Here is a 115,343-nt window from a genome sequence, read left to right as displayed (position 1 = left end):
CCGGCTTCGGCTCCGCGCTGGGCGCGACCGGCCGGCTGCACCGCACCGCGCAGCGCGCCGTCGTCACCCCGGACGGGACGGAGGAGCGGGTGTGGGTGACCGTGCCGCCGGGGCCGGGCCCGCATCCCGTGCTGCTGGAGCCCGGACCGGCGCGGCCGGAGTGGTCGCTGGCCGACGTGGTGCAGGTGCACGTCTCGGCCGGCTACGCGGTGGTGCGGTGCGACGCGGACGCCGGCGACGTGCTCGCCCTGCTCGACGCCGTCCTCGCCGACCCCGCCCTCGACGCCGGCCGGGTCGGTCTCGCCGGCGGGCCCGGCAGCGTGCCGCTGCTGACCCGCACCGACCGGTTCGCGGCCGCCGTCGTCGACTGGACCGGGGGGCCTGACCCGTGGGGGGCGGACGACCCCGCCGACGTCGCGGCCGTCGTCACGCCGACGCTCGGCGTGCAGGACGAGCGCTGCCCGGCCGGGGCCGGCCGGCGGCTGTTCGCGGCGCTGCAGCGCCGGCGGGTGCCCAGCGCGCTGCTGCTCGTCCCCGGGGACGACGCCGCGGCGGGCCGGCCGCGGCACCGGGCGGCCCGGCTCGAGCACCTGCTCGACTGGTGGGACCGCTGGCTGCCCGTGGCGGCGACGGGGCCCGCCGACGAGGTGGCGGAGGCCTCCGGCTGAGCGCGGGGCGCGGACCTGAGGAGAGGGGCGCCCCCTAGGGTCGGGGCACGCAATCCGCCGCTCAGCGAGCAGGACCCGGTCCGCCGGGGGCCTGCGGGAGGTCTCCGTGGTCGACTACACGAAACGTCCGAAGTCCCCGCCGCCCCAGCCGCCGCAGGGCCAGCCGCCGCAGCCCGGTCCCTACGGTCAGCCGCAGCCGTACGGGCAGCAGCCGCCGGCCGCGCAGCCGGGCGGCGTGAACATGAGCAAGGTGTCGCTCACCAAGTCCTCGCCGTCGGTCTCGCTGACCAAGACGGCCGGCACCACGGGCGTGCTGAGGGTCAACCTCAACTGGAACTCCAGGCCCGGGGGCGGCGGAGGCGGTGGCGGCGGCTTCCTCAAGCGGCTGGCCGCGGCCGCCGGCGGCGGGGCGATCGACCTCGACCTGGGCTGCCTCTACGAGTACGCCGACGGGTCGAAGGGCGTCATCCAGGCGCTGGGCAACGCCTTCCGCGGGCAGCACGACCTGGGCGGCGGCCGGGCGATCGCGTGGCTGGACGGCGACGACCGGTCGGGCTCGAACTCCGGCGGCGAGAACCTGCTGATCGACCTGCAGCACACGCAGCTCATCCGCCGGATCCTGGTGTTCGCGCTGATCTACGAGGGCGTGCCGAACTGGGGTCAGGCCGACGCCGTCGTCACGATGTTCCCGGCGAACGGGCCGCAGATCGAGGTGCGTCTCGACGAGCACGACCCGCGGGCCCGGATCTGCGCGATCGCGATGATCCAGAACCAGGGCGGGCAACTCGTCGTCAACCGCGAGGTGCGCTACGTGCACGGCGGCCAGGACGTGCTCGACCGCACCTACGGCTGGGGCATGGACTGGACGCCCGGCCGCAAGTGAGCCGCTGAGCCGGCGCGCCCGGGGCTCACCAGCCCGGGGCGCGCCGGCCCCGTGGCGGCGACCCGCGCCTCGGGTCGTAGGGCCTCCCGGACCTCTCCTACTCGATGGTCGTGCACCCGGAACGGGACCTGCGACGGATGTGGCCGTCGCCGGACCGGCCCTAGCGTGGGCCCGGTCCTGACACAGATCTCATCCGGGGCCGGTAGCCGGACGAGACGGTCCACGAGAGGCCACGCCGACGACCGCTGCCCCGAGGACCGGGCACCACGACACGGGTGGGGCGTCGGCGGCGCCGTCCTGGCCGGTCCTCCCCGGGGAGAGCTCATGAACGAGACCACCCGCGTCAGGGCGGTCGACCCGGGGGACGCCAACGCGGCGGCCGCTGGAGCGGATCCCAGTGGTGCCTTCACCCACCGGCAGATCCGCACGATCATCGTCGGCCTGATGGTGGCGATGTTCCTCGCCGCCCTCGACCAGACCGTGGTCGCCACCGCCATCCGCACGATCGCCGACGACCTGCAGGGCTACGACCTGCAGGCGTGGGCGACGACGGCGTTCCTCATCACCTCGACGATCGCCACGCCGCTGTACGGCAAGCTCTCCGACATCTACGGGCGGCGGCCGTTCTACCTGTTCGCCATCGGGGTGTTCGTGCTCGGCTCGGTGCTGTGCGGCCTGGCCGACACGATGTACCAGCTGGCCGCGTTCCGGGCCGTGCAGGGCATCGGCGCCGGCGGCCTGATGTCGCTGGCCCTGGCGATCATCGGTGACATCGTGCCGCCGCGGGAGCGCTCGCGGTACCAGGGCTACTTCATGGCCGTCTTCGGCAGCTCCAGCGTCCTGGGTCCGGTCATCGGCGGCTTCCTCGCCGGCCAGTCCTCGCTGCTCGGCCTCGACGGCTGGCGCTGGATCTTCTACGTCAACGTGCCGCTGGGCCTGCTCGCCTTCGCCGCCGTGTACCGGGTGCTGCACCTGCCGCACGAGCGCCGGGAGCACCGCATCGACTGGCCCGGCGCCCTGTCCCTGGTCACCTGCATCGTGCCGCTGCTGATCGTGGCCGAGCAGGGCCGCACCTGGGGTTGGACCTCGGCTTCCGCCGTGGCCTGCTACTGCATCGGCGCCGTCGGCTTCGGAGCCTTCCTGCTCGCCGAGCGGGCCTACGGCGACGAGGCGCTGCTGCCGCTGCGGCTGTTCCGCAACCGCACCTTCCGCATCGCCACCGTGGGCAGCACGGTGGTGGGCGCGGCCATGTTCGGCGGGCTGCTGCTGCTCCCGCAGTACCTGCAGATCGTGCACGGCTCCAGCGCCACGGTCGCCGGCCTGCAGATGATCCCGCTGGTCGCCGGCATCATGGCCGGCGCGGCGAGCTCGGGTGTCGTGATCTCCAGGACCGGCCGCTACAAGGTGTTCCCGCTGGCCGGGACGGTCCTCATGGCCACCGCCCTGGCGTCGTTGTCCGTCGTGGTCGGCGCCGGGACGTCGCTCGGAACGCTGGCGCCGTTCATGGTCCTGCTCGGCATCGGGCTCGGCTTCAACTTCCAGCCGGCCGTCCTCGCCGTGCAGAACGCCGTCCCGCCGGACGAGATGGGCGTCGCGACCTCGTCGGTCACCTTCTTCCGCCAGATGGGCGCCACGCTCGGGACCGCCGCGTTCCTCTCCGTGTTGGTCATCCGCCTGCCCGTGGAGATCGAACAGGCGGTGACCTCCGCCGCAGCGGGCGATCCACGGGTCGCCGAGGCGGTGCAGAGCGGCCGGTTGCCGGCCGGCGGGGACCTGTCGGACACCTCGTTCGTCCAGGGACTGCCGTCGCACCTCGCGCTGCCCTTCGAGGCCGGGTTCTCGGACGCCATCGACCTGGTGTTCCTCATCGCCGCGTGCGTTGCGGCGCTCGGGTTCTTCGTCTTCCTGTTCCTGCCCCAGCTGGCACTGAGCACCACGTCCGGCATCGAGGCGCGCCAGGCGGCCGCCCGGCGGGCCGCCGGCGCCCCGGCGGCCGGGGCCACCACCGAACAGGCCGTCCTGGCGGCGGGTGCGGCGGCGCCGATGTCCACCCCACGGCCCACCGGCCGGCCCAGGCACGCGGCCACTCGCCGCACCCGGCCCCCCATCCCCGTCCCCCCGGGTCGCCGGTGGCTGCTGGCGGGCCTCGGCCGGGTCACGTCCGCGGCCCCGCCCCGTCGGGTCCGCGGGAGGACCAGGCACCTCCTGGTCAGCGCCGCCGCGCTCGGGATGCTCATCGGAGCGGGCGGTGCTGTGCAGGCCTCCCGGGACCGCGGGGACAGTCAGGCCGCGGACGGGCGGACGTCGGCGATCAGCGGTGGGGACGCCGGTACTCCGGTCCCGACCGGACCGATCCCCTCGCCGCTCGCCGACCCCGTCCTTCCCGAGCCGTCGCCTCCGGAGGAGCAGGAGACCACGGGTGGCGGGGCCGTGTCCTCTCCCGCGGCCGGTGACACTCCGCTCGTCCAGGTGCCCCCTGCCACGACAGCGGCCAGGACGACGACGGCGGCGGCTGCTACGACGACGGTGGCGGCGCCGAGCACGACCACGGCCGCGCCGACCACGGCACCGACCACGACGACGGCACCGACCACGACGACGGCACCGACCACGACGACGACACCGACCACGACGACGACACCGACCACGGCACCGACCACGACGACGGCACCGACCACGACGACGGCGCCGACCACGACGACGGCGCCGACCACGGCAGCGACCACGACGACGGCACCGACCACGACGACGGCGCCGACCACGACGACGGCGCCGACCACGGCACCGACCACGACGACGGCACCGACCACGGAGACGAGTGCTCCGGCCGTCTCGACCGGTCCCGCCGACGAGGGCATCTCCGCGGCTCCGTCGCCGTGACGGCCCGCGGCACGCGGTGGTGGTGTGACCCGTCAGCTCCTGGTCACGGCCTTGCTCGCACGCGAGATGCACCTTGGTGGCCCACCCGCCTCGGGAGTGGCCCGGTCCGTGATCGGCGAGCTCCTCCGGGTGGTTCGACCTGCCGGTCGGGGTGGCGGCGGGCTCCGGCGGCGTGGTGGTGCGCGCGGTTGATCGTGGCGTCCACCGACACCACCCACTCGATCAGCCCGGCCTCGGCGTCCCTCGCCTGCGGACCGGTGAGGATCGCCGCCCACCTGCCGGCCGGCTGCCAGGCGCGGAACAGGCCACTCGCCTGCTTCCCGGCACCGACATGCCTGCCCGCTCCCTGGGCGGACTGCTCGCACACGGCCTGGGCACCGACACGGACCTCCAGGTCACCAGCCTCGGGCGCGCCACTCCCCGAGGTGGGGACGCTCGGCGCCCAGCGTCGTGTCCTTGCCGTGGCCGGGGTAGACCCACGTCCCGTCGGGCAGCACGGCGAACAGCCGCTGCTCGACGTCGTCGATCAGGCTGGCGAAGTCCTCCGGCGACCAGGTCTTGCCGACGCCGCCGGGGAAGAGGCTGTCCCCGGTGAAGGCGTGCGTGCCGGCGTCGCCCGGCCCCCGCCAGACCAGCGTGATGCTGCCCGGCGTGTGCCCGCGCAGGTGCACCACCTCGAGCACCTGCTCGCCGACCTCGACGGTGTCGCCGTGCGCGACGGTCCGGTCCACCGGCACCGGCAGGTCGGCGGCGTCGGCCGCGTGCGCGACGGTCGTCGCGCCGGTGGCCGCGACGACGTCGGGCAGCGCGCGGTGGTGGTCCCAGTGCCCGTGCGTGGTGACGACGGTGCGCAGGTCGGCGTCCCCGACCAGCGCCCGCAGCGTCTCGGGCTCGGCCGCGGCGTCGACCAGGAGCGCCTGGCCGGTCGCGGTGCAGCGCAGCAGGTAGGCGTTGTTGACCATCTCGCTGACCGCGACCTTGCTGACCACGAGCCCCGGCAGCTCCCGCACGTCGGCCGGGCCGCCCACCTCGACGTCGCCGGTGTAGCTCATCGGGCCTCCGTTCGAGAACTGTCGTCGACCGCGGTTACGGTCGCGTCCATGGACGCTAGCGGAGGTCCCGGCGGCGCCCGGGTCGTCGGTCTGCCCGCCACCGCGATCGCCGCCCGCGTGCGCGCCGGGGAGCTCTCCGCCGTCGAGGTGGTGCGCGCGCACCTGGCCCACCTCGACGACGTCGAGCCGCGGATCGGCGCGTTCCGCGTGGTCCGCGCCGAGGCGGCCCTGGCCGAGGCGGCGGAGGTCGACGCCCGGCCCGACCGCGCGTCCCTCCCGCTGGCCGGCGTCCCGGTGGCCGTCAAGGACAACGTCGCCGTGGCCGGCGAGGCGGTGACCGACGGCTGCGCGGCCCACCCGGGCGTCCCTGCCGACGCCGACCACGAGGCGGTCGCCCGGCTGCGCGCCGCGGGAGCGGTCGTCGTGGGCGTGACCCGCGTGCCCGAGCTCTGCCTCTACGCCGCCACGGACGGGCCGGGCACCGTCACCCGCAACCCGTGGGACACCGCGCTGTCGCCCGCCGGGAGCTCCGGGGGAAGCGCCGCCGCGGTCGCCGCCGGGGTGGTGCCGCTCGCCCTCGGCAACGACGGCATGGGGTCGCTGCGACTGCCGGCGGCCGCGTGCGGGCTGGTCACCCTCAAGCCCGGCCGGGGGGTGCTGCCCACGCTGGCGCTCGACTGGGGCGGCATGGTCGAGAACGGCGTCCTGGCCACCACCGTCGCCGACGTCGCGCTGGGTACCGCCGTCCTCGCGGGGCGCCCGTCGTCGCCCCCGGCCGACCCGGGCCGGCCGCTGCGGATCGCCGTCAGCCTGCGCTCACCGCTGGCCGGGAGCCGGCCCGACGGCCCCACCCGGGCGGCGGTCCAGCGGACGGTGCGGCTGCTCCGCGGGGCAGGGCACGTCGTCGTCGAGCGCCACCCGGGGACGACGCCGGACGCGACCGTCGGCACGATCGCCCGCTGGTTGGCCGGCGCGGCGGACGACGCCGCGGCACTCGGCCTGGACCCGGGGGCGCTGCAGCCGCGCAGCCGCGCCCACGCCCGCCTGGGCCGGCTGGTCCGGCGGGCGGGGCTGGTCCGGCCCGCGACCGCCGAGCGGTTCCGGGCGCGGACGGAGGCCTTCTTCGCCGACGACGACCTCGACGTGCTGCTCACCCCGATCACCAACGGCCCGCCGCTGCCCGCGCGGCCCTGGCACGAACGGGGGTTCGTCGTGAACGTGGGCACCCAGGCCCGGTGGGCGCCGTGGGCGGCGCCGTGGAACCTGGCCGGCGTCCCGGCGGTCGTGGTGCCCGTCGGCACGCGCGCCGAGGGGGTGCCGCTGGCCGTCCAGCTGGCCGGCCCCCCGGACAGCGAGACGCGACTACTCTGGCTGGCCGGAGAGCTGGAGCGCCGGCAGCCCTGGCGCCGGCACGCGCCGGTCTTCGACCCCGCCGGAGCGCCGTCCCCGGCTCCCGTCTGAGCACACCCGCACCAGGCGGCAACGTCGCCCTCGTCACGGATTGCGCCCGGGCAGTGACGGCGTTCCCCGTATCGACAACTCGACACCACCACGCAGGGCCCGGCGAGACCGGCCGGCCCGGCTGACCGACAGGGATCACATTGGACCGTCTCGTCGTCCGCGGCGCCCGTGAGCACAACCTCAAGGACGTCCACCTCGACCTGCCCCGCGACGCCCTGATCGTCTTCACCGGGCTGTCGGGGTCGGGCAAGTCGAGCCTGGCCTTCGACACCATCTTCGCCGAGGGCCAGCGGCGCTACGTCGAGTCGCTGTCGGCCTACGCCCGCCAGTTCCTCGGCCAGATGGACAAGCCCGACGTCGACTTCATCGAGGGCCTGTCACCGGCGGTCTCGATCGACCAGAAGTCGACCAACCGCAACCCGCGCTCGACGGTGGGCACGATCACCGAGGTCTACGACTACCTCCGGCTGCTCTACGCCCGCGCCGGCCAGCCGCACTGTCCCAACTGCGGCAAGCCGATCTCCCGGCAGACGCCGCAGCAGATCGTCGACCAGGTGCTGGCGATGGAGGAGGGCACCCGCTTCCAGGTGCTCGCCCCGGTCGTGCGGGCGCGCAAGGGTGAGTACGTCGACCTGTTCAGCTCGCTGCAGACGCAGGGCTTCTCCCGCGTCCGGGTCGACGGCACGGTGCACCCGCTCACCGAGCCGCCGAAGCTGAAGAAGCAGGAGAAGCACACGATCGAGGTGATCGTCGACCGGCTGACGGTCAAGGAGAGCGCCAAGCGCCGGCTGACCGACTCGGTCGAGACCGCGCTCGGCCTCGCCGGCGGGCTGGTCGTGCTCGACTTCGTCGACCTGCCCGAGGGCGACCCCGAGCGGGAGCGCACCTTCTCCGAGCACCTGGCCTGCGTCGACGACGGCCTGTCGTTCGAGGCGCTCGAGCCGCGCAGCTTCTCGTTCAACTCGCCGTTCGGCGCCTGCCCCGAGTGCACCGGCATCGGCACCCGCAAGGAGGTCGACCCCGACCTCGTCGTCCCCGACCCGGAGAAGAGCCTCGCCGACGGCGCGGTCGCCCCGTGGGCCGGGTCGATGAGCAACGAGTACTTCCAGCGGCTGCTGGCCGGTCTCGCCGACCAGCTCGGCTTCTCCATGGACACCCCGTGGGAGAAGCTGCCGGCCAAGGTGCAGAAGGCCGTGCTGCACGGCTCGCCGGACCAGGTGCACGTCCGCTACAAGAACCGCTACGGCCGCGAGCGCAGCTACTACGCCGCGTTCGAGGGCGTATTGCCCTTCCTGGAGCGGCGGCACGAGGACACCGACAGCGACTACATGCGGGACAAGTACGAGGGCTACATGCGCGACGTGCCCTGTCCCGTCTGCCACGGCACCCGCCTCAAGCCCGAGATCCTCGCGGTCAAGCTCAACGGCCGCTCGATTGCCGAGGTCACCGGCCTGTCGATCGGCGAGGCCGCGGACTGGCTGCGCGCGCTGGAGCTCGGCGAGCGGGAGCGGGCGATCGCCGACCGCGTGCTCAAGGAGATCCAGGCGCGGCTGTCCTTCCTCGTCGACGTCGGCCTGGACTACCTGTCCCTCGACCGGCCGGCGGCGACGCTGGCCGGCGGCGAGGCGCAGCGGATCCGGCTGGCCACCCAGATCGGGTCGGGGCTGGTGGGCGTCCTGTACGTCCTCGACGAGCCCTCGATCGGGCTGCACCAGCGCGACAACACCCGGCTGATCGAGACGCTGGTGCGGCTGCGGGACATGGGCAACACGCTCATCGTCGTCGAGCACGACGAGGACACGATCAAGACCGCCGACTGGGTGGTCGACATCGGTCCCGGCGCCGGCGAGCACGGCGGCGAGGTGATCGTCAGCGGTCCGGTCGAGGAGCTGCTGGCCAGCGAGCGGTCGCTGACCGGGCAGTACCTGTCGGGGCGCAAGGAGATCACCGTGCCGGCGGTGCGGCGGCAGCCGCAGCCCGGCCGCGAGCTGGTGGTCAAGGGCGCCCGCGAGCACAACCTCAAGGGCGTCGACGTCACCTTCCCGCTGGGCCTGCTGGTCGGGGTCACCGGGGTGTCCGGGTCGGGCAAGTCCAGCCTGGTCAACGACATCCTCTACACGGTGCTGGCCAACCAGCTGAACCGGGCGCGGATGGTCCCCGGGCGGCACCGCACGGTGACCGGTCTGGAGCACCTGGACAAGGTCGTGCACGTCGACCAGTCGCCGATCGGCCGCACGCCGCGGTCGAACCCGGCCACCTACACCGGGGTCTGGGACCAGGTCCGCAAGCTGTTCGCGCAGACGTCGGAGGCGAAGATCCGCGGCTACCAGCCGGGACGGTTCTCCTTCAACGTCAAGGGCGGGCGCTGCGAGGCGTGCTCGGGCGACGGCACGATCAAGATCGAGATGAACTTCCTGCCGGACGTCTACGTCCCGTGCGAGGTGTGCAAGGGCGCCCGGTTCAACCGGGAGACCCTCGAGGTGCACTACAAGGGCAAGACGGTGGCCGAGGTCCTCGACATGCCCATCGAGGAGGCCGCGGAGTTCTTCGCCGCGATCCCCTCGATCTCGCGGTACCTGCGCACCCTCACCGACGTCGGGCTGGGGTACGTGCGGCTCGGCCAGCCGGCGACGACGCTCTCCGGCGGTGAGGCGCAGCGGGTGAAGCTGGCCAGCGAGCTGCAGAAGCGGTCCAACGGCCGCAGCGTGTACGTCCTCGACGAGCCGACCACCGGCCTGCACTTCGAGGACATCCGCAAGCTGCTGCTGGTGCTGCAGGGGCTGGTCGACAAGGGCAACTCGGTGATCGTCATCGAGCACAACCTCGACGTCATCAAGAGCGCCGACTGGCTGATCGACATGGGCCCCGAGGGCGGGTTCCGCGGCGGCACGGTCGTGGCCGAGGGGCCACCGGAGTTCGTCGCGTCGGTGCCCGAGTCGCACACCGGTCGGTACCTGGTGCCGCTGCTCGACCCCGAGGCGATCGAGGCCGCGGCGGCCGGCCCGAAGAAGCGGGCCACGCGCAAGCGCGCCAGCTGACCGCCTGTCCGCTCACGACGGCGCCGGTCCCGGAGTCCCGGGACCGGCGCCGTCGGCGTAGCGGGGGGCCGCTCAGCCGCGGCGGCGGAGCCGGAGGACCGTGGCCGCGCCGGCGGCGAGCACGGCCACCACGGCGGCGGGCAGCACCCAGCCGGGGAGGCCGCCGTCGTCGGACGCCGCGGACGCCGTGTCGGTCCCGGCGCTCGACGGCGTCCCGTCGGCCGTCGGGCCGGCCGTGGCGCCGGCGGGGTCGGTCGTCGGGGCGGAGGTGGTCGGCGCGGTCGCCGGCGGGGGAGCGGCGGGGGCGTACTGGAACGCGAAGGTGCCGTCCAGGGCGTGACCGTCGTCGGCGACGGCCGACCAGGTGACCGTGTGCCGGCCCGCTGCGACCAGGGTGACGGGCGCGGTCAGGACGGCGCCGTCGTGGACCACCGGGCCGGCGCCGACGGGCGTCCCGTCGGGGCCGGCCACCGCGACCTCGCCGCCGAGCACGCTCGCGCTGAAGGTGAGGGTGACCGCCTGCGGGGTGGTCGTCACGGTGCTGTCGGCGGCGGGCTCGGTGGCACGCAGGGCGGTGTGCGCCGAGGCGGTGCCCGGGACGGCCATCACGAGGCCGAGGGCGAGGACCGCCGTCGCCAGGAGCCGCACGAGCGCGGCGAGCGGACGGGGGACAGGCAGCACGGGACCTCCAGGGCACAGAGTGTTCACGTGCTTGGTCGTCGGCGGAGGCCGTGTGGTTCCCGGCTGGTCCGCTCGCCGCTCTGGTCACCCGTCAGTAGGGCGGTGGGGTGGTGGTCGCGGTGAGGCCGGACGGGGTGGTGACGGTGAGGGTGCCGTCGGCGGCGAGGGCGTGTCGCCAGCCGGGGGCCTGGTGCTTGCCGCGGTGGTGGCCGGTGCAGTAGCCGGTGAGGTTGGCCGCGGTGGTGGGTCCGGCCGGCCAGGGGGTGGCGTGGTCGAGCTCGCCGCCGCGGGGGACGGGGCGGCGGCAGCCGGGGAAGCGGCAGCGGCGGTCGCGGGCGCGGACGTGCCGGTCCAGCGCCGCACTCGGCCGGTAGCCGGCGCTGGGTCCGGGGGCGCCGAGGCCGGCGCCGGTGCGGGCGGCGCGGTGCAGGGCGGGCAGGTCGGTGAGGGCCAGCAGCGCGCCGCCGGCCGCGTGGGTGAGTGCGATGCGGGGCCGGTCGGCCAGCCCGCCCCCGCCGGTGGCACCCAGCAGGGCGGCCAGCGACGTCCGGGCCTGGCCGGTGGCGGCGGCCAGCTGGGTGAGGACGTCGGGTGCGGTGGTGATCCGGCCGGCGGGACTCGCCGCCCAGGTGGCCTCGTCGGCGGCGTCGGCGCGCTGCGCGGTGGCCACCGTCCGGCGGGCGTGGCCCAGGGCGCGCTGCAGCCCGAGCAGCGCAGCACTCGCCTGGTCGACGGCGCGGTCGGCGCGCGCCCACCAGCCATCGGGGTCCGGTGCGGCCACCTCGTCGGCGTCGGCCGTGTCGTCGGCGTCGGCCGTGTGGTGCGCGTCGGGCGGATCGTCCGGTGGCAGGTCCTCGTCGAGGTAGCAGGGCCCGGGGCGGGCATCGAACTCCCCGGCCAGGATCCGCGCTTCCAGCTCCTCGGCCCACCGCGCGAAGTGCTCGTCCTCGGTGAGGAACGCCGCCGCATCGACCCCGACGGCCGCGTCGGTGTCGCCGATGTCGGTGTCACTGGTGGTGGCGTCGGCCGCGGTGGTGCCGGCCGCGGTGGTGTCGGCCGCGTCGGTGTCGGTCGCCTCGCCATCGGCCGCGGTGTCGCCGATGTCGGTGTCACTGGTGGTGGTGCCGGTGGTGGCGTCGGCCCGGTGGCCGGTGAGGGCGGCCAGCAGCGCGCGGACCAGCTCGGCGGGCACCACCTGCCCGTCGATCTCACAGGCGGCGTCCCCGCCCAGCAGCGCCCCGACCGGGGCGACCACGGTGAGGGTGACCTGCACCGGTGGCAGCCCGGTCTCCCCGGGGCGCAGCACCAGGTCCAGCAGGCAGTCGGCCATCTTCTGCCCCCGGGTCCGGCGATCGGCCGGATCGGCGGGCAGCGCGTCGGCACAGGCGCCCAGCGCGGCGACCAGTGCGGCCGCCTCGGGGGTGGTCAGCAGCGCCGAGACCACGCTCATCCCGTCGACCCGGTCCGGGCCGGCCGACACGCCACGCCGGCGCACCGCCTTGAGCAGGTCATCGGCGGCGGCGCGGGCGGTGCGCTTGAGCAGCTCCCGGCGGGCCTTGTCGCCCAGCTGCGCCGGCGTGGTGTGCCGCCCGGCCGCCCAGGCCAGCAGGTCGGCCTCGATCGCGGCGCGCAGCGCGTCGTCGGCGATCGGGGCGACCTTGTCGATCAGCGGGCCCAGGTGCCCCACGTGCAGCGCCCCCGATTCCAGCGCGGTCAGCGTGCCCGGTAGCCGGTGCACCAGGGTCAGCGACCGCTCCAGCAGCGCCTGCGCCGCCTGGGTGGACAGCGCCAGGGCCACCGCGAGTTCGTCGGTGGCCCACTCACTCACCGGCCGCAGCACCTCGGCCCGCGCCGCCCACCGCTCGGCGGCCATCGCCCCCGGCGAGCCCGGCGGCCGATCGGCCGACGACGGCCGCGCGGCGGCGAACGCGGCCACCGCCCGGGCCCGCAGCGCGGTCTGCCGGGCGATCTCCCGGTCGGTGGCCTGCACCGCTCCCAGCGGCCCCGACGCCCACTCCACCAGGGGTGGTTCGTCGACCGCCAGGACTCCCGCCACGCATTCGATCATACGTTCGAACGCCGTGCCGATCAAGTCCTGTGGATGACGAACTCACTGGTCAGACGGCTAGCGGGTGCTCGGCCGCGGAGCCCGGCGGCATGGCTGCGAGGGGTGGCGAGACACGACCGCAGCAGGTCCTCAGCGGCCCCGCCGGTAGAGGGCGGCCGCGGCGGGCGCGAGGACGACCAGCAACCCCGCCGCCCAGGCCAGGGCCGGCCACACGCTCGCGTCGCCGACCCCGGTGAGCGCCCGCACGGCGTCCGCGGTGAGCGTGATCGGCTGGTTCTCGGCGAAGCCGCGCAGCCAGTCGGCCATCGTGTCGGTGCTGACGAACGCCGAGCTGGCGAAGGTCAGCGGGAAGGTGAGGACGAACGCCGCCGACTGGGCCGCCTCGGGGCTGCGCACCGCCAGCGCGATCAGCACGTAGAACCAGGTGACCGCGTAGGACAGCAGCAGCACGACACCGAGGCCGGCCACGACGCCGGCGACGCTGCCCGGCCGGTACCCGACGGCGAGGCCGACGCCCAGCATGACCAGGAGCGTCACCACGGTGCGCGCGGCGTCGGCGAGGGTCCGCCCGGACAGCACGGCCGAGCCGGCCATCGGCAGGGTCCGGAACCGGTCGACCACGCCCCGGCCGAGGTCCTCGGCGAGCCCGACGCCGGTGGCGACACCGGTGAACACCGCGGTCTGCACGAAGATCCCGGGGATCAGGTAGTCGACGTACTCGACGCCGGGCGTCTGGATGGCGCCGCCGAAGACGTACCGGAACAGCAGCACGAACATCACCGGCTGCACCAGGGCGAACACCAGGACCGGCGGTGTCCGGAACGCGCCCACCAGGCTGCGCCAGCCGGTGGTCAGCGCGTCGCGCACCGCCCAGCCGACCAGTGGCCGGCTCGCCGACACCGCGGGCGGGCCGAGGACCGATCCGCGAGCCACGGCGTCGGTCCGGGGCGCGGGGTCGGTGACGAGGGAGGTGGTCATGCTGCGCTCCGGGTGGTCGTGTCGGCGGTGCGGCCGGTGAGGGCGAGGAAGACGTCGTCGAGGGTGGGCTCGGAGATCCCGACGCCGCGGATGCCGATCCCGGCGGCGTCGAGCCGGCGCACCAGCTCGGGCAGGGCCGTGCCCGGGTCGGCGACCGGCAGCCGCAGCACCCCGTCGCTGACCGCGGCCGGGCCGGTGCCCAGGCCGGCCACGGCGGTCACGGCCGCCGCCGTACGGTCGGGGTCCCTCAGCGGCACCTGCAGCGCGCCGCCGCCGAGGGAGGCCTTCAGCTCGGCCGGTGTGCCCCGGGCGATCACCCGGCCGGCGTCGACGACCGCCAGCGAGGAGGCGAGCCGGTCGGCCTCCTCCAGGTACTGCGTGGTCAGCAGCACCGCGGTGCCGGCGGCGGCGAGCTCCTCCACCACCTCCCACAGCGCCAGGCGCGACCGCGGGTCCAGGCCCGTGGTGGGCTCGTCGAGGAACACCACCCGTGGCTCGGCCACCAGTGCGGCGGCCAGGTCCAGCCGGCGTCGCATGCCTCCCGAGTAGGTCCGCGCCGGCCGGTCGGCTGCGTCGGTGAGGCCGAACGCGTCGAGCAGCGCGTCGGCGCGCGCCCGCCGCGACGCCCGGGTCAGGTGCCCGAGCCGGCCGAACATGCGCAGGTTCTCCCTCCCGGTCAGCGCCTCGTCCACCCCGGCGTACTGGCCGGCCAGGCCGATGCGCGCCCGCAGTCGCGTGCCGTCGGACACGCCGTCGGGACCGACGGGCACGCCGGCCACCGTCGCGGTGCCGGCAGTGGGGCGCAGCAGGCCGGTGAGCAGCCGGACGACGGTGGTCTTGCCGGCGCCGTTGGGGCCGAGCAGCCCGACGACGGTGCCGGCGGGCACCTCGAGGTCGACCCCGTCGACGGCGGTCACCGCGTCCGGTCCACTGCCGAACCGGCGCACCAGCCCCTCGGCGACGACGGCGGGCGGGTCAGTAGCCACGGAAGGCCTCCCGGCGGACCTGGCGGCGCGGGATGCCCGCGGCGGACAGCGCGGTGGTGGTGTCGCGGACGAAGGCCGGGGAGCCCGACACGTGGTAGGTGGCCCGGGGCAGGTCGGTGGTGACCCGCTCCAGCTCCCGTCCGAAGGCCGCGCGGTCGCCCGGGTAGGCGGCGGCGTGCGCGAGCTCCTCGGTGTCGGCGCGGAACGGGTGGTCGCGGCCGACGTGGACCAGCGTCACGCGGCGCCGGTCGCCCGTCGCCGCGAGGTGGCGTAGCAGTGCCCGGTGCGGCGTCACCCCGACGCCCTGGGCGAGCAGCACGACGTCGTCGGCGGTGTCGGCCAGGGCCGATCGCTGCAGCGGCCGGCGCAGCCGGACGCGGTCGCCCGGGGAGAGCCCGGTGAGCGCCCGCTTGAACCGGCTGCCCGAGGCGAGCCGGGTGCCGATCAGCACCTGCGGGTCCTCGGGGGCCGAGGCCAGGGAGAACGGCTTGGTCCCGCCGTCGCGCAGCGAGACGAAGGCGTGGTGGCCGGCGAGGTGGGTGAGCGGCTCCACGGGGGCGAAGGCGAACGCCGTGACGCCCCCCTCCGTGTCCGTGCGGCCGACGAACTCCAGCGTGGCGGTGCTGAGCAGGGCCATGGCGGTCTCCGAGGTCTGTGGGTGGTGCCCGGCGCCGTCCACGGTAGCCGACCGTTGGTACCTGTCAACGATTCAGAGGAAGAAACAGTCGGCTCCGCTAGACTGCGTCCCGTGGGGATGCCCGTGCCGATCGAGGACCTGCCGCTGCCGGTGCTGCTCGCCCAGGCGGGTCACCGGGCGGCGCTGCTGCTGGGCCGGCAGTTCTCCGACTCCGGGCTGCGCCCGCGGCACGGCCAGATCCTCATGCGGCTGGAGCAGACCGGGTCGGCGACCCAGCAGGAGCTGCTCGAGCAGCTGGCCGTGGACCCGAGCGTCCTGGTCGGCCTGCTCAACGACCTGGAGGACGCCGCCCTCGTCGAGCGGGTGCGCGATCCCGCCGACCGCCGCCGGCACATCGTCCGGCTGGCCGACGAGGGCAGGGCCGTGGCGGCCGACGTCCACCGGTCCGTCGCCACCGTGCACGAGCAGCTGTTCCCGGACACGAGCGAGCGGGACCTGGCGACCCTCCGGCGGCTGCTCGTCGCCGTCTGCGCCGCGGGCGAGGACGACTGCCGCTGAGCGCCGCCGGACCAGGTGATCACCTCTTGAGCGGATCCGGCCCCGGACCGTATCGTCCCCTGTGACGGACGTCACGCCTCCCCATCGGCGTGCCCGGTCCCCGATGGAGGAGACGCCGATGAGCGCGCTCACGCCCGACTGCGATCCCGACCTGTCCCACTGCGGGCAGCCCGTACGCAGGTCCGGCGGCGTGCGCTCCACCCTCGTCCTCGTCGCACTGGTGACCGTCGCCGCGCTCGCCGTCACCGGGAACGCCGTCCCCGGTGCCGTCGCCGTCCTGGCCGGCGGGGTGGGGCTCCTCGCGGCGCTGGCGCTGGCCGCCAGGGTTGTCCGCCTGGGGCAGCGGGCCCTCACCGCCCTGTCCCTGCCGGCGCTGCACCGCTCCCGCGCCGCCGGCTGACCTCGGCCGTCCCGCGGCGGCCGGGAAGATGGCCCGGTGAGCCGGGCCGTCGAGGACTCCAACCTGCGCATGCTGCGTGCCCGGGACGTGATGGACCGCAGCTACGCCGAGCCGCTCGACGTGGCCGCCCTGGCCCGGGTCGCGCACGTCTCCGAGGCGCACTTCATCCGCACCTTCAAGGCCACCTTCGGCGAGACGCCCAACCGCTACCTGCAGCGCCGGCGGGTGGAGCGGGCGATGTTCCTGCTGCGCAGCACCGACCGGTCGGTGACCGACGTCTGCATGGCCGTGGGCTTCGCGAGCCTGGGCACCTTCAGCCGGGTGTTCGCCGGGATCGTGGGGGAGCCGCCCAGCGTCTATCGGCGGCGCGGGCCGCTGGCGCCGGTGCCCTCCTGCTTCGGCATGCGGTGGCTGCGGCCGAGCGAGAAGACAGCAGTTCCGGAGAAGCCCGCGGACCCCGCCGGGTCCTAGCGTCGTGATCATGTTGAAGACCATCTCGATCACGTCGATCTACGTGCTGGACCAGGACCAGGCCCTCGACTTCTACGTCGGCAAGCTGGGCTTCCAGGTCCAGGTCGACCAGCAGTTCGGGCCGATGCGTTTCCTCACCGTCGCGCTGCCGAGCGACCCCGGCCACGCCGTGCTGCTCGAGCGGCCCGCGCCGCCGTCGGTGAGCCCGGAGATCGCCGACACGGTGCGCGACCTGGTCACCAAGGGCGCCGGCGGCGGGCACCTCTTCCTGACCACCGACGACGCGCACGAGACCCACGCCAGGCTCAAGGAGCTGGGCGTCGACCTGCCCGAGGAGCCGGTCGTGCAGCCCTACGGCATCGACTTCGGTCTGCGCGACCCCTTCGGCAACTCCGTCCGCATCGCCCAGATGACCCCGCCTCCCTCGAGCTGAGCCGCGCCCCGGCCCCCGGCCGGGCCCGTCCCGCGGGCCCGGCCGGACCGCACCGGCACGGCCGGGAACCACAGCGGTGTGGTTCGCGGGGACGGAGGGCGGGCGGACCGTCGTCCGGGGCACCTAGTGTGGAAGCGTGCCCGACCCGTCCACGTACCGACCGGCGGTCGGCTCCATCCCCGAGTCGCCCGGGGTCTACAAGTTCCGCGACCCGAACGGCCGCGTCGTCTACGTCGGCAAGGCCAAGAACCTGCGCCAGCGGCTCAACAGCTACTTCGCCGACGTCGCCGGCCTGCACCCGCGCACCCGCCAGATGGTGACGACGGCGGCCGGCGTCGAGTGGACCGTCGTCGGCACCGAGGTCGAGGCCCTCCAGCTCGAGTACAACTGGATCAAGGAGTTCGACCCGCGGTTCAACGTCCGCTACCGCGACGACAAGAGCTACCCGTCGCTGGCCGTGACGCTCAACGAGGAGTACCCGCGGCTGCAGGTCATGCGCGGGCCGAAGAAGAAGGGCGTCCGCTACTTCGGCCCCTACGCCCACGCCTGGGCCATCCGCGAGACCCTCGACACGCTCACCCGCGTCTTCCCCGCCCGCACCTGCTCCAACGGCGTGTTCAAGCGGGCCGGGCAGATCGGCCGGCCCTGCCTGCTCGGCTACATCGGCAAGTGCGCCGCGCCCTGCGTCGGCCGGGTCAGCGCCGAGGAGCACCGGGCGATCGTCGACGACTTCTGCGACTTCATGGCCGGCCGCACCGACCTCATGGTCAAGCGGCTCGAGCGGGAGATGGCCGAGGCCGCCGAGGCGATGGAGTACGAGAAGGCCGCCCGGCTGCGCGACGACCTCGGCGCGCTGCGGCGGGCGATGGAGAAGCAGGCGGTCGTGCTCGGCGACGGCACCGACGCCGACGTCGTCGCCTTCGCCCAGGACGAGCTCGAGGCCGCCGTGCAGGTCTTCCACGTCCGCGGTGGGCGGGTCCGCGGCCAGCGCGGCTGGATCATCGACAAGGTCGAGGAGGTCAGCACCGGCGAACTGGTCGAGCAGTTCCTCCTGCAGGTCTACGGCGGCGTCGACGAGGCCACCGGTGTCACCGAGGGCGGCGAGGCGGTGCCCAAGGAGGTGCTCGTCCCCGAGCTCCCCGACGACGCCGACGTCTACGAGGAGCTGCTCAGCGAGCTCCGCGGCTCGCGGGTGTCGCTGCGGGTGCCGCAGCGCGGCGACAAGCGCAGCCTGCTCGAGACCGTCGAGCGCAACGCGAAGGAGGCCTTCGCCCGGCACCGGGTCAAGCGCTCCAGCGACCTCACCGCCCGGTCGCTCGCCCTCTCCGAGCTGCAGGAGGCCCTCGAGCTGCCCGAGGCGCCGCTGCGCATCGAGTGCATCGACGTCTCGCACGTGCAGCAGACCAACGTCGTCGCCTCGATGGTGGTCTTCGAGGACGGCCTGCCCAAGAAGTCCGACTACCGGCGCTTCTCCGTCCAGCACGGCACCGACGACACCGCGGCCATGGCCGAGGTCGTCCGCCGCCGCTTCGCCCGGCACCTCAAGGAGGAGGCCGACCGCCGCGACGAGCAGGGGATCGCCGCGGAGGAGGGCCGGCCGCGCCGGTTCGCCTACCCGCCGAACCTGCTCGTCGTCGACGGCGGCGCGCCGCAGGTCGCGGCCGCGGCCCGCTCGCTCGACGAGCTCGGCGTGGTCGACGTCGCCGTCTGCGGGCTGGCCAAGCGCATGGAGGAGGTGTGGCTGCCCGGCGAGTCCGACCCGGTGGTCCTGCCGCGCACCTCCGAGGCGCTCTACCTGCTGCAGCGGGTGCGCGACGAGGCCCACCGGTTCGCGATCACCTACCACCGGCAGAAGCGTTCGGTCAGCATGCTGGTCTCGCTCCTGGACGACGTCCCCGGCCTGGGGGACACGCGGCGGAAGGCGCTGATGAAGCAGTTCGGGTCGCTCAAGCGGCTGCGCGCGGCCACGGTCGACGAGCTCATGGCCGTGCCCGGCATCGGCCGGCGCACCGCCGAGGCGGTGCTGGCCGCGGTGGCGGAGCCGGCGGAGAGCACGGCGGAGCCCGCGGAGGAGGGGCCCGCGGAGGAGGTCGTGGAGGAGGTCGTGGAGAGCACCACGGCGCCCGCCGGCCCGGCCGAGCGGGGCACCCCCACCCCCGGCGCGGGCGCCACCGCCGAGGTCGGCCGGGTCGCGTCGTGAGCGAGGAACAGCTGACCGGCTCGGGCACCGACGCCCCGACCGCGGCCGCCGCCGCGCGCGAGGGGCAGGCCGGCCCGCAGGCCGACGTCCCCGCCGGCCTCGACGCCGCGTCCACCGAGACGCCGCCGGTCGAGGTCGTCGTCGTCACCGGGCTGTCCGGGGCCGGCAAGAACAGCGCCGGGCGGGTGATGGAGGACCTCGGCTGGTACGTCGTCGAGAACCTGCCGCCCGCGCTGCTGACGCCGATGGTCGAGCTCGGCGCCCGCGGTGACGTCCGCCGGTTCGCCGCCGTCGTCGACGTCCGCAGCCGCGCCTTCTCCAGCGACCTGCAGGAGGCCATCCGGGTGCTCGCCGAGGCCGGGCACCGCCCACGCGTGGTGTACGTGCACGCCAGCGACGAGGTGCTCGTCCGCCGCTACGAGTCCAACCGGCGGGAGCACCCGCTGCAGGGCTCGGGCCGGCTCATCGACGGGATCACCGCCGAGCGGGCGCTGCTCACCGGCATCGCCGGCGAGGCCGACCTGTGGGTCGACACCAGCGACCTCAACGTCCACCAGCTGCGCGCCACGCTGGAGAACGCCTTCGCCCGCGAGGGCCGCACCCCGCCGCTGACGGCGACCGTGCTGAGCTTCGGCTTCAAGTACGGCCTGCCGCTGGACGCCGACCTCGTCGTCGACGCCCGGTTCCTCCCCAACCCGCACTGGCTGCCTGAGCTGCGCGCGCACACCGGGAAGGACGCCGACGTGCGCGACTACGTGCTCGGCCAGCAGGACGCCGGGCCCTTCCTCGACCGGTACACCGAGGTGCTGCGGCTGCTCATCCCCGGCTACCGGCGCGAGGGCAAGCGCTACCTGACGCTGGCGGTCGGCTGCACCGGCGGCAAGCACCGCAGCGTCGCCATCGCCGAGGAGTTCGCCCGCCGGCTGGCCGCGGACGGCATCGCCGCGGTCGCCCGCCACCGCGACCTGGGCCGCGAGTAGTGGGCGCGCACCCCCGGGTCGTCGCCTTCGGGGGCGGCCACGGTCTCGCGGCCGCGCTGGCCGCCTGGCGCCGGATCACCCCCGACCTCACCGCCGTGGTCACGGTGGCCGACGACGGCGGCTCCTCAGGCCGGATCCGCCGCGAGATGCCGGTGCTGCCCCCTGGCGACCTGCGGATGGCGCTGGCCGCCCTCGCCGCCGACGACGACGGCCGCCAGGAGATGGCCCGGCTGTTCCAGCACCGGCTCGGCGGCACCGGCGTGCTCGCCGGCCACCCGGTGGGCAACCTCGTCCTCACCGGGCTCGTCGAGCTGCACGGCGGGGACACCGTGCGCGCCCTCGACGCCGTCTGCGCACTGCTGCGCACCCGCGGCCGGGTGCTGCCGATGGCCGACGTGCCCCTGGACCTCGTCGCGCGCGTGGAGACGTTCGACCCCGACGACCCCGCGCGCACCCGGACCATCCGCGGCCAGGTGGCGATCGCCTCCACGCCCGGCCGGGTTCGGGAGATCCTCGTCTCCCCGCCCGACCCGCCGGTGCACCCCGACGTGCTCGCCGCGATCGCCGAGGCCGACGTCGTCTCGCTCGGGCCCGGTTCCTGGTACACCTCGGTGCTGCCCCACCTGCTGGTGCCGCGGCTGCGCCGGGCGCTGGCCGCCAGCCGGGCCCGCGTGGTCGTGGTGCTCAACCTGGAGCCCCAGCCGGGGGAGACCGACGGCTTCTCCCCGGAGGAGCACCTGCGGGTGCTGCAGGCCCATCTGGACGGAGTGGCGCTGCACACGGTGATCGCGGATGCCGACTCGGTGGTTGACCGCTGTGGTCTCCTGTCAACGGTGCGCGAGTGCGGCGCCGAGCTCGTGCTGGCTCCGGTCGCCGCGCTCGACGGTTCCCCGCGCCACGACCCCGCCCGGCTGGCGGCCGTGCTGGCCCCGGTGGCCGCAGCACACGCGGCCGGCGGGCCGGAGGTCGGGCAGGGGGACGGGACAGGGGACGCAACCGGGGCACCAGGACCGGTGGGGCCCGGACGGTTCGAGGGGGAGAGGTGACGCCGATGAGGGCGCCGCAGCAGAAGGAGTGGTCGTCGTGGCGATGACGGCCATGGTCAAGGACGAGCTGTCCCGGGTGGAGTGCACGCGGACCTCCGAGCGCAAGGCCGAGGTGACCGCGCTGCTGCGCTTCTCCGGGGGGCTGCACATCGTGGGCGGGCGCGTCGTCATCGAGGCCGAGCTGGACACCGGCTCGGTCGCCCGCCGGCTGCGGCGGGACATCAGCGAGGTCTACGGCTACACCAGCGGGGTCAGCGTGCTGGCCGGCGGCAACATCCGCCGCGGCGTGCGCTACCTGGTCCGGATCGCCAAGCACGGCGAGGGACTGGCCCGCCAGACCGGGCTGGTCGACCAGCGCGGCCGCCCGGTGCGCGGCCTGCCGCCGTCGGTGGTGTCCGGCAGCATCAACGACGCCGAGGCCGCCTGGCGGGGCGCGTTCCTCGCGCACGGCTCGCTCACCGAGCCCGGCCGGTCGTCCTCGCTCGAGGTGACCTGCCCCGGGCCCGAGGCGGCCATGGCGCTGGTCGGCGCGGCCCGCCGGCTGGGCATCGCCGCGAAGGCCCGCGAGGTCCGCGGCGCCGACCGGGTCGTCGTGCGCGACGGCGACGCCATCAGCGCGCTGCTCACCCGGATGGGCGCCCACGACGCGGTGCTGGCCTGGGAGGAGCGGCGGATGCGCCGCGAGGTGCGCGCCACCGCCAACCGGCTGGCCAACTTCGACGACGCCAACCTGCGCCGCTCGGCGCGCGCGGCCGTGGCCGCCTCGGCCCGGGTCGAGCGGGCGCTGGAGATCCTCGCCGGCGACGCGCCCGAGCACCTGCTGGTCGCCGGCCGGCTGCGCCTGGAGCACGGGCAGGCCTCGCTGGAGGAGCTCGGCCAGCGCGCCGACCCGCCGATGACCAAGGACGCCGTCGCCGGGCGGATCCGGCGGCTGCTGGCCATGGCCGACAAGCGGGCCAAGGACCTCGGCATCCCGGACACCGAGTCCGTGGTGACCGACGACATGCTCGCGCAGTAGAAGGGCCCCTCTGCCCCCCACCGCTCGCAGGCTCGCGGCGGGACCCTGCAGAGGGGCCGTTCCAGCAGCTCACCAGGGGCGTCCTCCGCGGTCCGCGGAGGACGCCCCTCGCGTTCACCCACCCGGGTGAGCCGACCTCCAGCGGGGCCCCGCACGCGTCGATGCACGCAGCAGAGGCGGGCAACGGGCCGCGCCGTCGGAGCGAGGAGCCCGGGATGAGCGCGGCGCAGTGGGCGCTGCTGTTCGCGTGCGCGGCTCTGGTCGCCACGGGCACGGCGGTGCTGGCCTGGCGGCGCCGCGCCCGCACCCCGGCGGCCACCGCGCTGGCGGTCACCATGTCGGGCGTCGCCGCCTGGTCGACCGCCGACGTCCTCGTCCACGCCGTCAGCACCCGAGCGGTGGTCGCCGCCTACCCGCCGCTGCTGCTGGCGGCCGTCGGGCTGGTGGTGGTGGGCACTTACGTGCTCGCCCGCACCGTGTCCGACCCCTCCTGGCGGCTCGGCTGCCGGCCGGCCCTGCTGCTGGCGGTCGAGCCGGTGCTGCTGGTGGTCACGGCGACCCTGCCGGCCACGCGCGACCTGGTCATGTCCGACCTGGTCCCCGCAGGTGCCGGCGCAGAGGGACGGGTCGCCTTCGGACCGCTGTTCCTGGCCCACACCGCCTACTCCTACGCGCTCGTCGCCGTCGCCTACGGGCACCTGGTCCGCCGCTACCGGCGTGCGGCGGGTGTCTTCCGCCGGCAGATCACCGTCCTGCTCGCGTCGGCGGCGCTCTCCACCATCGGCAACGTCGTGTCGGTCGGCAGCCAGCTCGATGGCAGCGGCACCGACCTCACCCCGCTGTTCTTCCTGCTCACCGGCGTGGTCGACTGCTGGGCGATCTTCCGCGGGGGTCTGCTGCGGCTGGTCCCGGTCGCCCGCGAGCAGGTGGTCGAGACCGTGCCCGACGCCGTGCTCGTCGTCGACCCCGACGGCGTCCTCATCGACTGCAACCCGGCCGCCACCCGGATGCTGCAGCGGCTGCGCCCCGAGCTCGGGGGCGACCTGGTCGGCCGGGCCCTCGGCGACGTCGCCGGCCCCCGGGCCGTCGCGGTCCTCGACACCACCGAGCGCCGGGACGGCCACCGCGTCGCCCAGGTGCGGCCGGGGCTGTGGCTCGACGTGCAGGACTCGGCGGTCAGCGACCCGCGGGGCCGTCCGCTCGGCCGCATCCTCGTGGTCCGCGACGTCAGCGAGCAGCAGGAGCGCCAGGCCGCCATCGAGGCGCTCAACACCCGCCTGGCCGAGCAGGTCGCGGTCATCGAGCGGCTGCGCGCGGAGCTGGCCGAGGAGGCCGTGCGCGACCCGCTGACCGGCCTGCACAACCGCCGCCACCTCGACCGGGCGCTCGGCGCCGACCTGGCCTCCCGGCCGCGCACCGGCCGGCTGTCGGTGCTGGTGGTCGACGTCGACCACTTCAAGTCCGTCAACGACCGCCTCGGGCACGCGGCGGGGGACCGGGTCCTCACCGCGGTCGCGGGCACGCTCGCCGGCGCCGTCCGCGAGGGCGACACCGCCGCCCGCCTCGGCGGCGAGGAGTTCGTGCTGGTGCTGCCCGGCGCGGGCCGCGAGCAGGCCCTGGAGCGGGCCGAGCAGGTCCGCCGCGCCGTCGCCGCCGGGCGGGTCCCCGTCGACGGCGAGCGCGTCGGCGTCACCGTCAGCATCGGCGTGGCCGTCTGCCCGGCCGACGGCACCTCCGCCGCCGCGCTGCTCGAGGCGGCCGACCGGGCGCTCTACACCGCCAAGGCCACCGGACGCGACCGCGTCGTCGCCGCCGACCCCGTGGGCGACCGGCCCGTCCCGGCCGTCCCCGCCCCGGCCGCCGCGGCCGACGACGGCGTGGAGCTCGTCCCCGGCGGCTGAGCCTCCCGGGGCTCGCCCGGTCGCCCGCCGCCGGGGCCGATAGGGTCGTCCGCGATCGGAGCCGCGCGCCCCGCGCGGCCGACGCACGCGACGGCGCCGGACGGCGCCACGGATCCGTGGAGGTCAGCAGTGACGGTGCGGGTGGGGATCAACGGGTTCGGCCGGATCGGCCGCAACTTCTGGCGGGCGGCCGCGGCCAGCGGCAAGGACATCGAGATCGTGGCGGTCAACGACCTGACCAGCCCCGAGGTCCTCGCCCACCTCCTGAAGTACGACAGCATCCTGGGCGTGCTGTCCGAGGACGTCGCCGCCGACGGCGAGGGCATCAAGATCGCCGGCAACACGATGAAGGTCCTCTCCGAGCGCGACCCGGCCGCCCTGCCCTGGGGCGACCTGGGCGTCGACGTCGTCGTCGAGTCGACCGGCTTCTTCACCAAGGCCCCCGACGCCCGCAAGCACGTCGACGCCGGCGGCGCCAAGAAGGTGATCATCTCGGCGCCGGCCACCGGCGACGACCTGACCATCGTCATGGGCGTCAACCACGAGAAGTACGACGGCTCGCAGACGATCATCAGCAACGCGTCCTGCACCACCAACTGTCTCGCGCCGCTGGCCAAGGTGCTCAACGACTCGTTCGGCATCGAGCGCGGCCTGATGACGACGATCCACGCCTACACCGCCGACCAGAACCTGCAGGACGGCCCGCACAAGGACCTGCGCCGCGCCCGCGCGGCCGCGCTCAACATGGTGCCCACCAGCACTGGTGCGGCCAAGGCGATCGGCCTGGTCCTGCCCGAGCTGCAGGGCAAGCTCGACGGCTACGCCGTCCGCGTCCCGGTGCCCACCGGCTCGGCCACCGACCTCACCGTCCAGCTGACCCGCGAGGTGCCGGCCGACGAGATCGACGCCGCCTACCGCGAGGCCGCCGCGGGCCCGCTCGCCGGCATCCTCAAGTACACCGACGCCCCGATCGTCTCCTCCGACATCGTCACCGACCCGGCGAGCTGCATCTACGACAGCAAGCTGACCAAGACCTTCGGCCCGATGGCCAAGGTGCTCGGCTGGTACGACAACGAGTGGGGCTACTCCAACCGGCTGGTCGACTCCGTCGAGCTCGTCGGCCGCTCGCTGTAGCCGATGCGGACCCTCGACGACCTGCTCGCCGAGGGCGTCTCGGGTCGGCGCGTGTTCCTGCGCGCCGACCTGAACGTCCCCCTGGACAAGCAGACCCGGGCCATCACCGACGACGGGCGCATCCGGGCCAGCCTCCCCACCCTGCAGGCGCTGCGGGAGGCCGGCGCCCGGGTCGTCGTCGCCGCGCACCTGGGCCGGCCCATGGGTGCGCCCGACCCGCAGTACTCGCTGGCCCCGGTGGCCGCCCGGCTCGGCGAGCTGCTCGGCGCCGAGGTGCCGCTGGCCGCCGACGTCGCCGGCGACGACGCCCGCACGCGGGCGGCGGCCCTCGGCGACGGCGAGGTCCTGCTGCTGGAGAACGTGCGCTTCGAGTCCGCCGAGACCAGCAAGGACGACGCCGAGCGCGGCGGGCTGGCCGACCGGTTCGCCGCGCTGGCCGACGTCTTCGTCGACGACGCGTTCGGCGCGGTGCACCGCAAGCACGCCTCGGTGTACGACGTGGCGCTGCGGCTGCCGCACGTCGCCGGGCGGTTGGTGGCCACCGAGCTCGACGTGCTCACCCGGCTGACCACCGACCCCGAGCGGCCCTACGTGGTCGTGCTCGGCGGCTCGAAGGTCAGCGACAAGCTCGCCGTCATCGAGGCGCTGCTGCCCAAGGTCGACCGGCTGCTGGTCGGCGGCGGGATGTGCTTCACCTTCCTGCGGGCCCAGGGGCTCGAGGTCGGCCGCTCGCTGCTGGAGGCCGACCAGGTCGACACCTGCCGGCGGCTGCTCGCCGAGGCCGGCGACCGCATCGTGCTGCCGGTCGACGTCGTCGTCGCGCCGGAGTTCAGCGCCGACGTGGACACCGCGGTCGTCCCCGCCGAGGAGATCCCGGAGGAGCGGATGGGCCTCGACGTCGGCCCGCGCACGGTCGAGGTGTTCGGCCGCGAGCTGGCCGGCGCCCGCACGGTGTTCTGGAACGGCCCGATGGGCGTGTTCGAGCTGGCGCCGTTCCAGGCCGGCACGCGCGGGGTCGCCGAGGCCGTGGCCGCCGTCGACGGGCTGTCGGTGGTCGGCGGCGGGGACTCCGCGGCCGCCGTCCGGCAGCTCGGTCTCGACGAGTCCGCCTACGGCCACGTCAGCACCGGCGGCGGCGCGTCGCTGGAGTACCTCGAGGGCCGGGAGCTCCCGGGCCTCGCGGTGCTCGCGGACTGAGGGGCGCGGGATGGCACGCAGGTCGGCGGTCCCGGCCCGCCGGGAGGGCCGTCGCCCGCTCATCGCGGGCAACTGGAAGATGCACATGACGCACCTGGAGGCCATCGGCCTGGTGCAGAAGCTGGTCTTCAGCCTGGACGAGAAGGAGCTCGACGCCGCCGAGGTCGTCGTGCTGCCCCCGTTCACGGCGCTGCGCAGCGTGCAGACGCTGGTCACCGGCGACAAGCTGCCGGTCGGCTACGGCGCGCAGGACCTCTCGGCGCACGACTCGGGCGCCTACACCGGCGAGGTCAGCGGCGCGATGCTGGCCGCGCTCGCGTGCGGCTTCGTCGTCGTCGGCCACTCCGAGCGGCGGTCGCTGCACGCCGAGGACGACGCGGTCGTGGCCGCCAAGACCCAGGCGGCGCTGCGGCACGGCCTCACGCCGATCGTGTGCATGGGGGAGGGGCTCGAGGTCCGCCGGGCCGGCGGGCACGTGGTGCACTGCACCGACCAGCTCGACGCCTCGCTGGCCGGCCTGTCCGCCGAGCAGGTGGCCCGCGTGGTGCTGGCCTACGAGCCGGTCTGGGCGATCGGCACCGGCGAGGTGGCCACCCCGGAGAACGCCCAGGAGGTCTGCGGCGCACTCCGGTCGCGGCTCGCCGAGCGTTTCGGCCCGGGCACGGCGGAGGTCGTCCGTATCCTCTACGGCGGGTCGGTGAAGGCCGCCAACACGGCCGGGATCCTGGCCGGGCCGGACGTCGACGGTGCACTCGTCGGGGGCGCGAGCCTCGACACCGACGAGTTCGCGCAGATCTGTCGGATCGCCGCCGGGGGCGGCTGAGCACGCCGCCCCGGCGGCCGAGCGGGGGGACACGGGTGGGCAGCAGGCTGCAGCGACCCACCCGGCCCACCCGGCTGCCGGGGCTGCTGTCCGGCACCGCCGGCCGCGTCCTGGGCCTCGCGCTGGTCGTCGCGCTGGTGGTCGCCGTCGCGGTCAGCTGCCGCGGCGGCGGGGACGGCGACGCCGGCGTCCCGGTCCTCGGCGACGGCCCGGACGCCGGTCTCGAGGGCGTGCGCGCCCCGTCGCACGAGGCCGGCGGCACGCTGCGGGTGGTCACCGGCGAGATCGACAGCCTCGACCCGCAGCGCTCCTACCAGCCCGGCGTGTGGAACCTGATGCGGCTCTACGCCCGCACGCTGGTCACCTACTCCTCCGAGCCCGGTGCCACGGGCGAGCTCGCGCCCGACCTCGCCACCGACCTCGGCACCACCCCCGACGGGGGTCTGACCTGGACGTTCACCCTCCGCCCCGGCGTGGGCTTCGAGACCGGCCGGCCGATCACCTCGCGCGACGTCAAGTACGGCATCGAGCGGTCCTTCGCCTCCGACGTCATCGTGGGCGGCCCCACCCACGTCGTGGAGCTGCTCGACGACCCCGAGAACCCCTATGCCGGGCCCTACCAGGACGAGGACCCGGCCAAGCTCGGGCTGGCCGCCGTCGAGACGCCCGACGACGCCACCATCGTCTTCCGGCTCCGCTCGCCGCAGCCGGACTTCCCCTACGTCCTGGCGCTGCCCTCGAGCAGCCCGGTCCCGGTGGAGGGCGACACCGGCGCCGGCTACGGCGCCGACCCGGTCTCGTCGGGCCCGTACGCGATCACGACGGTCGACGCCGCCACCGGCATCGTCCTGGACCGCAACCCCGCGTGGGACCCGGCCAGCGACGAGGTCCGTACGGCGCTGCCCGACCGGGTCGTCGTCCGCACCGGCCTGTCCAACCTGGAGCGGGACCAGGCGCTGCTCGCCGGCTCGGCCGACGTCGACGTCTCGGGCACCGGCGTGCACCCGGCCACCGGCGCGCGGCTGACCGGCGAGACCGGGGGAGAGGTGCCCCTGCCCGACCGGGTCGACGACGTGACCAGCGGCGCGCTGCGGCTGCTGGCGCTGCCCACCGACGTCGCCCCGATGACCGATCCGAACTGCCGCACCGCGGTCGCCGCCGCGATCGACCGCCGCGCCGTCCAGGAGGTCCTCGGCGGCCCCGACCGGGCGGTGCGGACCGGGCAGCTGTGGCCGGGCACGCTGCCCGGCGGGCCCGAGGGGGAGGGTGCCGACGCCGGGCCCGACCCCGACGCCGCCCGCGACGCGCTGGCCGCGTGCGGGCAGCCCGAGGGCTTCAGCACCGTGCTGGCCGTGCCCGACGCGCAGGCCAGCGTCGAGGTCGCCGGCGTCGTCGCCGCCCAGCTCGCCGAGGTGGGCATCGACGCCGAGGTCCGCCCGCTGCCCGCGGCCAGCTTCTACGCCACCGACGTCGGCAGCCCGGACAACGTCGCCCGCAACGGCTTCGGCATCGTGCTGGCCACCTGGACCGCCGACTTCCCGCTCCCCGGCTCGTTCCTCGTGCCGCTGGTCGACGGCCGCTCGGTCAGCGCCGTCGGCAACACCAACTACGCGCGGCTCACCGACCCCGCCGTGTCGGCCGCGGTGGACGCCGCCCGCGCCGCCACCGATCCCGAGGGTGCCGCCGCGGCCTGGCGGGACGTGGCCGCCGCCGCCCTCGACACCGGCGCGTACGTGCCGCTGGCGGAGGCCCGCGTGCGGCTGCTGGCCGGTCAGCGGCTGCACAACGGCGTGGTCATGCGGCCCTACGCCGGCTACGACCTGGCCACCGCGGGCGTGCGCTGAGCGGACCCGCCGCGGGCACCGGCTACCCTGGTGCCATGGTCGAGGTCGTCCTCAACGTGCTGCTGGGTCTCACCAGCGTCCTGCTGGTGGTGCTGATCCTGCTGCACCGGGGCAAGGGCGGCGGCCTGTCCTCCATGTTCGGCGGTGCGGTGTCCTCGCAGCTGTCCGGCTCCTCGGTCGTCGAGAAGAACCTCAACCGGCTGACGATCTTCACCGGGCTGGTCTGGACCGTGTGCATCGTGGCCCTGGGCATCCTGCTGAAGGTCTGACGGAGGCCCCACCAGGCACCTCGCGGAAAAACGTGATCGAGAGAACACGCTCCAGGCCATAGACTGCGCGCGCGACGCGAACCGCGCCGTGCAGGTCGGTCCAGAGGGGGCGCTCGTGGCTGGTGGCAACGCGATCCGGGGGACCCGGGTCGGTGCGGGTCCGATGGGAGAGGCCGAACGCGGCGAGGCCGCACCGCGGCACAGGATCGGCTACTGGTGCAGCCAGGGCCACGAGACGCGGGTGGCCTTCGCCACCGACGCCGAGGTCCCCGACCTCTGGGACTGCCCCCGGTGCGGCCTGCCGGCCGGCCAGGACGCCGCGGCACCGCCGCCGGTGCCGCGCACCGAGCCGTACAAGACCCACCTCGCCTACGTCCGCGAGCGGCGCAGCGACGCCGACGGCGACGCCCTGCTCGAGGAGGCCCTGGCCAAGCTCCGGGCCCGCCGCGGCGCCTGAACGTCCCGGGTACCGCAGCTCCGCACCGGGCTGCGGTACCCGGCATGCGTGGTGCCGGGTGGCCGGCGGTCAGCCCGTCGCCGGGCAGGGCACCCAGGCCGCCCGGCCCGGGTCCCACCAGGTCCCCGGCCGGCGGGGCCGCCACGGCACCCGCGCCAGGTGGTCGGTCGCCAGGAACGCGCGGCGCAGGTCCGGACTGAGCCCGTCGAACGGAGTGGCCTGCGAGCGGTGCTCGGCCATCGCGGCCTCGCGGCGGTCGAGGAACCGGCTGACGTCGAGGACGTCCGTCACGTCCGCGTCGGGCCGGCCGAAGTCGGCCGGGTCGATCGCGTGGTAGGCCGTGTCCGGCCGCACGGTGCGCATCTCCTCGAGCCAGCGGCGCATCAGTGAGTTGGGCAGGCAGTGCTCGACGAGCACGGTGCCCGGCGCCGCCGCGTCCCGGACCGCGGCCGCGGTGGCCGTCCGGACCCGCTGGTGGTCGCGGTGCCCGTCGGTGCCGTCGAGGACCAGCACCACGTCCGGCCGCGCGCCGGCGACCAGCCGCGCGAGGACCCCGGCGACGGCGTCGGGCGGTGCCGCGCAGAGCGACCCGCGGGGCGGCGCGCCGTCGAAACCCGAGTCGCGGTAGCCCAGCAGCTCCACGGCGGCGACGCCGAGCGCGGCCGCCGAGCGGTACAGCTCGGCCTCCCGCACGGCGCCCAGGTCGCCGCAGTCGGGCAGTCCGGGAGCCGGCTGTCCGGCCTCGCCGCGCGTGGCGCAGGCCAGCGTCACCCGGGCACCGGCCGCGGCGGCGCGGGCGATGACCGATCCGCACCCGAAGGCCTCGTCGTCGGGGTGGGCCACGACGACCAGCCAGCGGTCGCCGGGCCGGACGTCGGTCACGGGGTCGCGGGTGGTGCCGGACGGGGACGGGAGCAGGGTCGAAGCGGTCATGGCCCCGAGGGTGGGGGCAGCGACTTGAGGTCCTCTTGGCGTCCTCTGAGGCCGGCCGCCTGCCGGGCGGCGTCCCGCAGCCGGGTCAGCTCCGGCACCCAGTAGCGCTCGCCGCGCTCGGCGACGGCCAGGCCCGCCTCGCAGGTCGCGGCGGCCACCGCCGGCTCCCCGGCCGTCAGCGCGGTGGCGGCGAGCACGCCGAGGAAGACCGAGCGGCCGGCGGCCAGACCCTGCCCGGCCAGCGCCGCGTGCGCCTCCCGCATCACGGCGAGACCGGCCCGCGGTTCGCGGCGCGCGAGCAGCCAGCCCTCGGCGAAGCGGACCACCGCCGACGGGTAGCGGTACTGCTCCCACGCGGGCTCCCGCAGCGGAAGCGCGACCAGCCGGCGGACGCGGTCGGCGTCGCCGTCCACCAGCGCGAGCACCAGCGCCCAGCGGCGGGCGAAGCCGGCCGCGCCCAGCCCCGCCTCCTCGGCGACGGCCAGGGCCGCGTCGGCGTGGGCCCGGGACTCGTCCCGCCGGCCGAGCAGCCACAGGCACAGGGCGCGGACGACGGCGAGGCGTGTGGGCGGCGAGAAGGCCAGCGAGCGGCGCAGGTCGACGCGGCCCGTGGCGACGTGCGCCCCGGCCCGCTCGAGGTGGCTCAGCGCCTCGGCCGGGCGGGCCTGCATCCACCGTACGACGGCGGTGATGTCCTCGGTCAGGTAGCCGGCCGTCGGGTCGCCCAGGTGCCCGGCGAGCGCGGCCATCCGGGCGACGGTGCGGTCGGCGTCGTCGAGGCGGCCGACCTGGCACTGGAACAGTGTGGCCACCCACAGCAGCTCGACGTCGTCGGGGTGCGGCGGGTCGGGCACCTCCCAGGCGGTCACCAGCCGGCCGTACTCGCGGATGGTCGGGCTGTCGTAGCCGGCCGCCCACGCGTCGGCGTAGGCGGTGCGGCCGAGCGCGCGCAGCTCCCGCCGGCGGCGCTCGGGACCGGCCGGCAGGGCGGCGGCCGCCGTCAGCAGCTGCCCGCCCAGCTCCCGGAGCTGGTCGAGCGCCGAGACGCGGACCGCGTGGTCGGTGGCGCGCTCCAGCCACGGCACGGCGGCGGCCCCGCCGTCGAGCGCGCGGGCGGCGAACAGGTGGCCGGCGACGCGCGCGGCCTGCTCCGGGTCCGCACCGGCCCGCGCGGCCAGCCGCTCGCCGATCGCACGGTGCAGCCGGGCGGTGCGGGCGCTGGACAGCTGCGCCCGGAGGACCTCGGCCAACAGCGCGTGGCCCGGCGCGAACGTGCCGTCCCCGCCGTCCACGGCCAGCCGCGCGGCGACCGCCGACTCCAGGGCGTCCAGTGCGTCCTCGACGGGGACGCCGACGACCGCGGCGAGGTCCTCGACCGGCAGCGGCGCCCCGGCGACGGCGGCGGCGGTGAGCAGGTCGGGGCCGGGAGGCGGCCGGCGGAGGACGCGCTGGCGCAGCACGTCGTGGACCGCGGCGGGCACCCCGCCCACGGCGCGGCCCCGTCCCGTCGGCGCGCCGCCGTGCGGAGCGCCGGTGGCACGGGCCAGCTCGAGGGCGAAGAAGGGGTTGCCGTCGGCGCGGGTCACCACGTCCCGGACGCCGTCGTCACCGAGGTCGGCTGAGGCGGCGGTGCGGACCAGGTCGGCCACGGCGGCCGGGGCCAGCGGCTCGAGGTCGAGGCGGACCAGCCGCGGCAGCCGGCCGAGCGCGGCCAGCGTGTCGACCAGGGCGGGCGCGTCCGCCTCGCCGCTGCGCAGCGTCAGGGCGAGGACGACGGGGGAGCCGGCGACGTCCGCGGCGAGACCGGCGACCAGCCGCAGGGTCGCCGGGTCGGCGGCGTGCAGGTCGTCGAGCGCCAGCACCGCCGGCGGGCCGGTCGCGGCCAGGACACCGGTCAGCGCGTCGGTCAGGTGCACGAGCACCATCGCCGGGTCGATGCCCCCGCCGGCGGCCTGCGGTGCCTCGCCGAGGCCGGGGACCACCGCCCGCAGCGGGCCGAGGGCACGTGCCATCCCCGCGCGGGTCGCCGCGTCCAGCCCCGGGACGGCGCCGCGCAGCACCTGCAGCACCGGCCAGTAGGGCGGCGCGGCCACGCCGTCGCGGCAGGTGCGGGTGTGCGCACCGCCCCCGGTCGCGCCGGCGGACGCGGTGAGCCACCGCAGCAGCTCGGTCTTGCCCATCCCGGCGTCCCCGGTGAGCAGCACGACGGCGCCCGACCCGCCGGCGGCGTCGGTCAGGACGCGGGCGAGCAGGCCGCACTCGCCCTCCCGGCCGCGCAGCGGCGGCGGCCCCGCCGCCGGGGACGGCGCGGGGGCGGACCGCACGGGCGCGGGCTGCAGCGCCGGGTCCCGGCGGAGGATCCGCTCCTCGACGCGTCGCAGCGCCGGGCCGGGGTCGAGACCCAGCTCCTCGCGCAGCAGCCGGCGGCCCTCGGCGAGCACCGCGAGCGCCTCCCCGGGGCGGCCGCCGAGATACAGGGCCCGGGCGAGTGAGGCGCGGGCCTGCTCGCGCAGCGGGGCGGCGGCCAGGTGCGCCTGCAGGTCGGCGACGGCGCGACCGGTCTCGCCGAGCGCGAGCAGCGCCGCGGCCCGCTGTTCGACCGCGTCCTGCCGCAACTCGGTCCAACGGTCGGCGGCGGCGCGGGCGAAGGGCTCGTCGGCGAACTCGGCCAGCGCCGGGCCGCGCCACAGCGCCAGGGCGTCGTCGAGCAGGGCCACCGTCCGGGCGGCGTCGCCGGCGGCGTGCCGGGCCTCGCCGAGCAGCCGCTCGAAGAGGTCGGCGTCGATCTCGACGGCCTCGCGGGCGAGCCGGTAGCCGGGTGGCGCGGTGAGCAGCACCGAGCCGCTGGAGCGGGGCGCCCGCCCGGGGTCGAGGGTGCGGCGCAGCAGCGCGATGGTGCTGTGCAGGGACGCCGTGACCTTGGGCGGCGGCGAGCCGTGCCACAGCAGGTCGGCCAGGCGGTCGGCGGGGACCAGCCGGCCGGCCTCCAGCGCGAGCACCGCCAGGGCGGCGCGTTGGAGGCGGGCGCCGACCGGCACGGGGACACCGTCGCGGCGGACCTCGAGGGGCCCGAGCAGCCCGATCCGCAGCACCCCGTCCGCCGCCGTCCCGCCGGTCAGTCGGTGTCCTGCGCTCCGGGCAGCCGGCTCGCCGCCGCGGCGTCGAGCAGCCAGCGGGTGGCCCGGCGGCCGCAGGCGCCGGCCGCCGGCACGTCGAGCGGGTCGGCGCCGCCGAGGGCCCGCGCGACGGCCTCGGCCTTGCCCTCACCGGCCACCAGCAGCCACACCTCCTCGGCGCTGCCGATCGCGGAGAAGCCCAGGCTGACCCGGATCGGGGGCGGCTTGGGGCAGTCGCGCACGGCCACCACGGGACGCGCGTCCGACGCCGCCGGCGAGTGCGGGAAGATCGACGCCACGTGGCCCTCGCCGCCCATCCCGAGCATCAGGACGTCGAAGCGCGGCAGCGGCCCGCCCTCGGCCGCGTCGGCCAGCACCCCGGCGTACCACTCGGCCGCCTCCTCGGGCTCGGCGAACCCGGCGTCGGAGGCCGGCATCGGGTGCACCCGCTCGAGCGGCACGCCGACCCGGTCGAGCAGGGCCTCCCGGGCACCCTTCTCGTTGCGCTCGTCGTCGTCGGCCGGGACGAACCGCTCGTCGCCCCACCAGACGTCGACGGCGCTCCAGTCCACCCGCTCGCGGGCCGGTTCGGCGGCGAGGTCGGCGACGCGCCGCAGCACGTCGGTGCCCACGCCCCCGCCGGTGAGCACGACCGACGCCGTCCCGTGCACCGCCTGCGCGGCGGCCAGCCGGGCCACCAGTGCCGCGGCGACCGCGCGGGCCAGCGTCTCGGCGTCGGGCTCGACGATCACGTCGGGCACCGGGCCGTCGGTCCGCCGCGAGAGCTCCTCGACGATCCGGTCACCGGGGGTGAGGGTCACCGGACCGCCTCGGGCGCCGTCGGGTCGGGGGTGTCGTGCTCACCGTGCAGGGCCACCTCGTCGGTGCCCTCGGAGGTCGGCGGGACGGTGGGCGCCGCGCCGTGGGGGCTGCCCTCGGCGACCTCCGCGGCGTCGACCGCCCCGGATCCGGCGCCGTCCGGCTCGGCGGGGTCGACCCACACGTGCGAGCGCACCCCGTCGCGGCCGGCCAGCCCCGAGACCCCGGTGGTGGTCTCCAGCGCCTCGGCGTAGGGCTCGTCGGGGTCCAGCCGGCGCAGTTCCTCGCCGAGCAGGTCGCCCAGCGAGCGGTCGGGCAGCGCCATGGTGGCGTCGGGCCGGTAGGGCTGGCTGATCACCGCGCCGCCGCGGCGGTCGGCGTGGACGCGCACCTCCTCGTCCTGGTCGAGCTCGAGGACCACCGAGTCGATGCCGCTGGGGCCGGAGTGCCGGGTGGCCTGCACGACCTCCAGCCGGGCCCCCGAGCGCGACTCGATCCAGCCGGCCAGCAGTTGCGCGGTGGCCGCACCCGGGTCGCCCTCGACGCGCCCGCCCAGGATCCGGACGGCGTCGCCGCGGCGGCCGGAGACGGAGTCCAGTGCCGAGGTGAGGGTCGCCCGCCAGCCGGTGGACCGGGTCCAGGCCAGGTCGGTGTCGCCGGGCGCGTAGTCCTGCGCCCGGGTGCGCAGCGCGGTCATCTGGTCGGCGGCCACGGTGCTGTCGGTGATCCGCCGGTCGGCGATGACGGCGAGCGCGTCGGTGGTCAGCTGCTGGGGCGGGTCGCTGTGCCACCAGGTGACCACGGGGGCGTCGGCGGCCAGCAGGGGGAGCACGACCGACTCGGCGTGCAGGGCCAGCCGCCCGTACATCCGCATGACGACCGCCTCGCCGGGGCCCAGCCGCCCGCCGATGGACACCTCGGCGTCCAGGCGCGGGACCGGGGCGTCGATCTGCCGGCGCACCACCACGAGGATCCGGCAGGGGTGCTGCTCGGCGGCGGTGGTCGCGGCGTCCTCGGCCTCGGTCACCCGGCCCTCGTCGGCGACGACGACCAGCGTCAGGGCCACGCCGGAGAGGACCGCGCCGCCGGTCCGTCGCTGGGCGGCCAGTTCCTTCACCACGGCCGAGCCGGTGGTGTCCCACAGCGTGGTCACGGGATCTGCTCCTCTCGACGGCGACTGTCCCGGGGCGGGGTCACGGACGCCGCCACCGGCGCCCCTCGGCGGCGAGCATGTCGTCGGCGGCCCGCGGGCCCCACTCGCCGGCCCGGTAGGGCTCCGGCGCGCTGCCCGCCCAGAACTCCTCGAGCGGGTCGATGACCGCCCAGGACGCCTCGACCTCGGCGTTGCGCGGGAACAGCGTGGCGTCGCCGAGCAGCACGTCGAGCAGCAGCCGCTCGTAGGCCTCGGGGCTGGTCTCGGTGAACTGCTCGCCGTAGAGGAAGTCCATGGACACGTCCCGGACCTCCATGACGCTGCCGGGCACCTTCGACCCGAACTTGAGCGTCACCCCCTCGTCGGGCTGCACGCGCACGACGAGCTGGTTGTTGCCCAGCTCCTCGGTGTCGGTGTCGGCGAAGGGCAGGTGCGGCGCCCGCTTGAACACCAGCGCGATCTCGGTGACCCGGCGCGGCAGCCGCTTGCCGGCGCGCAGGTAGAACGGCACGCCGGCCCAGCGGCGGGTCTCCACGCCCAGCCGGACCGCGGCGTAGGTCTCGGTCGTCGACGCCGGGTCGACGCCCTCCTCCTGCTGGTAGCCGCGGGCCCGCTGGCCGGCCAGCCAGCCCTGCTGGTACTGGCCGCGGACGGCGAAGGTGCGCAGGTCCTCGGGCAGCGACACCGCGCGCAGCACCTTGAGCTTCTCGGTGCGGATCTCGTCGGCGGAGAACTCGACCGGCTCCTCCATCGCGGTGAGCGCCAGCAGCTGCAGCAGGTGGTTCTGCAGCACGTCGCGGGCGGCGCCCGTCCGCTCGTAGAACTGCGCCCGCCCGCCGATGCCGACGTCCTCCGCCATGGTGATCTGCACCGAGTCGACGTGGTGGCCGTTCCAGATCGGCTCGAACAACGTGTTGGCGAACCGCAGCGCCATCAGGTTCTGGACGGTCTCCTTGCCCAGGTAGTGGTCGATGCGGAAGACGTCCTCGGCGCTGAACACCGAGTCGACCAGCTCGTTGAGCTCGCGACTGGAGGCCAGGTCGGTGCCGAAGGGCTTCTCGACGACGACCCGCCGCCACCGGTCCGGCGTGCTCTCGGCCATGCGGGTGCGCTGCATCTGCTTGAGCACGACCGGGAACATCGCCGGCGGGATGGACAGGTAGAACGCCGCGTTGCCGCCGATGCCGTGGCTGCTCTCCAGGTCGTTCAGCGCGTTGGCCAGCTCGTCGAAGGCGTTGTCGTCGTCGAAGGACCCCTGCACGAACCGGACGCTGGCGGCCAGCCGCTCCCAGACCTCCTCCCGCCACGGCGTGCGGGCGGCGTTGCGGGCGGCGTCCCGGGCCAGCTCGGCGAAGTCCTGGTCACCCCAGTCGCGTCGCGCGAAGCCCAGCAGCGCGAAGTTGGTCGGCAGCAGCCCCCGGTTGGCCAGGTCGTAGACCGCGGGGAGCAGCTTCTTGCGCGCCAGGTCGCCGGTGATGCCGAAGACGACGAGCGCGCAGGGCTCGGGGACGCGCGGCAGCCGCCGGTCCCGCGGGTCGCGCAGCGGGTTGGGGATCACGAGTCCTCCTCTGGGCTCCTCGGTGCGACGACCCCGGTGCTACCCCGGCGGTCAGCCGAGGGCACCGAGGACCTGGTCGATCCCGGCGGCGCGGTCGGTCAGGTGCAGGTGCAGCAGCGGCCGCTGCCGGTCGGCCAGCGCCTGCCGGTCACCGGCGGCCTGGGCGGCCTGCAGCGTGCCGAAGGAGAACGGCCGGTCGGGCACCGGCAGGTCCTCGGCGACCGCGCCGGTGACCTGCAGGAACGCGCCGACCTGGGGTCCGCCCTTGTGGTACTGGCCGGTCGAGTGCAGGAACCGCGGACCCCAGCCGAAGGTGACCGCGTGCTCGGTGCGCCGGGCCAGCGCCGCGCGCAGCTCCCCGGCGCGGGCGTCGGCCTCCCGGTCGAGGTAGGCCATGACGGCGAGGTAGCCGCGCGGCGGCACCGAGGCCAGCAGCGAGTCGAGGACCAGCCGCAGGCCGTCGTGCTGCGACACGTCGACGCCGTCGAGCACCCCGCCCGAGCCGTACACCTCGACCGCGCCGATCGTCACGGCCGGCTGCTCGTCGGGCAGGCCGGCGTCGAGGATGCGGGCGGTGTTCTCCTTCGACTCCGTGACGTTGGGCTGGTCGAAGGGGTTGATCCCCAGCACCCGCCCGGCGACCGCGGTCGCGTACTCCCAGCCGAGGAACTGGGCGCCCAGCGGGCCGGTGACCCCGACCGAGGGCCGGCCCTCGACCGGGCTCCCGCCGACGACGGCCAGCAGCGCGTCGGGCGCCGCCGATCCCGGGGCGTCGGCCGACTCCAGGACGACGGGCAGCAGCCCGCGGCCCTCCTTGCCGGTGGACTCGGCGACCAGCTGCTCGGCCCAGTCGCCGAAGCCCTCGATGCGGCCGCCGCCGGTGCCGCCGTCGGCCAGCGCCACCTTGTCCCGGCCGGTGCGGAAGCCGGCCCCGAGCGCGACGCCGAGCTCCAGCGCCGGGTTGCCCGGCTCGGCGAGGTGCTCGGCGAGGTCGGCGGCCTCGTCGAGCAGGGACCCGACGTCGACCCCGGCCAGCGCGGCCGGCACCAGTCCGAACGCCGACAGCGCGCTGTAGCGGCCGCCGACGTTCGGGTCGGCGAGGAAGACCGCGCGGGCGCCCATCGCCGCCGCGGTCTCGGCCAGCGGCGAGCCTGGGTCGGTGACGACGACGAACCGGCGCCCGGCCTGCTCCTCGTCCAGGCCCGCCTCGGCGAAGGCGGCGAGGAAGGCCCGGCGGTGGCTGTCGGTCTCGATCGTGCCGCCGGACTTGGAGCTGACCACCACGACGGTGCGCCCGAGGTCGGCCATGGCGGCGGCCACCTGCCCCGGGTCGGTGGTGTCGAGCACCACCAGCGGTGCGCCCGCGGTCCGGCAGATCACCTCGGGCGCGAGCGAGGACCCGCCCATGCCGGCCAGCACCACCCGGTCGAGGCCCTCGGCGGCCAGCTCCGACCGCAGCGCGGCCAGCCGCGGCAGCAGCTCCCGGGAGGACGCCGGCAGGTCCAGCCAGCCCAGCCGGATGGCGGCCTCGCTCTCGGCCTCCGGACCCCACAGCGTGGCGTCCTTGGCCACCAGCCGCGCGGCGACGTCGTCGTCGGCCAGTTGCGTCCGGACGTTCTCGGGGACGTCGAGCCCGCTGCAGCTGAACTGCAGGGTCATGCCTTGTCCTCGAGCTCGCTGCGGACCGACTCGGTGAGCTCGTCCCACGAGTCGACGAACTTCTGCACGCCCTCGTCCTCGAGCACGCGGAAGACGTCGTCGAGGTCGACCCCGGCGTCGGCGATGGCCTTCATGGTGGCCGCCGCGTCCTCGTAGCTCTGCTGCACCGGGGTGCCCGGCTCGCCGTGGTCGGCGTAGGCCTTGAGCGTCTTCTCCGGCATCGTGTTGACCGTGCCGGGGGCGATGAGCTCGCTGACGTAGAGGGTGTCGGAGTACTCGGGGTTCTTCACGCCGGTCGAGGCCCACAGCGGCCGCTGCGGCCGGGCGCCCTTGGCCTCCAGCGCCTTCCAGCGGTCGGAGGAGAAGACCTCCTCGTAGGCCTGGTACGCCAGCTGCGCGTTGGCCAGCGCCGCCTTGCCCTTGAGCTGGTCGGCGCCGACCTTCTCCAGCCGCTTGTCGATCTCGGTGTCCACGCGGGACACGAAGAACGAGGCCACCGACGCGATCCCGGTCAGGTCGGCGTCGGGGTCCTCGGCCAGCCGCTGCTCCAGCCCGGCCAGGTAGGCGTCCATGACGGCCCGGTACCGCTCGAGGCTGAAGATGAGGGTGACGTTGACACTGATGCCGCGGGCGATCGAGGTGGTGATCGCCGCCAGCCCCTCCTCGGTGGCGGGGATCTTGATGAACAGGTTCGGCCGGTCGACCAGCCACCACAGGTGCGCCGCCTCGGCCGCCGTCGCGTCGGTGTCGCGGGCCAGGCCCGGCGCCACCTCCAGCGACACGCGCCCGTCGCCGGGCTGCCGCTCCGCGACCGGCGCGAGCAGGTCGCAGGCGTCCCGGACGTCGGCGGCGGTGATCGTGCGCAACGCCTCCTCGACGCTCACCTTCCGCACGGCGAGGGCGTGCACCTGGTCGTCGTAGGAGTCCGACCCGCTGATCGCCGCGGCGAAGATCGTCGGGTTGGTGGTGACGCCGACGACCGAGTACTCGTCGACCAGCGACTGCAGGTTGCCGCTGCGGATGCGGTCGCGCGAGAGGTCGTCGAGCCAGACGGCGACCCCCGCCTCCGACAGCTGCGCCAGCTTCTCGTTCTGTGCCATGACTGTGCCTTCCGTTCGGACGGGGCCGGGCCTCAGCGGTCGCCGGTGGGGTGGGGGAGGCCGCCGGTGGCCGCGACCGGGCCGGCCGGGACGGCGGTGCCCGACGCGGCGGCCTCGATCGACTCGCGGGCGGCGGTGACGACGGCCTCGTCGGTGAGACCGAACTCCTCGTAGAGCACCGAGTAGGCGGCGCTGGCGCCGTAGTGGGTCAGGCCCACGATCCGGCCGGCGTCGCCGACGAACTCGCGCCAGCCCATGGGGACGCCGGCCTCGACGCTGACCCGGGCGCGGACGCTCGGCGGGAGCACCTCGTCCTTGTAGGCCTGGTCCTGGTCGGCGAACCACTCGACGCACGGCACCGACACCACGCGGGTGGGGACGCCGTCGGCCTCGAGCCGCTCGCGGGCGGCGACGGCGATCTGCACCTCCGACCCGGTGCCCAGCAGGATCACCTCGGGCTGCCCGTCCGAGGCGTCGGCCAGCACGTAGGCACCGCGGGCGACGCCCTCGGCGGACGCCATCGCCGAGCGGTCGAACACCGGCAGGTTCTGCCGGGACAGCAGCAGGCCGGCCGGGCGGTCGTTGTGCTCGAGGATGGTCCGCCACGCGACGGCGACCTCGTTGGCGTCGGCCGGGCGGACGACGTCGAGGCCGGGGATCGCCCGCAGCGCGGCGAAGTGCTCGATCGGCTGGTGGGTCGGGCCGTCCTCGCCCAGGCCGATCGAGTCGTGCGTCCACACGTAGATGACCGGCAGCTGCATGAGCGCGGCCAGGCGGACCGCGCCGCGCATGTAGTCGGAGAAGGTGAGGAAGGTGCCGCCGTAGACGCGGGTGCCGCCGTGCAGCGCGATGCCGTTCATGATCGAGCCCATGGCGTGCTCACGGACGCCGAAGTGCAGGGTGCGGCCGTAGGGGCCGCCGCTCCACATCTTCGTCTGGCGGTCCGACGGCAGGAACGAGGGCTCGCCCTCGACGGCGGTGTTGTTGCTCTCGGCGAGGTCGGCCGACCCGCCCCACAGCTCGGGCAGCACCGGGTAGAGGGAGGAGAGCACCTTGCCCGAGGCCTTGCGGGTGGCCACGCCCTTGGGGTCGGCGTCGAAGGTGGGCAGGCCCTCGGCCCAGCCCTCGGGCAGCCGGCGCTCGCCCATCCGGGCCAGCAGCGCGGCGCGCTCGGGCTGCTCCTGCGCCCAGGCGTCGAAGCGCTCCTGCCACTCGGCGTGCGCCTGCTTGCCGGTGTCGACCACCGAGCGGGCGTGGGCGAGCACCTCGTCGTCGACCTGGAAGGTCTGCTCCGGGTCGAAGCCGAGGACCTCCTTGGTGGCGCGCACCTCGTCGTCGCCGAGCGCCGAGCCGTGCGCGGCGCCGGTGTTCTGCTTGTTGGGCGCCGGCCAGGCGATGACCGTCCGCAGCACGATGATCGACGGGCGGCCGGTCTCGGCCTTGGCGGCGGCGAAGGCGGCGTCGACCGCGGCGAGGTCCTCGCCGTCGTCGACGCGCTGCACGTGCCAGCCGTAGGCCTCGTAGCGCTTGCCGACGTCCTCGGTGAAGGCGACGGTCGTGTCGTCCTCGATGGAGATGCGGTTGTCGTCGTAGACGAGCACCAGGTTGCCCAGCTTCTGGGTGCCGGCCAGCGACGACGCCTCGCCGCTCACGCCCTCCTCCAGGTCGCCGTCGGAGGCGAAGACCCAGATGGTGTGGTCGAAGAGGCTCTCGCCCTCGGGGGCGTCGGGGTCGAGCAGGCCCCGCTCGCGGCGGGCGGCCATGGCCATGCCGACGGCGTTGCCGACGCCCTGGCCGAGCGGGCCGGTCGTCGTCTCCACGCCCGGGGTGTGGTTGACCTCCGGGTGGCCGGGGGTCTTCGAGCCCCAGGTGCGCAGCGCCCTCAGGTCGTCGAGCTCGAGGCCGTAGCCGGACAGGTACAGCTGCACGTACAGCGTCAGGCTCGAGTGCCCCATGGACAGCACGAAGCGGTCGCGGGCGACCCAGTTCGGGTCGCTGGGGTCGTGCCGGAGCCACTTGTGGAACAGCAGGTAGGCGGTGGGCGCCATGCTCATCGCGGTGCCCGGGTGGCCGTTGCCGACCTTCTGGACGGCGTCCATGGCCAGCACCCGGGCGGTGTCGATCACGCGGCGGTCGAGGTCGCCGAAGCCGTCCGGCAGCGTCGGGCGCGGCTGGCGGGGGTCGCCGGTCGGCGCGTCGGTGGCGGCCTCGGCCGGGGCCTCGGACCCGGTGCTCCTGGTGCCCGAGCTCGTGGTGTCGCTGGTCATGTCGGACGGTGCTCCTCGAGGTCGGCCGGTCCTGGGCCGTCCGGGCACGGTGTCCCGTGCTCCCGGACGGGCGACGCGGGCGGTGAGTGCGGTGGGGCCCGGTGCCTCCCGGGTCATCGCTGGCCCGGGACGCTCCGTCGTCGGCGATGGCCGTACCCGCTGTCCGCGCGGCGTCAACGTGATCAGACCCTAGTCATCCCGAGCCGCCGGCGGGGTGCCCGAGGGATACAGTGGGCAGCGTTCATCCCCCGGTTCGAAGGGACCCCCGTGCTGTCCTCGTGCCCGGTGGTGCCCTGGCGCCCGTGGGTGCGCGCGGGAGAGGTCGTCAGGTGACGGCGCTCTCCGAGCGCCCGGTCGTCTCCGCCCGCCGCCTGCCCGCCGTGGTGGGCGCCTACGTCGCGCTGACCAAGCCGAAGCTCGTCGAGCTGCTGCTGGTGACGACCCTGCCGGCGATGATGATGGCGGCCGGCGGGTGGCCCTCCTGGCGGCTCGTGGGCGCCACGCTGGTCGGCGGGATGTTCGCCGCGGGGGCGGCCAACGTCGTCAACTGCTGGTACGACCGGGACATCGACCGGCTGATGTCGCGCACCCGCAACCGGCCCATCCCGGCCGGGGTGGTGTCCCCGCGGGCGGCGCTGGTCTTCGGGGCGGTCCTGGCCACGGCGTCGCTGGCGATCCTGTGGTTCGAGACGACGCCGCTGGCCACGGCGCTGGCCGCGGTGGCGATCCTGGCCTACTCCGTCGTCTACACGATGGTGCTCAAGCGCCGGACCCGGCACAACACGGTCTTCGGGGCGTTCCCCGGGGCCGCGCCGGTGCTCATCGGCTGGGCGGCGGTGACCGGCTCGCTCGACTGGCCGGCGCTGGCCTTCTTCGCCGTCGTGTTCTGCTGGCAGATGCCGCACTTCTGGGCGCTGGCCAGCCGATACCGCGAGGACTACGCCCGGGCCGGGGTCCCGATGCTGTCGGTCGTCGCCGGGCCGGCGAGCGTGGGCCGGCAGTCGGTCGTGTGGGCGTGGGCCACGCTGGGGGCGACCCTGCTCATGGGGTCGCTGAGCCCCGTCCTGGGCTGGGCGTTCGCCATCGGCGGCGGACTCCTCGGCGCCTGGTACGTCGCCGAGTCCCACCAGTGGCTCGGCCGCATCCTGGCCGCGGTCCCGGACCGGCCGATGCGGCTGTTCTCGGTGTCGATCACGCACATGACGCTGCTGTCGATCGCGATCGCCGTCGACGTCCTCGTCTAGGTCCCGCACTCCAGGTACCGCGCCCCGACCTGGCCCGCCCGGTGTCGACCTGATGCTGCCTCGGCGGCGGTGAGACCGCGTCAGTCGGACACGCGGCGGTCTCGCGCGCTCAGGCGCGATACCCGGCGACGAGCAGGGGGGCGCTCGCGCCGAGCAGGAACGGCTCGCGCTCGGTGCGCCGCAGCGCCTCCAGCACGCGCGCGGGTCCCGTCGTCGTCGAGCAGCCGGCCGACCTCCTCGGCGAGCTCGTCGGGCCGGTGCAGCCAGGCGGTGGTCGGCGCACCCGTCGGCGAACGGCAGCCGGCGTGCGTCCGCGAGCGCGACCGAGGTCAGCCCGGCGTCGGCGGCTCAGCGAGCGGCGGCCTGGCGGCCCACCTCGGACCGCGGTGCCCGTCCTCACCCTGCAGCGCGAGGTCGGGCACCACGGGGTGGGGCGGGCGCGGTGCGACGGGAGCGGCGGGCGGGGGAGGGGGCCACTGGCCGGCTCAGCGGACGGCGGCGGTGGGGACGGCGGCGGCGTCGAGGGGCTGCTCGCTCGCCGGGCCGCGGACCGACCACGCCAGCCGCGCGGTGTACACGGTCACCAGCACCGCGCCGAGCATGTGCAGCAGCACCAGCAGCACCGGCAGGTGGGTGAAGTACTGCACGAAGCCGACCACGCCCTGCAACAGCTGCACGACCAGCAGGTCGCGCGCGGCCCGGCGCACCCGGCCGGGGGAGTCCATGGCGTGCAGCGCCACCAGCAGCGCGACGGTCAGGCCGACGAGCAGGAAGACGGCGTCGGCGTGCAGCTGGCTGACCGTCTCGGGGTCGAAGCCCATCCGCCCGCCCGAGGGGGCGCCGGTGTCGTCGAGGTCGCCGCTGTGCGGGCCGCTGCCGGTGACGATCGTGCCCAGCACCAGCACCGCGGCGGTCACCGCGGAGATCCCGCCGACCAGCAGCGCGATGGGACGGCGGACCAGCGGCTGGCCGACCCCGGGTTCCCGCGACCGCAGCCACAGCACCGTGGACACCGCGACCAGCACCGACGACAGCAGGAAGTGCGCGGCCACCGTCCACGGGTTCAGGCCGGTCAGCACGGTCACCCCGCCGAGCAGCGCCTGCGCGGGGATGCCCAGGAACGCCACCACGGCGAGCGTGCGCAGGTCGCGGCGGCCGGAGCGGAAGACGGCGACGACGGTGGCGATCGCGACCGCGGCGAGCACGAAGGTGAGCAGCCGGTTGCCGAACTCGATCGCGCCGTGCCCGGCCAGCTCCGGGGTGGCCACGAAGCTCTCGTCGGTGCAGCGCGGCCAGGTGGGGCAGCCCAGCCCCGAGCCGGTGAGCCGGACCGCGCCGCCGGTGACGACGATCGCGCCGTTGGCCACCAGGTTGGCCAGCGCGATCCGGGGGACGAGGGCAGAGGGGACCCGCACGGCCCGATGCTAGCCGCGCGCGGGCGCCGTCCCGGTTCGCTCAGGGCAGATCACAGCGGGGAAGCAGCGGGGCCCGGCCGGGCGCTGCACCCCCTCGGCAGCGGCCGCCGCGCCGCGCCCGGTGACGGTGCCCCATCCCGGGTACGGGCTCCCCGACGGGAGACCTCCGGCGAGCACTTCCCGACCGACCCGACCCTCTGGACGTGAGGCATGACCACCCCCTTCTTCCCCGGCCCCTACGGGAGCCCCTTCGACGACTTCTTCGCCCGCTACCTCGGCGGCGGGCAGGGCGTCCCGCGCCAGCGTGTCGACATCACCCAGTTCCTCAGCCAGCGGGCGCGCGAGCTGGTCAACGCCGCGGCCCACCAGGCGGTGGCCACCGGCAGCGCCGACCTCGACACCGAGCACCTGCTGTGGGCGATGACCGGTGACGAGACCACCCGCGCCTTCCTCTCCCGCACCGGCGCCGACCCCGACCGGCTGCGCAGTGAGCTCGACGGCCAGCCGCTGCGCGGCGAGCCGCGGGACGAGGCGCCGTCCCTGACGCCGGCCGCCAAGCGCGCCCTGCTCGACGCCCACCGGGTGTCGCGCGCCCTGGGCAGCACCTACATCGGCCCCGAGCACCTGCTGTTCGCCCTCGCCGTCAACCCCGACTCCCCGGGCGGCCGGGTGCTGCGCGAGCGCGGCGTCACCCCGGAGGCCCTCCAGCAGGCCGCGACGGGTGCCCCGCAGCCCGGCGGCGGGCGTCCCGGCGGCCCCGGGCAGGGGCAGCAGTCGACCACCCCGACGCTCGACGAGTTCGGCCGCGACCTCACCGAGATGGCCCGCAACGGGCAGATCGACCCGGTGATCGGCCGCGAGTCCGAGATCGAGCAGACCGTCGAGGTCCTCTCGCGGCGCCGGAAGAACAACCCGGTGCTCATCGGCGAGGCCGGCGTCGGCAAGACCGCGATCGTCGAGGGCATCGCCGCCCAGATCGTCGAGGGCGACGTCCCGGAGACGTTGCGCGGTCGCCGGCTGGTCGAGCTCGACCTCACCGGCCTGGTGGCGGGCACCCGCTACCGGGGCGACTTCGAGGAGCGGCTCAAGAAGGTCATGGACGAGATCCGCGAGCACTCCGACGAGGTGATCGTGTTCATCGACGAGCTGCACACCGTCGTCGGCGCGGGCGCCTCGGAGGGCTCCGGCGGTGCGGGCAACATGCTCAAGCCGGCCCTGGCCCGCGGCGAGCTGCACATCATCGGCGCGACGACGCTCGACGAGTACCGGCGGAACATCGAGAAGGACGCGGCGCTGGAGCGCCGGTTCCAGCCGATCCTGGTGACCGAGCCCAGCGTCGAGGACACCGTGCAGATCCTCTGCGGCCTGCGCGACCGCTACGAGGCCCACCACCAGGTGCGCTTCACCGACGACGCCGTCCGGGCCGCCGTGGAGCTCTCCGACCGCTACGTCACAGACCGGCACCTGCCCGACAAGGCCATCGACCTCATCGACCAGGCCGGTGCCCGGGTGCGCCGGCGGGTGAAGACCCCGCCGACCGACCTGCGCGGCCTGGAGCAGGAGGTCGACCGGCTGCAGCGGGAGAAGGACCAGGCGGTCGCCGCGGAGCAGTACGAGCGCGCCGTCGAGCTGCGCGACCAGCTGGCCCAGGCGCAGGCGCGCCTGGAGGAGGCCCGCAGCGGTGGTGGCCAGTCCGGCGTCCCCGAGGTCGGCGTCGAGGACGTCGCCGAGGTGGTGTCGCGGCAGACCGGCATCCCGGTGGCCCAGCTGACGCAGGAGGAGATGGCGCGGCTGCTGCAGCTCGAGGAGCACCTGCACGGGCGGGTGGTCGGCCAGGACGACGCCGTCCGCGTGGTGGCCGAGGCCGTCCGCCGCTCCCGCGTGGGGCTGGGCGACCCCGACCGGCCGATCGGGTCGTTCCTGTTCCTCGGCCCGACCGGCGTCGGCAAGACCGAGCTGGCGCGGGCGCTGGCCACGGCGCTGTTCGGCGACGAGGACCGCATGATCCGGCTGGACATGAGCGAGTTCCAGGAGCGGCACACCGTCAGCCGGCTGGTCGGCTCCCCGCCCGGCTACGTCGGCTACGAGGACGCCGGCCAGCTCACCGAGGCGGTGCGCCGCCGCCCCTACTCGGTGGTGCTGCTCGACGAGATCGAGAAGGCCCACCCCGACGTCTTCAACACCCTGCTGCAGGTGCTCGACGACGGCCGGCTCACCGACTCGCAGGGCCGCACGGTCGACTTCAGGAACACCGTGCTGATCATGACCAGCAACCTCGGCTCCGAGCTGATCCAGGGCCGCAACGCCCCGCTCGGCTTCGGCACCGGGGACGCCGCGGCCGCCGACGCCGGGCTGCGCGACCGGCTGATGCGGCGGCTGCGCGAGTCGTTCCGGCCGGAGTTCCTCAACCGGATCGACGAGATCGTGGTCTTCCAGCAGCTGGAGAGCGACCAGCTGCAGCAGATCACCCGGCTGCTGCTCGACGAGACCCGCCGACGGCTGGCGGCGCAGGGCATCGCGGTGACCTTCACCGACGAGGCGGTCGCCTGGATCGCCGAGCGCGGATTCGAGCCGCAGTTCGGCGCCCGTCCGCTGCGCCGGGCGATCCAGCGGGAGGTCGACAACCCGCTGGCGCGGCTGCTGCTCGACGGGCGGGTCGGCCCCGGCCGGCACGTGGTCGTCGGTGTCCGGGACGGCGCGCTCGACCTGTCCGTCGAGGACGCCGAGCCGGCGGCCGCCGCCCAGGCGTGACCCGGCTCACCAGGCCCTGACCAGCGCGGTCAGGGCCTGGTGGGTTAGGGCGACCTTGCTTGCGGGGTCCCCGAAATAGGTCACAATCGTGTTGTGGAAACCAGCACGGCGCCGGCGGGGACGGGACGGGCCGACGACGTCCGCACCCGCGACCGGGTGACCGCGCTGCTGCTCGAGCACGGCCCGCAGACCGCCAGCGAGCTCGCCGGCCGGCTGGGCGTCAGCCCCGCCGCGGTGCGCCGCCACCTCGACGCGCTCGCCGCCCGCGGCCGCGTGGAGGAGCGGGCGGCGCCGGGCGCGCACCGGGGGCGGGGCCGGCCCGCCCGGCGCTTCCACCTCACCGACGCCGGTCGTTCGGGCTTCGCGCACGCCTACGACGACCTCGCGCTCACCGCGCTGCGCCACGTCGCCGCCTCGGGCGGTCCCGACGCCGTCCGCGCCGTCGCGGAGGCCCAGCTGGCCGGCCTGGAGCGGCGGGCCTCCGACGCCGTGGCCCGGGCCGCCGGGGCGCCGGTCGACCGCGCCCAGGCGCTCGCCGAGGCGCTGACCGCCGAGGGCTACGCTGCGTCGGCCTCCGCGATCGCCAGCGGCGGGCAGCTGTGCCAGCACCACTGCCCGGTGGCGCACGTGGCCGCGGAGTTCCCGCAGCTGTGCGAGGTCGAGACGGCGGTGATCGGCCGGCTGGTGGGGACGCACGTCCAGCGGCTGGCGACCATCGCCCACGGCGACGGCGTGTGCACCACCCACATCCCCGGGCCCGCACGCGCGCGGGCTCACACCGGCGCGGGGAACACACCGGGCCCCGCGCGCCCTGTACCCGGTGAGCGTGCAGCGCGGGTCCCGCGCCCCGCACCGTCCACCACCAGCAGCACCCCCACGAGCGACCGGGAGAGGACGCCCGCATGACCAGCACCCAGCAGCCGGTGACCGGCACGCCGCTGACGCAGGACGAGCAGATCGAGCAGCTCGGCCGCTACCAGTACGGCTGGGCCGACGCCGACGTCGCCGGGTCCTCCGCCCGCCGCGGCCTGGACGAGGACGTCGTCCGGGACATCTCGGCGCGCAAGAACGAGCCCGAGTGGATGCTCGAGCGCCGGCTCAAGGCGCTCAAGCTCTTCGGCCGCAAGCCGATGCCCGACTGGGGGTCGGACCTGTCCGGGATCGACTTCCAGAACATCAAGTACTTCGTGCGCTCGACCGAGGCGCAGGCCACCTCGTGGGACGAGCTGCCCGAGGACATCAAGAACACCTACGACAAGCTGGGCATCCCCGAGGCGGAGAAGCAGCGGCTGATCGCCGGTGTCGCGGCCCAGTACGAGTCCGAGGTCGTCTACCACAAGATCCGCGAGGACCTCGAGGAGCAGGGTGTCGTCTTCCTCGACACCGACACCGCGCTCAAGGAGCACGAGGACCTCTTCCGCGAGTACTTCGGCTCGGTCATCCCGTCCGGCGACAACAAGTTCGCCGCGCTCAACACCGCGGTGTGGTCGGGTGGCTCGTTCATCTACGTGCCGAAGGGCGTGCACGTCGAGATCCCGCTGCAGGCCTACTTCCGGATCAACACCGAGAACATGGGCCAGTTCGAGCGGACGCTGATCATCGTCGACGAGGGCGCCTACGTGCACTACGTCGAGGGCTGCACCGCGCCGATCTACAAGTCGGACTCGCTGCACTCCGCGGTCGTCGAGATCATCGTCAAGAAGAACGCCCGCTGCCGGTACACGACCATCCAGAACTGGTCGAACAACGTCTACAACCTGGTCACCAAGCGGGCCGTCGCCCACGAGGGCGCGACCATGGAGTGGATCGACGGCAACCTCGGCTCCAAGGTCACCATGAAGTACCCGGCGGTCTGGATGACCGGCGAGCACGCCAAGGGCGAGGTGCTCTCCATCGCCTTCGCCGGCGAGGGCCAGCACCAGGACGCCGGCGCCAAGATGGTGCACGCCGCCCCGAACACCTCCTCGACCATCGTGTCGAAGTCGGTGGCCCGCGGCGGGGGCCGCACGTCCTACCGCGGCCTGGTCCAGATCGACGAGGGCGCGTCCGGGTCGAAGTCGACGGTCAAGTGCGACGCGCTGCTGGTCGACACGATCAGCCGGTCGGACACCTACCCCTACGTCGACGTCCGCGAGGACGACGTCGCGATGGGCCACGAGGCGACCGTCTCCCGGGTCAGCGAGGACCAGCTCTTCTACCTGATGAGCCGCGGGCTGTCCGAGGACGAGGCGATGGCGATGGTGGTGCGCGGCTTCGTCGAGCCGATCGCCCGCGAGCTGCCCATGGAGTACGCCCTCGAGCTCAACCGCCTGATCGAGCTGCAGATGGAAGGTGCCGTCGGCTGATGACCGACCCGAACACGACTGGTCTCACCACCGAGTCGGCCGTCCTGGCCGGCGAGCTGTTCGGCGAGGGCGTCGGCGCCCAGGCGGGCCCGCCGGCCGTCCCCGCGGCCGGCACCGGCACCGCCGGGCAGGCCGCCCCGGGCGCCCACTCCCACGGCGGGACGGCGCCCACCGGATCGCCGGCCGAGCGGTTCACCTCGACCGACCCGGACGCCTTCGGCGTGCCCACCGGCCGCGAGGAGACGTGGCGCTTCACCCCGATGCGCCGGATCCGCCCGCTGCTCGACGGCGCCCCGTCCGACGCGCACCTCGCGTGGGATCCCGACCTGCCCGAGGGCGTCGAGCTGACCTCCGTCGACGCCGACGACCCGCTGCTCAAGGGCCTGCCCGAGCCGGTCGACCGGCTGGCCGCGCTCACCCGGCAGCGCAGCGGCGGCGCCGCCGTCGTCCGCGTGGCCGCGGAGGCCCGGCCCGACCGGCCGGTCACGCTGCGGCTGTCGGGCACCGGGTCCGACGAGGTCGTCTGGGGCCAGCTGGTCGTCGAGGTGGGCGCGTTCGCGGAGGCGACCGTCGTCCTCGACCACGCGGGCCTGGCCCGGTACAGCGGCGGCGTCGCCGTCCTCGTGGGCGACGGCGCGCAGGTCACCGTCGTCTCGGTCCAGGACTGGGCGCCCGGTGCGGTGCACGGCGGCCAGTTCGACGCCGTCGTCGGCCGCGACGCCAACTTCCGGCAGGTCGTGGTCACCCTCGGCGGCGACCTCGTGCGGCTGGTCAGCAACGTGCAGTACGCCGGCCCCGGCGGGACCGCCGAGCTGTTCGGCGTCTACTTCTCCGACGAGACCCAGCACCAGGAGCACCGGCTCTGGGTCGACCACGCGGTGCCCAACTGCACCAGCAACGTGCTCTACAAGGGCGCGCTGCAGGGCGAGGGCGCGCGCACGGTGTGGATCGGCGACGTCCGCATCCGCCCGGCGGCCACCGGCACCGACACCTACGAGCTCAACCGCAACCTGGTGCTCACCGACGGCGCCCGCGCCGACTCGGTGCCCAACCTGGAGATCGAGACCGGCGAGATCGTCGGCGCCGGCCACGCCAGCGCCACCGGCCGGTTCGACGACGAGCAGCTGTTCTACCTCTGCTCGCGGGGCATCGACGCCGAGACCGCCCGCCGCCTGGTGGTCCGCGGCTTCTTCGCCGACGTCGTCCAGCACATCGGGGTCGACGAGCTGCAGGACCGCATCATGCGCTCCATCGAGGCGCGCCTGGGGGCCCTGCCGGGCCTCGACGAGCAGCCGGTCGAGGTGGCCTGACCCATGGCCTTCGAGCGGGTCTGCGCCCTCTCCGACGTCCCGGAGAACGGGTCGCTGCGGGTGGAGCTGGCCGACCTCGACGTCGCCGTCGTCCGGTTCGAGGGCGAGGTCTACGCGGTCCAGGACGTCTGCTCGCACGCCGAGGTCCCCCTGTCCGAGGGCGACGTCGAGGAGTTCGACGGCGCCCCCACCATCGAGTGCTGGCTGCACGGGTCCTGCTTCGACCTGCGCACCGGCGAGCCCACCAACCTGCCGGCCACCGAGCCGGTCGACGTCTACCCGGTCCGCGTGGAGGGGGAGGACGTGCTCGTCGACACCGAAGCCGACGGCAGCCTCCCGCTCGCGGCCGGCAACTGAGGAGCGAGAAGAGAAGTGTCGGTTCTGGAGATCCGCGACCTGCACGTCACGGTCGGCGAGGGCGACGACGCCAAGGAGATCCTCAAGGGCGTCGACCTGACCGTCCGGTCGGGCGAGACGCACGCGATCATGGGCCCCAACGGGTCGGGCAAGTCCACGCTGGCCTACTCGATCGCCGGCCACCCGAAGTACACGATCACCGGCGGCACGGTGACCCTCGACGGCGAGGACGTCCTCGCGATGAGCGTCGACGAGCGCGCCCGCGCCGGCCTGTTCCTCGCCATGCAGTACCCGGTCGAGGTCCCCGGCGTCTCGGTGTCGAACTTCCTGCGCACCGCGGCCACCGCGGTCAAGGGCGAGGCGCCGAAGCTGCGCACCTGGGTCAAGGACGTGCGCGACGAGATGACGGCGCTGGAGATGGACCCGGCGTTCGCCGAGCGCAACGTCAACGAGGGCTTCTCCGGCGGTGAGAAGAAGCGCCACGAGATCCTGCAGATGCGGCTGCTCAAGCCGAAGATCGCCGTCCTCGACGAGACCGACTCCGGCCTCGACGTCGACGCGCTGCGGGTCGTCTCCGAGGGCGTCAACCGCACCCGCGAGGAGGGTGACGTCGGCGTCCTGCTGATCACCCACTACACGCGGATCCTGCGCTACATCACGCCGGACTTCGTGCACGTGTTCGTCGGCGGCAAGGTCGTCGACGAGGGCGGCAAGGAGCTCGCCGACAAGCTCGAGGCCGAGGGCTACGCCGCCTACGTCAAGGGCTCGAAGGAGACCGCGAAGGCATGACCTCGACCGTCTCGCGTCCCGCTGCCGGGGCGCAGAAGCAGCCCCTGCCCCTGGATGTCGAGGCGATCCGGGCGGACTTCCCGATCCTGTCGCGCACCGTGCGCGACGGGAAGCGGCTGGTCTACCTCGACTCCGGGGCCACCTCGCAGAAGCCGCGGAGCGTCCTCGACGCCGAGCGCGACTTCTACGAGAACCACAACGCCGCCCCGCACCGCGGCGCGCACCAGCTCGCCGAGGAGGCCACCGGCCTCTACGAGGCGGCGCGGGCGAAGGTCGCCGGGTTCATCGGCGCCGCCGTCGAGGAGGTCGTGTTCACCCGCAACACGACCGACGCGGTCAACACCGTCGCCTACGCGCTGTCCAACGCCGCCACGGCCAAGGAGCCGTCCTTCCGCCGGTACGCCGTCGGCCAGGGCGACGAGATCGTCGTGACCGAGATGGAGCACCACGCCAACCTGGTGCCCTGGCAGCAGCTGTGCGAGCGCACCGGCGCCACGCTGCGGTGGCTGGGCCTCACCGACGACGGCCGGCTCGACCTCACCGACCTCGACACCGTCGTCACCGAGCGCACCAGGCTGGTCGCGGTCACCCAGCAGTCGAACATCCTGGGCACGATCAACCCGCTCGAGCCGATCGTGGCGCGGGCGCGGGAGGTCGGCGCGCTGGTGCTGGTCGACGGCGCGCAGTCGGTGCCGCACCAGCCGGTCGACGTCGCGGCGCTGGGGGCGGACTTCCTCGTGTTCTCCGGCCACAAGATGCTCGGGCCCACCGGCATCGGCGTGCTCTGGGGCCGCTACGACGTGCTCGACGCGCTGCCCCCGTTCCTCACCGGCGGCTCGATGATCGAGGTCGTGCGCATGGAGGGCAGCACCTTCATGCCGCCGCCGCAGCGGTTCGAGGCCGGCGTGCCGATGACGGCGCAGGCCATCGGCCTCGGCGCCGCCGTCGACTACCTGCAGGCGCTGGGCATGGCGAACGTGCAGGCCCACGAGGAGGCGCTCACCGCCTACGCCCTCGGGCAGCTGCAGGCGATCCCCGGCGTCACGGTGATCGGCCCGCCCGACACCGTCGCCCGCGGGGGAGCGGTGTCCTTCACCGTCGAGGGCATCCACCCGCACGACGTCGGCCAGGTCCTCGACGACCTCGGCATCGCCGTCCGGGTCGGCCACCACTGCGCGTGGCCGGTGGTGCGGCGCTACGGCGTCCCGGCCACCACCCGGGCCACCTTCTACGTGCACACCGGCTACGACGACGTCGACGCGCTGGTGGAAGGTGTGCGGGCGGCGCAGCGTTTCTTCGGAGTGACGCCGGAGGAGGCACCCGCCTGATGCAGCTCGAGTCGATGTACCAGGAGATCATCCTGGACCACTACCGCAACCCGCACGGCCGCGGCCTGCGCGACCCGTTCGAGGCCGAGGTCCACCACGTCAACCCGACCTGCGGGGACGAGGTGACCCTGCGGGTGCACCTGGACGGCGACACGATCGCCGACGTGTCCTACGAGGGCATGGGCTGCTCGATCAGCCAGGCGTCGGTCTCGGCGATGTACGACCTCGTGGTCGGCCGCCCGGTCACCGACGCGCTGGCCACCGGCGAGCACTTCATGACGCTCATGCAGTCCAAGGGCGACCCGGCGGTGGCCGAGAAGCTGGAGGACGAGCTCGAGGACGCCGTCGCCTTCGCGGGGGTGTCGAAGTACCCCGCCCGCATCAAGTGCGCGCTGATGAGCTGGATGGCCCTCAAGGACGCCTCCGCCCGCGCGCTGGCCGCCGCACCGACTGGAGGACAGGCATGAGCGAGACCACCGCCGAACCCACCCCGGAGCTCCCGCCGTACAAGTCGGCGCTCATCGAGGACGTCGAGGAGGCCATGCGCGACGTCGTCGACCCCGAGCTGGGCGTCAACGTCGTCGACCTCGGCCTGGTCTACGGCATCGACGTCGCCGACGAGGGGGAGTCGCAGGTCGCCGTCCTGGACATGACGCTGACCTCGGCGGCCTGCCCGCTCACCGACGTCATCGAGGACCAGGCCCGCCAGGCGCTGACCGGCGGCCCCGGCCCCGGACTGGTGGACGACATCCGGATCAACTGGGTCTGGATGCCGCCGTGGGGCCCGGACAAGATCACCGACGACGGCCGCGAGCAGCTGCGCGCCCTCGGTTTCCGGGTCTAGGGCTGCTCGCCGAGCTCCTGGGCCGACTGGCCGCCGGGGACGCCCCGCCGGCCGACGCGAGTGTCACGACGACTGCCCGCGCCCTCCGGGGCGCGGGCAGTCGTCGTCGGGGGCACCGCCTGGCACGTCGTGGCCGCCGACGTCGACCCCGCCCGGGTGGCCCGCTGCGTGGCCCCGTCCCGGTGGCGCTGCCGCTGGGCGCCCGGTTCCTCGCCGCGCTCGCCGACCGGGTGGGCGCCGAGCCCGGCTCGCTGGACGCCGCCCGCGGCCGCGGGCCGGGGACCGCGCTGGTCGCCGCGGCTCCCGGACTGGTGTCCGGGGGCGGGCCGCTGTGGGCGCAGGTGACCCCGGCCGACACCGCCTCGCTGCGGGCGTTCCTCGGCGCCGGCTACCGCCCGGTCTGCGCCGAGGTGCTGTTGGGTCCCTGAGCCGGCGCGCACGTTGTCCGTGGTGCCCCACCGGGTAGGGCGCCAGCGAACCCGCGCGCGTCCGAGGAGCCCCGCATGACCGAGACCTTCCGCCTGGGCCGGATCGCCGGCATCCGGATCGGGGTGAACGCCAGTGTCCTGGTGATCGTGCTGATCATCGCCGCCGGCCTGGCGCTGGGCCGGTTCCCGCTGGTGCTGCCCGGCCGCAGCGGCCTGGCCTACGCCACCGCCGCGCTGGCCGCCGCGGTGGCCTTCCTCGCCTCGCTGCTGGCGCACGAGCTGGCGCACGCGCTGGTGGCCCGGCGCAACGGGGTGGAGGTGGAGGGCATCACCCTGTGGCTGCTCGGCGGGGTGGCCCGGCTGCGCGGGGGTGCGCGGACGCCGGGGGCGGAGTTCCGCATCGCCGGGGTGGGCCCGTTGACCAGCCTCGTCCTGGGCGGCCTGTTCATGGCCGCCGCGCTGCTGGCGCGCGCCGCCGACGCCGGCGGGCTGCCCGTGGCCGTCCTGGACTACCTCGCGGTGATCAACGTGTCGCTGGCCCTGTTCAACCTGGTGCCGGCGGCTCCGCTCGACGGCGGGCGGCTGCTGCGGGCGCTGCTGTGGTGGCGGCGCGGCGACCCGTGGTCCTCGGCGGTGACGGCGTCCCGCGCGGGGCGGTTCTTCGGCTTCGCGCTCATCGCCCTCGGCGCCCTGCAGCTGGTCACCGGCCGGGGGCTGGGCGGGCTGTGGCTGGGTCTGATCGGGCTGTTCCTGGTCAACGCCGCGACCGCCGAGGAGCAGCAGGCGCACGTGTCGGCGCGGCTGGGCGGGCTGCCGGTCGGCCGGGTGATGAGCGGCCCGGTGCTGGTCGCCGACCCCGAGCAGCCGGTCGAGCAGTTCCTGCGCGAGGTGGCGCTGGTGCACCGCTTCAGCACCTACCCGCTGGTCGACCGCGGCGGCGCGCTGGTCGGCCTGGTCACCCTCAACCGGCTGCGGTCGGTGCCGGCGGCCGCCCGGGCGACGACCCGGCTGCGCGACGTCGCCTGCGCGCCGGCCGAGATCCCGACCGCCCGCCCGGACGAGCCGCTGCTGGACCTGCTGGGCCGGATGCAGGGCTGCACCGACGGGCGGGCGGTGGTCCTCGACGGCGGCCGCGTGGTCGGGGTGGTGTCCCCGAGTGACGTCACGCGCACCCTGCAGCTGGCCGACCTGGCCGCCGCCGGCGGTCGTTACCCGTCGGCCGGTGGCGGGGCCGACGTCGCCCCGGTGCCGGAGCCCGGACCGCGCTGAGCGGCCGGGGTCAGCGCATCTCCGACAGCCGCGCACCGAACCCGGCCACCGGGCGCAGCTCGCGGCGGGCGCCGATCCCGAGCAGCGCCGCGCCCACGAGGAGCGCCCCGCCCAGCGGCAGGGGCAGCGCGACGACGGCCAGCCCCGCGCCCAGTACCACCGCGGTGACCGCGCCGGTGAGCAGGGGCGCGCGGACCGCCGTCCGGGCCCCCAGCGCCATGGCGGCCGCGGCCGCCACCAGCACCAGCACGGGGCGCAGCGCGCCGGGCTGCAGCACCGCGGCGACCGTGGACGGCGCCGAGGCGACCACCAGCCCGGGACCCCAGGCCGGCCAGGACGGCCCGTCGAGCAGCCGCGGACCGGCGGCCAGCCAGAGTCCGGCGGCGGCCGGCAGGCTCCACGCCTCGACCGCCGACGCGCCGGTCAGCGCCGCAACGGTCCAGGCCGCGGCCACCAGCTCGGCCGCGCCGGTGCGCCATGCCGCGGCGCCCTCGGGCCCGCCGTCGTCCGGGGTGCGGGTGAGCAGCGCCGCCCAGCCGCAGGTGAGCGCTCCCTGCACCGCCAGGTGCGCGGCGAGGGAGGCCCACGCGGCGTCGACGGCGACCACTGCCAGCGCGGCGGCGGCGCAGACCCCGCCCACCGTGCCGGTGGGGCCGCGGACGTCCGGCGCCATCGCGGGCCGGCCGGCCAGCGTGACCGCGTAGAGCCCGGTGAGCGCCACGGCGGCCGCACCGGTCGTCAGCAGGCCGGCCGGGACGGCGAGCAGCGCGGCCCCGGCCAGGCAGCCGACCGCCGTGGGCAGGGCCGTGGGCCGCTCGTCGCGCTGCAGCACGGCGACCCCGGCCACCGGGAGCGCGGTGAGCAGCAGCAGGACCACGAGCGCCGTCCAGCGGGCGGCCAGCGCGAGCTGGGCGACCGCCAGCAGGACCAGCAGGCTCCCGGCCGCGGTGGCCGCGGGCAGCAGCAGGCCGCGCCGCCACCCGGTCAGCGTGGTCGCGGCGACGCTGACCAGCAGCACGCCGAGCTCGCCGGCCAGCGGCAGCGACACCGGGTCGCCGGTGGACAGCGCCGCCCCGACCGCGCCCCCGGCGACCAGCCCGGCCACCACGGGCACCGCCCGCGGCCGGCCGAGCAGCGGCTCGACCGCCCGGACCAGTCGCACCGGCAGCAGCGCGGCCGCGACGGCCACCGTGAGCCCCGCCGACAGCCAGCGCGCCGGGCCGTCGGCGGTGGCGGCGGTGACCAGCCCGCCCGCGACACCGGCGACCCACCAGGGCCCGGTGGTGACCAGCGCGATGCGGGCGAGCGAGCCCCGCGCGGCCAGCGTGACGCCCAGCCCCGCCAGCGCGACGGTGAGCAGCAGCGCCGTCCGCGGCACCGCGTCGGGGACCAGGGACAGCGAGCGCAGCGCCGCCACCTGCACCGCCGCCCAGGCCGCCACCGGCCAGCTCAGCGGGCGGGGGAACAGGACCCGCAGGCCGACCAGCACCCCCGCCGCGACGAGCGCCGGCAGCGGGCCGCCGTCGAGCGGACGGTCACCGGACGCGGCGCCGGTGAGCGCGAGCGCCGCCGCGGCCGCCGCGCAGGCCTCCTCGGTGCTGCGCAGCCGGGCCCGCGCGGCCAGCGCCGACGCGCAGGCGGCGACCAGCGCCAGCAGCAGGACGCCGATCCGGGCGGCGGCGCCGGCCAGCGACGGTCCGGCCAGTCCGACGGCGACCAGCAGCACGACGCCGACCGCGAGCAGCACCTGCGGCGGGCGCCACCGCGCGGGCAGGGACGGCTCGAGCGGAGCCGGAGCCGCGGCCGGAGCGGGCGGGACGGAGTAGGGCAGCGGCGGCAGCGGCGCGCCGGTCATCGCCGTCCCTCCCCTCGGTGGTGCACGGCCCCAGGTTGGGGCCGCTCAGCGCATCTGCGCCACCCAGGCCACCGCCTCCCGCGCCTGTTGGCGGCGCCGCTCGTAGGTGGCGCCCACGACGAGCAGGAGCAACCCGGCCGTGGCCAGCGTGACCCAGCGCGGCACCAGTGGTGCGTAGGGCGCCAGCCGCCCGAGGACCACGACGACCAGCGCCCCGGCGCCCACGACGAAGGGCGCCTGCCGGTGGGTGAGCGTGCCGGCCACGGTCAGCGCGGCGGCGGCGGCCACGACGCCGACCAGGCGCACCGCCGTCGGCTCGGCGACCACGACCAGCGCCGAGGGCAGCAGCGCGACCGCCGCCGCGGGACCCTCCGCGGCCCAGGACGCGGCACCCACCCGCAGTGCCGGGACGGCCAGCAGCAGCAGGCCCGCGGCCGCGGGCAGCGTGTAGACCTCCGGCGTGCCGATGTCGGCGCCGGCCGCCGCGATCCAGCCGGCGAGCACGAGGTCGGCCACGGCCAGGACCGCGACCGGCTGCCGGCGGGCGACGACGGCGTAGCAGCCGGCGGCCGCGCCCACGACGGCGAGGTCGACGGCCATCTGGCCCCACGCCTCGACGTCGGCGGCGACCAGCCCCGCCACCAGGCCCGCGAGGGTCCCGGCGACCGCGGCGGCGGCCTCCTCCGGGGACCCGGCGCGCAGGGCGGCGACCGCGAAGGACGCCGCGCCGACCAGTGCCAGCAGCAGCGCGGCGGGGACCGGGGCGAGCAGCCCGCCCTCCAGCGCCACCAGCACCGCCAGGCCCGGTGCGGCCAGCGCGGCGCCCGTGGCGGCGGGCCGCACCTCCGGGCGCAGCACCGCGGCGAGCCCCGCCGGGACCGCGGCGGCGAGCACCAGCAGCGCCAGGGGCCCGGACCGCCCGTCGTCGGCGAGCACCGCCGCGCCGGCCCCGGCCAGGACGCCGCCGGCGGCCAGCAGCCCGGTGAGCACCGCGGCGGATGCGCCGGGCGGGGCCGCCGCGGTCAGCAGCACCAGGCCCAGCCCGGCCGAGGCGACCGACCCGCCGACCCCGAGCCCCGACAGCGACCCGGCGAGGGCCGCCGCGGCGATCCCGGCGGCCAGGCCCGACACCACCCGCGGCTCGGGGAGGCGCGCCGCGGTCCGGGGGTCGCGCAGCAGCGCGAGGGCACCGGCCGCGCCGGCGGCGAGGACCGCGGTCGCGGCCCAGGAGTCCGGCGCTGCGCCGTCCCAGGCCAGCGGCACGCCCAGCAGCACGCCGGCCCCGGCGACCAGCGCCGCCGCGACCTGCGCGACCGGCTGCAGCACCGGGCGCAGGAGCAGCAGCGCGAGGACGTCGAGCAGCGCGGTGCCGAGCAGGACCGCGACACCGGCGGCGCCGTCGACGATCCCGGCCGGCAGCAGGAGCCAGCCGGCCGGCTGGGCGGCCATCAGCGCGACCAGCGGCCAGGTGACCGTGCTGCGCGTGGCACGGCCGAGGGCGAGCGCGGCCCCGCCGACGACGACGCAGGACAGCCCGCTCCACAGCCGCACCGGGACCGCATCGGCCCCGGCCAGGCCCAGGGCGTGGGCGGCCCCGAGGTCGACGGCGAGCAGCGCGGCACCGGCGGCGGCCAGCGCCTCCTCGGTGGCCCGCAGCCCGCGCCGGGCGGCGAGGGCCGACGCAGCACAGGCGGCGGCCGTGACCGTGCCCATGACGACGGCCTGGAAGGTCACCCCCAGCCGCGTCCAGGCCACCGCGACGAACGCGATCGACGCGGCCACCACCAGCAGGGCACCGAGCCCGAGGAGCACCTGCTGCGGGCTCAGCCGACGGCGCGGCGCCCGCGGCGGACGGGCGGGCGCCACCGCTCGAGGCGGTGGCGGGGGAGCGGCCGGAGCGTTCACGCGGGCGACGACCGGGACGTGCGCCGGGGCGGGGGGAGCGACCGGCGCGGTCCGGGCGGCCTGGCGCAGCGTGGCCACCAGGGCGTCGCGCTCGCGGACGAACTCGTCGATGGTCGCGCCCAGCCGGGCCACCACCGTCGCGGCCTGCCCGACGGCGGGCAGCCCGCAGGTCGGGCAGGGTGCGGGGCCCGGGGCGGCCGGGGTGCCGCAGACGGGACAGGGCGGTCCCCAGGTCGGCGTGCTCATGGCCGGATGGTGACGCGCGTCGGGCGGCTGCGGAACCGATCTCACCCCGGCTGTGGACACGGCCGGCTGCTGTGGACGTCACCCGGCAATCCGTTCGGGTTCCGGCGGGAATGCGCCTACCCTGGGATCAGTGATCTCGACGACCGGCCTGGAGCTGCGCGCCGGCGCCCGCATCCTCCTGAGCGACGTCAGCCTGCGCGTGCAGGCCGGTGACCGCATCGGGCTGGTCGGGCGCAACGGCGCGGGCAAGACGACCACCCTCACCACCCTCGCCGGCGAGCGTCTCCCGCACGCCGGCACGGTCGAGGTGAGCGGGGAGATCGGCTACCTGCCGCAGGACCCGCGCAGCGGCGACCTCGACACCAGCGCCACCGACCGGGTGCTGTCCGGCCGCGGCCTCGACGTCCTCAAGGCCGACCTGGTCAAGGCGCAGGTGGCCATGGCCGAGCCCGCCGACGACGCCGAGCGCGACCGGGCGGTGCGTCGCTACGGCCGGCTCGAGGACCGGTTCGCCGCCCTCGGCGGGTACGCCGCCGAGAGCGACGCCGCGCGCATCTGCACCGCCCTCGGCCTGCCCGACCGGGTCATGGGCCAGCCGCTGCGCACGCTGTCCGGCGGACAGCGGCGGCGCGTGGAGCTCGCCCGCATCCTGTTCTCCGACGCCGAGACGCTGCTGCTCGACGAGCCCACCAACCACCTCGACGCCGACTCGATCACCTGGCTGAAGGGCTTCCTCGCCGCGCACAAGGGCGGCCTGGTCGTCATCAGCCACGACGTCGAGCTGCTCGACGCCGTCGTCAACAAGGTGTGGCACCTCGACGCCAACCGCGCCGAGGTCGACGTCTACAACCTGGGCTGGAAGGCCTACCTGCAGCAGCGGGAGACCGACGAGCGGCGCCGCCGGCAGGAGCGGGCCAACACCGAGCGCAAGATCGACGCGCTCACCGCCCAGGCGGACAAGATGCGCGCCAAGGCGACCAAGGCCCGGGCGGCGCAGAGCATGGACAAGCGGGCGCAGCGGCTCGCCGCGGGCCTGGAGGCGGTGCGCCAGCAGGACCGCGTGGCCCGGCTGCGGTTCCCCACGCCCGCCTCCTGCGGGCGGACGCCGCTCACCGCGGAGGGGTTGAGCAAGAGCTACGGCTCGCTCGAGGTGTTCACCGACGTCGACCTCGCCGTCGACCGGGGTGCGCGGGTGGTCGTCCTCGGCCTGAACGGGGCGGGCAAGACGACGCTGCTGCGCGTGCTGGCCGGCGCCGAGGTGCCCGACACCGGTGAGGTCCGGCCCGGGCACGGGCTGCGGATCGGCTACTACGCGCAGGAGCACGAGACCCTCGACCACGACCGCTCGCTGCTGGAGAACATGCGGGCGGCCGCCCCGCAGAGCACCGACACCGAGCTGCGGCGGATCCTCGGCGCCTTCCTCTTCTCCGGCGAGGCCGCCGACCAGCGCGCCGGGACGCTGTCGGGCGGTGAGAAGACCCGGCTGGCCATGGCGACGCTGGTCGTCTCCGGCGCCAACGTGCTGCTGCTCGACGAGCCGACCAACAACCTCGACCCGGCCAGCCGCGAGCAGGTCCTCGACGCGCTGCGCACCTACACCGGCGCCATCGTGCTGGTCACCCACGACGAGGGCGCCGTGCGCGCGCTGGACCCCGACAAGGTCATCCTGCTGCCCGACGGCACCGAGGACGCCTGGAGCGAGGACCTCGCCGACCTCGTCGAGCTCGCGTAACGCGGCGCGACCGGCACCGGCGCGGCCGACCGGCCGGTAGGAAGGGCCGGTGGCGAGCTGGGACGACGTGCGGCGCATCGCCCTGGACCTGCCCGGCGCCGTCGAGGACGACAGCGGGCGCACGCGGTCCTGGCGGGTGGGCGCGCGGGCCTTCGCCTGGGAGCGCCTGCTGCGCCGCGGCGAGCGGGAGCTGCTCGGGGACCGCGCGCCCGAGGGGCCGGCGCTCGGGGTGCGCACCGCCGACCCGGACGTGGTCGACGCTCTCGTCGCGGCACGTCCCGGGGTCTACTTCACCGTCGCCGGCTACGGACTCCACCCGATGGTGCTCGTGCACGTCGAGCGGGCCGCCGTCGAGGACCTGGAGGAGGCGATCACCGAGGCCTGGTGGTGCCGTGCCCCGCGCCGGCTGCGGGAGGAGCTGCGCGGCCGCTGACGGCGGTCCGCCGCGCATCCCACCTCCTGAATCCCGCCTCGCCTGGCCGAGGTCGCCCGACTGGGTGATCATCGGTCGGGGAGGCCGCCGTCACGGGGACGTCGGCACCACGCGGACGAGCACCCGGCACGCCGGCTCCGGCCGGCGCGGACGGCGGCGACGGAGGGGAGTCATGGCCGACTCGAGCACGGCGGACCTCGGCAAGGGCAAGCGGATCACCGGCGGGGACCGCACGTCCCTCGCGGACGAGCTCAAGAAGCGCTACGACGGCGGGGAGAGCATCCGCTCGCTCGCGAGCTCCACCAACCGGTCGTACGGCTTCGTGCACCGGCTCCTGTCGGAGTCCGGTGCCACGCTGCGCAGCCGTGGCGGTGCCAACCGGAACAGCAAGAAGACCGCGTGACGGCGGTCGAGACCGACGGCTGGGTCCGCACCAGCCGGGACGGCGTGGTCCTCACCGTCACCCTCGACCGTCCCGACCAGCTCAACGCGCAGACGCCGGCCACCTGGTCGGCGCTGGCGGCGGTGGGGGCCTCGCTCGACGACGACGTCCGCGTCGTCGTCGTGCGGGGCTCGGGCCGCTCGTTCTCGGCGGGGCTGGACCGCAGCCTGTTCAGCGCCGACCCGTCGACGCCCGGTGGGCTCGGTCAGCTGGGCGCGCTGCCGGCCGAACAGGCCCAGGAGCGCATCCGGTCCTACCAGGCCGGGTTCCGGTGGCTGCGCTCGCCGGGGATCGTCTCGGTGGCCGCGGTGCAGGGGCACGCCATCGGTGCCGGTGCGCAGCTGGCGCTGGCCTGCGACCTGCGGGTGCTCACCGAGGACGCGTCGCTGCGGCTGCCGGAGGCGACCCTCGGCCTGGTGCCCGACCTGACGGGGACCAGCACGCTGGCCGAGCTGGTCGGGTACGCGCGGGCGCTGGAGGTGTGCGTCACCGGGCGGCCGGTCGGCGCGGCCGAGGCGCTGTCGTGGGGGCTGGCCAACGCCGTCGTCCCGGCGGCGGAGCTGGACGGGGCGGTCGCGACGCTGGTCGCCGCGCTCACCGCCCCGCCGGTCGGCGCGGTCCGGGAGACCGCGGCGCTGGTCCGCTCCGCCGTCCGCAACGACCCGCAGGCGCAGGACGCCGCCGAGCGCGCCGCCCAGGCGCGCCGGCTCGCCGAGCTGGCCGGGGGCTGAGGGAACCGGAACAGACGGGGACCGGCCGCCGTTCCACCAGCGGCCGGTCCCCGTCCGGCCGGGAGGAGGTCGTGCCATGAGCAGTCCCATGACCTCCATGGCGGCCATGCGGTCGTTCCGCCGCGACCCGTCGGTCACCTCGCGGGAGCTGCCCAAGGGCACGGTGCGCCGCATCCTGGGCATCGCCCGCCCCTACCGGCGGGAGCTGACCTGGTTCCTGCTGCTGGTCATCGGCTCGTCGGTCATCGGGGTGCTCACCCCGCTGCTGGCCGGCGACATCGTCAACCGCATCGCCCGCCTCGACGGCACCGCCGGCGGCGTCGTCCGGATCGCGCTGCTCATCGCCGGGCTCGCCGTCGTCGACGCCGCCATCTCGCTGGCCACGCGCTGGTACTCCGCGCGCATCGGCGAGGGCGTGATCTACGACCTGCGCGCCCGGGTGTTCGAGCACGTGCAGCGGATGCCGGTCGCGTTCTTCACCCGCACGCAGACCGGCGCGCTGGTCAGCCGGCTCAACAACGACGTCGTCGGGGCGCAGCAGGCGTTCACCTCGACGCTGTCCGGCGTCGTCTCCAACGCCATCGGCCTGGTGCTCACCGCCGGCGTCATGTTCTCCCTGTCGTGGCAGATCACCCTGCTGTCGCTGGTGATGGTGCCGCTGTTCGTGCTGCCCGCCCGCCGCATCGGCCGCCGGCTGCAGGAGATCACCCGGGAGTCCTACGGCCTCAACGCGTCGATGAACGCGACGATGACCGAGCGGTTCAACGTGGCCGGCGCGCTGCTGGTCAAGCTGTTCGGCCGCCCCGACGCCGAGGCCGAGAGCTTCCGCGGGCGGGCGGCGCGGGTCCGCGACATCGGCGTCCTGTCGGCGATGTACGGCCGCACCTTCTTCACCGCGCTGACGCTGGTGGCCGCGCTGGCCACCGCACTGGTCTACGGCCTGGGCGGGTGGCTGGCCTTCGCCGGGTCGCTGTCGCCGGGCGACGTCGTCGCGCTCGCCCTGCTGCTGTCGCGGCTCTACGGCCCGCTGACCGCGCTGTCCAACGTGCGGGTCGACGTCATGAGCGCGATGGTCAGCTTCGACCGGGTGTTCGAGGTGCTCGACCTGCCGCCGATGATCGCCGAGGCGCCCGACGCGGTGCCCGTGCCCGCCGACGACCGGTCGATCGAGTTCGACGCGGTCTCCTTCAGCTACCCGGCCGCCTCCGACGTCTCGCTGGCCTCCCTGGAGGACGTGTCGCTGCCCGAGCACGGCGGGCCGACGGCGGTGCTGCACGACGTCTCGTTCCGCGTCGAGCCCGGTCAGATGGTGGCCCTCGTCGGGCACTCCGGTGCGGGCAAGTCCACCGTGGTCAACCTCGTGCCGCGGCTCTACGACGTGACCGCCGGGACGGTGCGGGTCGGCGGGCTCGACGTCCGGCGGGCCACGCTGGCCTCCCTGCGCGACGCGATCGGCGTCGTCAGCCAGGACGCGCACCTGTTCCACGACACCATCCGCGCCAACCTCCTCTACGCCCGGCCCGACGCCACCGAGGAGGAGCTGTGGTCGGCGCTGACCGGCGCGCGGATCGCGGCCCTGGTCGCCTCGCTGCCCGACGGGCTGGACACGGTGGTCGGGGACCGCGGCTACCGGCTCTCCGGCGGGGAGAAGCAGCGCCTGGCCATCGCGCGGGTGCTGCTCAAGGCGCCGGGGATCGTCATCCTCGACGAGGCGACCGCGCACCTCGACAGCGAGTCGGAGGTGGCGGTGCAGCACGCGCTGGACACCGCGCTGGCCGGCCGGACGTCGCTGGTGATCGCGCACCGGCTGTCGACCATCCGCAGCGCGGACCGGATCCTCGTCGTCGACGACGGTCGCATCGTGGAGTCGGGCACTCACGATGAGTTGCTGGCGCTCGGAGGGCGGTACGCCGACCTCTACCGGACGCAGTTCGCCGACGGCGAGCGTCGGACGGTCGACGCGGCGTAGCAACTAGCGTTCCTCCTGCCCCAGCTGCACCAGGAGGAGCTCCGTGACGTCCGCCCACCCGTACGACGCCCAGATCCGCTCGCTGTACACCTCCTTCGTCGACGGGTGGAACCGGCGCAGCGGAGCGGCGGTCGCCGCGGTGTTCGCCGATGACGGCGACATGGTCGGGTACGACGGCACCACGGTCAGCGGGCGGCTGTCGATCGCGTCGGACCTGCGGCGGGTGTTCGGCAGCCACCCCACGGCCACCTACGTCGGCATCGTCCGCTCGGTGCGCGCGATGGCCGACGGCGTGGCGGTGCTGCACGCGCACGCCGGGATGATCCCGCCGGGTGAGGACGACGTGGACCCGGGCCTGCACAGCATCCACACGCTGGTGGCGGTCGACGAGGGCGGCGGCCGGTGGAAGACGACGCTGTTCCAGGCGACCCCGGCCGCGTGGCTGGGCCGTCGCGACGCCCGGGACGCGCTGACGGCGGAGCTGCGCGGGTTGCTGGCCACCGCCCGGTGAGCGTGCTGGTCCGTGCCGCGGACCTGCTCGCCGGGCCCCGGCCGGTGCTGCTCGACGTCCGCTGGGCGCTCGGCGACGACCGCGGGCGCGAGCGGTACCTCGCCGGCCACCTGCCGGGCGCGGTCTTCGCCGACCTCGACACCGAGCTGGCCGCGCCGCCGTCGGCCGAGGAGGGCCGGCACCCGCTGCCGTCGGTGGCGGACCTGCAGGCCGCGGCCCGGCGGTGGGGGATCCGCACCGGCGACGAGGTGGTCGCCTACGACGCCACCGGCGGGCTGGCCGCCGCGCGGGCCTGGTGGCTGCTGCGCTGGGGCGGGCTCGCCGACGTCCGGCTGCTCGACGGCGGCCTGGACGCCTGGGTGGCCGCGGGCGGGGCGCTCGAGACCGGCGACGTCGTCCCGGAACCCGGCGACGTGGTGCTGACCGGGGGCGGGATGCCCACGCTCACCGCCGACGAGGCCGCGGCGCTGCCGGCCGGCGGCGGGGTGCTGCTCGACGCCCGCGCGGGGGAGCGCTACCGCGGCGAGGTCGAGCCCGTGGACCCGCAGGCCGGCCACGTGCCCGGTGCGGTGAGCGCGCCGACGACGGGGAACCTGGCGCCCGACGGCACGTTCCGCACCGACCTGGCCGGCCGGTTCGCCGCGCTGGGCGTGCGCCCGGGGACGACGGTCGGCGTCTACTGCGGGTCGGGGGTGACCGCCGCGCACGAGGTGGCCGCGCTGGCGCAGGCCGGGATCGAGGCGGCGCTGTGGCCGGGCTCGTGGTCGCAGTGGTCGAACGACCCGTCGCGCCCGGTGGCGACGGGGCCGGATCCGGCCTGAGGACCCGCCGGCGCTGGCATGCTGCCGCCGTGCAGCCCGTCACCGCCCGCCCCACGGGGCCGCTCGTCGTCGCCGTCCTCGCCGGGCTCGCCCACCTGGCCGTCGGGTGGTTCTACCTCGCCGGCGGTCTGGTGGTCCCCGGCGCCGTCCTGGTCCCGCTCTGGCTGCTGTGGCTGGCGCTCGCCGTCTGGCTGGTCCGCCTGGCGGCCCGACGCTCGTGGTGGACGCCGGTGGTCCCCGTGGTCGCCGCGGCCGTGTTCGTGCTGGTGCTGGTCGTGGGTGAGCGGGTGCTCGGCTGGCAGGCCTGACCAGGTGCCTCTGTCGCGCTGATGGCTGTCGAGGGCGGCGTCGTAGCGGTCGAGCAGGACGGCGGCGATGCGCTCGTCGGGCAGCAGGGGAGCGGTGACCAGGTCGGCGCCGGCCTCGGCGAGCTTGCCGTGGAAGTGGCCGGGCGCGAGCAGGTAGGAGGCGACGACCACCCGCTCGGCACCGCCCCTGCGAGCGGCCGCGACCGCGTCGGCCACCGGCGGCTGGGCGGCCGAGCCGTACCCGGTGGTCACCGGCCCGGCCCAGGAGCGCTGCAGCAGGTCGGCGGTGTCCTCGACGTCGGCCACCGACCGCGGGTCGCTCGACCCGGCGGCGGCGAGGACCACGGCGGTCAGCGGGTCGCGCGGGTCGGCGCCGGCCTCGACGAGCCGGTCGAGCAGCACCGCGGCCAGCCTGGGGTCGGGACCCAGCGGCCGGGCCGCGACGGCGGTGTCGTGCGCGGCGACGGCGCCGGCGATGTCGACGTGCACGTGGTATCCGCCCGACAGCAGCAGCGGCACGACGACGGCCGGCTGCCCGGATCCGGCGAGCCCGGCCACGACGTCGACCACCGTGGGCGGCTGCACGTCGACGAAGGCCGCCGTCGTCACCAGGCCCGGCCGCAGCCGGCGCGCGGCCAGTGCCAGCTCGGCGACCAGCCGCCGCCCGGTGGGGTTGCGCGTTCCGTGCGCGCAGGCGACGAGGACCGGGCAGGAGCTCATGGGGTGCGGAGCACGCCGCCGTCGACGGCGACCATGGTGCCGGTGACGTAGGAGGCGACGGGGGAGAGCAGGAAGGCGGCCACCCGGCCGAACTCCTCGGGCCGGCCCACCCGGCGCAACGGGATGCCGGCCTCGGTCTGCGCCCGCATGCGCTCGGGATCGCCGGAGGCGGCCTCGATCTCGGTGATCCGGTCGGTGGCGATCGTGCCGGGCATCAATCCCAGCACCCGGATCCCGCGAGGACCGAGCTCGTCGGCCAGCGCCTTGGCCGTCATCGCCAGGCCCGGCCGCAGGCCGTTGGAGATCGCCAGGTGCCCGATCGGCTGGCGCGCCGAGGTCGACAGCACGAAGCCGATCGCCGCGCCCTCGCCAAGGTGCGGCTCCAACGCCCGGACCAGCCGCAGCGGGCCGAGCAGCACGCTGTCGACGGCGTCACGCCAGGCGTCCTCCGGCGTCTGCAGCACGGTGCCCTGCGCCGGCCCGCCCACCGACACCAGGACGCCGTCGACCCGACCGAGCACCTCGAGCGCGCGGGAGGCCAGCAGGTCGGCGGCGTCCGGGTCGGCGAGGTCGGCCGCCACCCCGGAGGCGCCGTCCCCCAGCTCGGCGACGGCGGCCTCCACCGAGGACGCGGACCGGGAGCTGACGAGGACGCGCGCCCCGTCGGCGACGAGGGCCCGGGCGGTCGCGAGGCCCAGTCCCCGGCTCGCGCCGGTGAGCAGGTACCCGCGACCGCCCAGGCCCAGGTCCATCAGGCGGCCGAGCCGCGCAGCGACCGCAGGACGTACTGCATGATCCCGCCGTTGCGGTAGTAGTTCGCCTCGCCGGGGGTGTCGATGCGGACGCGGGCGTCGAACTCGGTCGTCCGACCGTCCGATGCCTCGGCCTTCACCTTCACCGTCCGCGGGGTCTCGCCGTCGTTGAGGGCGGTGATCCCGGTGATGGTGAACTCCTCGTCGCCGGTCAGGCCGAGGGACTCGCGGTTCTCGCCCTCGGGGAACTGCAGCGGCAACACGCCCATGCCGATGAGGTTGGAGCGGTGGATCCGCTCGTAGCTCTCGGCGATGACCGCCTTGACGCCGAGCAGCGCCGTCCCCTTGGCCGCCCAGTCGCGCGACGAGCCCGAGCCGTACTCCTTGCCGGCCAGCACCACCAGCGGGACGCCGGCCTGCTGGTAGGCCTGCGAGGCCTCGTAGATGCTCGTCGTCTCGCCGGTGATGTGGTTCTTGGTGACGCCGCCCTCGGTGCCGGGCACCAGCTGGTTGCGCAGCCGGATGTTGGCGAAGGTGCCGCGGATCATGACCTCGTGGTTCCCGCGGCGGGAGCCGTAGGAGTTGAAGTCGCGGCGCTCGACGCCGTGCTCGCGCAGGTACCGCCCTGCCGGGCTGTCGGCCTTGATCGAGCCGGCCGGCGAGATGTGGTCGGTGGTCACCGAGTCGCCGAGCACCGCCAGCGTCCGCGCGCCGGTGATGTCCTGCACCGGGGCCGGCTGGTCCTGCATGCCCTCGAAGTACGGGGGCTTGCGGACGTAGGTGCTCTCGGCGTCCCACGAGAAGGTGTCACCGGTGGGCGTGGGCAGGTTCTGCCACTGCTCGGTGCCGGCGAAGACGTCCTCGTAGCTGCGGCCGAACTGCTCGGCCGAGACCGCCTCGTCGATGACCCGCTGCACCTCGGCCGGCGAGGGCCAGATGTCGCGCAGGTACACGTCCTGCCCGTCCTTGCCCTTGCCCAGCGGCTCGGTGGTGATGTCGACGTCCATCGACCCGGCCAGTGCGTAGGCGATGACCAGCGGCGGGCTGGCCAGGTAGTTCATCTTGACGTCGGGGTTGATCCGGCCCTCGAAGTTCCGGTTGCCCGACAGCACCGAGACGACGGCGAGGTCGGCCTCGTTGACCGCGGCCGACACCGGCTCCGGCAGCGGGCCGGAGTTGCCGATGCAGGTGGTGCAGCCGTAGCCGACCAGGAAGAAGCCGAGCTTCTCGAGGTACGGGGTGAGGCCGGACTTCTCGTAGTAGTCGGTGACCACCTTCGAGCCCGGCGCCAGCGTCGTCTTGACCCAGGGCTTGGTCTCCAGGCCCGCCTCGACGGCCTTCTTCGCCAGCAGCGCCGCCCCGAGCATCACCTGCGGGTTGGAGGTGTTGGTGCAGGAGGTGATCGCGGCGATCACGACGTGGCCGTGGTCGACGAAGGTCTCCGTGCCGTCCTCGAGCACCACGCGGGTGGGCTTGGAGGCGCGGTCGGCCACCGGGCCGGTGACGACGTGGTGCGGCTTGCCGGCGTCGCCGTTGTCGTGCGCGAACGGGCTGGCCGGGTCCGAGGCCGGGAAGGTCTCCTCGACCGACTCGTCGACGTTGGAGCCGGCGTCGCGGGGCGCGTCGTCGTCGTCCTCCTGCATCTCGTCGACCGGCGCGTAGGTCGGCAGCGCCTCGCGGAAGGAGGCCTTGGCGTCGGTGAGCGCGACCCGGTCCTGCGGCCGCTTCGGGCCGGCGATCGAGGGGACGACCGTGGACAGGTCCAGCTCGAGGTACTCCGAGAAGGCGGGCTCACGCGACGGGTCGTGCCAGAGGCCCTGCTCCTTGGCGTAGGCCTCGACCAGCGCCACCTGCGCGGCCGGGCGTCCGGTCAGCTCCAGGTAGGTGATGGTCTCCTCGTCGATGGGGAACATCGCCGCGGTCGAGCCGAACTCCGGGCTCATGTTGCCGATCGTGGCGCGGTTGGCCAGCGGGACCGCGGAGACGCCCTCGCCGTAGAACTCGACGAACTTCCCGACGACGCCGTGCTGGCGCAGCATCTCGGTGATCGTGAGGACCAGGTCGGTGGCGGTGGAGCCCTCGGGCAGCTCGCCGGTGAGCTTGAAGCCGACCACGCGCGGGATGAGCATCGACACCGGCTGGCCGAGCATCGCGGCCTCGGCCTCGATGCCGCCGACGCCCCAGCCGAGCACGCCCAGGCCGTTGACCATCGTGGTGTGCGAGTCGGTACCCACGCAGGTGTCGGGGTAGGCGACGACGCGGTCGCCCTCCTGGCGCGGGAACACCACGCGGGCCAGGTGCTCGATGTTGACCTGGTGGACGATGCCCATGCCCGGGGGGACGACCTTGAAGTCGTCGAAGGCGCCCTGGCCCCAGCGCAGGAACTGGTAGCGCTCGCCGTTGCGCTGGTACTCGATCTCGACGTTGCGCTCGAACGAGTCCGGGGTGCCGAAGACGTCGGCGATGACCGAGTGGTCGATGACCAGCTCGGCCGGCGCCAGCGGGTTGATCTTGTTCGGGTCGCCGCCGAGCTCCGCCATGGCCTCGCGCATGGTGGCGAGGTCGACGATGCAGGGGACGCCGGTGAAGTCCTGCATGACGACGCGGGCCGGGGTGAACTGGATCTCCTGGTCGGGCTCGGCCGAGGGGTCCCAGTTCGCCAGCGCCCGGATGTGGTCGGCGGTGATGTCCGCGCCGTCCTCGGTGCGCAGCAGGTTCTCGAGCAGGACCTTCAGGCTGAAGGGGAGCCGGTCTGCGCCCTCGACCGCGTCGAGCCGGTAGATGTCGTAGTCGGTGCCGTCGACGCTGAGCGTCGACCGGGCCCCGAAGCTGTCCTTGCTGGCTGCCACTGCTTGCGCCTCACCCTCGCGTGTCCATCGGGCTTGAATGCCACCCTCCATCATCCCAGCCCGGCCCGACGAGCCGCTGGCCAGGCGACCCTTTCCTCCCCCCGGTGAGCTGCGTCGCACGACGCCGGTGGCCCGTGCACTTCCGCGGACGTGCACGAGGAGAGGACGGACCTACGGTGGACGGCGTGACCGGCGCCGTGCCCGACCCGCTCCCGGACTGGCTGGCCGGCGCCCGCCGGATCACGGTGCTGACCGGTGCGGGCGTCTCCACCGACAGCGGCATCCCCGACTACCGCGGGCCGCAGGGCGTGTGGACCCGCGACCCCGACGCCGAGAAGCTCGTGACGCTGTCCTACTACGTGTCCGACCCCGAGATCCGGCGCAAGGCGTGGCGCATGCGGGCGGGGATGCGCGCCGCCGACGTCGCCCCGAACGCCGGGCACCGCGCGCTGGCCGACCTCGGCCGCCGGGGCCGGCTGCGCGCGCTGCTCACCCAGAACGTCGACGGGCTGCACCAGGCGGCGGGCACCGCACCGGCCCGGGTCCTCGAGCTGCACGGCACGGTGCACGCCGTCGAGTGCCTGTCCTGCGGCGACCGCACGTCGATGGACGACGCCCTGGCCCGGCTCGACGCCGGCGAGCCCGACCCCGCGTGCCTGGTCTGCGGCGGCATCCTCAAGTCGGCGACGGTCAGCTTCGGGCAGGCCCTCGACCAGCGGGTCCTCGACGCCGCGGTGCAGGCGGCCGCCGACTGCGACGTCTTCCTCGCCGTCGGCACCTCGCTGGTGGTGTACCCGGTCGCCGGGCTGGTGGAGGTCGCCGCGGCGCACGGGGCCCGCGTCGTCATCGTCAACGCCGAGCCCACGCCCTACGACGGGCTGGCCGACCTCGTCGTCCGGGAGCCCATCTCGACGGCGCTGCCACGGTTGCTGGGGACGGCGTGACCCGCGCGGAGCTCGAGGCCCGCTACCGCGAGCTCGTGCTGCGCGAGCTGCCGCGGCGGGCCCGCGAGGGCCGCTGGGTGGTCAGGAACGACCACTGCTTCGGCCGCATCGTGCTCGACCACGCCGTGGCGGGGCGCTGGTACGACGTGCTCGACCGCCGCCGCTCGCCCGCGTTCGCGCAGCTGTCCGACGAGCAGCTCGCCGGCGCCGTCGCGCTGGCCGAGCGGGTGCTCACCGAGGGCGACCGGCTGCTGTGCGAGCTCGATGCGCAGAGCCTGGCCTGGCGCGGCAAGCCGCCGAAGCGGTGACCCTCCTCGTCGTCCACCTCGCGCTGACGGCGGCCTACGCCGGCTTCCAGTGGACCGTGCGCGCGCTGGTCTACCCGCAGTTCGCGCGGGTGCCGCCGGAGGCGTTCCCCGCGTACGAGCGGGCACACCAGCGGCTGATCGCGTGGGTCGTCGGGCCGCTGTTCGCCGGCCAGGCCGTCACCACGCTGTGGCTGCTGGCCGCCCGACCGGCCGGGACGCCGCTGCTGCCGGTGCTCGCGAGCGGCGGCTGCCTCGCGCTGGTGCTCGCGGTGACGGCGCTGGTGGCCGTCCCGCTGCACCGGCAGCTGGCCGCCGGGTGGGACGCCGGGGTGCACCGCCGGCTCTGCCACGCCGACACCGTCCGGGCGGTCGCGGCGACGGCCGGCACGGTCGCCGCCGCGTGGGCGGTGCTGGCCACGGACGGCTGACCTCCGTCCTCCCTCACCGCAGCGCGTCCTCCCTCACCGCCCACCGTGCGGGAGGACGCTGCACGATCAGGTCACCTGATCGTCGCGGAGGCGGCTAGCGTGACGGCGACCACGTCGAGCGGCTGACCGGCCCGCGGTCGGCCCTGGCACCCCGGGAGATCGCATGCGCGTGCCCCTCACCACCCGCGACTTCCTCGACCGCGCCGAGCTGGTCTACGGCGACCGCGTCGGCGTCGTGGACGAGCCGAGCCAGCCCGCGCCGTCGCTGGGTGAGGTGACCTGGCGCGAGTTCGCCCGCCGCGGCCGCGCGCTCCAGGCCGGTCTCGACGCGCTCGGCGTGGGGGAGGGCGAGCGGGTGGCGATCGTCAGCCACAACGCCGCCCGGCTGCTGGAGGTGCTGCTGGCCGTCCCGTCGTCGGGCCGGGTGGCGGTGCCGATCAACTTCCGGCTCAACCCGGAGGAGGTCTCCTACATCGTCGGGCACTGCGGCGCCCGCGTGCTGCTCGTCGACCCGGAGCTGGAGACCTCGCTCAAGGGCGTGCAGGCAGAGCACCGGTTCGGCACCGGCGAGGAGTACGAGCAGCTGCTGGCCTTCGGCGCCGAGCCCCGGCCCTGGTCGGAGCCCGACGAGGACGCCACCGCCACCATCAACTACACCAGCGGCACCACCGCGCGGCCCAAGGGCGTGCAGATGACCCACCGCAACATCTGGGTCAACGCGGTCACCTTCGGCATGCACATGCAGGTCAGCGACCGCGACGTCTACCTGCACACACTGCCGATGTTCCACTGCAACGGCTGGGGGCTGCCGTACACGATGGCCGGCGTCGGCGCCCGCCAGGTGGTGCTGCGCAAGGTCGACGGCGCGGAGATCCTGCGCCGCGTCGAGCAGCACGGCGTCACGATGATGTCCGGCGCGCCCGCCGTCTGGAACGCCGTCCTCGACGCCGCCGCCGAGTGGGACGGAGAGGTGCCCGGCCGCGACCGGGTGCGGATCGTCGTCGCCGGTGCGCCGCCGCCCTCGCGCACCGTCGCCCGCGTCGAGGCCGAGCTCGGCTGGGAGTTCAACCAGATCTACGGCCTCACCGAGACCGCCCCGCTGCTGACCATCAACCGGCCGCGCGCGGAGTTCGACGACCTCGACCCCGAGGAGCGCGCCAAGCGGCTGTCACGGGCCGGCGTCCCGGCGCTGGGCACCCGGCTGCGGGTCAGCGAGTCCGGTGAGGTGCTCGCCCAGGGCAACACCGTGCTGGCCGGCTACTGGGACAACCCCGACGCCTCCGCCGAGGCGCTCGAGGGCGGCTGGTTCCACACCGGCGACGGCGGCAGCATCGACGACGGCGGCTACCTGACCATCTCCGACCGCAAGAAGGACGTGATCATCACCGGCGGCGAGAACGTCTCCTCCATCGAGGTGGAGGACGCCGTGTTCAGCCACCCCGCCGTCGCCGAGGTCGCCGTGATCGGCATCCCCGACGACAAGTGGGGCGAGCTGGTGACCGCGATCGTCGTCGTGGCCGAGGGGGAGACCGTCACCGCGGAGGAGATCATCGCCCACTGCCGCTCGCGGCTGGCCGGGTACAAGACGCCCAAGCGAGTGGAGTTCCGCGACGCGCTGGCCCGCACGGCCACCGGCAAGATCCAGAAGTTCAAGCTGCGCGCGCCCTTCTGGCAGTCGAGCGAACGCCAGGTGAACTGAACCCGCCGCCCCTCCCGGCCGGGAGGGGCCCGACCCCACCCTTCGGGGGGAGACGCTCTCAACCGGGCCACCCGGCCGGTCGATCTCCGTGCGGGTGGCACCCGGACGGGTGCCCGGAGAGCACGCGCCCGGCCCGCACGCCGGCGCACCGGGAGGGGTCGGCACGTGGGTACGGGTACGCGCACGCGACATCACCGCTGGGCGCTGCGCGCCGCCGGGACCGCCGTGGCCGGTCTGCTGGCCGTCGGGCTGACCCCCGGCACCGCCGCCGCGGCGCCCACGGACGAGGAGATCGCCGCCGCCGAGGCCGCGCGGGACGCCGCCTCGGCGCAGGTGGGCGTGCTCAGCGCGCAGCTCGCCGAGGCCGAGGCCGCCGCCGCGCAGGCGCACCAGAACGCGCAGATCGCGCTGCAGGACTACGAGGAGACGCAGGCCGCCTACGAGGCCGCGCGCGCCGCCGCCGACGAGGCCGCGGCCGCCGCCGAGCGGGCCGACGCCGAGGTCGCCACCGGGCGCGCCCAGGTCGCCGCCTACGCCCGCGACACCTACATCCAGGGCAGCACCGCGCCCGGCGCGGCCGCCCTGCTGTCCTCCGGCGGCCCCGCGCAGCTCATCGAGCGGGCCGCGCTGCTCGAGGCGGCCGGCACCCACCGCGTCGACGTCGTCGGCGAGCTCGTCGTCCTGCAGGAGCAGGCCGCCGTCGCCCAGCAGGAGGCGCACACCGCGTCGGAGCAGGCCGAGGCGCTGCAGGCCGAGGCCGCCGTGATCCTCGAGGGTGCCCAGGCCCAGGAGCTCTCCGCCCGCGAGCAGACCGCCGCGCTCGCCGGGCAGCGTGACGCCCTGGCCGCCCAGGCCGCGGCGGCCGGCCAGGAGGTCACCGAGCTCCAGCAGGAGCAGGACGCCGCCGAGGCCGCGGCCGCCGCGGCCGCCGCCGCGGCTGCGCGCGCCGCGGCCAGCGCGACCCCCGCCCCGACCCGCCCGGCCCCGCCCGCTCCGCAGGCCGCCCCGTCGACGCGCCCGTCCCCGGCTCCGGCCCCGGCTCCGGCTCCCGCTCCCGCACCCGCTCCCGCTCCGGCTCCCGCACCCGCTCCGGCTCCGGCTCCGTCTGGCTCGTCCTCGTCGGGTTCCTCGTCGGGCTCGTCCTCCGGGGGTGCGGCGGGCACGCCGACGCCGCCGTCGTCGACCGTCGCCGGCGCCCCGTCGGCCTCGGCGGTGCAGCGGGCGATCGACGCGGCGATGTCCCAGCGCGGCCTGCCCTACAGCTGGGGCGGCGGCGGCGCGAACGGCCCGAGCTACGGCATCCCGCCGGACACCGGCATCCACGGCTTCGACTGCTCCGGGCTGACGGAGTACGCCTACGCGCGGGCCGGCATCCGGATCGGCGGCACCAGCCGCGACCAGTGGTGGAACAACCGCGGCAAGACCGTCGCGCGCGGCGACCTGCGCCCCGGCGACCTGGTCTTCTGGGGCTCGGGGAGCTCCTACACCTCGATCTACCACGTGGCGCTCTACATCGGCGACGGCAAGGTGGTCCACGCCCCGCAGAGCGGCGACGTGGTCAAGGTGGCGCCGATGTGGTTCGGCAGCACGTACTTCGGGGCGGTCCGCCCGACGGCGTGACGAAGGACCTCCGTGCCCCCACCCCGCCCGTGGCGGGACCCTGCGGGGAGGCCGGGAGGACGCACTGCCGGGCGCGGACACCGGCTGGGCATGGGGCGTCGGGCAGCCACGGGGGGAGCTGCCCGACGCGTCGCCAACGCTAGCAGCCGTTGGACCCCCGGGGCAGGGGGACGCACCCCCCGGTACGGCGCGTCCGCCCGGCGTGTCCCGCCGACGGGCCGGGCGGCGCGGCGCCGCGCAGGACCGGACGGACACCCAGGTCCGGGTGGGACACTGACCCCGGGACGGGCGGAAGGCCCCGTCACCGGCCCCCCGGGAGCCCCGATCCGGACCGGGAGGCCGCGGACCGGCATCCGAGGAGCCCCGTGACCACCGCCGCCAGCACCCCTCTCGACAAGCCCGCCGGCGCCACCGCCGCGGCCGCCGGTGCCCCGGTGCCGCCGTCGGCCGACGCCGCCCGGCTGGAACGGGCGCTGTTCGAGATCAAGCGGGTCATCGTCGGCCAGGACCGCCTGGTCGAGCGGATGCTGGTCGCGCTGCTCGCCCGCGGGCACGTGCTCCTCGAGGGCGTCCCCGGCGTGGCCAAGACCCTCGCCGTCGAGACGCTGGCCACCGTCGTCGGCGGGCGCTTCGCCCGGCTGCAGTTCACCCCCGACCTCGTGCCCGCCGACATCCTGGGCACCCGCATCTACAAGGCCGGGCAGGACGCCTTCGACACCGAGCTCGGCCCGGTGTTCGCCAACTTCGTGCTCACCGACGAGATCAACCGCGCGCCGGCCAAGGTCCAGTCGGCGCTGCTCGAGGTCATGGCCGAGCGGCAGGTCTCCATCGGCGGCGTCACCCACCCGCTGCCCGACCCGTTCCTCGTGCTGGCCACCCAGAACCCGATCGAGTCCGAGGGCGTCTACCCCCTGCCCGAGGCGCAGCGCGACCGCTTCCTCATGAAGGTGCTCGTCGACTACCCGAGCCCGGAGGAGGAGCGCGAGATCATCTACCGGATGGGCTCGACCCCGCCGGTGCCGGAGACCGTCCTCGGCCCGGAGGACCTGCGCCGCATGCAGCGCGCGGCCTCCCAGGTCTTCGTGCACCACGCGCTGGTCGACTACGTCGTCCGGCTCGTCGTGGCCACCCGCCAGCCGCGCGAGCACGGCATGGACGACGTCGCCTCGTGGGTGTCCTACGGCGCCAGCCCGCGCGCCTCGCTGGGCCTGATCGCGGCCGGCCGGGCGCTGGCGCTGGTCCGCGGTCGCGACTACGTGCTGCCGCAGGACGTGCTCGACGTGACCGCCGACGTGCTGCGCCACCGGCTGGTGCTGTCCTACGACGCGCTGGCCGACGGCGTCCCGCCGGACCACGTGGTGAAGCGGATCCTGCAGACCGTGCCGCTGCCGCAGGTGACCCCCCGCCAGCGGGCCGGCGGCTACGGCCCCGCCGCGCCGGGCGGTCCGGCCGTGCCGCCGCCCGGGGCGCCGTTCGGCCCGCCGCAGGGCATGCCCCCGTACGGCCCGCCCGGCTTCGCACCCGGCGGCCCCGGCCAGCCCGGCGCCGTCCCGGCCGGCCCGGCGCAGAACGGGTCGGTGCCGCCGGGCGGCCAGCCCGGTGCCGGCGTGCCCGGCGGCAACGGGCACGTCCCCGGCGCCCCGCAGGCGTGATCGGACGTCGCAGCCGCGCGCGGGGCGGGGAGGAGCCCGCCCCGCCCGGCGCCGTGGGGACGGCGACGGCGCCCGGGCCCGCGGGCACCCCGGGCTCGGGGATCGACCCGCGGGACGGCGACGGCTCGCCCCCGCACTTCGGCGAGGGCCCGGCCGACGTGCTGCTGCAGCGGCTGGAGCTGACCGTCCGGCGGCGGCTCGACGGGCTGCTGCAGGGCGACCACCTCGGCCTGGTGCCCGGCTCGGGCAGCGAGGCCGGCGACTCGCGCACGTACCACCCCGGCGACGACGTCCGGCGGATGGACTGGCCGGTCACCGCGCGCACGCAGGTGCCGCACGTCCGCGAGACGATCGCCGACCGGGAGCTGGAGACCTGGGCGGTGGTCGACCTCTCGGCCAGCCTCGACTTCGGCACCGGCCTGTGCGACAAGCGCGACCTCGCCATCGCCGGGCTGGCCGCTGTCAGCCACCTCACTGTCCGCGGTGGCAACCGGCTGGGCGCCGTCGTCACCACCGGGGAGCGGGTGGACCGCTACCCGGCGCAGGCCGGCCGGCTGGCCGCCGACCGGCTGCTGCGCGGGGTGGTGGCCACGCCGCGGGCCGCCACCGGACGCCGCGGCGACCTCGCTGCCGCCCTGGAGACGCTGCGCCGCCCGCCGCGCCGCCGCGGGCTGGTCGTGGTGGTCAGCGACTTCCTCGGCGACACCGACTGGGAGCGGCCGCTGCGCGGCCTCGGTGCCCGGCACGAGCTGCTGGCCGTCGAGGTGGTCGACCCGCGGGAGCTGGAGCTGCCCGACGTCGGCCTGCTCACCGTGCGCGACCCCGAGTCCGGGCAGACCCTCGAGGTGCCCACCGGGGACCCGGTGTTCCGCGCCCGCTTCGCCGAGGGCGCGGCCGAGCAGCGGCGGGCGATCGCCGCGGGCCTGCGCCGCGCCGGCGCCGGGCACCTGCAGCTGCGCACCGACCGCGACTGGCTGATGGACGTGGTGCGCTTCGTGGCCGACCGGCGCCGCGCGGGCAGCGGCGGGGCCTCCCGGTGACCGCCCCGACCCCCAGAGAGGTCCGCTCGTGAGTTTCCAGTCACCGCTGTGGCTGATCGCGCTCGTCCCCGTCGTCGCGCTGGCCGTCCTCTACGTGGTCATGCAGCTGCGCCGGCGGGTGTATGCGGCGCGGTTCTCCCAGACCGGGCTGGCAGCCGGGCTGCTGCCCAAGCGGGCCGGGTGGGTGCGGCACGTCGCGTTCGGCCTGACGCTGACCGCGCTGCTGGGCCTGGTGCTGTCGCTGGCCCGGCCGAGCACCGAGGTGCGGGTGCCGCGGGAGACCGCCACCGTGGTGCTGGCGCTGGACGTGTCGCTGTCGATGCAGGCCGAGGACATCGAGCCCAGCCGCTTCGAGGCCATGAAGGACGCCGCCTCGGACTTCGTCGACATCCTCCCCGAGCGGATCAACCTCGGGCTGGTGTCGTTCTCCGGCACCGCCTCGACGCTGGTGACGCCCACGACCGACCGCGACCAGGTGCGCGGGGCGATCGCCAACCTGGAGCTGTCGGAGGCGACCGCGATCGGTGAGGCGATCTTCACCTCGCTCACCGCGATCAGCACCTTCCAGTCCACCCTCGACGTCGGCGAGGGCGAGGAGCTGCCGCCGGCGCGGATCCTGCTGCTGTCGGACGGCTACAACACCGTGGGCCGGGAGAACACCCAGGCGACCGCGGCGGCGCAGGCGGCCGGGGTGCCGGTGTCGACGATCGCGTTCGGCACCGACTACGGGTCGATCGAGATCGGCGGCGAGGTGACGCCGGTGCCCATCGACCGCGACGCCCTGCGGCAGATCGCCGAGGAGACCGGCGGGCAGTACAACGAGGCCCGCACCCGCGCCGAGCTCGAGGCCGTCTACGACGACCTGGGCAGCCAGATCGGCTACACCACCGAGCCCCAGGACGTGTCCTACTGGTTCGTGCGGATCGCCACGCTGCTGCTCTTCGGCGGGCTGGGCCTGGCCGCCTGGCGCCTGCAACGGCTGTTCTGACGTGGCGTCCCGGCCGTCGTCGGTGGTGACCGGCGGAGCGCAGGGCGTCGGGCGGGCGATCGCCGAGCGGCTGGCCGCCGACGGCGAGGTGGTCGTGGTCGACACCGTCGCCGACCTCGCCTGGGCGCACGACCGGGTGCGGCTGGTCAGCGGCGACGCGCGCGACCCCGCCGTCCTGGCCCGCGCGGCGGCCCTGGCCGAGCAGGCCGGCCCGCTGACCGGGTGGGTGGCCAACGCCGCGGTCTTCCGCGACGCCACGCTCACCTCGGCGACCGCCGCGGAGGTGCTCGACCTGGTCACCGCGAACCTGGCCCTGGCCCTGGCGAGCTGCTCGGCCGCCGTCGGGCACCTCCGGGCGCACGGCCGGCCCGGGGCGATCGTGACCGTGTCCTCGCACCAGGCGCAGCGGCCGGTCCGCGGTGCGCTGCCCTACGCGACGGCGAAGGCCGCGGTCGAGGGGTTGACCCGCGCGGTCGCGGTCGACCACGGGCCCGACGGCATCCGGGCCAACGCCGTCGCGCTGGGCACGATCGCCACCGACCGGCTGGCGGAGTTCCGGGCCGCGCACCCCGGGGTCGACGCCGAGCTGGCCGCGCTGCACCCGCTGGGCCGGGTCGGCACGCCCGCCGAGGTCGCCGACGTCGTCGCCTTCCTGCTGTCCCCGGCGGCGGCCTTCGTCACCGGTGCCGTCCTGCCCGTCGACGGCGGCCGGGCGGTCAACGGCCCCGACCCCGAGGCGGGCTGAGCCCGCGGACGTCGACGGGCCGCCGGGGACGGCGTCGTCCCCGGCGGCCCGTGCCGCGCAGCGGTGCCTTCAGACGGTGAAGCCGCGCTGGCGGCGGACCAGCTTCCGCAGCATGAAGATCGTCTGCAGGACGGTGAGCAGGTAGAGCACCGGCCAGCCGATCGATAGGATCGCCGACTGCACGCCGATGCTCTGCTGGCTCCAGGCGAAGATCAGCACGACGAAGGTGGCCGCCGCGCAGACCGCCGGCATGACGTAGGCCGACCCACGGCCCCGCTCGGCCGCCGCCTGCGCCGCCCAGTTGTCCTTCTCCACCCGGGCGAAGAACTGCACCCACGCGGTGAGGAAGTGCCCCATGCGGACCCACATGTAGAGCTCCGCGGGCGCCACCAGCAGCGCATAGAAGATGTCACTGGCGCTCGTGTCGTGCATCGACAGCGCGATCCGCAGGTTGAGCAGCGTCGCCACCGCCGGCGGGATCAGCCAGACCGGGTTGAACACGAACGCGTCGATCGACAGCGCCGCCGCCAGCAGCAGCAGGAAACCCATCCGCGCGCCGATGTTGAAGACCATCGAGATGTTCTCGTACCAGCGCAGCCGCAGGTTCGGGTGCAGCGGCTGGCCCTTGCTGTCGCCGCGCTGGCCGGGCCAGAGCAGGTCGATGCCGCCGAAGTTCCACTTCACCTGCTGGCCGTGCAGCGCCCGCAGGGTGGTCATCGGGCCGACGAAGGCCCGGGCCCGCGCGCTGATCTTGGTGCTGAAGCCGGCGTCCTTGATCTGCAGCGAGAGCTTGGAGTCCTCGACCTCCGAGTCACGCACCCACGGCGCGGACTGGTGGTGGCGGTACATGACCGTCTCGAGCGCGCGGACGCTGAACAGGCTGCACTGGCCGCCGAGCACGGCCATGTTCCGGCCGCGGACCAGGTTGTCCATGTTGAAGCCGGCGAACTGCGCGCGCTGGCCGGCGACGAGGAAGCGCGCCATCGCGCCGTGGACCCTCGACTTGTCGAAGGTGTAGATCGCCGACAGGCCGCCGATGCGCGGGTCGGTGACCATCTCCTTCTCCAGCCACTCCACGCAGCGCCGGTCGAGGGTGGTGTCGCCGTCGACGCCGAGGATGTAGTCGTGACCGCGGCTGACGAAGTAGCCGTAGTTGAGGGCGCCGACCTTCTTGTCGGGGTTCTCGCCGATGTCGTGCACGTGGACGACGGTCCGGTAGCTCTCGCCCTTGACCACGCGGGTGTGCTCGCCGGCGAACTGCCCGGCGATCTCCGGGGTGTCGTCGTCGGTGTTGTTGATGACGACGTGGACGACGTCCGGCGGCCGGGTCTGGGCCAGCAGCGAGGTGAGGACGTCGGCGATCGTCGACTCCTCGTTGTACGCCGGGATGACGCAGCTGATCGTGGCGTGGCGCGGCTGCTGGTCACGGGCCTCGGAGCCACCGAACTCGGCCGGCACCAGCGAGCTGATGTCGGGGATCTCCTGGCCGCCGCGGGCCAGCAGGTGCGCGCGGTCGGTGGCGCGCCGGTTGCCGTGGACGACGAGCTGGGTCACGAGGGGTCCTCCTGCAGGAGCGGCAGCTCGAGGGTGTCGAGCACGGTCTGGCGGAAGTAGCGCTCCGCGCCGGGCTCGGTCTCGACCAGCAGGTCGAACTGGACCGAGACGGTGAGCGAGCCGGCGGCCGACGCCGTCCCCGGCAGGCTGAGCGCGGTGGTGTAGCTGAACGGCGGCGTGAGCGCGAACTCGCCGCGGTCCTCGGCGGCGAGGGCGCGGGTGCTGCCGTCGTCGGTGGTGGCCGCGAAGCGGGTCACCAGGACCTCGGCCTCGGTGTCCCCGCCCTCGACGTGCGCCGAGAGCTGGATGGTCTTGTCGTCCCCGGCGGTCCACGCCGTGGCCTGCTGGTCGGTCCAGTAGTCGACGACGACGGTGCGGTCACCGGCCGGCAGCGTGCGGGTGAGCGAGCCGCTGTCGAGGTCGCCGGCCGGACGGGCGGCTGCCGACGCCGTCGCCGCGGCCGTCCCGGCGCGGTCCTCGTCGGCGGTCGCCGCGGCCGGCTCGGCCTCGGTGGCCTCGGTGGCCTCGGTGGCCTCGGTGGCCTCGGTGGCCTCGGCGCTGAGGCCCGGGCTCATGCTGACGTCGGGCCACTCGCAGCCGGTCAGTCCGGTGAGCAGTGCGGCGCCGAGCGTGAGCACGGCAGCGCGGGATCGGTGCGTGGGTCGGGACACAGTCTCCCCAGGAGCGAGCGATCGGGTGATCACCGGGGACCGGGCGCCGTTGCACACCCCCAGCGGTGTCGCCGACGCTAGGGGCGGGACCGGGGGGTGGACGAGACCCGTTGACCCCTAGGGAGGAGTCGCGTCACCGCCCGGGCGAGGGACGCCCCCGGGCGGTGACGGTGCGTGCCCGACGGTGCGGTGCCCCTCAGCGGGTGGGGTCGAGGACGAGCTTGCCGGTGGTGCGGCGGGCGAGCAGGTCCTGGTGCGCCTCGCGGACGGCGGTCAGCGGGAACCGGCCGCCGCCGACCGGCTTCAGGGCGCCGTCGGCGACCAGCGGCAGCATCTCGCCCATCGCCTCGTCGAGCATGGCCGGCCGGCCGAAGCAGTGCGCCAGCCAGAAGCCGACGACCGCCCGGCTCGTCCCCATGAGCGCCGGCGCCTGCACCGGCCTCGGCGGGCGCCGGCCGGCCATGCCGTAGGCCACGAGCCGGCCGAAGGGCGCCAGGGCGGAGAACGCGCCGTCGAAGACGTTGCCGCCGGTCATCTCCAGGACGACGTCGACCCGCTTGCCGCCGTTGGCCTCGCGCAGCGCGGCGGTGAACGCCTTGGGGTCGTCGTCGGCGAGGGCGGGGTCGACGCTGGCGTCGGCGCCGAGCTCCTCGGTCAGCGCGCGCTTCTCCGCGCTCGACGCGGTGGCGATCACCCGGCCCGCGCCCCAGCGCCTCGCCAGCTGGACCGCCAGCGAGCCGACCCCGCCGGCGCCGGCGATCACGACCACCGACTCCCCGGCGGCCAGGTGGGCGCTGGTGCGCAGCAGATGCCAGGCGGTGGTGCCCTGCAGCACGAGGGCGAGGGCCTGCTCGTCGGTGACGCCGTCGGGCACCGGCCACGTCAGCCGCGGGTTGGCGACCACCTTCTCGGCGTAGCCGCCACCGCCCTCGAGCAGCCCGACGACCCGCTCGCCGCCGCCGGCCGGGCGGCCCACGAACTCGGCGCCGGGGACCAGCGGCAGCTGCTGCGGGGCCAGGTAGCTGTCCTCGGTCTGGTGGGTGTCGGCGTAGTTCACCCCCGCCGACGACACCTCGTAGAGTTGCCGGCCGTCGCCGGGGACGGGGTCGGGGAGGTCGACGACGTCGAGGACCTCGGGGCCGCCGAAGCGGGTGATCTGCACGGCACGCATGAGGTGAGGCTAGGGCCGACCGGCAGACGGCGATCGCGGCGGCCCGGCATCCTCCTACACGCTGGGTGCGCATGGCTGGGTCAACGAGCCCAGCCGGGTGTTCATCGCCTGCTGCAGCTGCAGTGAGCCGGCGACGATCCTGGGTGCGGGTGAGCAGGTCGACCTGGTCGAGAGGATGCTTCGCTGCTCCGGGCGGCGGATCGACATGAGCTAGCCCTTCGTCGACGCGATGCTGCCCGACAGGTCACGGCGGCACGTGGTCATCCCCATGACAACTTGGCCGGCAGACACCTCCCAAGCCGGAGCCTAGTCCTTCTGAACGGACGAGGGCTCCCACGCCTGATCAACAGACGAAGGCACCTCCCGGGGACATCGCTCGACGAGCTGGTGGCCACTGGGACGCTGACCGTGCAGGCCGCCCGGCTCCTGGAGGCCGCGATTCGCCGTCAGGCTCAGCGTGCTGGTCTCTGGCGGCACGCAGGCCCGGCAAGACGACGCTGTTCACCGTGCTCGGCTACCGAAAGGCCTGGGAGGAAGCTCCTGCGTCGTAGGCGGTGCCGTTCTGAGCCCTTGACTACACCGACCTTGCGCGTGACCACGTCTGAGATTCTCAGAAGGCCGTCTCGGGCAGGCCGGCATGCGGGTGGGACTGGACGAGCTGGAGTACAGGTCCGCCGCCCGTGGGCAGTGGACCTGCGCTGCATCGAAAGCGACGGTTCCCGGTGACCGTGGCGTCGGGTTCCCCTGCTTCAATGCCCGAGGTCAGCATCTCCGTCCATGGCAGCACTGGCGTTGTGCGCCTGGACTGCGGCCACCGCACCGGCAGTCCAGGCGGCGAAGGGCGCGGGCGTGCGTTCCTTCACCGTCTGGGTCCGCCGGCCATTGGCGGCTATCCTCTCCACAGTCAGAATGTGCGGACAGTACTCTAGCTCTAATCCCGCGCCGACGTTCTCCGGTAGCAGTCCGTCAGCGGTCTGACGGAGCATCCGTGCGTCCAGATCCAGGGCGAGGTCATGCATACCATGTCGGCGGAGGCCTCGCGCGACCTTGTGTACTGCGAAGGCCCAGACCTGCGAATGGTAGTCAAACTTTTCGAATCGGATCTCGTCCTTCGCTCTTCCTGCAATTCCAACCGGAGTCAGCATGTCGGGACCGGTCAAGTGTTGGGCGAGGTCGGTTACCAGTCGGGCGTCGGACGGCTCGCCGAACAGGTCGGAGTCCAAGGCGAACCCCATGTCGATCGCGCGGACAGCCATTGATTGAGGGGTGCCTCCTGGGCCACGGTCAACCCCGTTGGCCAAGAAGGTGCCGCGCTCGTCCGCCACGACATAATGCCTGAGAACAGATGACTTGACGGCGTCTGCCTGCTTTCGGAGCGTGCTCGCAGACCTTCTTGACCGCGTCGTCTGCTCCTGCAACTGGGCCATGGCCAGTAGTGCGTCGTACACGAGTGCCTGCAGGGAGATAGGCGCCACGTGGGCGCCAGGGAGGCGACCGTCCCGGTGGTAAAATGCGTTAGGGGAGTCGGTCCACACGGTGAATGAGTCGCGCCGGTTCATTCCTGCCCACAGCAAGGCGTGCGAGCTCGGACGCCGCAGGTGGCGCAGCAGCCAGCGGACCGCGTCGTTCGCGGCCCTCTCTAGCGTCACTGGCCTTCCAGCGTGAAGGACAACCTGACCCGCTAACGCGTGATCGTCTGGGTAGACGATCTCTTGAGCGCGAAGCTCAGGAGCGGCCAGAAGTGTTCGGCACGCCGCGAGGACGAATTGCACGGTCGTGTCTGTGCCACCGAACCAAGGCCACCGTCGCCCTGTCTCGAGAGTCAACTTGATCGCCAGCGGGTCATCGGGTCGGCGGATGTGGTTCGGGACCTTTCCCGGCTCAGCCTGCGCCCGCTCGTCGTACTCGCGCGCCTGGTAGGCCGCGAAGTACTGAACCGTCCCGATCTCAAGCTGGGGGTAGTACGGCTGCAGAAAGTCGGCCGTGTAGAAGGCGTCGCGGCCAAACTTGGCCTCGTAGCGCCGGACCTCCGGGTTATCGGCGTTTTCAGAATTGACCGCGGAAGCTACGACCGGACCGCGAGCGCCGAGTCTGTCCACCGACTCGACACCCGCCATGCGGAGCAGAACGTCTAGCGCCTTCTCCCGTCGCTCCGGCAGCCTCATGACCGACGGTCGGATGTCGACCAGCGTTTCGTCCGTCGCGATGCACACCGGCCCGAGAGGGGTGTCCACGACCTGTCTGGCGACGACAAACGCGGGTCGTCTTAGGCCATCCCGAGCAGTCATCGCTTACCAGGAGTGGCACTGGTCACGGCAGGATGCATCAGGTCTGTGGCCCCCTCCAGCAAGGTCGATATGCGCGCATCCGCCTCGCGCTCCGAAGCGGAGACATGCGGGGACTCGTGGCTCCCGGCGACGTACCCGGCCCAGAGCAGCAAATCCACTCCCGCGAAAAAGGCCACGCGGTCGCGCTCAAGCCGTCGGTCGAGCGCGCACGCCTCCTCGACCAACCGGGCAGCATGGTCCGCGCCTCCGAGATGGGTGCACATGTGACCGACGTCCGCCTCGGGTGGGCCGACAAGCGCGCCAGGCGGGTCGAAGAGGATCAGGCCGTTCTCGCCCCCGTCCAGGACGTTGCTCGGACTGACGTCGCCGTGCAACAGGACGCGGCGCCCTGTTGCACTGGCCGCGTTCAGCGTGGCCTCCCAGCCGTAGGGCTCGCGTGCGCCGCGTCGCCGGAGGCAAGGGATCGCCCATCGCAAGTGGAGGTGCATTCGGTCGGCCCACGTGCGCGCCGTCCCGAGCAAATCTTCAGGCAGCTCGTTAGCGGGGATGTGGAACGGTGCCAGCAGTACCATCAATTCCGTGAGTAGGGATACCCGGTCGTCGACTGTACTCCCGTCGACGGGAGGGATGGTCGGGTAGGGGAGGTAGCTGGTGAGCAGAAAGCTAACGACCCCTGCCTTATCGCCGACGGAGACACTGACTTCACCGCACGCCAACGGAGGCACGCAGGGGAGGCCACGTTCATGCCAGATGCGGAGGACTCGTCCCTCGCCCGGTTCCCTCGTATTGCCCACGAGTTTGAGGACGGCCAGATCGCCATCTTGGCGGCGAACGAGTCGCACGAGGTTTCGCGATTCCGGCGTGGTGAGGCTGCGAAGATCCTGGACGACTCCTGCTCGCTGAGCAGCCTCCGCGTAGGCAGCCTTCACGAATCTAAACTCCTCTATCTCGTGCAAGTACATGCCTGAGGTCTGCACCCTGCTGCACAGGGCCTGGGCCTGTGCCTCCATGTTGACGAGGAGTTCGGGGCCAGGTGAGAAGGACACGCGTGAATCCTTTACTTGGCTAGACGGTGTACGCCCGTTGGGCCACGTAGAGCGAGTAGCCGAGGGCGAAGTACGCCGACACGGCATGACAGGCCTGGAGCAGGTTTACGGCCCATCCGCCGGCCGCGAAGTGCCCGTTCGAGAGGGTCACCATACTTGAGAGGCTAAAGATCACCGCCTCCAGCGGCGCTGGCCCGAAACTTGCGGAATTCTCCGGCTTCGGCAATCCGGTCCACAGCCACACTACTAGCCAGATCAACGGGAGGAGAACCAGGTACAGGAGGGCTAGGGAGCCCAGCAGTCGCGGCAGCGACGACCCGTTCCAGCTGAACACGTAGCCGGTCCACTTGCGGAGGTAGCGCACCCGGGCATGGGACCGGTAGTAGCCCATCTCCATCCGCTGGCGCTGCCGGTATATCGCTCGCGCCTCGTGTCGAGCCCCGTGGCCTGCCAGCAATCCCTGGATGAGCGCGAGCTGGTGCAGACCCTCGGTAAGATCGTCCGCCCGGTTGCCGTTGCGCGACGCCGCAGCAGGACTGCCTAGGGGAAGGTCGAACTTCCTCTCAGCGTCCTCGCGACTCCTCGTCTGGCGGATCTTGGCGATGCCTTGCCACACCCGGAGCAGTCGGTCAACATCCGTAGCCGGCCTGTCCTCCTCTGGGAGGAGCACCGTGGCGTCGGCGTGATTGCGCGGGCATCCATTCTCCGTGGTTTTGTCCCGTTGGCACGCGGGACACCAAGGTCGAGTGGCAATCATGGTGCGGGTGGCCCGCCGGGTTGTTCGCGCCGCATTGGCTGCTGCCCGGGTGTAGCAGGCTGCTGCCCGTTCCAGCCGCTTCTCGCTCTCAGGCGCCTTGCTAGAGGCCTCCTGACCTCGTGGTGCGTCTGTGTCGGACTGGGCCGGAACTCGGGCCATTCCATAGTGCAGCGCCTTTTCCCAGGCCCACCCGGCGCGTCGGAACAATCTCGCGGCGTCCGCGGGGTTGGCGGTGGCCGCGGCCGTCTCAGCCGCCCATTCGTATGCCCAGGCCTGTTTGCGCCGGTCTATGCAGCCGGAGCCACATTCGTCGGGGCAGTCGTCTAACTCAGCCCACTCCCGGTCGGAAATGACGTTAAACTGACCGAACAGTTCACGACCCACTGGGGTCTCATAGGCGTCTGACGACGCCCCTTTACTTGAGGTGGAATCCTCTTCTTCCAGGCGACGGCCGAGTGAGTTGCCTAGCCTCTCCCATGTCCCGACCTGCGCCCGCCAATTGTCTGCCATCTGCATCGCTCGGGCGGACTTCATCAGCAGGTCGTCGCCACTCATCGTGCGAATATCTGGCGGACCCGCTTGGGTGCTGTCCCGATAGGCGCGCATGTACTCCTCGAAGGCGCCCTGGAAGTCGTAGCTCCGCACTAGGTCATCGCCTCGCGCACTCGAGCCTGCCGGCTCAGCGGGCCCCGAGGTTGCTGAGGACTGCACGACGGAAGCAAAGCACGCCGCATCCCCAACCGCGCCGTCTCTACGCCTCGCGGCCAAATGCAAGTCGTCCCATGTCACATCGAACAGACCACGCTGCTCAACTGCCTGGTCGTCGGCGTCCGGGCACGTGAGCGGGTGACCACCTGCGAGCAAGTCCTCGAGCTCTCGGGCAGGTGGGGGAACACGCTGGCAGTCCCCTCGACGAGCCGACAAGGTTCCTTCTTCTCGCGACGCGCGCGAGTCACCATCTGGACGTCCGGCACTCCTGCCGTCACGACAGCTGTGCTGTCGGGCCTCGGCAGCGCCCGCGACTCCATGGGAGTCACCGGGATGGGCAGCCTGTTCGCCGAGGCCTGAGGTGGTCGACGGGCGGGCGGGGGTCGGGTGGTCGGCCCTCGCCCGCCCTAAGGGGGTGCGATCCGGCCCGCCCCCATCGGCGGCGCGGCCGGGCCTGGGAGCATGGGCAGTCGCGTTGTCTGAGGGAGGACGAGTCCGACATGCCCAGAGCCCTGCTGCTGGAGAACATCGACCCGGTGGCGGTGGAACTGCTGTCCTCGGCCGGCTACGAGGTGGAGTCCCTGCGCGGAGCGCTCGACGAGGCCGACCTGGTCGCCGCCCTCGACGGGGTCGACCTGCTGGGCATCCGGTCGAAGACGCAGGTGACCCGGAAGGTCGTGGAGAGCCGCCCGGCGCTGGCGGCGGTGGGCGCCTTCTGCATCGGCACCAACCAGATCGACCTCCCCGCGGCGGCCGCGGCCGGCGTCGCGGTGTTCAACGCGCCGTACTCGAACACCCGCAGCGTCGTCGAGCTGGCCATCGCGGAGATCATCAGCCTGGCCCGGCGGCTGACCGACCGGGACCGCGCGCTGCACGACGGGGTCTGGGACAAGTCGGCGACCGGCAGCCACGAGATCCGCGGCCGGACCCTGGGCATCGTCGGCTACGGCAACATCGGCAGCCAGCTGTCGGTGCTCGCCGAGGCGCTGGGCATGCGGGTGCTGTTCTACGACCTCGAGGACAAGCTCGCGCTCGGCAACGCCGAGGCCTGCGGCAGCCTGGAGGAGCTGCTCGAGCGGGCGGAGACGGTGACGCTGCACGTCGACGGCCGGGCCGGCAACGCGGGCTTGTTCGGCGCCGAGCAGTTCGCCCGGATGCGCCGGCGCAGCCTCTTCCTCAACCTCTCCCGCGGCTTCGTCGTCGACCACGAGGCGCTGCGCGAGCACGTCCTCAGCGGGCACATCGCCGGGGCCGCCGTCGACGTGTTCCCCGACGAGCCCAAGGAGCAGGGCGACCCGTTCGACTCCGTGCTGCGCGGGCTGCCCAACGTCATCCTCACCCCGCACGTCGGCGGGTCGACCCAGGAGGCGCAGTACGACATCGGCCGCTTCGTCGCCGGCAAGCTGGCCGACTACACCCGCACCGGGACGACGACGCTGAGCGTCAACCTGCCCGCGGTGGCGCTGCACGGGTCCTCGGCGGCCCGCTTCGCGCTGCTGCACCGCAACGTGCCCGGCGTCATGGCGCGGGTCGACGCGCTGGTCGGCGAGCACGGCCTCAACGTCGACGGCCAGGTGCTGGCCACCCGCGGCGAGCTCGGCTACGTCGTCACCGACGTCAACGGCGAGCTGCCCCCGACCCTGCACGCCGCGCTCCGGGCGCTGCCCGAGGCGGTCCGTATGACGACGTTCGCCCGGCCGTCCTGACGCCCGGCGTCACGACGGAGGTGCCAGGCCTGTGGTTGGCTCGGCCACCGAGCGACGACGACAGGAGGCGCCCGTGCCGGCTGAGCGGATCCTGGACGCGGCGACTCGGGTCGCCGACCTCCTGGTCGAGGTCCAGACGCAGGTCAACGGGCAGATCGAGGCCGCGCTCGGTGCGCTGCTGCCCGGCGTGCTCGAGCAACTCGGCGTCCGGCCGGCCGACGGCGCCGACGTCTCCGGGCTGGTCAACACGCGCATCACCGGCCTGAGCGTGGTCGTCACCCCGGCGTCGGTCGCGACGGTCCTGCCGCTGTCGGCCGCCTCTGCCGCGACCACCGCCGCCGGTCGGCGCGCGGTCGCCGACATCGTCACCGGCCGCGACGACCGCCTCGCCGTGATCGCCGGCCCCTGCTCGATCCACGACCCCGAGGCGGCGCTCGAGTACGCCGGCTTCCTCGCCCGGATGCGCGAGCGGCACGGCGCGGACCTCGAGATCCTCATGCGGACATACACCGAGAAGCCTCGGACGGAGGTCGACTGGAAGGGGTTCGCCTACGACCCGTTCCTCGACGGGTCCAGCCGGATCAGCGTCGGGCTGGTCGCCACCCGGATGCTCATGATGGCGATCACCGGCCTGGGCGTCCCGGTGGCGGCCGAGCCGCTCAACGCGCTGACGCCGCAGTACGTCGACGGCCTGATCACCTACAACGGCGTCGGCGCCCGCAACGTCACCGACCAGACCGCCCGGGAGCGGGTGTCGGGCTTCTCGTCGGTCGTCGGCTTCAAGAACTCGCCCGAGGGGAGCATCGACGCCGCGATCTCGGCCGCGCTCACCGCGCGGGCCCCGCACGAGTTCCTCGGCGTCGACCCGCACGGGGTGTCGGCGCAGCTGTCGACGACCGGCAACGACACCGCCCACGTCATCCTGCGCGGCGACCGCCACGGCCCCAACCACTCGGCCGCCCACGTCGCCGACACGAAGCGGAGGCTGGCCGAGCGGGGACTGCCGGAGGTGCTCGTCGTCGACGCCTCGCACGGCAACAGCCAGAAGGACCACCGGCGGCAGCCCGCGGTGGTGCGCGACCTCGCCGGGCAGGTGGCCGGCGGGGAGCGGGCCATCCGCGGCGTCATGGTCGAGAGCAACCTGGTGGAGGGCCGGCAGGACCTCGACCAGCGGCACCCCGAGCGGCTGGCCTACGGCGTGAGCGTCACCGACGCCTGCATCGACCCCGCGACGACCGAGGCCGTGCTCGCCGAGCTGGCCGAGGCCGTCCGGGCCCGGCGCGGGGTGCGGTGACGCCTCTCAGACCGCGATGGCGGTGCCGCAGACGCCGCAGACCTCGAGGTACTGCCGTCGCCAGCGCAGGACGGGCACGAAGAACACGCTGAACTGCCGGAACTGGCGGATCCGCGACCAGACCGTGGTGTTGGAGCAGCGCGGGCAGGTCCGCAGCTGCCCGGGGCCGAGGTGCTGCTGCTTCGTGCCGAACCCGAAGAGGAGGAACACCGGGTCAGCGTAGGCAGCGCCGGCCCGCCCCGCCGGGCCCGCTGACCAGGCCCGTGGCACGCTCGTCCCGTGGTCAGGGTGGGGCTGGTGCTGGGCGGGGGCGGCGTCGTCGGTCAGGCCTACCACGCCGGCGTCCTCGCGGTCCTCCAGCACGACTTCGGGTTCGACGCCCGCGGCGTCGACGTCGTCGTCGGGACCTCGGCCGGGTCGATCACCGGCACCCTGCTGCGGGCCGGGGTCTCCGCCGAGGACCTCGCGGCCTGGACGGTCAAGGCGCCGCTGTCCGGCGACGACGACGTGCTCAAGACCATGGCCGCGACCACCGTGCCCGAGCTGGCGCCCTTCCGGCCGCTGGAGGTGCTGCGCCGGCCGCTGCGGCTGCCCGGCCCGCACCTGATCGCCCGGGCGGTGGCCCGGCCGCTGCGGTTCAACCCGATGGCCGCCGCCATGACGCTGCTCGCGCCGGGACAGCACGACGTCGTCGAGCAGCTGGCCGCCCTGCGCGAGGTCGAGGGGCCCGGGTGGCCCGAGCGCGACCTCTGGATCACCGCGGTGCGCCGCCGGGACGGGCGCCGGGTGGTCTTCGGCCGCCCAGGGGCACCGCCGGCGCCGCTGCACCTGGCCGTCGCCGCCTCCTGCGCGGTGCCCGGGTACTTCGCCCCGGTGCGCATCGGCCGGCACGCCTACGTCGACGGCGGCGTGCACTCCGCGACCAACGCCGCGGTGATGCGCAACGCCGGCGTCGGCCTCGTGCTCGTCGTCGCGCCGATGAGCGGGTCGCCGGGTTGGCGGCCGGACGTCACCGCCGCCGTGCGCCGGTTCTCGCAGCGGGTGCTCGACCGCGAGGTGCGCGCCCTGCACACCGCCGGCATCCGCACCGCGGTGTTCACCCCGGGCGCCACCGAGCAGGAGGCGATGGGCGCGGACATGATGTCGCGCCACCGTCTCGACGAGGTCATCCAGCAGTCGTTCATGCGGGCCGGCGCCCACGCCGCGCGTCCGGAGGTCGCCGAGCTGGTGCGCGAGGCCGCGGCGCGGAGGGGGCCGTGACCGCACCCCGCGAGGTCGCCGAGGCCTTCAGCCGGCACCGCTTCCGCGAGGTCTACGCGGCCCTGGCCCCCGACGTCGTCTGGACCGCCGTCGGCACCCGGCAGTTCGTCGGCCGGCAGGCCGTGGTCGACGCGTGCGAGGAGACCCTCGCCGCGCTCGCGGCCACCGACGTGGAGTTCACCCGCTTCGTCGTGGTGGCCGACGGCGACGTCGCGGCCGTGGACACCGTCGCCCGCTACACCGACCGCGGCGGGACGTCGGTGGTGGCCTCCTGCGACGTCTACGAGTTCCGCGGCGGGGCGCTCTCGACCATCACCTCCTACGACGTCGAGCTGCAGACGCCCGGCTGACCGCCCCGCGGCCGGGTGGGACCCGAGCAGGCCAACTAGGTTGGACGCCGGACGAGGTCGTCGAGCAGGGGGTGCACGTGGCCAGGTCGGTGCTGGTGACCGGCGGGAACCGGGGGATCGGGCTGGCCATCGCCCGGTCCTTCGCCGAGCAGGGCGACTCGGTGGCCGTCACCCACCGCGGCAGCGGCGCCCCCGAGGGGCTGTTCGGCGTGCAGTGCGACGTCACCGACGCCGAGGCCGTCGACCGCGCGTTCACCGAGGTCGAGGAGCACCAGGGCCCGGTCGAGGTGCTGGTCAGCAATGCCGGCATCACCCGCGACGGGCTGCTCATGCGGATGAAGGAGGACGACTTCACCGACGTCCTCGACGCCAACCTCACCGCCGCCTACCGGGTCGCCAAGCGGGCGACGCCGAAGATGGTCCGCGCGCGGAAGGGCCGCATGGTGTTCGTCAGCTCGGTCGTCGGGCTGCTCGGCTCGGCCGGCCAGACGAACTACGCCGCGAGCAAGGCCGGCCTCGTCGGCCTGGCCCGCTCGATCGCCCGCGAGCTCGGCAGCCGCAACGTCACCGCCAACGTCGTCGCGCCCGGCTTCGTGCGCACCGACATGACCGCGGAGCTGCCGGAGAAGCGGCAGCAGGAGATCCTCGGGCAGGTGCCGCTGAACCGGTACGCCGAGGCCGACGAGATCGCCGCCGTCGTCCGTTTCCTCGCGAGCGACGCGGCCGGATACGTCACCGGGGCGGTCGTCCCGGTCGACGGCGGACTGGGGATGGGGCACTGATGGGGATTCTCGAGGGCAAGAAGGTCCTGGTCACCGGCGTGCTCACCGAGGCGTCGATCGCGTACGCGACCGCCCGGATCGCACAGGAGCAGGGCGCCACAGTCGTGCTGTCCAACTTCGGCCGCGCCCTGTCGCTGTGCCAGCGGATCGCCAAGCGGCTGCCGCAGGAGGCGCCGGTCGTCGAGCTCGACGTCACGGACACCGAGCACCTGGCCACGCTGGCCGACCGGCTGCGCGAGCAGGGCCTCGACACCCTCGACGGCGTCGTCCACTCGATCGGCTTCGCCCCGCAGGAGGCGATGGGGGAGGGCTTCCCCGAGGTCTCCTGGGAGCACGCCGCGACGGCGTTCCAGGTGTCGTCGTGGTCCTACGCCTCGCTGACCCAGGCCTGCCGCCCGCTGCTGGCCAACCCGTCGTCGGTCGTCGGCCTCACCTTCGACGCCTCCGTCGCCTGGCCGGTCTACGGCTGGATGGGCGCGGCCAAGGCGGCCCTGGAGTCGGTCAGCCGCTATGTCGCCCGCGAGCTCGGCCCCGACGGCGTGCGGTCCAACATCGTCGCCGCCGGCCCGCTGCGCAGCATGGCGATGAAGGCGATCCCCGGCAGCGCCCAGTTCGAGGAGGCGTGGGAGGGCCGCGCGCCGCTGGGCTGGTCGGTCACCGACACCGAGCCCGCCGGCAAGGCCGTCGTCGCGCTGCTGTCGGACTGGTTCCCGGCCACCACCGGCGAGATCGTCCACGTCGACGGGGGCTTCCACGCCGTCGGCGTGTGAGCGCATCCGGCCCCGCAGTCCACCGAGAAGGAAGTCCGTGCCCCGCGCCACCGTCGACCTGCACCCCGGCCAGCGACCCGACGAGGAGCCCTCGCTCGCCGTCCGCAACAACGGGGGGACGCCCCCGTCGGCCGCGCCCGCACCCGCCGGACGCCGGGAGGCGCTGCTGGTCCTCTCCTTCGGCGGCCCGCGCGGCCACGAGGACGTCATGCCGTTCCTGGAGAACGTGACCCGCGGCCGCGGGGTGCCGCGCGAGCGGCTGCTCGACGTCGCCGAGCACTACCACCACTTCGGCGGGGTCAGCCCGATCAACGAGCAGAACCAGGCGCTGGTCGACGCGGTCCGGGCCGACCTCGCCGCGAACGGCGTCGACCTGCCGGTCTACTGGGGCAACCGCAACTGGGACCCCTACGTCGAGGACGTCTGGCAGCAGATGACCGACGACGGCGTCGAGCACGTCTACGTGCTGGCGACCTCGGCCTACGCCTCCTACTCCGGCTGTCGGCAGTACCACGAGGACGTCGCCCGGGCCCGGATCGCGACCGGCGGGGGCCCGACGGCGGAGAAGCTGCCGCACTACTTCGACACCCCCGGCTTCGTGCGGGCCAACGCCGATGCGCTCGCCGCCGCCCTGGCCGAGCTGCCTCCCGAGCACCGGGACACGGCCCGGCTGGTGGCGACGGCGCACTCGATCCCCGACGCGATGGCCGCCGTCGCCGGTCCCGACGGGCACGCCTACGAGGCCGAGCTCCGGGCTGCCGCGCGCGCCGTCGTCGACGCCGTCGAACCCGGTCGCGCCTTCGACCTGGTGTGGCAGAGCCGCAGCGGCCCGCCGTCGGTGCCGTGGCTGGAGCCCGACGTCAACGACCACCTGCGCGCACTGCACGAGAACGGCGAGACGGCGGTCGTGCTGTTCCCGGTCGGCTTCGTCAGTGACCACCTGGAGGTCATCTGGGACCTCGACAACGAGGCGCGGGAGACCGCCGAGGAGCTGGGGCTGGCCTTCGTCCGCGCCGGCACCGCGGGCACCCACCCGGCGTTCGTGGCGATGGTCCGCGAGCTGCTGCAGGAGCGCCGTGGCGGCGGGGAGCCCCGGCTGGGCACCAACTGCCCGGCCGCCTGCTGTCACGTCGCACGGCCCCGCCCGGCCTGACCCGCACTGCGGGTGTTCCTGGCGCTGTGCCGGTCCTGCATCGCCGGCAGAGCGCGAGGAACGCCCGCAACGTCGCGCCCCCGTTGACCCCGGCCGGGTGCGGCGGGTAGACCGTCGGACCACCGGGGGCCGTTCCGAGGACGGTGTGCCGTGGTCGACGTCCACCCCGCCAACGCCGCGCAGCTGACCGCCTGGGACGGCGACCAGGGCGCGTACTGGGCCGCCCAGGCCGACCGCTTCGACCGGTCGATCGCCCGCTACGACGCCGCCTTCCTCGCCGCGGCCGACCTGCACCCGGGGGACCGGGTCCTCGACGTCGGCTGCGGCACCGGCCGCACCACGCGGGAGGCCGCGCGCCGCACCGGGTCCGCGCTCGGCGTGGACCTGTCCTCGGCGATGCTCGAGGTCGCCCGGCGGCGCGCCGCCGAGGAGGGGTTGACCGGCGTCCGGTTCGAGCAGGCCGACGCCCAGGTGGCGGCCTTCCCGCCGGCCGGCTTCGACGTGGCGATCAGCCGGACCGGCGCGATGTTCTTCGCCGACCCGGTGGCCGCGCTGGCCAACGTCGGCCGGGCGCTCGTGCCCGGCGGCCGGCTGGTCCTGCTGGTGTGGCAGGCGCTCGAGGCCAACGAGTGGATGACCGAGATCCTGGGCGCGCTGGCCGCCGGGCGTCCGCTGCCCGCGCCGCCGCCGGGCGCGCCCGGACCGTTCTCGCTCGCCGACCCCGGGCGCATCCGCGAGGTGCTGACCGCCGCGGGGCACCGCCAGGTGGAGATCGAGGGACTGGCCGAGCCGGAGTGGTTCGGCGCCGACCCCGACGACGCCCAGACGTTCGTCCTCGGCCTCGCCGGCTGGCTGCTCGAGGGCCTGGACGACGCCGCCCGGGAGCGTGCGGTGGCCGACCTGCGCGGCCGGCTCGTGGCGCACGCCGGCCCGGACGGCGTCGAGTTCGCCTCCGCGGCCTGGCTGGTCACCGCCGTCCGACCGTGACGGCGGCCCGCCCGGACGGCTACCGCGGGACGGCGTTGTAGGCGGCGACGGTCGCGTCGCGGACGGCGGCGGCCAGCGGCCGCAGGGCGTCGTCGCGGGCGGCGGCCTGGCCGCCGGTCACCGCGCCGCCCGGGGCGTCGGCGGTCGCGAGGTCGAGCACCCGGGCCAGCCGCCGCGCGCGGGCGAGCACGGAGGACGCGAGCGGGTCGGTGTCCGGGGGCAGCTCCGGCGCCTGCGCGCCGGCCAGGCCGGTCAGCAGCGCGGGGACCTCGGGGTGCCAGCGGGCGAGGTCGAGGCGGGCCAGCGTGCGGGCGGCGTCGACCACCGCCAGGTCCAGCGCCCCGGAGACGGCGCGCAGCGAGCCCTCCACCGGCGGCGGGGCGGGCGCGACGCCGGCGAGGTCGACCGCCGTCCAGGCCACCACCTCCGGGCCGGCGCTCTCGGGGACCAGCGCCAACCGGTCGCCCACCGCCGCCTGGCCGGCCTCCAGCGCCAGCGCGACCAGCCCCGGTGCCGCAGGCAGGCCGCGGACGTCGCCGGGCACCGGCAGCACCAGGCGCACCCGGCGCTCGCCGAGCCCGCGCAGCGCGGTCAGCGCCCAGCTCAGCGGCACGGTGCCCGCCGCGCCGGGCAGGCCGGTCACCGGGTGCGCGCGGTCGTCGGCGAGCGCGTCGAGCGCGGCGTCGGTGGAGGTGCGGCCGGAGAGCCATGCGGTCGCCCAGACCGCGAACCGGCCTGCGGGGAGGTCGTGCACCCCGCGAGGCTACGTCGGGCCGGCGCCGGCGCGGAGGGAGGCGCCCGGCAGGGGGACGTCTGGGAGACTGCGGGACATGGCTGCGTGGGTGCTCTGGCTGGTGGCCGCGGGCCTGTTCACCGCGGGTGAGGTGGCCAGCCTCGACCTGGTCCTGCTGATGTTCGCCGGCGGGGCGCTGGGCGGCATGGTGGCCGCCCTGGCCGGGGCCTCGGTGCCCTTCCAGCTCATCGCCTTCGTCGCCGTCTCGGTGTTCCTGATCGCCAGCGTGCGCCCGGTGGCCAAGGCGCACCTGGAGAACCGGACGCCCCGGCACGTCGACGGCGTCCAGGCGCTGGTGGGCCGCACCGCCGTGGTGACCCGCGCGGTGGGCCGCTCCGGCGGCCGCATCCAGGTGGGCGCCGACGAGTGGACCGCCCGCACCGGCTTCGACGAGACCTTCGACGTCGGCGAGACCGTGCGCATCCTGCAGGTGGACGGCGCGACCGCGGTCGTGGGCGAGGCCTTCGGGGAGCGCTGAGCGCAGCCGTGACCCGCGGCGACGAGTGGGGGATGATCACGGTCAGGCACCGACCCCCTGGAGGCCGCCCGTGACCCCCGCCCTGATCGCGCTGATCGTCGTCGTCGCCCTGTTCGTGCTGGTGACGGCGAAGGCCGTGACGATCGTCCCGCAGGCCCAGGCGAAGGTGGTGGAGCGGCTGGGCCGGTACAGCCGCACGCTCACGCCGGGCCTGTCGTTCCTCGTGCCCTTCGTCGACCGGGTGCGGGCCACCATCGACCTGCGCGAGCAGGTCGTCTCCTTCCCGCCGCAGCCGGTGATCACCTCCGACAACCTGCAGGTGGGCATCGACACCGTCGTCTACTTCCAGGTGACCGACCCGCGGCTGGCCACCTACGGCATCGCGAACTACATCACCGGCATGGAGCAGCTGACCACGACGACGCTGCGCAACGTGGTCGGCGGGCTCAACCTCGAGGGCACGCTCACCGGCCGCGACGGCATCAACAGCCAGCTGCGCGAGGTCCTCGACGGCACCACCGGGCCCTGGGGCCTGCGGGTGGCGCGCGTCGAGATCAAGGCCATCGACCCGCCGCCGACCATCCGCGACTCGATGGAGAAGCAGATGCGTGCCGACCGCGACAAGCGGGCGGTCATCCTGCAGGCCGAGGGGCAGCGGCAGTCGGCGATCACCAGCGCCGAGGGGCAGAAGGCGGCGGCGATCCTCTCCGCGGAGGGCCGCAAGCAGGCGGCGATCCTCGACGCGGAAGCCGAGCGGCAGAGCCGGATCCTGCGCGCCGAGGGCGAGCGCGCCGCGCTGTTCCTGCAGGCGCAGGGCCAGGCCAAGTCCATCGAGACGGTGTTCCGGGCCATCCACGACGGCCGGCCCGACCAGGGGCTGCTGGCCTACCAGTACCTGCAGACGCTGCCGCAGATCGCCCAGGGCGACGCGAACAAGATGTGGATCGTCCCCAGCGAGTTCAGCAAGGCGCTGGAGGGGCTGTCCCGGCTCGGCGGGGGCGACGGCGAGAGCCGCTCGTTCCTCGACGTCCCGCCGCCCGGGGACGGCGCGCCGGCGGCCGAGCCGATCGACACCAGCAGCTGGTTCGAGTCGCAGCTGCCCCCGGCCGCCGCGCAGCCCGAGGCGCGGATCGAGATGTCCAGCATCGCCGACGCCGGCCCGGCGATCCCCTCGCCGCAGCTGCCGCCGACGACGGACATGGCCCGGGCCGCCGAGCACGGCGTCGCGCCGCACGAGGGCAACGGCGCCCGCCCGGACGCCTGAGGACCGGTGCACCTCCGCGGAAGTGCACCGGTCGTCAGTCCTTGAGGAGGCCCTCGCGGAGCTTGGCCAGCGTCTGGGACAGCAGCCGGGAGACGTGCATCTGCGAGATGCCGATGTCGGCGGCGATCTGCGACTGGGTCATGTTGCCGAAGAACCGCAGGATGAGGATCCGCCGCTCGCGGGCCGGGATGGTGGCCAGCAGCGGCTGCAGCGACTCGCGGTACTCCACGCCCTCGAGCGCGGCGTCCTCCTCGCCGAGCGTGGCGGCCAGCGTGGGGGAGTCGTCCTCGCCGGAGAGCCGCTCGTCGAGCGAGCTGCTGCGGTAGGCGTTGGCCACCGCGAGGCCCTCCAGCACCTCCTCGCGGGGGATGCCCAGGTGCTCGGCGAGCTCCGACGGCGTCGGCGCCCGGCCGTTCTTCTGCGCCAGCTCGCCGACCGCGGAGTTCAGCGACAGGTGCAGCTCCTGCAGCCGGCGCGGGACCCGCACCGACCAGCCCTGGTCGCGGAAGTGCCGCTTGATCTCCCCGGTGATCGTCGGCACGGCGAAGGAGAGGAACTCCACCCCGCGGTTGGGGTCGAACCGGTCGATCGCCGCGATCAGGCCCAGGGTGCCGACCTGCAGCAGGTCGTCGAAGGGCTCGCCGCGGTTGCTGAACCGGCGGGCGAAGTGCCGGACGAGGGGGAGGTGCTCCTCGACCAGGACCTCGCGCAGCCGCTCGCGCCGCGGGTCGTCCTTCTCCAGCGTCGCGAGCTCGGCGAACAGCGGAGCGGTGCGCTCGGCCCGGCGGCGGTTGTCCGACACCGGGGCGCTGTCGGGCTCGGGGGCCTCGCTGGTGTCGTCGGCGGCCTCGTCGGCCGCCTCGTCGTCGCTGCTCTCGTCGGTGCTCTCGTCGTGCGCGGTGTCCTCGTCCCCCGGGAGGGGGGCCTCGGCCACCTCGACGGGGTCGGGCGTGTTCTCCGGCTGGTCGTCGTCCAGGGTGTCCTCCTCGACGGCCCGGCTGCTGGCGGCCGCCGACGTCACGGGGCGACCGAGAGGTCGCTGCCCACACCGTTGCCCGGGCGGCCGGCGAGCTCGCCCGGTCGCTGGCCGGGCAGGTACTTGTCCATGCTGATCAGGGCCACCGGCGCGTCGCTGCCGTCACCTCCGGGCACCGTCGCCTGGGTCGCGCGCCGGCCGTCGACGTTGTCGGCGAGGGTCGCCAGCACCGCCCAGCCGAAGCCGTCGCGGGGGACCTCGGTGCCGTCGGCGGTGGGGACCCACGCGTCGATGTGCAGCCCGGCGCGCGAGGTCTCGAACACCACCGTCAGCGGCTCGTCGCCCCGGGCGATCGCCGAGAGGGTCGCGCACGCCTCGTCGACCGCCAGGCGCAGGTCCTCGACCGAGTCGAGGTCGTAGTCCATGCGGATGGCCAGGTCGCCGGCCATCGCCCGCACCGCGGGCAGCTGGGTCGGCGTGGTGGGCACGCGCAGTTCCAGTCGTTCGGCGCGCCGCCCGTCCTGGGCGAGGGCACTCCTCGAGTCCGCCATCCGTCGTCTGCTCCTCATCCGTTGCGGCCACCCGCTCCGCCCGGGTCGGCGGGTGCGCGGGCGCCCGGCTCCATCCTGCCCGCCGGGCCGTCCTGACTCCGCACGGGGGCGGGGTCGGGTTCCCGGCCGCGTGCCAGCGCGACGGGCTACCCCGCCTCCGGGCTGGTAAAACACCCTCCGGACGGGACCGTCCGCGCGGTTGCCGGGGTGCAGGCGCTGTTGTCTGCTTGTGCCGGATGAACGCCAGCCAGGGCAGCCTGCCGTCGGGGCCCCGTCCCGCCGTGGACGAGGGCCCGGCCGCGCTGGTCGCGGCGCTGGAGGAGGCCCCCTCGGCGCTGTGGTTTGTCACCGGCCCCGACCAGCGCACGGTGTGGGCCAACGCCCGCGCCCGTGCCCTGGGCCCCGCGCCGGACGGCCTGCCGGTGGTCGGCGGCCGCCCGGTCGCCGACCTGGTCGCCAGCGTGCTGCGCACCGGCCGTCCCGAGATCCTCACCGGCGTCCTGGACGAGGAGGGTCCGCCGGTCACCGTGGCCGTGCGCCCGCTCGCCGCCGGCCCCGATCCCGGCGCGGTGCTCGTGCTCGAGGGCGGCCTCGAGGGCAGTGCGGGCCGCGACGCCGGCGACGTCCCGCCGGCCGCCCCGCCCGCCGACGTCGTCGGGGAGGCGCAGCACTCGCTGCTGCCGCCGTCCCTGCCGTTGCTGCCCGACGTGCGGCTGTCGGGCAGCTACCACCCCGCCACCTCGGCGCGCGCCGCCGGCGGCGACTGGTACGACGCGGTGCCGCTCGGCCACGGCCGGCTGGCGCTGGTCATCGGCGACGCCGTCGGCCACGGCGTGCCGGCCGCGGCCGCGATGAGCCGGCTGCGCGGCGCCATGCGCTCCAGCGCGCTGCGCGACCCCGCCCCGGCGGCGGTGCTCGCCGCGCTCGACGACTTCGCCGCCCAGATGGACGACGTCCAGGGCGCGTCGGTGTTCTACGCCGTCCTCGACGCGGCCACCGGCGCGCTCACCTTCGCCGCGGCCGGCCACCCGCCGCCGCTGCTCGTGCACGCCGACGGCACCAGCACCTACCTGCCGGTCACCGCGCGCCCGCCGCTGGGCACGCTCCCGGGCGCCGCCACCCCGGTGGCCCGCGCGCAGCTCGAGCCCGGCGCCACCCTGGTCCTCTACTCCGACGGCGCCGTGGCGGCCTCCGGCCCGCCGCCGGCCGAGGGGCTCGGCCGGCTCAGCCAGGTCGCCCGGGCGGCGCTCGCCGACCCGGCCGCGCTCGACGGCGGAGCCGTGGCGGGGCTCGCCGCCGAGATCGCCGGCGGGCTGTTCTCCGACGACGGCCGGCCCGACGACGTCGCCGTCCTGGTGGCACACCGCCGCGCCCGGTCGGTGGAGCCGCTGCAGCTGGACCTGGTCGCGATCCCATCCGCGCTGCCCGCGGTCCGCCGCCGGCTCGGCGCGTGGCTGACCGCCCTGGGCATGGGCGAACAGGACCGGGTCGGGGTGATGGTGGCCGTGGGGGAGGCCTGCGCCAACGCCGCCGAGCACGCCTACCGCGACACCGAGCCCGGCCCGATGCAGGTCACCGCCGCGGTCGACGTCGACGGGGTGCTCACCGTCACCGTCCACGACGAGGGCACCTGGCGCCCGCCCGACCGGGATCCCGGCGACCGCGGCCGCGGGCTGCTGATCATGCGGCAGCTCGTCGACGGCATGGTCCTGCGCGGCGAGCAGGGCACCACGGTGACGCTGCGCACCCGGCTGCGGCAGACGCCCGACGAGGAGCCCGAGCACCCCGTGGGTGGCACGGGCGCCACCGTCGTCGTGGACCGCGGCGGCGGCAGCCCGGTGGTGCGAGCGGCCGGCGACGTCGACATGGTCAGCGCCGAGCAGCTGCGGATCCGGCTGCTGGAGGCCAGCCACGGCGGCACCGTCCGGGTCGAGCTCGACCTGACCGCGGTCACCCTGTTCAGCAGCGCGGCGGTCCGCGTGGTGCTCGCCGTCGCGGCCATCGCCGAGGCGGAGGGCTGGCGGCTGGTGGTGCACGCGCCGGCCGGCGGCGTCACCCGGCACATCCTCGAGGTCAGCGGGCTGCAGCGGCTCGTCGAGCTGCGCTGACCTCGTCCCCGTTTACGGGCCGGGCCGGTTGCCCATCCACGGGGCGTGAGACTGCGGCGCAGCAACGTGCACGGCCCCGGCTGGACCCGGCGCCGCGCCGGGCGCGGCTTCGCCTACCGCGACGAGACCGGCGCGCTCATCCGCGACCCCGACCGGCTCGAGCGGATCAGGGGCATCGCCATCCCGCCGGCGTGGAAGGACGTCTGGATCTGCCCGTGGCCCAACGGCCACATCCAGGCCACCGGCCTCGACGCCGCGGGCCGGCGGCAGTACCGCTACCACGACGCGTGGCGCGCACGGCGGGACGCGGAGAAGCACGAGCGGGTCCTCGCCATCGCCTCCGAGCTGCCCGACGTCCGCGAGCAGGTGGCCGCGGCGCTGCGCACCCGCGGGCTCAACCGCGAGCGGGTGCTGGCCTGCGCGCTGCGGCTGCTGGACCTGGGCACCTTCCGCATCGGCAGCGAGGAGTACGCCGAGGAGAACGGCACGTACGGCCTGGCCACCCTGCGCCGGGAGCACGTCAGCGTGCGCGGTGAGCGGACGTTCTTCCGCTACACCGCCAAGGGCGGCATCGAGCGCGAGGTGGAGATCACCGACCGGCCGACGGCGACCGTCGTCCGGCACCTGCTCGACCGCCCCGACGGCGCCGGGGACGAGCTGCTGGCCTACCAGCTCGACGACGGCAGCTGGCGCGACGTGACCAGCGACGAGATCAACGCCTACCTCAAGGAGGTCAGCGGCGCGGAGATCACCGCCAAGGACTTCCGGACCTGGAACGCCACGGTGATGATGGCCGCCGCGCTGGCCGAGCGGCCCGCACCGCGGAACAAGACGGAGCGGAACAAGACGATCCGCGACGCCTACGTGCGGGTGTCGGAGCAGCTGGGCAACACCCCCGCGGTGTGCAAGGCCAGCTACGTCGACCCGCGGGTGGTCGACCGGTACGAGCACGGCGAGACCGTCGCCGAGGCGCTGGGCGAGCTGGAGCAGGCCGACGACACCCGCGAGGTCCAGAAGGTGCTCGAGCAGGCGGTCTGTCGCCTGCTGTCCGCGTAGCGGCCGACCCGGGAACGCACGAGGCCCCGCCGGAGCGGGGCCTCGTGACGGGTGCTGCGGGGGAGGTCAGCGGGCGCTGCCGTCCACGATGGTGAACAGGTCGATCAGACCGGTGACCTCCAGCGGGCGGGTGACCGCCCGGGTGGTGGCGATCAGGCGCAGGCCGACGTCGCGGGCGCGGGCCGACTTCTGGGTCTCGACGAGGACGGCCAGGCCGGCCGACCCCAGGAACTGGACGCCGGACAGGTCGATGACCAGCTCACGGGGCTGCTGCTCGAGCTGGGTGTCCAGCGAGGAGCGCAGCACCGGGGCGGTGAAGGTGTCGACTTCGCCGACGACCGTCACCGTGACCGCGCCGTCCTCACCCGTGGAGGTCGAGAGCGTGATCACGTCGTCGAAGGGTGCCTCCGTGCCCTCGGTGGACACGTCGGGCTGCCCCCCGGCGGGCAGGTCGGATGCGGTCACGGACGAAGCTCCTCTCAGCGGCCGCGCCGAACGGTGCGGCCACCGGTCAATCTACCGCCGCGGACGCGGGGAGTGGTGCAGCCCCCGGTGGGCGGTCGGTCGGGGAACGCGCCGGCCGGTGCCGCCGACGCGCGCGGCTGCCTGCTCAACCGCATTTACAACGTAGACAACCGGATGGCCGCACGCCAACCAGCCCGGCAGGACCCCCGGAGCGGGTGACCTGCCGGGCCGGGCGGTGAGCCGGGTGCGGGCCGGGTCAGGGATCCACGAGGTGGACGGCGGCCTCCTCGGGACCCTCGCCGCCGACCACCGGGTCGAGTGCCGCCTCGACGTCGTCGGCGGTGCGGTTGGTCCCGGAGTCGGTGTCCGGGGTGGTGTCGTAGTCCTGCTCGAGCTGCCCGATGCCGCGGGCGGGGTCCTCGGCGGGGCGGACGTCGGGGACGTCGTCGGCGATCTCCTCCTCCAGGCGCCCGGACAGCGACTTGCCCTGCTGCTGCTCGAAGGCGGTCGTGCCGAAGCCCACGGTCTCGTGGCTCTCGCGGTCGCCCGGCTCCGGGGCGAACTGCGGGTCCTCGGACCGCTGCATGGTGGGGAAGTCGTCCTGGGCGACGTCCGGGACGCCGTTGTCCTCGGGGAAGACGTCCCGGGCGGTCTGACCCTCGGGGCCCGTGGCCCCGCTGTCGCCGCGGACGTCGTCGCGGGTCCCGGTGAGGCCCCGCTCGTCGTCGGGGAACTCCGCGTCGTTCTGCGTGGAGTGCAGCGCTCCGGTGGTGTCCGGCTCCGGATCGGTCATGGGTTCCTCCCTCTCGGGCCGCCGGACCGGGGTGCTCCGGCGGCGGACTGCCCTCCGCCTACCCGGGTGCCGCCGTCCCATGCGGGCCCGGGGTGTGCCCGACGGCGCACCGCCCGCGGCATGGCGCCCACGGTGGCGGGGTAGCGCAGCCGGCATGGCGATCCAGGACGAGGTGGCGCGCATCGGGCAACCGGTCCGCCGCTGGGCGAGGGAGCAGGCGCGCGGCTACGACGGCGGCGAGGGCCGGCCGCTGGGCGGCTTCCTCGGCGCCATGAGCGTCTACAGCACCGCGGTGGCCGCCGGTGCCGCCGTCCTCCGCGCGTCCGGGCGGGAGCTGCCGGCGCGGATCCCCCTCGGCGACGCCGTCCTGCTCACCGTCGGCACCTTCCGGCTCGCCCGCCGGATCGCCAAGGACCCGGTGACCAGCCCGCTGCGCGCACCGTTCGCCCGCTTCCAGGGCGCCTCGGGCGAGGCGGAGCTCGCCGAGGACCTGCGCGTGGAGCACGGCTGGAAGCACGCGGTCGGCGAGCTGGTCACCTGCCCGTTCTGCCTGGCCCAGTGGGTGGGCACCGGGTTCGTGTTCGGCTACGTCGCCGCGCCCCGCGCGACCCGCCTGGCGGCCCTCACCATGACGATGGTGGCCGGCTCCGACGTCCTGCAGTTCGCCTACGACGCCCTGCAGAGCAGCGTCACCGGGGACGAGGAGGGCCCCAGGAGCGGCGATCCGGGGCAGGATGACGACACGGCCGGCCGGCACGCCGAGCAGGCCTAGGAGGCATGCCCGCTTCCCCCGGGCGGAGGAGACCGTCGGCGGTCGCACTGCCGGGGCACCGGCCCGCACCTATCCTGCGGGCCGCGCCGCCCCGCGGTCGCGGAGCCCGGGGAAGGGGAGTGGACATGCGCTCGATCTGGCGCGGCGCGGTCTCGTTCGGCCTGGTCAGCATCGGGGTGAAGCTCTACTCGGCCACCGAGGACAAGGACGTCCGCTTCCACCAGGTGCACGCCGCCGACGGCGGCCGGGTCAAGTACAAGCGGGTCTGCTCGATCGACGGCGAGGAGATCGAGTACGCCGACATCGCCAAGGGCTACGAGCTGCCCGACGGCCAGCTGGTCATCCTCACCGACGAGGACCTCGCCGAGCTGCCGTTGGCCACCCGGCGCGAGATCGAGGTGCTGCAGTTCGTCGACCAGGGCGACATCGACCCGGTGCACTTCGAGAAGACCTACTACCTCGAGCCCGACGGCCCGGCGACCCGCCCCTACGTCCTGCTGCGCGACGCCCTGGAGAACACCGGCCGGGTGGCGATCACCAAGATCGCGCTGCGGCAGCGGGAGTCGCTGGCGGCGCTCCGGGTCCGCGACGGCGTCCTGGTGCTGCACACCATGCGCTGGCCCGACGAGATCCGCCGTCCCGACTTCGGCTTCCTCGACGACGACGTGTCGGTGCGCCCGCAGGAGCTGCAGATGGCCGAGGCGCTGATCGGGTCCATGGCCGGCGAGTTCGACCCGCACGAGTTCACCGACGACTACCGCGAGGCGATGACCGCCCTGCTGGAGGCCAAGCAGACCGGCGGCGAGGTGCAGCCGGTGCCCGAGACCGCCGATCCGGGCGCGGCCGTCGTCGACCTGATGAGCGCGCTGCGCCGCAGCGTCGAGCGGGCCCGCGGCGGAGCGGCCGACGAGGACGAGGCCCCCGCGGCGCAGACCCCGGCGAGGAAGGCTCCCGCGGCGAAGGCGCCGGCGAAGAAGACCGCGGCGGAGAAGGCGCCGGTGAGGAAGGCCGCGGCCGCCGCGGAGGAGGCGCCGGCCCGTCCGACCCGGGCGCGCAAGGTCACCGCGGCGAAGAAGGAGCCGGCCAAGCGCGCCCCGCGCCGCAGCGCCTGACCCGTGCGCCCCGCCCCGACGCCCGGGCCGCCGGTGCCGGCACCGATGCTCGCCGTCGCGGGCGAGCTGCCGCCGCGCGCCCAGGACGGCCAGTGGGGCTACGAGTTCAAGTGGGACGGCGTGCGCGCGGTGGCTGCGGTGCGAGGGGGCCGGGTCGAGCTGTGGGCGCGCAGCGGCACGCCCGTCACCGACCGTTATCCCGAACTCAGCTCGGTACCACCGGCGCTGCGGCGGGCCGACGTCGTCGTCGACGGCGAGGTGGTGGCCCTCGACCGGCTGGGCCGGCCCGACTTCGGGCTGCTGCAGGCACGCATGCACCGCACCGGCGGGGCCGAGGTCGCCCGGATGGCCGCCGCGGCCCCGGTCTCCTACCTGGTCTTCGACGTGCTCACGGTCGAGGGCCGCAGCCTCCTCGACCTGCCCTACGAACAGCGGCGGGAGCGGCTCGACGGCCTGGGCGCCGAGGGGCAGCGCTGGGTCGGCACCCCGTGGTTCCGCGGCGGCGGCGCCGACGTGCACGCCGCCAGCCGCGCCAACGGCCTCGAGGGAGTCGTCGCCAAGCGGCTGGACTCGCCCTACCGACCCGGCGTCCGCGCGCCGGAGTGGCGCAAGGTCAAGCACCTGCGCATGCAGAGCGTCGTCGTCGGCGGGTGGCGGCCGGGCAAGGGACTGCGCGCCGGGGGAGTGGGCTCGCTGCTGGTCGGCGTCCACGACGACGACGGCCGGCTGGTCTATGCCGGGCACGTGGGCACCGGCTTCACCGACGCGGTGCTGCGCGAGCTCGGCGGGCTGCTGGTCCCGCGGCGCACGTCGCCGTTCGCCGACGCCCTGCCGCGGGAGGTCGCCCGCGACGCGCGCTGGACCGAACCCGTCCTCGTGGGGGAGGTCGCCTTCGCCGCGTGGACCGCCGACGGCCGGATGCGCCACCCCGCGTGGCGGGGGCTGCGCGAGGACCTCGACGTCGACGACGTCGTGGTCGAGTGGTCACCGTAGGCGCGGCGCGATGGGATGGGCGGCGTGAGCCGCCAGCGGGTGCGCGTCGAGGGCCGGCAGCTGTCGGTGTCCAACCTCGACAAGGTGCTCTTCCCCGAGGTCTCGTTCACCAAGGCCCAGGTCATCGACTACTACGTGCGCATCGCCCCGACGCTGCTGCCGCACCTGTCGGGGCGGCCGGTGACCTTCACCCGCTGGCCCGACGGCGTCGAGGGTCAGGCGTTCTTCGAGAAGAACAGCGCCCGGCACGCGCCGGACTGGGTGCGGAAGGTGACGGTCCCGAGCCCGGGCAGCTCGAGGGACCGCGAGGTCCTGGAGATGGTGGTGCTGGAGACCGTCGCCGACCTCGCGTGGGCGGCCAACCTCGCCGCGCTGGAGCTGCACGTGCCGCAGTGGCAGGTGGGCAGCCGGCTGCAGCCGGCGCTGCCCGACCTGCTGGTGCTCGACCTCGACCCGGGCCCGGACGCCGGCATCGCCGAGTGCTGCGACGTCGCCGAGCGGCTGCGGGTGCGGCTGGTCGGCGACGGGCTGGACCCGGTGGTCAAGACCTCGGGCTCCAAGGGCATGCAGGTGTACGCGCCGATCCGGGTCACCGACCGCGAGCACCCGAGCCGCTACGCCAAGGCGCTGGCCCAGGAGCTGTCGGCCGAGACGCCCGACCGGGTCGTCTGGCGGATGGAGAAGGTGCTGCGGCCGGGCAAGGTGCTCGTCGACTGGAGCCAGAACAACCCGGCCAAGACGACGGTGGCGCCGTACTCGCTGCGCGCCCGGCCCGACGCCCCGGTCTCGACGCCGGTCGGGTGGGACGAGGTGGACGCCGTCCGCGACGGCGCCGACCCCGCGGAGCTGCGGTTCCGCACCGACGAGGTGCTGGCGCGGGTCGAGGAGTACGGCGACCTGTTCGACGTCGCCGGCCGCACCCGGGCCCGGCTGCCCTCCCTCTGACGGGGGGAGCCGGGGCGGCAGGAGCGGCCGGCTCTGCGACCATCGCCACCGTGTCCGCCGCCCCCGTCGCCCACGCCGTGAACACCGCCGACACCGGCCGGCTGGTGGTCCGCTGCCCCGACCGCCCGGGCATCGTCGCGGTGCTCTCCCGGCTGCTGGCCGACGTCGGCGCGAACATCACCGAGTCCCAGCAGCACTCCTCGGACCCGACCGGCGGGGTGTTCACGCTGCGGCTGGAGTTCGTGCTGCCCGGCCTGTCGGCGCGGCGCACCCACCTGGAGGGCGCGCTGGAGCTCCTGGCGCAGCAGTGGCAGCTCACCTGGCGGCTCACCGAGGCGTCGCACCGGCCGCGGCTGGCGGTGTTCGTGTCGCGGACCGACCACGTCCTGCAGGAGCTGCTCTACCGGGTCCGGGCCGGGGACCTGCGGGCCGACATCGTCGCCGTCGTCTCGAACCACCCCGACCTCGAGCCGGTGGCGGCCGCCGCCGGGGTGCCCTTCCACCACGTGCCGGTGACGCCGGAGACCAAGGCGCAGGCCGAGGCCCGGGCGCTGGAGATCGTCGGCGACGTCGACCTGGTGGTGCTCGCCCGCTACATGCAGATCGTCTCGGCGGACTTCTGCAGCCGGTTCCCGGAGCGGCTGATCAACATCCACCACAGCTTCCTGCCGGCGTTCGTCGGCGCGAACCCCTACCAGGCGGCGCACGACCGCGGCGTGAAGCTGATCGGGGCGACCGCGCACTACGTGACCCCGGACCTCGACGCCGGCCCGATCATCGAGCAGGAGGTGGCCCGGGTCGACCACCGCGCCACCGTCGAGGACATGCGCCGGGTGGGCCGCTACGTCGAGCGGCAGGTGCTCGCCCAGGCCGTGACCTGGCACGTCGAGGACCGGGTGATCGTGGAGGGCGACCGCACCATCGTCTTCGCCTAACGCAGGACGGCCGGGCGCCAGCCGCGCAGTGAGCTGACGACGGCGAGCGCCTCGGCGCGGCGCAGGTCGTCGGGGGTGAGGTCGCGCTCGCGCAGCCGGCCCTCCTCGACCAGCCGGCCGCGGGCCACCCCGGGCAGCAGCCCCGCCGACAGCGGCGGGGTCCACCAGGCGCCGTCGAGCCGGACGGCGAGGCTGGCGATCGTCGTCTCGGTGACGTGGCCGGCGGTGTTGGTCAGCACCACGTCGTCGGCGTCCGGGTGGCGGGCGGCGGCCGCGGTGTAGACGTCGCGGCGGGTGGTCTTGTGCCGCAGCCACGGCGAGGCCGGGTCGACCGGCTCGTCGTCGACCGCCAGCCGCACCGGCCCGGCGGGGGGAGCCGGCAGCGGGTGCGTCCCGACGTCGACCCGCCCGTCGGGGTGCAGCAGCAGCCGCAGCCGGGCGGCCGGGCCGGGTCCGGCGGCGGCCGCCAGCTCCCGGCGGATGGTCGCCTCCGGGAACGGGAAGCCCAGCTCCGCGGCCGACCGGGCCAGCCGCGCCAGGTGCCGGTCGAGGTCGCGCACCGCGCCGTCGGCCCCGGCGGCCGTCGTCTCCAGCAGCGCGAACGGCGCGGGACGCCGGTCGAGGATGGCGGTCTTGGCCAGCAGTTCGGCGTGCTCGGCCGCGGGGTCGGAGGACCAGGTGATGCCGCCGCCGGTGCCGTACTCGGCGGTGCCGGTCGCGCGGTCGACGGTCACCGTCCGGATGGCCACGCTGAACACCGCGCGGTCCGGGGACCCCGGCGGGGCGACCCAGCCGACCGCGCCGCAGTAGACCCCGCGCGGGCCGTCCTCGAGCTCCGCGACCAGCTCCATCGACCGCCGCTTGGGCGCGCCGGTGACCGAGCCGGAGGGGAACAGTGCCCGGAGGACGTCGACGAGCCCGGTGCCCGGCCGGGTGCGGGCGGTGACGTCGGAGGTCAGCTGCCACACCGTCTCGTACCGCTCGGCGGTGAACAGCGCGGGGACCTCGACGCTGCCGACCTCGGCCACCCGCCCCAGGTCGTTGCGCAGCAGGTCGACGATCATGAGGTTCTCGGCGCGCTCCTTGTCGCTGGCCTGCAGCCGGGCGCGGGCCGCCGCGTCCTCGGCGGGCGTGGCCCCGCGGGGTGCGGTCCCCTTCATCGGCCGGGTGAGCAGCTCGTCACCGGACCAGCGGAAGAACAGCTCGGGGCTGGCGGAGAGGACCGCGTGCCGGCCGAGGTCGAGGAAGGCGGCGTGCCGCCCGGCCTGGGCCCAGGCCAGGTCGGCGTAGAGCCGCCGGAGGTCGCCGGAGACCGGCGCGCGCATCCGCACGGTCAGGTTGAGCTGGTAGGTGTCGCCGGCGGCGATGTGCTCGCGCACCCGCTCGACGGCGGCGCGGTGACCGGCCTCGGTCCAGCCACGGGTCCACCCGCCGACGGCGTGCTCCGGCCCGTCCGAGGGGACGACCACGGGGACCTCGAGCGGCCGGTCGGTCAGCCCGAAGACGGCCAGCGGCAGCGGGTCGCCGGCGGGCCGGGGCGCGACGGTCAGGCCCGGGTCGAGCCCGGTGGCGGCCTCGTAGGCGAGGTAGCCGAACGCCCAGCACCCCCCGGCGGTCGCACGCTCGACCTCGGCGAGCACCGGGACGACGTCGTCCGGGGTGGTGGCGACCAGGACGCGGGAGGTCGCGGGGAAGGACAGCGCCGTCCCGCCGGCGAGGTCGTCGAACCGCCCCTCGGCCCTCACTCGCCGCGGCGGCGGTCCTGCTCGGCGAGGAACCGCTCGAACTCCGCGCCGAGCTCCTCGCCGCTGGGCACCTCGCCCACGGCGCCGAGGAGGGTGCTGTCCTCGCGGGCGGCGGTGAACTGGTCGTACTGCTGCTCGAGTGCCGCGACGACGGCGGTGTTGTCCGCCGACCGCGCGATCTGCTCGTCGACCTCCGTGCGGTGCTGCTGGGCCGCCTCGCGCAGGGTCTCGGTGGGCAGCAACAGGCCGGTCAGCCGGCCGACGTGCTCGAGCAGGGTCAGCGTCGCGGCCGGGTAGGTGGCCTGCGCCAGGTAGTGCGGCACGTGCGCGGCGACGCCGAGCGCGTCGACGCCGGCCTCGCCCAGCCGCAGCTCGAGCAGGGCCGGGGCACTGCCCGGGATGACCAGGTCGCCCCAGTACACGGGGTAGGTCTCGATCAGCGAGCGGCGGGTGGCGTGCGCGGTGACCGTCACCGGCCGGGTGTGCGGCACCGGCATCGGGATGGCCTGCATCGCCACCACCGAGGTGACGCCCAGGCGCTCGACCAGCCCGGCGACCGCCGCGACGAAGCCCTCCCACCGGTAGTCCGGCTCGGGCCCGTGCAGCAGCAGGAACGGCTCTCCGGAGTCGTCCTCCAGCGCGGAGACGACGATCTCCGGCGCGGTGAAGGACTGGTAGCGGTCGCCGGCGAAGGACATCCGCGGCCGGCGGGCGCGGTAGTCGACCAGCGCGTCGGCGTCGAAGCGCGCGACGGGGCGGTGCGGCAGGGTGGCCAGCAGGTGGGCGGCGGCGAGCGCGGCGGAGGACGCCGCGTCGAAGTCGCCGGAGAGGGCGTGCACCAGCACCAGGCCGCGCCGGTCCCCGGGCCCGGTCACCCCGGCCTCCCGGGTGAGAAACGGCTCGGCGTCGGGCAGCAGCTCGACGAGCTCCTCCGGTCGCTGCGCCACGGCGGCACCTCCTGCTGGTCGACGTCCGCAGGGGTCAGCGCCGGCGGGGGTGCCGGCATTCCCGCCCGGTCAGCGCCCGGCGCTCCCGGGAGCCGGGTCGCGGGTGAGGACGGCGCCGTCGTCGTCGCCGGCGACGCGGGCCCGCGTGCCGTCGCCGGCCACCTCGGGGTGGCGGCCGTCGAGGGCGTCGCGGGTGTAGCGGTAGACGACGGCGATCAGCGCGGCCACCGGGACCCCGAGGAAGGCGCCGATGATCCCGGCCAGGCTGCCGCCGGCGGTCACGGCGAGGATGACCACCGCGGCGTGCAGGTTGAACCCGCGGCCCTGGATGATCGGCTGCAGCACGTTGCCCTCGATCTGCTGCACGACCAGCACGATGCCGAAGACGATCAGCGCGACGGTGAGGCCCTCGTCGACCAGCGCGATCAGCACGGCGAAGGCGCCGGCGACGAAGGCGCCGATGATCGGGATGAAGGCGCCGAAGAACGTCAGCACCGCCAGCGGGATGACCAGCGGCACGTCGAGGATCCACAGGCCCAGGCCGATGAAGAACGCGTCGATGAAGCCGACCAGCGCCTGCTGCTTGATGAACTCCGACAGCGTCGTCCAGGTCTTCTGCGACAGCGCGGTCACGTGCGGCGCGGCGCGCGGGCCGGTCTGGGCGGCCAGCCACGGCACCCAGCGGGGGCCGTCCTTGATGAAGAAGAACGCCAGCACCAGCGCGAGCACGAGGTTGAGCAGGCCGTTGCCGACGGCCGTGGCGCCGGTGGCGGCGTAGCCGGCGATGTTCGAGGCGTTGGACTGCACGGAGTTGATCGCCTGGTCGACGTACTGGCCGAGCTGGTCCTCGTCGATGTCGAGCGGCGGTCCCTGCAGCCACTGCTGGACCTGCTGCAGACCGCTGGCGAACTGGTCGGCGAGCTCGGTGACCTGGTCGGCCACCTGCGGCGCGATGACGGCGATCAGGCCGCCGATCAGGGCCAGGAACAGCAGGAGCACGACCGCGGCGGCCAGGGCGGGGGGCCAGCGGTGCCGGCGCAGGAACCGGGTCGGCGGCCACAGCACGGTGGCGAAGAGCAAACCGAGGATGACCGGCAGCAGGATCACCCACAGCCGGCCCAGCACCCAGAACAGGACGACGACCGCGCCGCTGATGAGCAGCAGCTGCGCCGAGGCGATGGCCAGCGTGCTCATCGCCGACACCGCCCGCTCGCCGCGCTTCCACGTGGGGGCCGGGGCCACGGTGGCCTCGTGGTCGGCCGACCGCGGGTCGCCCTCCCCGCCCTCGCCGGTGAGCGAGGGGGCCGGGCCGGGACCCTGCGCCGGGCCCTGCGCCCGGTCCTGAGCCGGGTCCTGCGCCCGGCCCGGGCCGGCCGGGGGGGGGGGGGGGGGGGGGGGGGGGGCGGGGGGGGGGGGGGGGGGGGCGGGGGGGGGGGGGGGGGGGGGGGGGTGGGGGGGGGCGGCGGG

At 75.0% G+C, this 115,343-nt stretch carries 100 protein-coding genes and 1 pseudogene (1 of these 101 running past the window's edge); 65 read left to right on the top strand and 36 right to left on the bottom strand.

Annotated elements, in window-relative coordinates; translation table 11 throughout:
• From ACI78U_RS05225 to ACI78U_RS05215, 3 genes are all read left to right on the top strand, one after another.
• On the top strand, positions 1 to 668 hold the final stretch of the coding sequence (locus ACI78U_RS05225; RefSeq protein WP_456874237.1) for a prolyl oligopeptidase family serine peptidase. The gene continues 1,072 nt to the left of window position 1, outside the view; only the last 668 of its 1,740 coding nucleotides appear in the window; its start codon lies beyond the left edge, outside the window; the stop codon is at positions 666 to 668.
• Between the two features lie 106 nt (positions 669 to 774).
• Positions 775 to 1,551, top strand: a complete 777-nt coding sequence (locus tag ACI78U_RS05220) for a TerD family protein (RefSeq protein WP_456874236.1) — start codon at positions 775 to 777, stop codon at positions 1,549 to 1,551.
• A gap of 324 nt (positions 1,552 to 1,875) precedes the next feature.
• Positions 1,876 to 4,431 carry an MDR family MFS transporter gene (locus ACI78U_RS05215; protein ID WP_456874235.1) on the top strand — a complete coding sequence of 852 codons (2,556 nt, stop codon included), beginning with the start codon at positions 1,876 to 1,878 and terminating at the stop codon, positions 4,429 to 4,431.
• A 395-nt stretch (positions 4,432 to 4,826) separates the two neighbouring features.
• Here the strand turns inward: ACI78U_RS05215 and ACI78U_RS05210 are convergent, their stop codons facing one another.
• Complete coding sequence (locus ACI78U_RS05210; protein ID WP_456874234.1) at positions 4,827 to 5,483, bottom strand: MBL fold metallo-hydrolase; 657 nt, start codon at positions 5,481 to 5,483, stop codon at positions 4,827 to 4,829.
• 48 nt (positions 5,484 to 5,531) lie between these two features.
• Between ACI78U_RS05210 and ACI78U_RS05205 the strand changes: the two genes are divergently transcribed.
• A complete protein-coding gene (locus tag ACI78U_RS05205; RefSeq protein ID WP_456874233.1) occupies positions 5,532 to 6,944 on the top strand; it encodes an amidase in 1,413 nt (470 codons plus the stop codon).
• A gap of 140 nt (positions 6,945 to 7,084) precedes the next feature.
• Entirely contained in the window at positions 7,085 to 9,982 is a 2,898-nt protein-coding gene (uvrA, locus tag ACI78U_RS05200) for an excinuclease ABC subunit UvrA (protein ID WP_456874232.1), read from the top strand.
• Between the two features lie 72 nt (positions 9,983 to 10,054).
• Here uvrA and ACI78U_RS05195 read toward each other — a convergent pair whose 3' ends face one another.
• The 5 genes from ACI78U_RS05195 to ACI78U_RS05175 form a co-directional block, all read right to left on the bottom strand.
• On the bottom strand, positions 10,055 to 10,663 hold the full coding sequence (locus tag ACI78U_RS05195; RefSeq protein ID WP_456874231.1) for a copper resistance CopC family protein: 609 nt from the start codon (positions 10,661 to 10,663) through the stop codon (positions 10,055 to 10,057).
• A gap of 91 nt (positions 10,664 to 10,754) precedes the next feature.
• Positions 10,755 to 12,719: a DUF222 domain-containing protein gene (locus ACI78U_RS05190; RefSeq protein WP_456874230.1), complete on the bottom strand. Its 1,965-nt coding sequence runs from the start codon at positions 12,717 to 12,719 to the stop codon at positions 10,755 to 10,757.
• A 141-nt stretch (positions 12,720 to 12,860) separates the two neighbouring features.
• Positions 12,861 to 13,709 (bottom strand): ABC transporter permease, encoded by an 849-nt coding sequence (locus ACI78U_RS05185; protein WP_456874229.1) that lies wholly within the window; start codon positions 13,707 to 13,709, stop codon positions 12,861 to 12,863.
• Positions 13,706 to 14,695, bottom strand: a complete 990-nt coding sequence (locus ACI78U_RS05180; RefSeq protein WP_456874228.1) for an ATP-binding cassette domain-containing protein — start codon at positions 14,693 to 14,695, stop codon at positions 13,706 to 13,708. Before ACI78U_RS05180 ends, ACI78U_RS05185 begins: the two co-directional genes overlap by 4 nt.
• On the bottom strand, positions 14,685 to 15,332 hold the full coding sequence (locus ACI78U_RS05175) for an FAD-dependent oxidoreductase (RefSeq protein WP_456874227.1): 648 nt from the start codon (positions 15,330 to 15,332) through the stop codon (positions 14,685 to 14,687). Before ACI78U_RS05175 ends, ACI78U_RS05180 begins: the two co-directional genes overlap by 11 nt.
• A 117-nt stretch (positions 15,333 to 15,449) precedes the next feature.
• Between ACI78U_RS05175 and ACI78U_RS05170 the strand changes: the two genes are divergently transcribed.
• From ACI78U_RS05170 to ACI78U_RS05100, 15 genes are all read left to right on the top strand, one after another.
• Positions 15,450 to 15,890, top strand: coding sequence for a MarR family winged helix-turn-helix transcriptional regulator (locus tag ACI78U_RS05170; protein WP_456874254.1), 441 nt, complete (start codon positions 15,450 to 15,452; stop codon positions 15,888 to 15,890).
• A gap of 118 nt (positions 15,891 to 16,008) precedes the next feature.
• A complete protein-coding gene (locus tag ACI78U_RS05165; protein ID WP_456874226.1) occupies positions 16,009 to 16,290 on the top strand; it encodes a hypothetical protein in 282 nt (93 codons plus the stop codon).
• 36 nt (positions 16,291 to 16,326) lie between these two features.
• Positions 16,327 to 16,761: a helix-turn-helix domain-containing protein gene (locus ACI78U_RS05160; RefSeq protein ID WP_456874225.1), complete on the top strand. Its 435-nt coding sequence runs from the start codon at positions 16,327 to 16,329 to the stop codon at positions 16,759 to 16,761.
• A gap of 10 nt (positions 16,762 to 16,771) precedes the next feature.
• Positions 16,772 to 17,194: a VOC family protein gene (locus ACI78U_RS05155; RefSeq protein ID WP_456874224.1), complete on the top strand. Its 423-nt coding sequence runs from the start codon at positions 16,772 to 16,774 to the stop codon at positions 17,192 to 17,194.
• A 136-nt stretch (positions 17,195 to 17,330) separates the two neighbouring features.
• A complete protein-coding gene (uvrC, locus tag ACI78U_RS05150; protein ID WP_456874223.1) occupies positions 17,331 to 19,394 on the top strand; it encodes an excinuclease ABC subunit UvrC in 2,064 nt (687 codons plus the stop codon).
• Positions 19,391 to 20,374, top strand: a complete 984-nt coding sequence (gene rapZ / locus ACI78U_RS05145; RefSeq protein WP_456874222.1) for an RNase adapter RapZ — start codon at positions 19,391 to 19,393, stop codon at positions 20,372 to 20,374. The genes uvrC and rapZ overlap by 4 nt, the downstream gene beginning before the upstream one ends.
• On the top strand, positions 20,374 to 21,420 hold the full coding sequence (locus ACI78U_RS05140; RefSeq protein ID WP_456874221.1) for a gluconeogenesis factor YvcK family protein: 1,047 nt from the start codon (positions 20,374 to 20,376) through the stop codon (positions 21,418 to 21,420). The genes rapZ and ACI78U_RS05140 overlap by 1 nt, the downstream gene beginning before the upstream one ends.
• A gap of 43 nt (positions 21,421 to 21,463) precedes the next feature.
• Positions 21,464 to 22,438: a DNA-binding protein WhiA gene (gene whiA, locus ACI78U_RS05135; protein WP_425283686.1), complete on the top strand. Its 975-nt coding sequence runs from the start codon at positions 21,464 to 21,466 to the stop codon at positions 22,436 to 22,438.
• A 215-nt stretch (positions 22,439 to 22,653) separates the two neighbouring features.
• Positions 22,654 to 24,339, top strand: a complete 1,686-nt coding sequence (locus ACI78U_RS05130; RefSeq protein WP_456874220.1) for a histidine kinase N-terminal 7TM domain-containing diguanylate cyclase — start codon at positions 22,654 to 22,656, stop codon at positions 24,337 to 24,339.
• A 129-nt stretch (positions 24,340 to 24,468) separates the two neighbouring features.
• Positions 24,469 to 25,473 carry a type I glyceraldehyde-3-phosphate dehydrogenase gene (gene gap / locus ACI78U_RS05125; RefSeq protein WP_456874219.1) on the top strand — a complete coding sequence of 335 codons (1,005 nt, stop codon included), beginning with the start codon at positions 24,469 to 24,471 and terminating at the stop codon, positions 25,471 to 25,473.
• Between the two features lie 3 nt (positions 25,474 to 25,476).
• Entirely contained in the window at positions 25,477 to 26,670 is a 1,194-nt protein-coding gene (locus ACI78U_RS05120; RefSeq protein ID WP_456874218.1) for a phosphoglycerate kinase, read from the top strand.
• A gap of 10 nt (positions 26,671 to 26,680) precedes the next feature.
• Positions 26,681 to 27,493, top strand: coding sequence for a triose-phosphate isomerase (gene tpiA / locus ACI78U_RS05115; RefSeq protein ID WP_456874217.1), 813 nt, complete (start codon positions 26,681 to 26,683; stop codon positions 27,491 to 27,493).
• Positions 27,494 to 27,528: 35 nt separating this feature from the next.
• Positions 27,529 to 29,337, top strand: coding sequence for an ABC transporter substrate-binding protein (locus ACI78U_RS05110; protein ID WP_456874216.1), 1,809 nt, complete (start codon positions 27,529 to 27,531; stop codon positions 29,335 to 29,337).
• Positions 29,338 to 29,372: 35 nt separating this feature from the next.
• Positions 29,373 to 29,606, top strand: coding sequence for a preprotein translocase subunit SecG (secG, locus tag ACI78U_RS05105; protein WP_456874215.1), 234 nt, complete (start codon positions 29,373 to 29,375; stop codon positions 29,604 to 29,606).
• Positions 29,607 to 29,694: 88 nt separating this feature from the next.
• Entirely contained in the window at positions 29,695 to 30,063 is a 369-nt protein-coding gene (locus ACI78U_RS05100) for an RNA polymerase-binding protein RbpA (protein WP_456874214.1), read from the top strand.
• A 69-nt stretch (positions 30,064 to 30,132) separates the two neighbouring features.
• Here ACI78U_RS05100 and ACI78U_RS05095 read toward each other — a convergent pair whose 3' ends face one another.
• The 8 genes from ACI78U_RS05095 to tkt are packed head-to-tail and all read right to left on the bottom strand — an operon-like array spanning position 30,133 to position 42,668.
• The gene (locus ACI78U_RS05095; RefSeq protein WP_456874213.1) at positions 30,133 to 30,996 is read right to left on the bottom strand and encodes a PIG-L deacetylase family protein; all 864 of its coding nucleotides are present in this window, start codon (positions 30,994 to 30,996) and stop codon (positions 30,133 to 30,135) included.
• On the bottom strand, positions 30,993 to 34,088 hold the full coding sequence (locus ACI78U_RS05090) for a BTAD domain-containing putative transcriptional regulator (RefSeq protein ID WP_456874212.1): 3,096 nt from the start codon (positions 34,086 to 34,088) through the stop codon (positions 30,993 to 30,995). The genes ACI78U_RS05095 and ACI78U_RS05090 overlap by 4 nt, the downstream gene beginning before the upstream one ends.
• A 23-nt stretch (positions 34,089 to 34,111) precedes the next feature.
• Complete coding sequence (gene pgl / locus ACI78U_RS05085; protein WP_456874211.1) at positions 34,112 to 34,933, bottom strand: 6-phosphogluconolactonase; 822 nt, start codon at positions 34,931 to 34,933, stop codon at positions 34,112 to 34,114.
• The gene (locus ACI78U_RS05080; RefSeq protein WP_456874210.1) at positions 34,930 to 36,084 is read right to left on the bottom strand and encodes a glucose-6-phosphate dehydrogenase assembly protein OpcA; all 1,155 of its coding nucleotides are present in this window, start codon (positions 36,082 to 36,084) and stop codon (positions 34,930 to 34,932) included. The genes pgl and ACI78U_RS05080 overlap by 4 nt, the downstream gene beginning before the upstream one ends.
• A gap of 40 nt (positions 36,085 to 36,124) precedes the next feature.
• The gene (gene zwf, locus ACI78U_RS05075) at positions 36,125 to 37,642 is read right to left on the bottom strand and encodes a glucose-6-phosphate dehydrogenase (protein WP_456874209.1); all 1,518 of its coding nucleotides are present in this window, start codon (positions 37,640 to 37,642) and stop codon (positions 36,125 to 36,127) included.
• Between the two features lie 51 nt (positions 37,643 to 37,693).
• Complete coding sequence (locus ACI78U_RS05070; RefSeq protein ID WP_456874208.1) at positions 37,694 to 39,301, bottom strand: glucose-6-phosphate isomerase; 1,608 nt, start codon at positions 39,299 to 39,301, stop codon at positions 37,694 to 37,696.
• Entirely contained in the window at positions 39,298 to 40,401 is a 1,104-nt protein-coding gene (gene tal, locus ACI78U_RS05065) for a transaldolase (protein ID WP_456874207.1), read from the bottom strand. The genes ACI78U_RS05070 and tal overlap by 4 nt, the downstream gene beginning before the upstream one ends.
• A gap of 32 nt (positions 40,402 to 40,433) precedes the next feature.
• Positions 40,434 to 42,668 carry a transketolase gene (tkt, locus tag ACI78U_RS05060; RefSeq protein WP_456874206.1) on the bottom strand — a complete coding sequence of 745 codons (2,235 nt, stop codon included), beginning with the start codon at positions 42,666 to 42,668 and terminating at the stop codon, positions 40,434 to 40,436.
• Positions 42,669 to 42,997: 329 nt separating this feature from the next.
• On the opposite strand from tkt, the gene ACI78U_RS05055 reads away from it, so the two are divergent.
• Positions 42,998 to 43,912, top strand: coding sequence for a heme o synthase (locus ACI78U_RS05055; protein WP_456874205.1), 915 nt, complete (start codon positions 42,998 to 43,000; stop codon positions 43,910 to 43,912).
• A 109-nt stretch (positions 43,913 to 44,021) separates the two neighbouring features.
• On the opposite strand, the gene ACI78U_RS05050 is transcribed toward ACI78U_RS05055, so the two are convergent.
• Positions 44,022 to 44,195 carry a hypothetical protein gene (locus ACI78U_RS05050; RefSeq protein WP_456874204.1) on the bottom strand — a complete coding sequence of 58 codons (174 nt, stop codon included), beginning with the start codon at positions 44,193 to 44,195 and terminating at the stop codon, positions 44,022 to 44,024.
• A 202-nt stretch (positions 44,196 to 44,397) separates the two neighbouring features.
• Positions 44,398 to 45,327: a COX15/CtaA family protein gene (locus ACI78U_RS05045; protein WP_456874203.1), complete on the bottom strand. Its 930-nt coding sequence runs from the start codon at positions 45,325 to 45,327 to the stop codon at positions 44,398 to 44,400.
• Positions 45,328 to 45,537: 210 nt separating this feature from the next.
• Here ACI78U_RS05045 and ACI78U_RS05040 point away from each other — a divergent pair, with 210 nt between their 5' ends.
• The 11 genes from ACI78U_RS05040 (at position 45,538) to ACI78U_RS04990 (ending at position 56,748) form a co-directional block, all read left to right on the top strand.
• On the top strand, positions 45,538 to 48,078 hold the full coding sequence (locus ACI78U_RS05040) for an ATP-dependent Clp protease ATP-binding subunit (RefSeq protein ID WP_456874202.1): 2,541 nt from the start codon (positions 45,538 to 45,540) through the stop codon (positions 48,076 to 48,078).
• A gap of 93 nt (positions 48,079 to 48,171) precedes the next feature.
• Positions 48,172 to 48,984 (top strand): helix-turn-helix transcriptional regulator, encoded by an 813-nt coding sequence (locus ACI78U_RS05035; protein ID WP_456874201.1) that lies wholly within the window; start codon positions 48,172 to 48,174, stop codon positions 48,982 to 48,984.
• Entirely contained in the window at positions 48,981 to 50,423 is a 1,443-nt protein-coding gene (sufB, locus tag ACI78U_RS05030; protein WP_456874200.1) for a Fe-S cluster assembly protein SufB, read from the top strand. The genes ACI78U_RS05035 and sufB overlap by 4 nt, the downstream gene beginning before the upstream one ends.
• Positions 50,423 to 51,733 carry a Fe-S cluster assembly protein SufD gene (gene sufD, locus ACI78U_RS05025; RefSeq protein ID WP_456874199.1) on the top strand — a complete coding sequence of 437 codons (1,311 nt, stop codon included), beginning with the start codon at positions 50,423 to 50,425 and terminating at the stop codon, positions 51,731 to 51,733. Before sufB ends, sufD begins: the two co-directional genes overlap by 1 nt.
• A gap of 3 nt (positions 51,734 to 51,736) precedes the next feature.
• On the top strand, positions 51,737 to 52,090 hold the full coding sequence (locus ACI78U_RS05020) for a Rieske (2Fe-2S) protein (RefSeq protein WP_456874198.1): 354 nt from the start codon (positions 51,737 to 51,739) through the stop codon (positions 52,088 to 52,090).
• A 15-nt stretch (positions 52,091 to 52,105) separates the two neighbouring features.
• Entirely contained in the window at positions 52,106 to 52,879 is a 774-nt protein-coding gene (gene sufC, locus ACI78U_RS05015) for a Fe-S cluster assembly ATPase SufC (protein ID WP_456874197.1), read from the top strand.
• Positions 52,876 to 54,207: a cysteine desulfurase gene (locus ACI78U_RS05010; protein WP_456874196.1), complete on the top strand. Its 1,332-nt coding sequence runs from the start codon at positions 52,876 to 52,878 to the stop codon at positions 54,205 to 54,207. Before sufC ends, ACI78U_RS05010 begins: the two co-directional genes overlap by 4 nt.
• Positions 54,207 to 54,674 carry a Fe-S cluster assembly sulfur transfer protein SufU gene (gene sufU, locus ACI78U_RS05005; RefSeq protein ID WP_456874195.1) on the top strand — a complete coding sequence of 156 codons (468 nt, stop codon included), beginning with the start codon at positions 54,207 to 54,209 and terminating at the stop codon, positions 54,672 to 54,674. The genes ACI78U_RS05010 and sufU overlap by 1 nt, the downstream gene beginning before the upstream one ends.
• On the top strand, positions 54,671 to 55,051 hold the full coding sequence (locus ACI78U_RS05000; RefSeq protein ID WP_456874194.1) for a metal-sulfur cluster assembly factor: 381 nt from the start codon (positions 54,671 to 54,673) through the stop codon (positions 55,049 to 55,051). The genes sufU and ACI78U_RS05000 overlap by 4 nt, the downstream gene beginning before the upstream one ends.
• Before the next feature lie 182 nt (positions 55,052 to 55,233).
• The gene (locus ACI78U_RS04995; protein WP_456874193.1) at positions 55,234 to 55,479 is read left to right on the top strand and encodes a hypothetical protein; all 246 of its coding nucleotides are present in this window, start codon (positions 55,234 to 55,236) and stop codon (positions 55,477 to 55,479) included.
• A gap of 75 nt (positions 55,480 to 55,554) precedes the next feature.
• Entirely contained in the window at positions 55,555 to 56,748 is a 1,194-nt protein-coding gene (locus ACI78U_RS04990; RefSeq protein WP_456874192.1) for a site-2 protease family protein, read from the top strand.
• A gap of 10 nt (positions 56,749 to 56,758) precedes the next feature.
• Here ACI78U_RS04990 and ACI78U_RS04985 read toward each other — a convergent pair whose 3' ends face one another.
• Positions 56,759 to 58,603, bottom strand: coding sequence for an SCO7613 C-terminal domain-containing membrane protein (locus ACI78U_RS04985; RefSeq protein ID WP_456874191.1), 1,845 nt, complete (start codon positions 58,601 to 58,603; stop codon positions 56,759 to 56,761).
• Positions 58,604 to 58,648: 45 nt separating this feature from the next.
• Positions 58,649 to 60,754: an SCO7613 C-terminal domain-containing membrane protein gene (locus tag ACI78U_RS04980; protein WP_456874190.1), complete on the bottom strand. Its 2,106-nt coding sequence runs from the start codon at positions 60,752 to 60,754 to the stop codon at positions 58,649 to 58,651.
• A 130-nt stretch (positions 60,755 to 60,884) separates the two neighbouring features.
• Here ACI78U_RS04980 and ACI78U_RS04975 point away from each other — a divergent pair, with 130 nt between their 5' ends.
• The 7 genes from ACI78U_RS04975 (at position 60,885) to ACI78U_RS04945 (ending at position 67,393) form a co-directional block, all read left to right on the top strand.
• The gene (locus ACI78U_RS04975) at positions 60,885 to 62,486 is read left to right on the top strand and encodes an ABC-F family ATP-binding cassette domain-containing protein (RefSeq protein WP_456874189.1); all 1,602 of its coding nucleotides are present in this window, start codon (positions 60,885 to 60,887) and stop codon (positions 62,484 to 62,486) included.
• Positions 62,487 to 62,535: 49 nt separating this feature from the next.
• Complete coding sequence (locus tag ACI78U_RS04970; RefSeq protein ID WP_456874188.1) at positions 62,536 to 62,919, top strand: MmcQ/YjbR family DNA-binding protein; 384 nt, start codon at positions 62,536 to 62,538, stop codon at positions 62,917 to 62,919.
• 172 nt (positions 62,920 to 63,091) lie between these two features.
• Positions 63,092 to 63,322 (top strand): helix-turn-helix domain-containing protein, encoded by a 231-nt coding sequence (locus tag ACI78U_RS04965; protein WP_456874187.1) that lies wholly within the window; start codon positions 63,092 to 63,094, stop codon positions 63,320 to 63,322.
• Complete coding sequence (locus ACI78U_RS04960) at positions 63,319 to 64,092, top strand: enoyl-CoA hydratase/isomerase family protein (RefSeq protein WP_456874186.1); 774 nt, start codon at positions 63,319 to 63,321, stop codon at positions 64,090 to 64,092. Before ACI78U_RS04965 ends, ACI78U_RS04960 begins: the two co-directional genes overlap by 4 nt.
• A gap of 76 nt (positions 64,093 to 64,168) precedes the next feature.
• Positions 64,169 to 66,061, top strand: a complete 1,893-nt coding sequence (locus tag ACI78U_RS04955; RefSeq protein WP_456874185.1) for an ABC transporter ATP-binding protein — start codon at positions 64,169 to 64,171, stop codon at positions 66,059 to 66,061.
• Positions 66,062 to 66,104: 43 nt separating this feature from the next.
• Positions 66,105 to 66,572: an SgcJ/EcaC family oxidoreductase gene (locus ACI78U_RS04950; RefSeq protein WP_456874184.1), complete on the top strand. Its 468-nt coding sequence runs from the start codon at positions 66,105 to 66,107 to the stop codon at positions 66,570 to 66,572.
• Positions 66,569 to 67,393: a sulfurtransferase gene (locus ACI78U_RS04945; protein WP_456874183.1), complete on the top strand. Its 825-nt coding sequence runs from the start codon at positions 66,569 to 66,571 to the stop codon at positions 67,391 to 67,393. The genes ACI78U_RS04950 and ACI78U_RS04945 overlap by 4 nt, the downstream gene beginning before the upstream one ends.
• Before the next feature lie 452 nt (positions 67,394 to 67,845).
• On the opposite strand, the pseudogene ACI78U_RS04940 reads toward ACI78U_RS04945, so the two are convergent.
• The 3 genes and pseudogenes from ACI78U_RS04940 to ACI78U_RS04930 form a co-directional block, all read right to left on the bottom strand.
• Positions 67,846 to 68,421: pseudogene (locus tag ACI78U_RS04940) on the bottom strand (sirohydrochlorin chelatase); the annotation flags it as partial.
• Complete coding sequence (locus tag ACI78U_RS04935; protein WP_456874182.1) at positions 68,418 to 69,173, bottom strand: SDR family oxidoreductase; 756 nt, start codon at positions 69,171 to 69,173, stop codon at positions 68,418 to 68,420. The pseudogene ACI78U_RS04940 and the gene ACI78U_RS04935, both read right to left, overlap by 4 nt.
• Positions 69,173 to 72,022 carry an aconitate hydratase gene (locus tag ACI78U_RS04930; RefSeq protein ID WP_456874181.1) on the bottom strand — a complete coding sequence of 950 codons (2,850 nt, stop codon included), beginning with the start codon at positions 72,020 to 72,022 and terminating at the stop codon, positions 69,173 to 69,175. Before ACI78U_RS04930 ends, ACI78U_RS04935 begins: the two co-directional genes overlap by 1 nt.
• Before the next feature lie 185 nt (positions 72,023 to 72,207).
• Here ACI78U_RS04930 and ACI78U_RS04925 point away from each other — a divergent pair, with 185 nt between their 5' ends.
• The 9 genes from ACI78U_RS04925 (at position 72,208) to ACI78U_RS04885 (ending at position 81,446) form a co-directional block, all read left to right on the top strand.
• The gene (locus ACI78U_RS04925) at positions 72,208 to 72,966 is read left to right on the top strand and encodes an SIR2 family NAD-dependent protein deacylase (protein ID WP_456874180.1); all 759 of its coding nucleotides are present in this window, start codon (positions 72,208 to 72,210) and stop codon (positions 72,964 to 72,966) included.
• On the top strand, positions 72,963 to 73,274 hold the full coding sequence (locus ACI78U_RS04920) for a hypothetical protein (protein ID WP_456874179.1): 312 nt from the start codon (positions 72,963 to 72,965) through the stop codon (positions 73,272 to 73,274). Before ACI78U_RS04925 ends, ACI78U_RS04920 begins: the two co-directional genes overlap by 4 nt.
• A complete protein-coding gene (locus tag ACI78U_RS04915; RefSeq protein ID WP_456874178.1) occupies positions 73,271 to 73,702 on the top strand; it encodes a DUF1772 domain-containing protein in 432 nt (143 codons plus the stop codon). Before ACI78U_RS04920 ends, ACI78U_RS04915 begins: the two co-directional genes overlap by 4 nt.
• A 163-nt stretch (positions 73,703 to 73,865) precedes the next feature.
• Positions 73,866 to 75,401, top strand: coding sequence for an AMP-binding protein (locus ACI78U_RS04910; RefSeq protein WP_456874177.1), 1,536 nt, complete (start codon positions 73,866 to 73,868; stop codon positions 75,399 to 75,401).
• A gap of 165 nt (positions 75,402 to 75,566) precedes the next feature.
• Positions 75,567 to 77,021: a C40 family peptidase gene (locus tag ACI78U_RS04905; protein WP_456874176.1), complete on the top strand. Its 1,455-nt coding sequence runs from the start codon at positions 75,567 to 75,569 to the stop codon at positions 77,019 to 77,021.
• A gap of 365 nt (positions 77,022 to 77,386) precedes the next feature.
• Positions 77,387 to 78,673 carry an AAA family ATPase gene (locus ACI78U_RS04900; RefSeq protein WP_456874175.1) on the top strand — a complete coding sequence of 429 codons (1,287 nt, stop codon included), beginning with the start codon at positions 77,387 to 77,389 and terminating at the stop codon, positions 78,671 to 78,673.
• Positions 78,670 to 79,713, top strand: a complete 1,044-nt coding sequence (locus tag ACI78U_RS04895) for a DUF58 domain-containing protein (RefSeq protein ID WP_456874174.1) — start codon at positions 78,670 to 78,672, stop codon at positions 79,711 to 79,713. Before ACI78U_RS04900 ends, ACI78U_RS04895 begins: the two co-directional genes overlap by 4 nt.
• A 28-nt stretch (positions 79,714 to 79,741) precedes the next feature.
• A complete protein-coding gene (locus ACI78U_RS04890) occupies positions 79,742 to 80,701 on the top strand; it encodes a VWA domain-containing protein (RefSeq protein WP_456874173.1) in 960 nt (319 codons plus the stop codon).
• A gap of 1 nt (position 80,702) precedes the next feature.
• Complete coding sequence (locus ACI78U_RS04885) at positions 80,703 to 81,446, top strand: SDR family NAD(P)-dependent oxidoreductase (RefSeq protein ID WP_456874172.1); 744 nt, start codon at positions 80,703 to 80,705, stop codon at positions 81,444 to 81,446.
• A gap of 69 nt (positions 81,447 to 81,515) precedes the next feature.
• Here ACI78U_RS04885 and ACI78U_RS04880 read toward each other — a convergent pair whose 3' ends face one another.
• The 6 genes from ACI78U_RS04880 to ACI78U_RS04855 form a co-directional block, all read right to left on the bottom strand.
• Positions 81,516 to 83,000 (bottom strand): glycosyltransferase family 2 protein, encoded by a 1,485-nt coding sequence (locus ACI78U_RS04880; RefSeq protein WP_456874171.1) that lies wholly within the window; start codon positions 82,998 to 83,000, stop codon positions 81,516 to 81,518.
• Positions 82,997 to 83,638: a hypothetical protein gene (locus tag ACI78U_RS04875; protein ID WP_456874170.1), complete on the bottom strand. Its 642-nt coding sequence runs from the start codon at positions 83,636 to 83,638 to the stop codon at positions 82,997 to 82,999. Before ACI78U_RS04875 ends, ACI78U_RS04880 begins: the two co-directional genes overlap by 4 nt.
• Before the next feature lie 229 nt (positions 83,639 to 83,867).
• Positions 83,868 to 84,842 (bottom strand): quinone oxidoreductase family protein, encoded by a 975-nt coding sequence (locus ACI78U_RS04870; protein WP_456874169.1) that lies wholly within the window; start codon positions 84,840 to 84,842, stop codon positions 83,868 to 83,870.
• 749 nt (positions 84,843 to 85,591) lie between these two features.
• Positions 85,592 to 87,076 (bottom strand): MGH1-like glycoside hydrolase domain-containing protein, encoded by a 1,485-nt coding sequence (locus ACI78U_RS04865; RefSeq protein WP_456874168.1) that lies wholly within the window; start codon positions 87,074 to 87,076, stop codon positions 85,592 to 85,594.
• A gap of 50 nt (positions 87,077 to 87,126) precedes the next feature.
• Entirely contained in the window at positions 87,127 to 88,176 is a 1,050-nt protein-coding gene (locus tag ACI78U_RS04860) for a phosphotransferase (RefSeq protein WP_456874167.1), read from the bottom strand.
• Between the two features lie 19 nt (positions 88,177 to 88,195).
• Positions 88,196 to 89,578 (bottom strand): hypothetical protein, encoded by a 1,383-nt coding sequence (locus tag ACI78U_RS04855; protein ID WP_456874166.1) that lies wholly within the window; start codon positions 89,576 to 89,578, stop codon positions 88,196 to 88,198.
• A 563-nt stretch (positions 89,579 to 90,141) separates the two neighbouring features.
• Here ACI78U_RS04855 and serA point away from each other — a divergent pair.
• Positions 90,142 to 91,347 (top strand): phosphoglycerate dehydrogenase, encoded by a 1,206-nt coding sequence (serA, locus tag ACI78U_RS04850; RefSeq protein WP_456874165.1) that lies wholly within the window; start codon positions 90,142 to 90,144, stop codon positions 91,345 to 91,347.
• Positions 91,348 to 91,420: 73 nt separating this feature from the next.
• Positions 91,421 to 92,641: a 3-deoxy-7-phosphoheptulonate synthase gene (locus tag ACI78U_RS04845; protein WP_456874164.1), complete on the top strand. Its 1,221-nt coding sequence runs from the start codon at positions 91,421 to 91,423 to the stop codon at positions 92,639 to 92,641.
• A 6-nt stretch (positions 92,642 to 92,647) separates the two neighbouring features.
• On the opposite strand, the gene ACI78U_RS04840 is transcribed toward ACI78U_RS04845, so the two are convergent.
• The gene (locus ACI78U_RS04840) at positions 92,648 to 92,851 is read right to left on the bottom strand and encodes a zinc-ribbon domain-containing protein (protein ID WP_456874163.1); all 204 of its coding nucleotides are present in this window, start codon (positions 92,849 to 92,851) and stop codon (positions 92,648 to 92,650) included.
• A 69-nt stretch (positions 92,852 to 92,920) separates the two neighbouring features.
• On the opposite strand from ACI78U_RS04840, the gene ACI78U_RS04835 reads away from it, so the two are divergent.
• The 6 genes from ACI78U_RS04835 (at position 92,921) to ACI78U_RS04810 (ending at position 97,943) form a co-directional block, all read left to right on the top strand.
• Positions 92,921 to 93,901, top strand: a complete 981-nt coding sequence (locus tag ACI78U_RS04835) for a patatin-like phospholipase family protein (protein WP_456874162.1) — start codon at positions 92,921 to 92,923, stop codon at positions 93,899 to 93,901.
• Positions 93,898 to 94,251: a nuclear transport factor 2 family protein gene (locus tag ACI78U_RS04830; protein WP_456874161.1), complete on the top strand. Its 354-nt coding sequence runs from the start codon at positions 93,898 to 93,900 to the stop codon at positions 94,249 to 94,251. Before ACI78U_RS04835 ends, ACI78U_RS04830 begins: the two co-directional genes overlap by 4 nt.
• Positions 94,252 to 94,328: 77 nt before the next feature.
• A complete protein-coding gene (fabG, locus tag ACI78U_RS04825) occupies positions 94,329 to 95,033 on the top strand; it encodes a 3-oxoacyl-[acyl-carrier-protein] reductase (RefSeq protein WP_456874160.1) in 705 nt (234 codons plus the stop codon).
• Entirely contained in the window at positions 95,033 to 95,803 is a 771-nt protein-coding gene (gene fabI / locus ACI78U_RS04820) for an enoyl-ACP reductase FabI (protein WP_456874159.1), read from the top strand. Before fabG ends, fabI begins: the two co-directional genes overlap by 1 nt.
• A gap of 37 nt (positions 95,804 to 95,840) precedes the next feature.
• The gene (locus ACI78U_RS04815) at positions 95,841 to 96,956 is read left to right on the top strand and encodes a ferrochelatase (protein ID WP_456874158.1); all 1,116 of its coding nucleotides are present in this window, start codon (positions 95,841 to 95,843) and stop codon (positions 96,954 to 96,956) included.
• A 150-nt stretch (positions 96,957 to 97,106) separates the two neighbouring features.
• Entirely contained in the window at positions 97,107 to 97,943 is an 837-nt protein-coding gene (locus ACI78U_RS04810) for a class I SAM-dependent methyltransferase (RefSeq protein WP_456874157.1), read from the top strand.
• 19 nt (positions 97,944 to 97,962) lie between these two features.
• Here ACI78U_RS04810 and ACI78U_RS04805 read toward each other — a convergent pair whose 3' ends face one another.
• On the bottom strand, positions 97,963 to 98,697 hold the full coding sequence (locus ACI78U_RS04805; protein ID WP_456874156.1) for a hypothetical protein: 735 nt from the start codon (positions 98,695 to 98,697) through the stop codon (positions 97,963 to 97,965).
• Between the two features lie 76 nt (positions 98,698 to 98,773).
• On the opposite strand from ACI78U_RS04805, the gene ACI78U_RS04800 reads away from it, so the two are divergent.
• Positions 98,774 to 99,214 (top strand): NfeD family protein, encoded by a 441-nt coding sequence (locus ACI78U_RS04800; protein ID WP_456874155.1) that lies wholly within the window; start codon positions 98,774 to 98,776, stop codon positions 99,212 to 99,214.
• Positions 99,215 to 99,284: 70 nt separating this feature from the next.
• The gene (locus ACI78U_RS04795) at positions 99,285 to 100,478 is read left to right on the top strand and encodes an SPFH domain-containing protein (protein ID WP_456874154.1); all 1,194 of its coding nucleotides are present in this window, start codon (positions 99,285 to 99,287) and stop codon (positions 100,476 to 100,478) included.
• 34 nt (positions 100,479 to 100,512) lie between these two features.
• On the opposite strand, the gene ACI78U_RS04790 is transcribed toward ACI78U_RS04795, so the two are convergent.
• On the bottom strand, positions 100,513 to 101,499 hold the full coding sequence (locus tag ACI78U_RS04790; protein ID WP_456874153.1) for an RNA polymerase sigma factor SigF: 987 nt from the start codon (positions 101,497 to 101,499) through the stop codon (positions 100,513 to 100,515).
• Entirely contained in the window at positions 101,496 to 102,005 is a 510-nt protein-coding gene (locus ACI78U_RS04785) for an ATP-binding protein (protein ID WP_456874152.1), read from the bottom strand. Before ACI78U_RS04785 ends, ACI78U_RS04790 begins: the two co-directional genes overlap by 4 nt.
• Before the next feature lie 236 nt (positions 102,006 to 102,241).
• Here ACI78U_RS04785 and ACI78U_RS04780 point away from each other — a divergent pair, with 236 nt between their 5' ends.
• Together ACI78U_RS04780 and ACI78U_RS04775 are read left to right on the top strand one after the other, a co-directional pair.
• A complete protein-coding gene (locus tag ACI78U_RS04780) occupies positions 102,242 to 104,113 on the top strand; it encodes a SpoIIE family protein phosphatase (protein WP_456874151.1) in 1,872 nt (623 codons plus the stop codon).
• Positions 104,114 to 104,158: 45 nt separating this feature from the next.
• On the top strand, positions 104,159 to 105,169 hold the full coding sequence (locus ACI78U_RS04775) for a DNA topoisomerase IB (RefSeq protein WP_456874150.1): 1,011 nt from the start codon (positions 104,159 to 104,161) through the stop codon (positions 105,167 to 105,169).
• Between the two features lie 66 nt (positions 105,170 to 105,235).
• Here the strand turns inward: ACI78U_RS04775 and ACI78U_RS04770 are convergent, their stop codons facing one another.
• On the bottom strand, positions 105,236 to 105,634 hold the full coding sequence (locus ACI78U_RS04770) for an STAS domain-containing protein (protein WP_456874149.1): 399 nt from the start codon (positions 105,632 to 105,634) through the stop codon (positions 105,236 to 105,238).
• Positions 105,635 to 105,890: 256 nt separating this feature from the next.
• Positions 105,891 to 106,427, bottom strand: a complete 537-nt coding sequence (locus ACI78U_RS04765) for a hypothetical protein (protein ID WP_456874148.1) — start codon at positions 106,425 to 106,427, stop codon at positions 105,891 to 105,893.
• Positions 106,428 to 106,581: 154 nt separating this feature from the next.
• Here ACI78U_RS04765 and ACI78U_RS04760 point away from each other — a divergent pair, with 154 nt between their 5' ends.
• From ACI78U_RS04760 to purU, 5 genes are all read left to right on the top strand, one after another.
• On the top strand, positions 106,582 to 107,199 hold the full coding sequence (locus ACI78U_RS04760; RefSeq protein WP_456874147.1) for a DUF1360 domain-containing protein: 618 nt from the start codon (positions 106,582 to 106,584) through the stop codon (positions 107,197 to 107,199).
• A gap of 125 nt (positions 107,200 to 107,324) precedes the next feature.
• Positions 107,325 to 108,311: a non-homologous end joining protein Ku gene (gene ku, locus ACI78U_RS04755; protein WP_456874146.1), complete on the top strand. Its 987-nt coding sequence runs from the start codon at positions 107,325 to 107,327 to the stop codon at positions 108,309 to 108,311.
• A gap of 3 nt (positions 108,312 to 108,314) precedes the next feature.
• Positions 108,315 to 109,304, top strand: a complete 990-nt coding sequence (gene ligD / locus ACI78U_RS04750; protein WP_456874145.1) for a non-homologous end-joining DNA ligase — start codon at positions 108,315 to 108,317, stop codon at positions 109,302 to 109,304.
• A gap of 24 nt (positions 109,305 to 109,328) precedes the next feature.
• Positions 109,329 to 110,249, top strand: a complete 921-nt coding sequence (ligD, locus tag ACI78U_RS04745; RefSeq protein WP_456874144.1) for a non-homologous end-joining DNA ligase — start codon at positions 109,329 to 109,331, stop codon at positions 110,247 to 110,249.
• A gap of 50 nt (positions 110,250 to 110,299) precedes the next feature.
• On the top strand, positions 110,300 to 111,184 hold the full coding sequence (purU, locus tag ACI78U_RS04740) for a formyltetrahydrofolate deformylase (RefSeq protein WP_456874143.1): 885 nt from the start codon (positions 110,300 to 110,302) through the stop codon (positions 111,182 to 111,184).
• Here purU and pabB read toward each other — a convergent pair.
• From pabB to ACI78U_RS04725, 3 genes are all read right to left on the bottom strand, one after another.
• The gene (pabB, locus tag ACI78U_RS04735) at positions 111,181 to 112,929 is read right to left on the bottom strand and encodes an aminodeoxychorismate synthase component I (RefSeq protein ID WP_456874142.1); all 1,749 of its coding nucleotides are present in this window, start codon (positions 112,927 to 112,929) and stop codon (positions 111,181 to 111,183) included. The two genes, purU and pabB, sit on opposite strands and share 4 nt — an antisense overlap.
• Entirely contained in the window at positions 112,926 to 113,876 is a 951-nt protein-coding gene (locus ACI78U_RS04730; protein WP_456874141.1) for a proteasome assembly chaperone family protein, read from the bottom strand. Before ACI78U_RS04730 ends, pabB begins: the two co-directional genes overlap by 4 nt.
• Before the next feature lie 69 nt (positions 113,877 to 113,945).
• The gene (locus tag ACI78U_RS04725; protein WP_456874140.1) at positions 113,946 to 115,118 is read right to left on the bottom strand and encodes an AI-2E family transporter; all 1,173 of its coding nucleotides are present in this window, start codon (positions 115,116 to 115,118) and stop codon (positions 113,946 to 113,948) included.
• Positions 115,119 to 115,343 lie beyond the last annotated feature (225 nt).

It is taken from the genome of Geodermatophilus sp. SYSU D00710 (assembly GCF_054050195.1).
The sequence above is the reverse complement of the archived record's forward strand: the minus strand, read 5'-3'. Positions and strand labels throughout refer to the sequence as shown.

What these genes read in the sequence shown, in the direction of transcription:
- ACI78U_RS05095 (WP_456874213.1), bottom strand. Translation starts at nt 30,996, where the DNA reads ATGACCGCTTCGACCCTGCTCCCGTCCCCGTCCGGCACCACCCGCGAC.
- ACI78U_RS04765 (WP_456874148.1), bottom strand. Translation starts at nt 106,427, where the DNA reads ATGACCGATCCGGAGCCGGACACCACCGGAGCGCTGCACTCCACGCAG.
- ACI78U_RS04955 (WP_456874185.1), top strand. Translation starts at nt 64,169, where the DNA reads ATGAGCAGTCCCATGACCTCCATGGCGGCCATGCGGTCGTTCCGCCGC.
- sufD (WP_456874199.1), top strand. Translation starts at nt 50,423, where the DNA reads ATGACCGACCCGAACACGACTGGTCTCACCACCGAGTCGGCCGTCCTG.
- ACI78U_RS05210 (WP_456874234.1), bottom strand. Translation starts at nt 5,483, where the DNA reads ATGAGCTACACCGGCGACGTCGAGGTGGGCGGCCCGGCCGACGTGCGG.
- tal (WP_456874207.1), bottom strand. Translation starts at nt 40,401, where the DNA reads ATGGCACAGAACGAGAAGCTGGCGCAGCTGTCGGAGGCGGGGGTCGCC.
- ACI78U_RS05170 (WP_456874254.1), top strand. Translation starts at nt 15,450, where the DNA reads ATGCCCGTGCCGATCGAGGACCTGCCGCTGCCGGTGCTGCTCGCCCAG.
- ACI78U_RS04870 (WP_456874169.1), bottom strand. Translation starts at nt 84,842, where the DNA reads ATGCGTGCCGTGCAGATCACCCGCTTCGGCGGCCCCGAGGTCCTCGAC.
- fabI (WP_456874159.1), top strand. Translation starts at nt 95,033, where the DNA reads ATGGGGATTCTCGAGGGCAAGAAGGTCCTGGTCACCGGCGTGCTCACC.
- tpiA (WP_456874217.1), top strand. Translation starts at nt 26,681, where the DNA reads ATGGCACGCAGGTCGGCGGTCCCGGCCCGCCGGGAGGGCCGTCGCCCG.
- whiA (WP_425283686.1), top strand. Translation starts at nt 21,464, where the DNA reads ATGACGGCCATGGTCAAGGACGAGCTGTCCCGGGTGGAGTGCACGCGG.
- ku (WP_456874146.1), top strand. Translation starts at nt 107,325, where the DNA reads ATGCGCTCGATCTGGCGCGGCGCGGTCTCGTTCGGCCTGGTCAGCATC.
- ACI78U_RS05000 (WP_456874194.1), top strand. Translation starts at nt 54,671, where the DNA reads ATGAGCGAGACCACCGCCGAACCCACCCCGGAGCTCCCGCCGTACAAG.
- ACI78U_RS04785 (WP_456874152.1), bottom strand. Translation starts at nt 102,005, where the DNA reads ATGGCGGACTCGAGGAGTGCCCTCGCCCAGGACGGGCGGCGCGCCGAA.
- sufB (WP_456874200.1), top strand. Translation starts at nt 48,981, where the DNA reads ATGACCAGCACCCAGCAGCCGGTGACCGGCACGCCGCTGACGCAGGAC.
- serA (WP_456874165.1), top strand. Translation starts at nt 90,142, where the DNA reads ATGCCCAGAGCCCTGCTGCTGGAGAACATCGACCCGGTGGCGGTGGAA.
- ACI78U_RS05020 (WP_456874198.1), top strand. Translation starts at nt 51,737, where the DNA reads ATGGCCTTCGAGCGGGTCTGCGCCCTCTCCGACGTCCCGGAGAACGGG.
- tkt (WP_456874206.1), bottom strand. Translation starts at nt 42,668, where the DNA reads ATGACCAGCGACACCACGAGCTCGGGCACCAGGAGCACCGGGTCCGAG.
- ACI78U_RS04935 (WP_456874182.1), bottom strand. Translation starts at nt 69,173, where the DNA reads ATGGACCTGGGCCTGGGCGGTCGCGGGTACCTGCTCACCGGCGCGAGC.
- ACI78U_RS05040 (WP_456874202.1), top strand. Translation starts at nt 45,538, where the DNA reads ATGACCACCCCCTTCTTCCCCGGCCCCTACGGGAGCCCCTTCGACGAC.
- ACI78U_RS05215 (WP_456874235.1), top strand. Translation starts at nt 1,876, where the DNA reads ATGAACGAGACCACCCGCGTCAGGGCGGTCGACCCGGGGGACGCCAAC.
- ACI78U_RS04985 (WP_456874191.1), bottom strand. Translation starts at nt 58,603, where the DNA reads ATGACCGGCGCGCCGCTGCCGCCGCTGCCCTACTCCGTCCCGCCCGCT.
- ACI78U_RS05175 (WP_456874227.1), bottom strand. Translation starts at nt 15,332, where the DNA reads ATGGCCCTGCTCAGCACCGCCACGCTGGAGTTCGTCGGCCGCACGGAC.
- ACI78U_RS05155 (WP_456874224.1), top strand. Translation starts at nt 16,772, where the DNA reads ATGTTGAAGACCATCTCGATCACGTCGATCTACGTGCTGGACCAGGAC.
- ACI78U_RS04980 (WP_456874190.1), bottom strand. Translation starts at nt 60,754, where the DNA reads ATGAGCACGCCGACCTGGGGACCGCCCTGTCCCGTCTGCGGCACCCCG.
- ACI78U_RS04800 (WP_456874155.1), top strand. Translation starts at nt 98,774, where the DNA reads ATGGCTGCGTGGGTGCTCTGGCTGGTGGCCGCGGGCCTGTTCACCGCG.
- ACI78U_RS04760 (WP_456874147.1), top strand. Translation starts at nt 106,582, where the DNA reads ATGGCGATCCAGGACGAGGTGGCGCGCATCGGGCAACCGGTCCGCCGC.
- sufU (WP_456874195.1), top strand. Translation starts at nt 54,207, where the DNA reads ATGCAGCTCGAGTCGATGTACCAGGAGATCATCCTGGACCACTACCGC.
- ACI78U_RS05165 (WP_456874226.1), top strand. Translation starts at nt 16,009, where the DNA reads ATGAGCGCGCTCACGCCCGACTGCGATCCCGACCTGTCCCACTGCGGG.
- ACI78U_RS05120 (WP_456874218.1), top strand. Translation starts at nt 25,477, where the DNA reads ATGCGGACCCTCGACGACCTGCTCGCCGAGGGCGTCTCGGGTCGGCGC.
- ACI78U_RS05070 (WP_456874208.1), bottom strand. Translation starts at nt 39,301, where the DNA reads ATGACCCTGCAGTTCAGCTGCAGCGGGCTCGACGTCCCCGAGAACGTC.
- ACI78U_RS05130 (WP_456874220.1), top strand. Translation starts at nt 22,654, where the DNA reads ATGAGCGCGGCGCAGTGGGCGCTGCTGTTCGCGTGCGCGGCTCTGGTC.
- secG (WP_456874215.1), top strand. Translation starts at nt 29,373, where the DNA reads ATGGTCGAGGTCGTCCTCAACGTGCTGCTGGGTCTCACCAGCGTCCTG.
- ACI78U_RS05185 (WP_456874229.1), bottom strand. Translation starts at nt 13,709, where the DNA reads ATGACCACCTCCCTCGTCACCGACCCCGCGCCCCGGACCGACGCCGTG.
- ACI78U_RS04910 (WP_456874177.1), top strand. Translation starts at nt 73,866, where the DNA reads ATGCGCGTGCCCCTCACCACCCGCGACTTCCTCGACCGCGCCGAGCTG.
- ACI78U_RS04780 (WP_456874151.1), top strand. Translation starts at nt 102,242, where the DNA reads ATGAACGCCAGCCAGGGCAGCCTGCCGTCGGGGCCCCGTCCCGCCGTG.
- ACI78U_RS04990 (WP_456874192.1), top strand. Translation starts at nt 55,555, where the DNA reads ATGACCGAGACCTTCCGCCTGGGCCGGATCGCCGGCATCCGGATCGGG.
- ACI78U_RS05205 (WP_456874233.1), top strand. Translation starts at nt 5,532, where the DNA reads ATGGACGCTAGCGGAGGTCCCGGCGGCGCCCGGGTCGTCGGTCTGCCC.
- ACI78U_RS05010 (WP_456874196.1), top strand. Translation starts at nt 52,876, where the DNA reads ATGACCTCGACCGTCTCGCGTCCCGCTGCCGGGGCGCAGAAGCAGCCC.
- ACI78U_RS04965 (WP_456874187.1), top strand. Translation starts at nt 63,092, where the DNA reads ATGGCCGACTCGAGCACGGCGGACCTCGGCAAGGGCAAGCGGATCACC.